Source organism: Streptomyces cylindrosporus (genome assembly GCF_022698165.1).
Classification (GTDB): domain Bacteria; phylum Actinomycetota; class Actinomycetes; order Streptomycetales; family Streptomycetaceae; genus Streptomyces; species Streptomyces cylindrosporus.
In genome coordinates this window covers 227363-341276 of record NZ_JALDAY010000013.1, presented here as the reverse complement: position 1 = coordinate 341276, position 113914 = coordinate 227363, and the positions used below count along the sequence as shown (strand labels likewise).

Below are 113914 nucleotides of genomic sequence, written 5' to 3'. Positions count from 1 at the left end.
TGGTCACCACACGCCGCCGCGACTCCGCCCTGTTCGGAGACGGCCGCCGCCGCATCGAGGTCGGCCTGTTCACCGAGGCCGAAGCTGTCGCCCACCTCAATGCGTCCCTGGCCGCGCACGGTCGCTCCGAGCCCGCCGACCAGCTCACCGGCCTGGCCCTCGATCTCGGGTACCTGCCGCTGGCCCTCGCCCAAGCCGCCGCCTATCTCGTCGACTCCGGCCTGGGCGCCGCCGCCTATCGTGATCTGCTGGCCGACCGCGCCACAAGACTAGTCGACACCGCCCCCGACCGGCTCCCCGACGAGCAAGCCGTCCCTCTCGCCGCTGCCTGGTCCCTGTCCATCGAACGCGCCGATACCCTCCGCCCCGCTGGCCTGGCCCGCCCCATGCTCCACCTGGCCGCCCTGCTTGATGCCAACGGCATCCCTCATGACGTGCTGACCAGCCGCCCCGCCCTGGCCCACCTCACCGCACACCGCACCCGAATCGGCCCGGACGTCCCCGGCGGATCGGAGCCGGTTTCCCCCCGGGACGCGGTGCACGCCCTGCGGGCCCTGCACCGGCTCAGCCTCATCGTCCACACCCCGGACACTCCTCACCAGGCCGTCCGGGTCCACCAACTCACCCAGCGCGCCACCCGCGACTCCCTCACCCCCGACCAGCACGACGAGTACGTCGTCACCGCCGCCGACGCCCTCCTGGCCGCCTGGCCCGACATTGAACGCGACACCGCTCTCGCACAGGCCCTGCGCGTCAACACCGTCGCCCTGACCCCCATTGCCGAGGACGCCTTGTATGGGCAAGACACCCATGAGGTGCTCTATCTTCTCGGTGAAAGCCTCGGCGGCAGCGGCCAGGTCAGCGCTGCCGCCGCCTACTTCCGGCACCTGGTGGACACCACCACCTTCCACCTGGGCCCCGACCACCCCGACACCCTCACTGCCCGGGAGCGCCTCGGCTACTGGCGGGGATGTGCCGGGGATGGGTCGGGGGCGGCCGTGGCGTTTGCCGATCTGCTGCCCGATCGGGTGCGGGTGCTCGGCCCTCACCACCCCGACACCCTCGCCACGCGCCGCGAACTCGCCCGCTGGCGGAGGGTCATGTGGGACTTGGCGGGGGCGGCTGCCATCCTGGCTGATCTGCTGTCCGACTGTTTACGGGTACTCGGCCCCGACCACCCTGACACCCTCGCCACGCGATGGACGATGGCCCGATTGCAGGCGTTTTCCGGAGATGCGGCTGGCGCGGCGGGCGCATTCGCCAAACTGCTCGCCGACCGTGACCGTGTGCTCGGCCCTGACCACTCCGACACCCTCGCCACGCGGCGGGAAGTCGCCCGCTGGCGGGGCGTGGATGGCGATGCGGCGGGGGCGGCCGCGATGCTCGCCGATCTGCTGCCCGACTGCCTGCGGGTACTCGGTCCGGACGACATCAACACACTCATCACGCGCCGACTGCTCGCCCGATTTCGAAGGGAGGCCGGGGATGCGGTCGGCGCGGCCGCCGCACTTGCGGAACTGATGCCCGACTGCCTGCGGGTACTCGGCCCAGACCACAACGACACCATCATCACGCGCCGAGAGATGGCCGTATCACTTGGGGAAGTTGGAGATGCGGCAGGTGCGGCCGAGGCGTTCGCCAAGCTACTGTCCGACTGCCGCCGGGCGCTTGGCCCAGATCACTACGAGACCCTCATCGTTCGCCATGAGCTCGCCTACTGGCGTGGCACGGACGGGGATGCGGTTGGCGCAGCCGACGCGTGTGCTGAACTACTCGCCGACTGGGAACGCGCAATCGGACCCGACCACCCCGAAGTCCTCGGTATTCTGCAAGATGTTGCCTACTTCCGAGGAGAAGCAAGGGACATAGACGGAGCAGTCAGCGCCTACGAGCGACTGCTGGCCAGGCAAGAGCACATACTGGGGCCCGACCATCCAGACACCCTCACCACGCAGAACGACCTAGCACAGATTCGAATGCATCCGTGAAAGTGTCCGTAGCGTCGGCAGACGATTGACACCCCTCAGATGATCGCTGCGGCCGGTCGCCCTTCGACACCGACCTTCCTGGGCTTGCACTCGAGGCAATGGCTGGCGTACGTGAGGCCGGGCTCACTTAGGGTAGCCCAATGGCACGTTCATGGACTCGGCTGCACGAGCACCTCGGTCACCGTCCCGGCGCTCTCACGTACGACATGGTCACCACCGCCGTAGCGGACAAGCTCGCCGAGAGCGACGACCTCGACTGGAAAGAGGTGTCGCCGAACTTCGCGCCGAAGCCGGGTATCTGGAACGAGTTCGCCAAGGACGTCGCCGCCATGGCGAACACCCGGGGCGGGTTGCTCGTGTATGGCGTGAGCGACCAGATCGACCTGGTCGGCGTCGACCTGGTGGCAGCCGACAAGAAGCAGATGCTCAGCGCCGTACACAATGGCATCCAGCCCTACATCTCTGGTATCGACTTCATCGAGCTGCGCGCGCCGGGCGGCAGCGGTCCGGACCTGCTGGTCGTCGACGTCCCGCCCAGCGAGCTGGCACCACACTTTCAGTACGGTTGGGAGCAGAGGGACAAGGACCGGGTCACCTTCAACGCCCCCTACCGAATCAACGACGACACCTTCTACATGACCGAGCACCAGGTCGCTCGCGCCTACCAGGAACGCTTCGCACGCAGGGCCACGGCAGACGCGCTCCTCAAGGATCGCCTCGCAGAGGTGACCGACGTCGTCCTGAGTGAATCCGAGGACTTCCACGCGTGACTGATCGTCGCCACCCTGCTCACTCGGCCGGTCCCCCATCTGGTGCCGGCGCCGACCAGGAGTGAGGCTGCTGAGGTTTTTCAGCAGGCCATCGTCTCGGCTGCTCGGATCGCAGGTCCCAGGCCCGCGGTCCTCTCCAACCGCCTGGCCGACGATGTGCGTGTCGGACTGCGTCGTTGGATCGGTAGCAACTTTCTCGTCCCGGACCGCCACACCCGCGGCCGTGGCGCCCTGGTCGAGCTGCACCACGACGGCTCCGTCGTCGTCTGCGTCGACGTGAGCACCCACTTGGCCGCTGGCGACGACACCGCGGTCGACACCCTGGTCCTGCGCACCGTCACCCAGGAAGCTGTCACCCTGGCGGACACCCATCGCCTGCACCGTGCCCCAGACACTGCTGTCGAGATCACTGCTACGGTGGCAACAACCAGCACCGATCGACGCCTTCTCCCGTTCGACTACGACTTCGGCCGGATGGAAGTCGTCGAGGAGACACGCCGCCCGAAGCGACTGCTGCCTTCCTCCAGTGAACTGGCCCCCAACGCTGACGACGAAGCCCTGCGCGAGTGCGCCTTCGAACTCGCCAGCGGCCTTCTCCACCAGTTTGGGATGGATCTCCGCCGCTGACTGAGAAGCCGTATCTCAACCGAACATGATCGCTTGATTTCCGCTGGTCAGGCATGGTCTAGCTCGGAGTGAGGGAGGCATGCGGCGTCTTGTTTCGGCTCTGTGATCGAGGGGTGCGCGATGGCGTCGGTGCTGGGAATGCTGGAGGAGCGGGAGACAGCGGCCCGGGTGCGGGTGGAAGGACTGCGGGAGGAAGTCGCGCGGCTGGCTGGGGTGTTGGAGGCCGCGGAGATCGAGCTGGACCGGCGGGTGATCGCGCGGGAGGAGCTGGTCGAGGCCCTGGCGGCCTCGGCTGCCGAGACCACCGCCGTGACCGGGGCGGAGGCGGAAACCGTGTCCTCGCCCGCGCCGGTGCCGGGCTCGGTCGTGCCGCCTTGGCGCGAAGGACTGCCGGTGACGGTGCTGGCGCCGGACTACCAGCGGATTCTGGGCGTGCTGGAGGAGCGGCAGCCCGCGGGCCAGGGGCCGCTGAAGGCCAGGGAGATCACGGCTTTGCTGGGGTTGGAGACAACGTCGGCGAAGGTCGAGGGGGTGCGCTCGAAGGCCCGGCGTCTGGCGGAGCGCGGGTGGCTCCTCCTGGAGACGTCGGGGGCATTCAGCGCCGGCCGGCGGCCCGTGGCCGTGCCAGACGCCGGCTCATCCGCGTGATCATCGACCACTGGATCATCGCCTCGCTGCTGGCCGGCAACGTCTCGTAGTCCCGGGCCAGCCGACGCGAATGCATCAGCCACGCGAACGTGCGCTCTGCCACCCACCGCCTGGGCAGCACCACGAACCCTGTCATGTCGTCGGTGCGCTTGACGATCTCCAGGGTCAGCGCGAGTTTCTGACGGCACCAGTCGACGAGCAAGCCGGTGTAGCCGCCGTCGGCCCACACGAGAGTGATGTCGCCGTGCAGACGGCGCAGCCGCTGCAGCAGGCCCGTCGCGGCGTCGCGGTCACCGATCTTCGCGGCGGTCACCGCGACGACCAGCAGCAGGCCGAGGCAGTCGGTCACAATGTGCCGCTTACGGCCGCCCACCTTCTTCCCGCCGTCGTAGCCGCGTGAGGCGGCCGGCACCGAGGCCGCGGCCTTCACCGACTGCGCGTCGATGATCCCCACCGTGGGCTCGGCCTCACGGCCCTCGCGTTCACGGACCCTCCCGCGCAGCCGGTCGTGGAACTCGGCGAGCAGCCCGTGCTCGCGCCACCGGCGGAAGAAGGCGTAGACCCGGGGCCAGTCGGGGAAGTCCGCGGGCATCGCCCGCCAGGAGATCCCACCCGCGACCAGGTAGCGGATCGCGTCCAGCAGCTGGCGGTGGCAGCAGCCCTCGGGCTGCCCGCCCCTGCCCTGCATCCAGGCCGGCACCGGCAGCAACGGCCGGATGGCCGCCCACTCCTCGTCCGTCATGTCCGACGGATACCGGCGCACCCGATCAGGATGATCTGCCGCGTTGCCGTACACGTGCGCGAGGCAATCACACTATGGTGCAGCCGAGTTGAACCGGACGGGCTCGGACGCGTACAACAACGACACAGGGCCTCCCGGCATTGCTCGGTCAGATTCGCATCCCCGAGCTACCGAGAGGCCCTGTCTTCATGCGCGCACAACGGGAAGATCACCCAGGCGGGAAACCTGTTCGACCCGCACGTTCCATGATCGGTTGAGATACGGCTTCTTACCCGAGGAGACCGCGCCCTCCCAGAGGTTGATCCTCCGGTTGGCCGCGTTGATGCTCAGGATCTGCTTCGGGGAGAAGCGCTCCAGAAGGAACTGGGTACTACGAGCCGTACTCGTCGGCATCGTCGCCCCCCAGCTCCCGGGCTGCGGTCGCCATGGCGTCGCTCAGGTCCCGCAGGAACCCGCGGGCCTGCTCCCGACCGGGGTCTCCGGCGTCTCCTTGGCCTTCTGGTCGAACCGGGCCAGGGCGCTCATCGCGGCTGAGGTGAGGTCCTTGGTCTCCTTGGCCGGGGGGAGGTCCAGCCACTGGGCCGCGATCTCTCCGGTCTGCGTCATGCCCGTCAGGAGATAGCGGCCTCGGGCCCTCTCCATCTGCTCCTGAACCAGCTCCAACAACTCCGCCTGGATCACCTGACGCCGGGCCGTCAGATCGACCTGACGGGCGTCAGTGGCGGCCCTGGTGGCTTCGCGGTCGAAGGAGAGCCCGAGGCGCTGAGCGTGGTTCGTGATGGTCCCGACGGACCACTCCATCTGACGGGCGATCTCGTTGCGGCTGACGCCGTCAGCGTGGAGCTGACGGAGGGTGTCCTCGTCCTCGCGGGAGAAGGTGCGGGCCACGGCCGGCTCACCCCCTCACGTGCGTGTGGTGACGGGTGACCGGTCAGGAGGCAACGACTGTCCTATCGATTACCCAGACGACGCACAGGCGCTCTGACAGGGTTGGAGTGTGACCAACGATGCATGGGCGAAAGTGTTGCCAGCGCTGGCAATTTTTCTAGCCGGTCCGTTCGCTTTGTACCTTCTTCCGAAGGTAAGCAGTCAATTGGCCAAGGCTCTTCTCTCCTCCGTGGATTCGGAGCGCCGTCGTTTGCGAGTCGAGGTGCTCGGTGAGGCGGAGGGAGCAGGCGAGGACTCGTCATCACGAGCAGACCATCCTGGTCAACCCGAACCCGAGGAACAGGCTGAGACGCACTTCGCCAAGCTTCTTATCGAGTACTACGCCTACGGGTTGACCCAGGCGCGCCGCAGCTTCGCCGTAAGCCTGACCTGCTCCATAGTGGGCGGCGCCATCCTGCTCGCTGGAATAGGCGCGGCCATCTTCAAAGCTAACAGCACCGGAGATCAGTATGCATCCGTCACGGCCAGCGTGGCGGGTCTTGCCATGACTGTCATCGGAACCTTGTTCCACCGGCGAGCGGACATGGCGTTGAAGCACATGGAGAGCCAGACACAGTCACTCCGGCAGGACATGAAAGTCGAGCGGGATGCAGGTCAGGCCGTCCAGTTGCTCGGAGAGGTCAAAGATCCACTCTTGCAGGCTCGCCTCCAGGCCGCTTTGATCCTCAAGTTCTCTGGAGCGGAGCTGCCTGACATCACCGCTGATTATCGAACGCACCAAGGGATGCTTGCGGATCTCATCAAGCACATGACTGGCGTCAATGGCGATGCCGACACTGGGGTAATCCCTTCAGAGATCGTCGGTCCTGACGAGCCGACGAACACTTAACGTCAGGCAGCAGGAACCAGCACGCGCTTGGCCCTGGTCCGGGTGGCCATCTCCGCCTTGGCGACGTCGAGGTGACGGAAGAGCTTCCGGCCACGGTGGTCGAGCCCGGTGACCTCCAGGTGGCCTCGGCGGACCCAGGAGTAGATGGTCTGGACGTCCACGCCTGCCAGGAGCGCGGCCTCCTTGACCGTCAGCCAGGGCTCGTCCTCCACGACGGCCTCCCTGAAACACGAAAAGGCCCCGGTCTCCTGGGGAGTCGGGGCCTGCACGCGGACACAGTGGTCCTGCTGATCGCGATTATGCGGTCCGGTGTTTCAAAACGCAAGCATGTCTCTGACGGGCGTCATGACGCGAGGTCACGCATGTAAGCCACCTGGATGCGTCTCTCCATCGCGAGGAACGTCTCACTGTGCTTCGGGAGTTCGTCTCCCCGCAGGAACGCGGCCAGAGCATTGAACCCCTCGGCGGAAGCCGTACGCAACGTCATGGTTGCAAGTGCCCCTGAATTGCCCACGAAGTGGTAATGCTGCATGGCGAAGAAGTAGTGGGCCATCGTCTCGCGGAGGTCGAACGAGTTCGGGATCACCCTGATCGCGATCTCGGCATGCCGCACAAGCTCAGCCGCCTGTTCCTTCCAGTTCTCCTCAGCAGTCCCGCGCACAACAGCGTCCGTGAGCTGGTTCAGCCGGAGCAGCTCGTTCAAGGCGACTTCTCCCGAGGACAGGGCGCGTTGCTCATCGCGCTCTCGCTTGGAGTTCTTCGCTTGGGACCGCTGCTGCAACCAGGCCCCGCCCAGGGCTCCCATGGAGCCGATCACAGCGCCTCCAAGACCGCTGATCAGACCCACCAATGTCTCTGTCTGCACACCGATCATCATGCCGACGGGACCAACCCGCATGGGGCTGATCCCGTCAACACCTGCCGTCCTATGACCTACTGGCCGTTGATGCGGTCCAGGACGTCGTCCGAGTACGCGAGGAGGTGGCGGTACGCCATCTCGGGATCGTCGTAGCTCGCGGCCAGTTCCCGGAGCTTGATGCCGTACTCCGCGAGGTATCCGGCGTAGGCCCCGAACTCCAGATCCTGGGCGGTCATCATGTCCTGCTCGATCACCGCGTAGTCGGCTGCGTACTGGTCGTCGGTCACCGCTGCTCCTCCGAGTCCTGCGCCGGGTAGTGACCGCCCCGCTCGGGCTCGTACACCGTCTTGTGCGGCTCCAACACGGTCGGATGGGTATTCGCCATCAGCTCGTCGGGGTCGACGGACGCACAGAAGACCCTCAGAGGGGTAATGGGCGGGAGACGACCGGTATCGCGGAGGGGCTGGAGGAAGCCCTGGTCCTGGCCCACGAGGAGTTCGAGAAGCTGACGGAGTGGGGAGCCCCGAGGTCCTCCTCCTGGACCCTCCTGACGATCCTGGACACCGCCAACGACCTGTGGGCGGAGGAGAACCTCGGCAAGCACGCCTGGCGCTTGGCCGCCCTCTTCGGGGTCCGGAACATCGCCGTGACCCAGGCCGACCTGATGGCCCTCACGGGACTGGCGGAGCGTCCGGTCCGGCGCCTCCTGGACCGCTGGAAGGCGAACCCCCTGGGCCTGGTGATCGAGCAGAAGGTGGGCCGCTCGAAGTACTACATCCTGGCCTTCCGCTCGGTGCTCCACCCGGACGGCTCGATGTACTGCGGGCACTTGGGCGACAAGACCAAGCTGTACACGGCTATGGCCCGGGATCAGAAGGAGCGCGCCACGGCAGCCCGCAGGGGTACCCCCCGAGGGCGCCATCGCCTGGCGGGCCGCCAACCCCCGGACCCGTCAGGCGTTCCTGGACGAGCTGCCCGAGGACGCGGCCCAGGAGTGGCGCGAGCTGGTCGAGCAGGGCGACGAGATGGCCATGTACGACCACCTGGTCACCCAGGCCAAGGAGGTGGGCCCGGTCCCGTCGAGTCCGGCCGTCTTGGACGAACGGCCGGCTCAGGAATCCTTGGGGGGCCCGGGAGTTCATGGCCCATTCCGAGGAGGTCAAGCGGGAGCAGCTGGCCGCCATGAGGCGCCGGGTCACGGGACTCTCGATGTGACCACCTTCCCTGGTGAGAGACTGACGGTGTGTCTGCGACTGATGACCACGAGTCGATGCGCGAGCAGGCGCTTGCTACTGTCCGAGAGGCGTTCACTGCGGCTGGCGCCGATCACCATGTGATGGGGCTGGATCCTGGAGCTGAGCAATCAGAGCCGTTGGCCATCGGCGAGTTCAGGTCGTTCGCCGAGTCGATCTGGTCCGCCGAGCGGCGTGTCGAGTACCTGATGATCTCCGAGGTCCACCGGCTTCCCGCGCACGTTCAGAACTGGTTCGCGGACTCTGCGGCTGCCGCACGCTGGTTCACTGTGCCGAATTGGTTCGACGGTAATGACTTGATCGGGCCACGACTTGTCGCATACATCGACGTCAAGGCAGAGGGTCTCCGTCGACTGGTCGCTCTACATGAGATCGCTCATCTCCTCGTCGATTCTGAGACAGTGAGATGTGGGCATGGTTCGCGATGGATTGAGGCGTATCGAAGTCTTATGCGGAAGTATCTGCCGCCCGGTGTCCAGGCCATCTGGGACCGGACCTTCGCGGAGACGTCCAACGAGGTCGCTGAGCGGGTAGCGGCTGACCCTCTGTGGCTCGCGCACCTTCTGTGACCTGAACCCGTTGTGCCCTCTCCAGGGTGGGGCCTGGGCGTCTGATATCTCCAAGAATTGTTGGAGAGATCCAGAAGCTCCAATGAATCCTGTACGCTGTCTCGGCAGGCCCTCTCCAATTTATCCGGTGGGGGCTTCACGTATATCTGGGGCTAGCGGACTTTAAAAACGGGAGTACCTGTGGCGCAGTGTGAGACCTGCGAAGACGGCAAGTACGCCTGTCCGCCCGTGTGCCCGTTCGTCCCGCCCGGCTCGATGGCGGAGCAGGCCAACGCAATGCTCTTCGACGACGAAGAGCCGGTACACGACGGGGACTGGTGAGCACGGTGGAATAGGCACTGAGAGGCCATTACGAGACTGACGGCGGGGACCGGGTGTCCCTGCTCGAACTGGACGGCTCCTGGGCCGTCTGCTGGTCGTACGGCTATCCCCACAACGGGACCCAGCTCGTCCCGTACGGGCCCGCTGAGGCGGTCGACACGTTCGTCCAGTCCCGCGAGGGCAAGACACTCGTCTTCGACTCCCGCGAGGCGTGGCAGGACGGGAGCGTCTGATGTACCAGGTCACCGCGTTCTCAAACGACTACGAGTACAAGATCCGGGGTGGCGTCGTGTACGGCGTCACCGACATGACCGAGGAGCAGAAGGACGCCCTGGTGGCCCGCGAGGCCGAGTAGAACCCGGGCTTCTGGCTGAAGGTGGAGGCCCAGGGATGAGCCGCGCCGTGCTGCTCCCAGTGCGGTGAGCCGGCCGTGGAGGCCGAGCCCTCGTCCTGGACCCCGGCTTGGGGAGACGCTCCCTCGTGGTCTCACGAGGACGGGGAGCCGCTGTGCCCTGTCGTCGGGGCCAACGGATACGAGCCCGCACAGCCGGAGTTCTCGTGAAGGGCCGCCTCGTCCTCATCGACCCGGACACCCCCGGCGGTTTCCGAAAGCCCGCGTACGGGCCCGTGGTGAACGGGAAGCCACTCAGGTCCCCGGCCATGCGGAAGCTCGTCCGGGGCCTCGTCAGGGACCAGATGGCCTTCGCCGAGCGGGAGCGTCAGGAAGCGGCCTGGGTCCAGGCCCAGTTGGCCATTGCTCCCACTCTGACGGCCTCCCAGACCCGGATGCTCCGGCGTGTGAAGACAGAACTGACCAGAATCGCGGTCAGATCGGGGGTAGGTCCCAGGGGATCTTGATTTCAGGTGACTTGATGCCGACGGGGCCACGCAAGACCAGTTCAAGTTCGTGGCTGACGTAATTGCGCGCTCGCTCCAGCTCTCGCCAATAGCGCCGAGCCTGTGCGATGCCCTCGGCGTCACCGGTCTCCGTACAGAGGCGGTGGATGGTTTGCACCGGGGCCAGTATGAGACCTGTCAGTCGACGGTCAATTGCTGCGCCGGGCAGGGCCCTAGGTCGTGTCCGCAATGTCAGGGGAGCCAGAGTCGTAGGCAGGCGAGGGTGACCAGGGCTTGGTAGTGCCGGGCTCGTTTGTCGTAGCGGGTGGCCAGGGCTTTGTTGTGCTTGAGCCGGTTGAAGCAGCGTTCGACGACGTTGCGGCGTCGGTAGGCCGCGTGGTTGAGCCGGCACCGGCTCTCACCGCGCCGGATACGGCCGTTGATCTGATCGATCCGTTCCGGGATGGCCGCCTTGATGCCGCGTCGGCGCAGGTAGGCGCGGATGTTCGTGGACGAGTAGCCCTTGTCCGCCGCGACCAGCGCGGGGCGGGTGCGAGGGCGGCCCGGCCCGCACCGCTCGATGCGGATGCGGGCCATCACCGCCTCAAACTGGGTGCAGTCGTTGACGTTGCCTGCGGTGATGGTGAAGGCCAGGGGTCTGCCCCGGCCGTCGCAGGCGAGGTGGATCTTCGTGGTCAGTCCGCCGCGGGAGCGGCCGATCGCCTCGCCCGGCCAGTCCTGCCCCCTTTTCGGGCCCCGGCCGCGTGCTGGTGGGCGCGCACGGTGGTGGAGTCGATGCACACGATGGTCCAGTCGACGGTGCCGATCGCGTCGGAATGCTGCTGGACGTGGGCCAGCAGGCGATCCCATGTGCCGTCGGCGGACCAGCGGCGGAAGCGTTCGTAGACCGTCTTCCACGGGCCGTAGCGTTCGGGCAGGTCCCGCCAGGCGGCCCCGGTGGACAGCTTCCACAGGATCCCGTTGACCACCTGCCGCCGGTCACGGACAGGGCGGCCCATCCGCGGCGGAGCCAGCAACGGCTCGATCACTGCCCAAGATTCATCCGTCAGCTCATGTCGGCGCACCACGAACAGACCAACGACCCCACCACTTTGCGGACACGACCTAAGACGTGCTTCATACAGTGACTGCGCGAGGTTCTCCTGCGCCCCGTCGAAGGACTCTGGATCCACTGCCTGACCGCGTTCCAGCGCTCGAAGTGTGGTGTCCAGGAAGCTGGTCAGTGTGCTGAAGGCTGTCCTGAAGGTGGTGATCGACTCCAGCGCGGCCATCTGCCGTGCATGGCGTGTCTGCCTCAGTCCGAACCAGCCCGTGACGCCAGACCCTAGTACGGCCCCCAGCACACCGAAGAGCGCTGCCCACATCACACCCCACCCCCTGCGGCTAACTAAGTGGTGTCAGGATTCCAGGAGGTGATGCGCCTGGGTAGTGAGCGAATCTGAACCGTCTTGTGGAAAAGGCCATGACGTTGTCAAGGGCTGCTCGTATCTTCAAACCATGACGGTCACCGCACGGCGGGAGCTGGTGAGCCCCGCGACCCGTAACGCCTTCCGCTCTCTGGCTACGGACCTCGCGCTCCGGATCGTGGCAGAGTTGTGGGAGAACCACGGATTCGCGCCCATCCCGCCGGATGAGCTGAAGTACCAGGACTCAGGCCAACGGCGCACGGAGTTCATGCTCTATGCGGAAGGCGTGGATTGGGCTGACCCGACGCAGGTTCGGCGTGCGCTTCTAGTATTCGAAGACTTCATCCGCGAGTACCGCGACCCGAACGACCAGAGCACGCCGAAGTGGCTGGAGGACATTCGAGTCCGCCTGGAACGCGATGGGTTCGCTCTCGACAAGGAGGGGCGGATCTCCTGGTCCAACCCGCCTGTACTGGTTCGGGACCTCAGCACGCTGAGCGACGCATCCGGCATCACTATCGAGCTGGAGCGCATTCGGCGTGACCTGACGACCGACCCGCAAGGAGCCATCGGCGCGGCCAAGCAGCTCATCGAGGCGACGGCCAAGACGGCTCTCCAGGAGCTGGGTGTCGAGGTCGACAAGAACGCGGCGCTCCCGGCTCTGATCAGCACGGTACAGAAGTCGCTGAAGCTCGATGCCGCGTCTGCTCCCGACGGACCTGACGGCAGCAAGGCCGTGAAGAAGATCCTCTCCGGCTCCGTAAACATCACTGTGGGTGTCGCAGAGCTGCGCAACCAGGGCTTCGGGAGTGGTCACGGCCAGGCCAGCGCACCATCCGGACTCGGGGTCCGGCACGCTCGCCTGACGGTCAACGCTGCTGTGACCTGGTGTGAGCTGATCCTCGACACTCTGGCTGACCCGGCCGCCCCGTGGCGCAAGGTCACGACCTGAGCCGACGTGCGTATCCGTGGCGGCAGGATGAAACTGAGTTTCGATGGTGCTTCGTGATCCTGCCGTCAGGCCAAGTGCGGCCCGGGCTGAAATGGGGCCGCCGTGGATGCACTGGATGTCGCTCTGCTGGTTCTCGTCGCGGGCGTACTTGCCGTCGCGGTGTTGAGCATCGTGATGGTCAAGAGGGGTAACGGGGAGAGTGCGGATGCCTTCCGCTCCGTGACCGGGCTGACTGCCGTTGTGGCCAGTGACCTCGCGATCGTCGTCGCCGGGATCTGGGGCATCGCGAACGTTGGGGAGAACGGTGAACACGTAGTCCCCATCCTCACAAGCGCTTTCACCGCCGTCACGGCGATCACGACCGCGTACTTCGGGATCAAAGCCGTCGCGAATACGGCCAAGGAGGCCCTCGGGGCTGAGGCGCAACCAGGCGACCAAGGCCCATCAGGCCCTTCTGGTCCTCCAGGCCCACCCGGTCCTGCTGGGCCACCCGGTCCTGCTGGGCCGCGTGGCGATCCAGGTGTGCGAGGACCACAGGGACCAGCAGGCATGGTGGTCAAGAAGGCGTCTGCAAAGAAAACTCCTGCGAAGAAGACGACCACTACGAGTAAGCGGGCGTCTGGTGCACGGCGCGTGTGAGAAGCAGTTGGCCACGGCTCTGCCGCCCACGGCTAGGCAGGTCCAGGCGCTTCGCCGGGTGAAGACGGACCTGACTCGGGCGGTGTCTCAGGGGCAGGTTCGCCAGAATCCGGGGAGCCGCTCATTGTCTTGACCAACCCGTGAGCGCGGTCTCCCCGATCCCGGTCTTTCGTGAAGGCGGCGAACACGACCACGGTGGCGTACAGCATGACGAGAAGCGTTGCGACGCCGAAGAGGTACCAGCCTGCGACTGGCTCGGCCACCATCAGGGTGGATCCCAGCAGGTAGACGAAGGGGATCATGGCAAAGTAGTTGAGCTTATTGGGTGCTTTGAGGCCCACCGCCAGAGGCAAGAGAATGAACCCTGACGTCTCGTCAACGAGGTGCGCAATGAGGTGCGCCGTTGATGCACCCCATTGGATGACCACAGGCATCGGGTCGTCAAGGTGATCATGGATGTACAGGAGGGCCCAGATCCCGGTGACCCAGGTGACAGCAGCGATAGCGATCGTCGGTACAAGTCGTGCACGCGTTTCGGGCAGCATCGCATCCCCCCAAGGATTCTTGGGGGAGTTGTACACCTCCTGGTCCTTTTGTGCGAATTGATCACTTCCACCGGGTCTCAATCCTGGACGGGTTGAAAACGTTCCGAGGTGGCACCGCCGGATGGATCCGGATCTCCTTGATCAGGGACCGAAAGACGCTCTGTTTCCTCGCCGGGAGGTAGTCCTCCCAGGCCGTCCGTAGCTCCTCGGCGCTGACGTCCAGGACCCGGTCCCTGACGCCGTACTCGGCCATCTCCCTCTGGGCCTGTGAGATCCGGGAGTTCAGGGTGTCGATGGCCTCCTGGATCTCCCGGGCCGGACGGTCGCCGTCGAGCAGTTCCTCCTTCAGCTCGGCCACCCGGCGCTCCCACTTCACGACCTTGGCCTCCAGAGCCGGCCGGGGGTCGTCAGGACGAGCGGCAGCGGCGGCTGTTGATGGCGGCCGAGGCCCGGATCCTGGGGCACGGCGGTATGCGGGCGGTCGCGCGGGCGGCCCAGGTCAGCGAGACGACGGTCCCCAAAGGCGTGGACGAACTGGAGGCCGGCGAAGAGCCGCTGGGCCGGGTACGAAGGCCCGGTGGAGGCCGGAAGAAGGCCGCGGACCTTGCTCCCGGCCTGCGGCCCGCGCTGCTGGCACTGGTGGAACCGGACGAGCGGGGCGATCCGATGTCGCCGCTGCGCTGGACGGTGAAGTCGACCAGAATTCTCGCAGCCGAGCTCACCCATCAGGGGCATCGGGTGAGCGCCGACACGGTCGGGGACCTGCTGCACGAGGAAGGATTCAGCCTGCAGGCCGGCGCCAAGACCATCGAGGGCAAGTTCCGTGACGCCCAGTTCCGCTACATCAATGGGCAGGCCAGACAACACATCGACGCCAGCCAGCCGGTGATCAGCGTGGATACGAAGAAAAAGGAGCTCGTCGGCGACTACAGCGATCCCGTACGGGATCTATGACATCGCCGCGAACACCGGCTGGGTCAGCGTCGGCACTGACCACGACACTGCGGCCTTCGCTGTCGCCTCCATCCGCCGCTGGTGGCAGGCTCGCGGCCGGCACGCCTATCCGGCCGCCACGCGTCTGCTGATCACCGCGGACGCTGGCGGGTCCAACGGGTACCGCACCCGTGCCTGGAAGACTGAACTCGCAACTCTGGCCGCCGAGACGGGCCTGGACATCAAGCTCTGCCACATGCCGCCGGGCACATCGAAGTGGAACAAGATCGAGCACCGGCTGTTCTGCCACATCTCCATGAACTGGCGCGGACGCCCGCTGACCAGCCACGACGTCATCGTGAACAGCATCGCGGCGACCACCAAACGTGCCATCGTTTCTACGGAGAGCGGGTAAAGGCCTTCTGTTGAAGGGTAGTTGAGTCCGCGAGACTCGGCTTATGGATGCAGGCGTGGCCGCGGTGCTTGGTGCGGCGGTGGGGGCGTTCGGTACGGGAGCGGCTGCCCTGACCAGTGGGTGGCTGGGGGCCCGAACCGCCCGGCAGCAGATCGTCGCCCAGCACATGCACGCGGATCAGCAGCGGCGTTTTGAGCATGCGCGCGATCGACGCGAGCCTCGCAGCCAGGCCTACGCCGACCTCATCGCTCAAACGCAGAAGGTCGGCGCGCTGATCAACGTGATGAACCGGGCGGAGGTGTACCCCGCGGACGGCGTGCACGAGGTGATGGAACAGGTCACCCAACTGCTGCGCTGCTTCGCCCGTGTCGCAGTCGAGGGGCCGATCTCAGTCGTGGACAGCGCAGGGTACGTGGGTGAGGCGGCCTCGGGCTGCCGGGATGTGGTAGCAGCTCTGGTGTCGCTGCCGGGGGCCTCCCCCGAGCTGCAGGCCATGTCCCGGGCGGAGCTCGTGGAGCGGTGCCGCGAGGATGTTGAATCCCTCGCGGCGAACCTGGCCGTCTTCGTGAGCGAGGCACGCGAAGCGCTCGATGACAACGGTGCACCGTGAGCGGCCGGCACCAATAGACCTGGCTGAGGCCCGGGACCGGATGGGCGGCCATTTCAGCGAGATCGCTGTGCAGCACTCCGTGATGAGTCGGTTCCGCCCCCGGCAGCTGACATGCCGGGGGCGGAACCGTTCGTCGATGGGGCGGGTTATCCGAGCCAGTCGATGTCGATGACGGACAGGCGTCCGGCCGGGCGGTTGATCCAGTAGACGGCGGTGAGTCCGCCGACCGAGCAGGAGCAGACGTCCTCGCCCCCGGGGTCTCGGGCGTTAAAGGGGCGGGAACGACCATGGGTCGCGGCCAGCGATGTCCAAGGCGTCGCTCGCTCCTCACGCGTGGCGGGAGAGCGGGGGCAGCAGGCCGTCACCCGGCCAGAGGTCCTGTTCGGCGACGAGGCAGGTGAGGAACCTGTCTACCTCGGCCAGAACGGCGGCGCGCTCCTTGGGCCCGTAGGTGATGAACTCGTCGGCGGCGGCGTCGAAGGCGCTCATGTGGCTGTGCGGGCCGGTGCACACGAGGGCACGCGCGATCTCGGGCAGGCCGAGGCTGAGCGCGTCGCACTCCCGGGCGTGGACGAGTTGCACGAGGTCGGTCGTGACCTTCTCCCAGTCACCCACGTACGGCCAGCCAGCGCCGCCGCCCAGTTCGTGGGTGAGAGTGGACAGCGGGATGATCGCGCCCGATGGGCGCCCCTGGGTGAGGCGGTGGTGGATCCGGGCGCCGTCGGGCTGCTGCACGCGGGGGTGGAGCAGGGAGGCAGCCCTGACCACGGTGGTGTTGATCTCCTGGGTGCCGTCTGCGGGGTAGTACGGCTCGTGCGCGAACAGGAGATACACGTCCGTGGTGCGGGCCGCGTCATCGGGCTGGGACTGCGTCGTGGGCGGGTGTCCCTTCAGTGGCGGAGTGTCGGCTGCGGGCGACGGTGACGGTGTGGGCCGTGCTGCTGGTGGGAAGCCGTGCGGGAGCGGGCCCCACGGGCCTTCGCCGGCGCGGGGCCGGCCGGCCTCGCGGGAAGCGGGCTCGGCGCGGGTGCGCTCCATGGTCTGGGCGACTTGGTCGGCGAGCTGGACCATCAGCCGCTCCCGGTCGATGAGCCGGGCCGCGGCCGAGCTGGTGTCCTGGTTGTGGAGCAGGTCGGCGGCGTCCCACAGGAGGGTGTGGCCGATCTCGGCCGAGCGGTGCAGGTCATAGCGGTCGCTGTCGGAGGCGGCCTGGACGAGGCAGGTGTGCAGGGCGACGAGGCGCTGCAGGTAGCGGCAGGCGGCGTCGCCTTCGACGCGGCGGACGTGTTCGCTCGCCCGGGCGTCGAGCCGGTCGGGAAGGTGCTCGGCAAGCAGCGGGGCGAGCAGCATCGCCGGCAGGACGAGGCCGGCGGGGATGCCACGGTTGAGGGCGAACGCGGCGGCGACGAGGCTGATGATGGCGACGGCGGCCGCCAAGGGCCGTAGGGATACGGGGCCTTGGGTGGTCAGGGCGATGCGGTGGGCGGGACGCCGGGTCAGCCAGCGCACCCACAGCCGCTGTGTCAGGGTGGCGCCCGGGGTGAGGACACCGATCTGTCGAGGGAGGTGGGGCAGTGTGCCGTCGCCGGGCACGGTCCAGGTCAGCCACCCCCACCCGGTGCGCTCGTGCACCAGCACGGGCGCGCACCTCCCGGTGTGTGCGGCGTCGGGGCAGAGGTGGCCGCGCTGCAGCGCGCGGGATCGTTGCTTGTCCCACCGCCTGGGATCGCGGGCGAAGGGACGCAGCGGCTGCCGGGGGGCCGTTGGTGGTGGGGTGGGGATCGGGTCCGTCATCAAGTGCTCGCTTCCGGAAGGCGGGTCACGGTCAGGGCAGAGGTGCAGGTGGCGCAGCGGCCGTCGCCGTCGGGGTGAGCGCGACGGGGAGTGGGGCCCGGGCAGGTGCCACACAGCGGCCAGTGGAGGCAGGCCGGGCAGAGGTCATCACCGGGGGCAGTGCCGGGCCGGCCGCAGCCGGCGCACTCGGCGAGGGCCCGGTAGGTGAGGGCCTCGCTCACCGACCGCGCGGCGGCGGAGCTGGTCGACCCGGGTGGGGGGTCGTCCCAGGCGGGTGTGTCGTGGTGGTCGGCCGCGATGGCGGGCGGCGGGTAGGCCTGGGCAGCGCGCAGGCGGGCGGCGATGATCGCGCCGACGGTGGTCCGCACCGGCTGCGGCAGGGGCCGGGCGGCGATGACGTGCCGCAGTTGCTGAGCGGTCCAGCCGGCCTCCAGCATCACGGTCACGACGCGGCCTTGATCGGTCAGCGTCTGCCCGGTCAGCAGGAGTTCGGGGCGGGCCGCCCCCAGTTCGAGCAGCAGCCTCATCCCCGGGTGCGTCTGATCCGCCGCGGGCGCGGCCGGCGGGGACGCCGGCGTTTCCGGCTGGCCCGTCCGCCGCGGTGCCGGCGTCGCTTCGCCGCGGCCGCACGGACGGAGGGGTCTGGTGTTCTGCTTGTTGGTCTTCTTTCTGTTGGTGTTCTTAGTGCCGGGATCAGCCAACGCAGGCTCAGCCAATCCTGGAAAACCCAACTCTGGCCCGGACCTGGGGTTGTGCAGGGCGGGCAGGTCGGTGATGAAGTACAGGGCCTGGCCGAGCGTGCCGCCCGGGTTCCGCTCGCGGGTGCGGCAGAGGAAGCCGTGCCGCTCCAGCTGCTTGAGGCCCGTGGTGATCGCGTCGACGCCTTCGCGGCCGCGGCGCACCAGTTCGGCGACGGTGACCTGCCAGCCGTCCCGGTGCGTGCTGACGTACCCGAACAGACCCTTCGCTTTGAAGGACAGCCTTGCGTCCCTGAAGAGGCCGTTGGCGATCTGGGTGAACTGGCCGGACGCCATCACCCCGCGCCGGATGCCCGCCCCGAAGCCTCTCTCGTGTTCGTCCTCGATCGTGAGGGTGGCGGCGGCTTCCAGGACGGCGACGTCGAGGGTGGCGGGGCGGTCGGTGATCGAGTAGACGACCTCGCCGAGCGTTCCATTCGGGCGGCGCAGGCGTTCACGGATCAGGTAGCCGTGCGCCTCGAGCTCCTGCAGGCCGGTGCGGACCGCCTCCCGCCCGTCGGGACCAACGGCGACCAGGTGGTCGAGGCTGACCTGCCAGCCGTCCCGGTGCGTGCTGACGTACCCGAACAGACCCTTCGCCTTGTAGGACAGCCTTGCGTCCCTGAAGAGGCCGTTGGCGATCTGGGTGAACTGGTCGGACGCCATCACGCCCCGGCGGACCCCTGCCCCGAAGCGGCTCACCACCGTGCTCCCGACGCGGCCCGGGCGCGGTAGCCAGGGCAGAGCGCCGCGTCCGCCGAGGCGGGGCGGCCGGTGGTCCTTGGTGCGCGGGCGGGCGTGTGATCCATGCGGTCAGCTCACCCGCCGGCCCCGACCAGGCTGACGGCCATGAGCCCCGACCATCAGTCACGATCCGGCAACGGACGCCTCCCAGCTGCCGTGGTCGGGCCTGTGCTCGGGCCGACCACGCTCCCCTCTGCCCCGGTGCGCAGTGGTTGCACAGTCGACTGCGCAGGCTCGGACCGACGCTGCGCAACCGGTCGGGCGTCCTGCGCAGTCGACTGTGCGCTGCGGCTGCGCAGCTGGCCCCCCAGCTTCCTGATCGTCTCTTGCGCAGGCGCGGGTTTTGCGGTGCGCAGGCGTACGGCGGGGTGCGATCGCCGTGCGTCTGCGCACCGGGGTGCGGGAGTGGTACCGCGCGGCACGTGGTCTGCCAGCGGGCGTCAGCCCCGCGGCCGGTGTGGCGGATTCGATGTCCTGCCCTAGGCGCCCAACTGGGCCGTGATCGGGCCTGTGGTCGGGCCGACCACGGCCCCGACCACGGACTTCGTGTCCCCATCGTGACCATGGTCGGGGTCGGGTGGTCGGTGGTCGGGTCGGGGGCGGCGGGTTTCCTCAAGGTCAGCAACATCCGTTCTGACCAGGGAGTTTGACCATGTCTCCTGGCACGCAGGCCGCACCGAGCGAGGCTGTGGCTGCGATGGCGGCCGGCGCCCGGCTGGAGGCGATGCGCCGCCGCGTACGCCTGGCACGCGTAGCGGTCTGGACCGTCATCGCGGCCGGCCCCATTGCCCTGTGCGTCGCGGTCGCCTCCACCCCGACCACGGTCCAGGCGGCTGTCCCGGCCCAGCCCACCGCCGTGCGCACCGCGACGGCCGCCGCCCATCCGGGCGGCTATGCGCAGCTGTTCGTCGGCGCGTGGCTGCGCAGCGACGCGAACGACGCGACGAGTGCGCAGGCGCGGCTTGCGCAGTCGATGGCGCCGGACGTCGAGCTGCCCGACCCGGCCGCCGATGCGCAATCGGCGCCTCAGTCGGTGACGGCGGTGCGCAGTGCGCAGCGCGGCACCGGTGCGTGGTCGGTGACGGTGGCTGCGCAGTACGCCAACGGGTCGGTGCGGTACTACACGGTGCCGGTGGTCTCCGACGGCGCGGGCGCGTCGTTCACGGTGACCGGGGCGCCCGGCGTGGTGGCCGGCCCGGCCCGGGCCGAGGTGGCGAAGTCGCCCTACGGCGTGACGGTTCCGGAGGGTGATCTGTCCTCCGCCGTCGGGGAGTTCCTGGCCGCCTACCTGACCGGGAACGGTGAGGTCGACCGCTACCTCGCCCCCGGCGTCAAGCTCACCGCCGTCTCCCCCGCCCCGTACACGGCGGTCACCGTCCAGCAGGTGTCGGCCGTCGAGGAGGCCGCGGCCGCCGAGCAGGCGCCGACGGGCGGCACGACGGTGCGAGTCCTCGCCACGGTGGAAGCCCGCGACACGGACGGCCGGTGGCCGCTGGCGTACGAGCTCACGCTCACGGCCCGCTCGGGCCGGTGGGAAGTCGCCGCACTGGAGTCCGGCACCGCCCAGGACGGGGGCGGGCGATGACCACCGTGCACAGCCTGATGCTCGCCGGGCAGCTGGACGACCTCGGCAACTCGTGGATCACCATGTTCAAGGACTGGGCGACCAAGGGCCTGCAGGCCGGGCTCCTCGTCCTCGTCGTCATCATCATGATCCAGAAATTCTCGCTGAAGGCGGGGATCGGTGCCCTGCTGCTGATGGTGATCGCGCTGGGCCTGTACAACTCCCGCGACAGCCTGGCGAACATGTTCGAGGACGAGGTGAAAAACCCGTCCAAGGGCGCACCCGCCGTCCCCGGCATCGTCCGGTCCGAGCGGCCCGCCTCCCGTGAGCACTCGCCGGGTGTCGGGGGCTTGCTGTGAGCGCGGCCGATGGCCGGGTGGGCCGCTTCTACACCGCCGCCCGCCGCCACCCCTGGGTGCTGGGCAAGGTCGCCGACTGGAAGATCCCCCTCGGCCCCTACACCCCCGCGCAGATCGCGGTCGCCGTCGGCGGCGGCTTCCTCCTGATCAAGACCATCGGCTGGTGGTCGTGGATGGGGCCGGTCCCCATCGTCGCCTGGGTGCGCTTCACCGCGGTGCCCTCGGACGAGCTGTACTGGCTCACCAGCTCGGCCGAGGGCACCGCCCTGGTCCACGAGATCCTCCACGACGGCCGCAAACACGGCGCCGGCCTGTTGGCGGGCTCCCACGACGCCGACGAACTCGGCCCCGACCGCGGCCTGATGGCCTACCGCGCACTCGCCCGCACCACCGACCGCGAACGCGCCCGCCGCGGACTGGAGTTCGTCGGGCTCGACCCCAACAACCCGGAACTGCTGCGGCTGGTAACCACCGGCCTCTCCCCCGTCGGACAGAAAGGCCGCGAGGGCGAGTTCCTGCTGACCTGCCCACGCCAGAACACCGGCCGCGTCAAAGTCACCATCCCCCGCATCAAACGCATCACCACCTCCATCACCACCACGCCCGGACGCCGACCGAGCCCTGCCTCCCCCTCCACGCCAGAGCCCCTCACCGGTGACGCCGCAGATGCCCCTCCGAAGGAGCAGACCGCATGACCACTCTGTCCCGGGACCGCTTGAGTTCAGGCTGCGGCGGGGAGGGAGCGTCTGCCCCAGCGGATGCCCTTCTCGCTGCGGATGCGGGAGCGTTCCTTGCGTGCTGCGGCCAGGACGTCGCGATGGCGGGTGTTGGCGTTGCGCCAGCGGAGGTAGGTGTGCAGGGCTCGGGTCTGCACGGCACGTTTGGGGTGGTTCGAGTTGGCGATGGTGAACTGGCGCACCGGTCCGAAGTGCGCTTCGACCGGGTTCGCCCATCAGGCGTCGGTGCGAACACGGTCCGGCGCACTCCATCTTCAAAGGGGAACGGCGATTTGGCGATCCACCATCCGTTGCAGTCGGCAATGGGCCTCGGCCCTACCGGCTGTCGCCGCGTACGAGCTTCACGAGCAACTCCGTGTCTCGCAGGTCCGACAGCACCGCCTCCGCGCCGGCGTCCCGCAGTACGGTCTCGTCGCTGCGTCCTGACGCGACGGCGATCACCCGCACGCCGTTGGCGTGAGCCCCTTCCACGTCGGCCGGCGTGTCGCCGATCAACACCGCCTCCTCGGCTGCTGCGTTCGCACGGCGCAGGGAGAGTCTGACGAGTTCGGCGCGGACGTCGTTGTCCTCGCCGTACGCTCCGAGCTCCCACAGGATGTGGCGGTCGAGCCCGAATACCTGAAGTTTGATCTCGGAGACCGGGCGGATGTTGCCCGAGACGACCGTCTGCCGGGCCCCGACGGCGTCGAGTGCGTCCAAGGCGGCCGCCGCACCGGGCAGAGCGTGGCCGCGCTCTCGTAGTTCGGCGCCTCGCTTCAGATGCTCCTCCGTCAGGGCACGAGCGAAGCGTTCGAAGTCGGCACGCGTCGTGGAGAGTCCGTGCAATTTCGCGGTCTCGCGGAAGATGACGGGTTCCGTGATCCCGTCGATTTTCGCCTGCTCGCGCATGACCTGCCCTGTGGTCTGCAGGAACGCGGCGGCCGACAGTTCGCGGCCCACGCCACGTGTGTCGATCAGCGTGTGGTCGATGTCCCACAGGACCAGTCGCGGCATCGCGTCTCCCCAACTACCCACCCGTCACAGGGTCCTTGCTTGTCACGCGAACGTGTGCGGACCGCGCACGCGCTGGAGCACTCCGTTCTACGCTGACGGTACGAGACGCAAGCGGGGAAGGGGGCGGAACGGTGATCTCACCGAGACTGCCCGTGGGCGAGAGGGTCAGGCACTACCGGCGGAAGAACGGCAACCGGACTCAGGCGGCCGTCGCCGGACTGTGCGGCATCACCGAACGCTACCTGCAGCAGATCGAGGCCGGGCAGAAGGTGCCCTCCGCCGATGTCCTCGCTCGCCTCGCCGCCGAACTGGGCGTACCGCTGGCCGCCCTGCTCACAGCGGACGGCATCAAGGAGTCGTCGGTCCCGCTCACGGCCGCCCCCGCGGTTGCTCGTGCGCTGATGGGCTACGGCCGACCACGCAGCTCGTCTCCCGCGAGCCCCTGGGAGTTACGGGAGCGGGTTGAGCAGGCGTGGCGGACCTGGCAGTCGTCGAAGGACCGGTTCACGGTAGCGGCCCTCGTCCTTCCGGACCTGATCGGCGACGTCGAGCACGCCGTGCGGGTGCACCGCACCGGAACCGACGCCCAGGCACATCGTGAAGTCTTGCGCGTAGCCGCCGATTTGTATGGGCTGCTGCGCTCGTACTGCCGTCGCACAGGACGCCTCGACCTGTCCCTGATGGTGGCCGACCGGGCGATCCGAGCCGCTGAGGACGCCGACGACCCTGTGCGCATCGCCACCGCCCAGTGGAACCTCGGCCATGTTCTTCTCTCTCACAGTGAGCAGGGCGCCGTCGAGGAAGCCAAAGAGGTTGCCCTGCGCGCCGTCGAGCAGCTGCAACAAGCGCCGGTGACGGTTGAAACCAAGGCTGTCGCGGGGGCGCTCGAGCTGGTCGCGGTGGTCTCCGATGCCCGCCGCCATCATTGGTGGGAGGCGCGTGACCGGCTGGAGCAGCGCGCGGCTCCGCTTGCCGAGCAGGTCGGTGAGGGCAACGTCCAGTGGACCGTGTTCGGACGGACCAATGTCGCCATGCACGCGATGAGCATCGAGATGCTCGCCGGCGAAGCCTCCGAGGGACTGCGCGTTGCCGACAGGATCGACACGCACGGCCTGCCCAGCCGCGAGAGGCAGTTCACCTTCGGCCTGGAATTGGCCAGGTGCCACGATCTGCGGCGGGAGGACGCGACCGTCCTCGTCCACCTGCTGGATCTGGAGGACGTCGCTCCCGAAGATCTGGCACGCAGCCCTCTCGCGCGCAACATGATCCTGGATCTCCAGAAACGGGTCCGCCCCACGTTCCGACGCCAGGTTGACGAACTCGTTCAGCGTCTCCAGCTCATCTGACCACGAACCCGCGGTTCCCCCGAACTCTCAGTTCGGGTAGTGCTGTTGGTCCGGTCGTACCTTCGCCGCACAGCGCAGCGAAGGACGGGACGACAGATGATCAACGATGCAGAAGAGATCTTGACCGTGGCCGGTCTACGGCTCGTAACCGTCGGTGTCGAATGGGACACCGTCAAGGTGGAACGGCATCTGGGCGTACGCGCGATCGAACTGCTGGAGGAGCCCGGCGCCGTGGCCGTGGACCCATGTCGCCCCGAACCGATGCTGTACTTCCTCGTCCCTGCGGGCAGTGCCGCCCACTGGGACGTTCCGGAGACGGCAGCGCTCGGCTCGAACTCGTACGTGGTCCTGCCGCCGGACCACAGAGATGCGCCGCCCGGCCCGTACTGGCTCATTCCTCAACAGCACGGACTTACGGCGGCAGCGGCGCTGCGGCAGGCACTGGAAGCAGCGAAATGAACGCCAAGGCGCCGCCGCTGAACGTCCCGCCGATGCGCGCCCTGGCCCATCGTCTGTTGTTGGAGCCCGGTGCCATGCCAGACGTTCTCCCCCCTGCGGCCGACGAGTTGGAGGACCTCGCCCTCCGGCTTCGTGGTCACCTGAGTCTGCTCGCCCCCGAGGTCGAGGAGCTGGCACTTGCCCCTTCTGCGGACAGTGTTCTCCGCTGTTGCGCACTCGCCTGTGTAGGAGAGGCACGTGGCAAACTCCGCGCCGCTCCGCCTCCCGGCCCCAACGGAGCTGCCGCCTATGCCCGGCGCCTCGCACGCACCCTCGACTCCCTGTGCGAGCACTACGAAAAGCTGGGCGGCGGGGGGATCTGCCCGGCCTGCGACAGGCCGATCATGCGCGAAGAGCCGTCCGTGCTGACCGACTACCTCAGCCCCTCTGGCCCTACAGCGAGATCAATACGTATCCACGCCCGTTGCGCCAACACGGTACGCCGCCGCTGACGAGCGTCAGCCCGCCCATCAAGGGCCCGGCCTGGCTGTTCTGCCGTCCGCCAGCGCGGGAGGCAGAGGGCCGAGGCGGGGCGGACCACCGAATACACTCGAGAGCGAGACTCCTCATGCCCGACCCGTCATCTGACGCAACCGCGCCGCCTGACAACGCGCCTGCGGACGGCGGCCTGCTGGGAGCCGCCGGGTACAGGACGCTCCACCAATGGGCGCCGCCTGCCACGGCGCGGGCTCGCGCCGCCGAACTCGTGACGATCCACCGCAGTTCTCTGCGGGAGGTCGTCCGCAATCCCCATGCCGATGAGGAGTGGGCCCAGACTCTCGTTCGAGCTCCCCTCCTGGTCAACACCGTCCGAGACTTGATCGGCCCGGACATCGCGGTCGAGAACACCTTCCTCGTCGTGAAATGGCCCGGCCGCGACTTCGAGGTGCCCTGGCACCAGGACGGCATCAACGACCAACTGGAACTGGATCCTCTCCACGCGGTGGCCGCCTGGATCGCGCTCACCGATGCCGATGTGACGACCGGCTGCCTGCACGTCATGCCCGGCTCGCAGCGCGCCGGCTACCTCTCCTACGAACGCGAGGCGGCAACCGGCGCGGCCCGCGGCCGTGCTCTCGGCACGCATGTCTCCCCCGACAGCCGCGGCATGCCCGTACCGCTCGCCGCCGGGAGCGGGATCCTCATGGACACCCGCCTGGTGCACTGCTCCCACTCCAACCAGGGCGTCGGCGCCCGCTTCGGTCTGAACATCCGCTACGTGGCGCCCGGAGGCATCCGCAGGCGTGACGACTCAAGCCCCGGCCTTGACCCGATCACGGGCACGGGCTGGTAACCCCCAACCATCGAGAGGAGACCACCACTGTGACCATCCTCAAGGAGTTCCTGGACCAGGACGCTCCCACGCGGGTCCGCGTCCTCACCGGAGAGGACGCCGACGGTGACCGCCGTGGCGACAAGCAGGTGATCGCCCGCAGCGACTGCACGTACTACTGCCCCGACGAGGCCACGGCCCGCCGGTGCATCGAGTCACTGCGGGAGTCCGACGAGCGCCTGCGTTCCCGCCCGGACGAACTGATGCTCTGGGACTGGCAGTCCACCTACTTCGAACCCGAACAGGACAACCCCAACGGCGGCGGCACCGTACTCCTGGGCGTGGCCTGGTACGACCGCGCATTCTTCGACGAGCGACGCGACGCCTGGTTCGGCCGGATGCACCAGGAGATCTACAAGCAGCTCGGCATCCCGTTGGACAACATCACCGTCGACCACTGGGTCCGCCCGGCAGCGTGATCCGACCACCATCCGGCTGGGCCCCGACTCCCCCGAGCAGGGCCCAGCCATCCCCTCTTTCCGCGACGAGGACCAAGGCGCCATGGGTGAGTTCGAGGAGCAGACCGCATGGTGGGACGATTGGGCCGCCACATACAACGAGTCCAGCCTCGGACCCGCAGACCTGGCGGCCCGCGCTCTGTCCGAACTGGCCAGCGGTGAACCCGCACTTGAACTCGGGGGCGGTGCCGGCCACGTCGCGCTCCCGCTCGCCGGTTGCTGTATCCGTGCACTGGGTCTGGACGCCTCACAGGAGATGACCCGCCGCCTCCTGGACCGTCGGGACGATCTGCCCGTCGACTTCTTGATCGCCGACATGGCGGCTTTCGAGGCGCCCGGCCCCTTTGAGTTGATCTACGTCGTATCGAGGACCTTCTACCTGCTCACAACGCCCGAACGACAGATCTCCTGTCTGCACTCCTGCTCCCATGCGCTGCGTGCAGACGAGCGGCTGGTGATCGAGCCCGCCCTGCCCGCTACCAGCGCCCTGCCGCTGGAGGAGGGGCTCTACGTCCGCGCCGTCGAGCCCGCCTACACGAAGCTCTCCGTCGTCGCGCGCGATCCCATCGCGCAGACGTTGCGCTCGCAGGACATACACCTGGACGAGACGGGCCTGCGCATGCTGCCACTGACCCGCCGCTACACCCATCCCTCCGAACCGGACTTGATCACGCGGGCTGCCGGGCTGCGCCTGGAGCCCGCTACGAGGACTGGAACCTTGCTTCCCATCGGGCAGGAGGCCCGCGCCATGTCAGCGTGTACTCAGTCACGCGAGAGCACAGGGGCCGCCTCCGTGACCGGTAGTGCTCCCCTCTCCCGCGTCCACCACCAAGCTGCGCTGGCCCCCACAGTCGCCACGGCGACGGTGGCCATGCCCCCCGCCCAGAAACCCGTGCCCGGTGAACTCGCCGCGACCACGGGAACGATCAGCATCGACGCGGTGCCTGCGGCCCGGATGACGGTCAGATCCACGGACATCAACCGCCGACGCGCAGCCGAGGGGAACACGGACAGATGGGTCTGCAGCGTGATCCCCAAAAACGGCGACAGGGCACCGGAAGCCGCGGAGATCGCAAGCAGCAGGGACATGTTCCCGGCCGAGCCGGTCACCGCCAGCAGGAGCCCGGACATGGCCCACAGTAGGCAGTACGCAACCGGCGGCCGGGACGGCAACCGTACGTTGCCCGCAACGACGTTCCCCGCCAAAGCCCCCGCACCGGTGGCCGCCAGCACCAGCCCGTACGCCCCGGCACCGGCGTCCAGGCGACTCGCTAGCAATGCGGGCATCGCCATCGCCACGGCCTGCGCGAAGATCCCCGCGCCGTGCACCGCGATCGCCGCACCCGTCGCCGGATGCGCCCGCACCAGGGACCAGGCCCGCGGCCGCCCCCCTTCCGCCGGCGCCATCGCCTCGGCGGAAACCGGACACACCCTCCGGCCCAGCGCCGCGAGCACCACGGCGGACACCGCGAAGGTGGCCGCGTCCAGCCAGAACAGCGCCGCCTGCGGAACGAACGCGAGCAGTCCGCCCGCGGCGCCCGGCCCGGCCACCCGGGCGATCCGTCCCGTCAGGTCCATCAGCCCGTTGACGGCCTGCACCTCCTCGGCGCGGACCAGGTCCGGTACCAGCGCGCCCAGGTTCGGATCGAACACTGCCCCGGCCAGCCCCAGGGCCGCGGCCGGCGCGAGCATGCCCGGCGTGCCGAACGTGCCCCAGGCCCACGGCAGCAGTGCCACCAGAACCACCCGCACCGCATCGACGACGGCCAGCGCCCGCAGTGAGGCGACACGGTCCATGATCCGGCGGCCGAGCGTACCCATCACGATGTACGGCACCGACTCGGCTACGGCCACCCATCCCATGGCAGCGGCCCCCGACTGCTCCCACGCGATCCACATGATCGCCATGGCGTACAGCCGGTCCCCGAAGACCGACAGCGCCTGGGCACCGCACAGGGCGAGTACGCGGCGGCGGCGCAGCAGCCGGACGTATCCCAAGATCACTCCCTGCCCGGAAAGCGCGAAGTCTCGGCACCTGTGCCCGCCGGGACGCCAGACACCTTAAGGCACTCAGAAAGGCGGATGTCCCATGACCACAGAAACGGTGTGCCCCGTTGAGGCCCGGGCCGCAGCCGAGGCCCTGTGCGGGCCCGACACACATCTGAAGTTGATCACCAACCGGCGAGCAAGCACCGTATGGCAGGCGCACGGCCCACACCAGACCCTTGCCATCAAGACGGGCACAGGCCCCGAGGGATCCGCTATCACAGCCCGCGAGACGACCGCCGTCACCTGCATGAGTGCCCCCGGCACCGTCTTGGCACATGGCCGGGGCGACGCCCTGGCCTGGATGCTCACCCCTTGGTACGACGGCCCCTCCACCTGCGACGTCCTGCACGACGTGCGCGCAGGGACTAGCCAGTCGCCCGCCGCCCGACACCACATGATCGACCTGTGTGAAGCCGTGGCCGCCCTCCACCGAGAAGGCTGGGTGCACGGCGACCTCCAGCCGAGCCATGCGATCCACACCACCGACGGGATCCGGTTCGTCGACTGCTCATGGTCCTGGCACCCGGACCAGCTCGAACCCTCCCTCCTCTTCCGGGGCGGGCTACCGCACCTGCTGGCACCCGAACTCGCGCAATCCATCCACGAAGGCGCACGCCCGGTCGCACCGTCCATGCCGGCCGAGGTATACACCCTGGCCGCGAGCCTCTGGTGGGCGGCAACAGGGGACTGGCCACGGGACTACGCCCACATCGGCCTCGACCCGGGCAAGGTGACGGCACCCTTGCTCAGACAGATCATCGGCACCCGCCAGATCCCGCTGCGCCGCCCGTACTCATGGCCTGACGTCCAGCAGGTGCTCGCCGAGGTACTGACGGCGCCGTCGGACCGCCGTCCTACGGCCGCCGAATTGGCACAGCGGCTCCGCTCACCGTGAGGCTCGGCTGCGGCTGCATGTGCACCTTCGGCGTCCCGCCTGGGAACCCCCCGCAGAAAGCAGGTAAGCCAAGGGCGCGATCCCATTCTGAAGTCCGGTCCCCCTGGGGCTCGGGTCCCCGTCCTTGAACCAGTTGGACTCGCACCGTTCCCGCCCCCGCCGTTCAGCCCCTCATCGTGATGTGAACTCACCAGCACCGCCAACAGACTCACGGTATCGGCACTAATCGATGTGGCCTGCCAGGAAGTCCGTGATGTAGCCCATCGTCTCCTTGGTGGACCAGGGCTTCGCGCCGCCGTCGGACGAGGCGTCGGAAGCTGAGGAAGTGCTCGGCGAGGCGCCGGAGCCAGCCGAGATGCTCAGGTCGCCGTGGCCGGCGCCGGTGAGCACCACACGCTTGGCGTCGACGCCCTTGTCCTTGAGGGCGGTGAACAGGTTCAGCGTCTGGCTGGGAGAGACCAGCCGGTCGGCGCTGCCGTGCAGGAGAAGGAAGGGTGGCGTCGAGGAGGAGATGTGGGTGGCCGGGTCGGCGGCGGCCACCTCGCTGGTGTACTCCTTGACGGACTTGTTGGTTCCGGGGCCGTACACCCATTGCGCGGCCGAGTTCCCGGCGGCGTAGTTGCTGTCTTGGGCGGCCTGGTCGTAGTCGGAGGCGATCTTCGACAGGTTGGCGGGGCCGAACTCGTCCACCACACCCTGGACCTCACTGCTCTGGTCGAGGTGGTCGCCGACGTCGTACGCCTTGTCGCCGTTGGTGACACCGGTCATGGCCGCCAGATATCCGCCCGCCGACTGGCCCCATACGAAGACGTGGTCCGTGTCGATCCCGTAGGTGTCGGCGTTGGCGCGCAGGTAGCGGATGGCGGACTTGACGTCGGCGAGGGCGTCCTTGTAGGTGGCACCGCTGGTCGTGGTGCGGTACTGGACACTGGCGACCGCGTAGCCCTGGTCGGCGATATAGGTGCGCTGGTCGAGGTTGCCGGTCCGTTCCGCCATGACCCATTCGCCGCCGGTTATGAAGACCACCAGCGGCTTTCTGCCTGAGGACCTGGGCACCTGGATGTCGAGCTTCAGGTCGGTCTTCGCGCCGTGGGTGGTCCGCGAGGAGTAGGTGATGTCGTCTGTCGTCGTCACCGCCGATGTATCACAGGTGATCGACGGACCGTTGGGGTCGATCACCGTGCTTGTGCTGTTGTCGGTCTTTTTGATCGTCTTCGCCTCGACGATCTTCAGGCCCGCACCGTCCGGGCCTCCGGACGGCATGCCGCTGGGGGTGTCCGCCGAGGCGCCGCTTCCTGCTGTTCCTGCGGTGCCTCCCGGGATGGACGTTGGACATGCCGAAGCCGATGCCGACTCGGCGGACGATCCCGCGGAAGAGTCGTCCGTCCCGCAGCCGGTCAGACCGAGACCGGCCACCAGAGTGATCGCCGCCAGGGCAGTGATCCGCGCCGGCCGTCGAGGCCGTCGCCACTCCTTTTCCTCGCCATCGCCTGCAACTGCGTCGTGTCCCTGCATCGCGCCTTCTCTCGATGGTGCCGAACTGGCGACGTATCCGGAGATTCAATCTCCGGATACGTGCTCGGCCACCCTAACACGAAACGGAGATTGCGTCTCCGCTTAAAGGTGGCGTGGAGGCGGCGGTCAGCCGATGCTTCCCGGGCCTGTGGGTGACGCGGTCGTACGATGTGCCAGGACCATCGCGCACCCCCCGAAAGTGAGACCTCTGCATGGCGGCACCCTCCGCATTCGGCGAGGCCGGCGAGGCGCGTGCGCGCAGGCCGCGGCGCGACCGCGAGGTGAACCGCACCAAGCTCCTCGCCGCCGCCCGAGAGGTGTTCCGAGACCACGGCCTGAAGGCGACCCTGGACGACGTCGCCCGCCATGCCGGGCTCGGCGTGGGGACGGCCTATCGCCACTTCCCGAACAAGCAGGCCCTGATCGACGAGCTGGTCGACGACATGTTCGCGCGCGTCGAGGAAGCCACCCGAGAGGGGGTGGAGGACAGCGACGCCTGGCGCGGGCTGACGGCCAGTCTGGAACACGTGGCCGAACTACAGGCGCTCGACCGTGGCCTGCGCGAGGTCGTGCTCCACAGCGACCGTGCGGTGCCGGCGGGGCTGCGGCACCGGGAACAGATCAGGCGAAACGTCGATCTCGTGGTCGAGCGAGCCAAAGAGCAGGGTGTTCTGCGCGCGGACGTGGAGCCCTGGGACCTGGCGGTGATCCAGCAGATGCTGGCCGCGGTGACCGAGCGGAGTGGGCAGCCGGACCTCTGGCGGCGTTATCTGAGGCTGTTGCTGGACGGGTTGCGAGCCGGTCCCGAGCGCACGGAGCCGCTGCCCGGCAGGGACTACGGCAAGCGGCTCGACGTGCCGGGGGCGAACTGGATGGGCCCGCCGTCGCCGAGCACGGACGTCCCGGCCCCACCCCACGGCTGACGGACCTCTTCGCCCTGGTGACCTCAAGACGTTCCAGGACTTCAACACGTCACGGCTGCGGGCCTTTCCGATTCCCGCTGGTGACGATGTGCCCAGAGTGGATCTGCACGGGGCTGCGGGAGGCCGGCCACGACCCGGACATGGGCGCACAACCGGCCCGGCCGCTGGGGGCAGCGGGGTTGTGCGACGCTCGTCGTCGAGTCCACCCGCAGTCTGATCCCGATGATCGAGCGCAGCGATGTCGCCGGCCCGCAGGAAGTGGAACCCGACACTCTGCACGCCTGCCAGACAAAAGCGTGTGCGCAGACACAGACGGTCCTGGCGCAGGCCGAGTTCACCGCCGACGAGGAGAACCAGAGCACACCACACAGCGGTCCCAGCCCTCTCGCCGTCGTGCTCGTGAAAGGAACCGCCCGGTGCCGGACACGGACGGGGCGTGGAATCCATGACAGAACAGGAGGCCCGCCGCCGAACAGAGGCGGGCGCGCTTCGAAAATCGTGCGCACGTCGTGACGGAACCCCTGCACCGGTATCTGCTGCGGCGCACGACTCCCGACACGGTCGAGGACATCCTGTCGGAGACAATGCTGGTGCTCTGGCGTCGCGTCGAGGACGTGCCCGGGCTGGGAACCGGACACTGCCTGGCCGATGCCCGCCGGTCGGACGGACGCAGGCTTCCCCTGGTGGAGCGGCTGATCGGGGCTCAGCGGGAGTCCGGCGCCTTGGCCGCCGACCACAGCGAACTGCACGCCGCACTCGGCGCTCTCTCGGAGTTGGATCGCGAGGTGGTGCGGCTGTGGGCGTGGGAGGAAATGACCAGTGATGAACGACGCGCGGGCGGAGGCGAGGAACAGCACGGCCCCGACGCTGTCCCCGGGGGAGGTAGCGGCCGCGCCTGCGGTCTCACCTGCGCACCAGGACACTGACCTCGCTGCTGGAGCGGACGCACCGGGCGGTCGTAGAGCCCCTGGCGCGGTTCCTGAGTATCGCGAGTATCGCGGCAGGCGTCTGTCGGCACGCGAGGTGCACCGGGCCGCCGCACTCAACTCGCGCCGCTCCGACTCACCTCACGGTGTGGGGCCGGTCAGCGCATCGCGCAGGCCGGCCCGCGAGGTGACGTTCAACTTCCGGAAGACACTGCGCAGATGGGTGGCCACCGTACGCGGAGACAGGAAGAGCTGGGCGGCGATCTGCTTGTTGGTCAGCCCCGTGGCCGCCAGGTGCGCCGCCTGTCGTTCCTGCGGGGTCAGCGACGGGTGCCCGTCCCGACCGCATACGGCGGTCCTGATCGGGATCCCGCTCGCCCGAAGCTCGTTGGCCGCGCGGGCACTCCAGGGAGCGGCTCCCAGCCGTTCGAACGTGCTGAGCGCGGCGTCCAGATGGACCCGGGCCGCCGCGCCCCCCTTGGCCCGGCGCAGCCTCTCGCCGTAGGCCAGACAGATCCGGGCCCAGTCGAACGGCCAGCGTTCGGCGCCGGGCGTGGCGATGGCCGCCTCGAACAGATCATGGTCGATGAAGTCCGGGACGGCCATGGCCTCGGCCGCATCCGTCAGCATGGCCAGCCGCGGCGAGATCGACGGGATGTCGGTCTTGCGGACCGCCTCGACGTGCGCGGCCGCTTCACCGTGGTGGTCGGTGCGCGCTGCCGCTTCGGTGAAGTCCAGCAGGAGCCAGAGAGCATGGGGTGAGTACGCCGGCACCTCGCCGGGGATGCCCAGCGCCCTCAGCAGGCGGTAGGCGGCGTCGAAGTCCGCGCTGCCGAGCGCCGACAGGGCCCGGATGTGGGAGGCGTAGACCCTGAGCGCTCCGAGACCGCGGGGGTTTCCCCAGGAGACGAGGCGGTCCGCGACCTCGCGTGCGGTGCCGTGGTCCCCCTTGGCCGCGGCGAGCATTCCCCGGAGGAAGCGGCCCGACGACGCCGGCAGGTGGTAGTCGTACGTCGCGCACCAGCCGAGACCCTCCTCGATGATCGCCACGAGATCGTCCCACTGTCCGCCGGCGTAGGCGTCGTTGGCCAACAGGAACTGCGCCTGGATCGCCAGGGCGACGGCCCCTCCGCCCCGGCCGTCGTCGATGACGCGCCGCAACGCGCTGCGGCAGCCCGGCAGGCGATCCACGTAGGCGGCCGCGATCGCGGTCCCGACGATGCGTACGGGGTCGGACTCCTGGTGCAGGTCGCGGACGAGTTCGTCGAGCCGGTCGAGCACGGAAAGTGCGGCGTACGCCGGGTCACCGAAGGCGCCCAGGATGACCGGCAGCAGGCGCTTCGTCCGGTGCGGCCGGTGGTGCCGCACGATGCTGTCGAAGGGGCGCCACAGTTCCGGCCGTCCGCTGTAGAAGCACACCATGAGGAGGGTGTTGAACGCCTCGCGGAGGATGTTGTCGTCCGTCTCCCCGGGCCGGGCATGGGTGTCGATGGCGCCGACGAGCAGCCGGTGAGCCGTGTCCACGTCTCCTTCGCCGTTGAGGAGTTGGCTGGCCGCCGCGGTGGCGGACGCAAGGGAGTCGGTGCCGGCCGGATCGGCCTGGTCGGCATTGGCCAGCAGTGTCCGTACGTTGCGCAGATCGCCGGTGATGTTGGCGCCCAGGCAGGCCGCCTCGGCCAGTAGGCGCCCCTTGGCCGCCCCGGTGCTGCTCAGTTCGGCGGCGCGCAGCAGGGTGCTGATGGCTCCGACGGCGTCGCCGCGGTGCAGGGTGCCGTAGGCGGCCCGGTGCAGCAGGCCGGCCACTTCGTCGTCGGGGCCTATGGCCGCGCCGGCGAGGTGCCGGGCCCGGCGCTCGGACCGTTCCGGGAGGTTCGCCGCGAGCGCCAGATGTCCCCACCGGCGCTCGGCGCCGGTCGACAACTCCATCACCGCGGAGCGGGTCAGGGGGTGCCGGAAGACCAGCCGCCCGGTGAGGCTGTCGACCTGGACGAGGCCGCCCCGCTCGGCGGGACACAGCGCGATCAGGACGTCGGGGCCGCCCATGGCCCGTTGAAGGGTGTGCAGATCGCCCGAGCCGTCCAGGGCCGCGAGCAGGAGCAGCTTCCGTGTGGTCTCGGGGAGCGCCTCGACGCGGGAGGAGAAGATCCTCTTGAGCCGCTCGGTCAACGGCAGCACGGCCGGCAGCGCTCCTCGGTCCGTCTGCTGGGCCTCATTGAGCGGGACGGGCAGTTCCAGCAGCGCCAGCGGGTTGCCGCGGGCCTCCGCGACAAGACGCCGGCGCACCCGGACTGCCATGGCCGGGAATCGCTCGCTCACCAGTTCGTGAGCCGATGCGTCGTCCAGGGGCTGCACCTCGTGCTGTGCGATGCCGGTGCCGCTCAGGAAAGACTCGTCGCCGGACCGGGATGCGGCCAGCAGGGCGAAGGGACCGGTGGGCGCACAGCGAGCGACGGTTGCGAGTACCGAGGCGCTGGGGCGGTCCAGCCACGCCACGTCGTCGATGAGGAGGGCGAGCGGACGGCTCGTGGTGACGGCGCCGGTCAGCAGCGCCTGCACGGCGTTCGCGATAACGGGCAGCGCGGCCGGCTGCGCTTTGGACAGTCCTCGGACCGCCTGGAGCGTTTCCGTCTGCCGGGGCGGCAGCGCGGGGATCTCATCGGCCAGCGGCTGCAGCAGCTGGTTCAACGCCGAGAAGCCGACGCCTTCCCCGAACTGGGAGCCGACGACACGCAGCACCCGGGAGCCGGACTCGGACGCCCGCACCGCCGCGGCGTCCAGCAGCGCGCTCTTGCCCACCCCGGCCTCTCCGGTCAGCAGCAGCGCGGATCCGCGCGCCGCCGCCGAGCCGAAGAGGCCGTCGATGATCGCCAGCTCCGCCGCTCGTCCGATGAGACGAGCGGCGGACTTCCCGTCGGAATCGCCGGCTTGCTTCTGCGCACCGTTCAGGACAGGCGGCATCGGGGATGACATGGGGCCTCCCAGGGTGGTCGGGCACGATCAACGACAGGATGGGAAGGGTTGCCGACGAGTTCGACGCTCCCCGCGTGTTCTGCGTCACAGGGGCGGACCGGCCGGAGAGGGCGTGACCGTGCTCGGTCGCACCCAGCGTGATGTCAGCGGATCAGAGCAGGCGGGCCACCGCTTCCTTGGCTGCACGCTGGACGGCCGTACGGTCGACGCGGACCGTCTCGCCGCCCACGACCACGACCTCACCCGCGACCAGACGTCCTCAGCCGGGCCGGCCACGGCCACCGGGCCGCGGACGGTCTGTTCCCGCGGGGGCAAGATCATGCCTTTCGCGCCGGCGCGCAGTTCTCTCCCGGGAACGTGACGGCCGGCAGCACCGAGACGGCACCCCCTCCCCCGGACACCTCGGCGAGGCTCCCGGGTCTCAGCCGAAGCGCCGAATACGCGCGGCCGTACCGGATGCATACGGCAGCCAGTCGCTCACCGAGCCGGTCGTGACGAACTCGGCGACCGCCGTGGCAAAGGTGTGACCCAGGGTGCGCTCGGCGTCCCCGAAGGAGCCCAGCATCGGGCCGTCCGGATAGGTGTCGAAGGTGCCGAAGAGGAAGGGAAGTTCGCCGCAGTGCGCGGCGCCCAGGGTGTGCTTCTCCCCCGCCGCACTGTAGTCCCACTGGTAGACGTAGGTCGCGTTGCCGCCGGCCGCGTGGTGGTCGGCAATCACCGGCGCGCCGACACGGAAGAACGCGCCGGTCTCCACCACGGTGAGGATCTGCGTCGGCGTGGCATGCGGGAGCTGATCGGCGTATCGCTGGTAGACCTCGGGCCCCTGGGCACCGCGCTGCACGCTCAGGATGTGCCGCGCGCCTTCGGGGGTGAGGGACTGGATGCGTGGGTCGAAGCCGAGGAAGGCGGTCATCTCGTCCGGGTGGTGCCGATCGGCAGCGGCTTGCCTTCCAGGGCGGCGTCCGCGAGCGCTCGCCGCACCGCGCGGGACACCGGCACCACCGAGCACCGGATACATCCGTGGCGCCACGTTTCCCGGGCGGGCGAGCTGGACCGCGAGCTCGCCGTAGGCGGACAGCAGCCGCTCCACGGGCACCGCACGCAGCGCCTCCCCCACGTCCGCCCCGTCCGGCACGGCGAGCAGCCGCAGGTATGCGTTCGCGTGCTCGGCCGCGTTGTCCGGGTCCTGCGGTTCAAGGCCCCACGGGCCGCTCTGCACCAGCACGCGGGAGACCAGCCCCGCCATCTGCGGCACCGCCCGTCGCCGCCTGGAGGCAATGGCCGACCGGCACTTCATCAGGATCGCGACCGAAGTCGATCCCGGCCGCATCCGTCATCCCGAGCCGGGCCTCGATGTCCCCGAGCTCTGAATCGACGTACGTCCCACGGCCGATGCACGTTGGGGTCGATCCGAAGCGTGCCGTCAGGTCGAGGCAGTCGAGGGGTGTACGCCCGCGTGAACGTCAATGCGCGTTGTGCTCTCGTCACATCGGTGAGTTCGGCTTGGTGAGGAGAGCGCCCCGGCCGTGGTGGTGGACCGGGGTGCTTGTTGCGAGCGTCAGCAGGTCGCCTGGACGGCGTCCTCGATGAGATCGGCGACGATCCTGGGGTGACTGAGCATCACGACGTGCGAGGAGCTGGGCACTTCGACGACCTTGCGGGCGTTCGCACGACTGTACATCCAGCGCTCGCAGGCCGGCGGGATCGCCTTGTCCTGGCCGGCGACCAGTCCCCAGGCCGGGATGGTCTTCCAGGCCGCGGCCGTGGTCGGGTAGGTGAAGGAATCGGCGTCGAACGGCCGCTGCGTAGCCTGCAGCACCCGGAAGTCGGCGGCGGAGATGTCGGCGGCGAAAGCCGCCTGGCCGTCCTTGCTCAGGTACAGGTCGGTTCCGGTGGTGCCGTCGGCCTTCGTGTACGGCACCGGCACGCTCACCGGCAGGACCTCGCTGCCGGGGAACTTGCCGATGAGGTCCCCCTGGGTCTCGCCCACGTCGGGCACGAACGCCGCGATGTAGACGAGTGCCGTGACGTTGGCCTTTCCGTCGGCGGCGTTCGTGATGACGGTTCCGCCCATGGAGTGCGCGACCAGCACGACCGGTCCGCTGATGGAGTCCAGCAGGCTCGCGATGTACGGGGCGTCGGTCGGAATGCCTCTCAGCGGGTTCGACCCGCAGACCGTGGTGTAGCCCTTGGCCTGCAGCTTCCGGATGGTGGCGTTCCAGCAGGACGAATCGGCGTAGCCGCCGTGCACCAGCACGATCGTGGGCTTCGCCTTCGGCCTCTCCTCACCGGTGCCGCTCGGCGCCGTCGCCGCGACGGCCGTTCCTTCTGCGCCGACTGTCAGCGCCGCCGACCCGGCCAGCGCCGCTCCGGCGGCCAATACCTTGCGGCGGGAAACCTCGGTGCTCATGGGACTCCTCACACATTGGGGTTGGGGGAAGGGGTCTGACAGAGGGCTCGCCGCTGAGCTACTACACGAAGGGCCGCGGTCTGGTGGATCTTCCGGCCCGTCGGTGCGGACCGGAGGACCTTCGGGATGCTCGGCGCCTGTCGTCCCCAGCGTGACCGAGGGCGGCGGGCACCACCTGAACGGGTGGCTGTCAGGAGTTCGGGCTCGGTCGGGCGGGCGCTCAGCCGCGCACAGCCGACTTTGTCGGGTGCTACATGCCATGGACCTTATGAAGAGCGCTTTTGGGATGGCATCCGTCATATGGTCTAGATTCCGGGGCCGATGGCCCGGCAGTCGCCTTCAGTTCTCGACTTGGAGCTCTTCGCCTTGAACCGCCGATGAGCTCCTGGCGATCGTGCAAGGCCGGCCCGCAGGATGCGTACTGACAGCCCTCGGTCAGTAACGAAGGCGGGCCTCGGACCCGTCGATGCGCAGCCAGCAGTCCTTGAACACCTGCAGCACGGAGTGCCCGCCACCGACCGGAACCAGCGTGAGGTCCAAGTCGCGCAATGGCTTCACCACTGCAACAGTCCGGGTCCCATCCGGATCCGGACCCCTGAGAGCCGCCAAAGCCTCGAACAAGGGCCTTACGCTCTCCCATCCCGGCCCCGGCAAGAAGCGCGCCAAGAAGAACGGCTGATCACAGTCGTACTCACTCAGCTCACCGAGCAGGATGTCCCGCTGCAGAAGCTGCCACTGCATCATGGCCTGCCCCCGGCCTCGACCGCTCAGTCGAGAACCCATCCTCGCGGCGCACAACCACCCGGCCAAACGCCATTCTGAAACGATCAGTTACTCGATGCTGACTGGCCGGACGAACAAACGCGGGCGACGTACGACGACCAAGGCCAAGCAGGTAGTCGAGGCAGTCTGCTGACCGCGGGGCCAAGTGGGTCGCGTCGCACGGCGGGGCCCGGCCGAGGGCCGCCGGGCGCGATCGGCGGCGGCCCTCGGTTCAAGGTGCTGTCTTGGCCGAATGACGGCCGGTGGGTGCGGTCAGGCGTCGCTGGTGTCGGTCGTTGTCGCCTCACCGAGCATGGCTAGAGTCAGCACGTTGCCGGAGATGCCCCAGCCGCCGTCGGCGACCTCTTCGACCAGCACCATGGTGTTGGCGCGGGCGCGCTCGCCGTAGATCTCGACGTACAGCTCGGTGGTGCGGGTGACGATCTCCTGCTTCTGCTTGGGGGTGAGGGTCTTCTCGGGGACCTTGAAGTTCGCGAAAGGCATGGCTGGTTGTTCCTTCTCTCAATGGGGCGTTACAGGGAGCTGCCTGCTGTGAGCAGGTTGTCCAGTCCGATGCGGCGGAAGAAGTCGGCGCGGACGCGGTCGGCGACCGCGGGGACTACGTCGCCGCCGTCTCGGCTGAGGTCTACGTGGGTGCACAGTGGCCGGGTGCGGTTCGGCATCGCGGCCAAGCGCACGACGGCTTCAGCGACCTCTGTCACATCGGCGTCTGGATGGTTGTGCGCGGCCAGACGGTGGTGAACGCACCGGCGCCACGGTCGCGGTGTCGATGCCGAGCGGGAGCACCTCGGCGGCGTCGCTGACGGCCGGCGCATCCATCGCAGCCTCGGCTGCCAAGTACGGGGCCAGGAACCGGGGCAGCCGCCGCGGGTGGTGGAGCTGCCGATCCACACCAGCAGCCCGAGCCTGCTCACGCAAACTTCGGCAGGGCGGCGCGGCTGACGCGCTGCGTGCCCAGGACGTTCACGTCGTACAGGTCCGCGCGTTGCCTGGTGGGGAGCGCCTCGCCTGCGCCCAGGACCATGTGTCCGGCGTGGTGCACGACCCCGTCCAGTCGGCCGCGCCCGGCGAAGATCCGGGGTCCACTGCGGCGTCGGCGGAGTCCTGGGAGGTGGCGTCCGGCTCGACGGCCTGTACGCCGACCTGGCTGTCGGCGCCGTAGCGCGTCAGGGCGGCCGCCGCGGTCGCGTTCGGGGCGCCCTCTGGCGGATGCCCGCCTACACGGTGTGCCGGCGAGGCCCAGAGCCCGCACGGCCAGTGCCCCGATGCCGCTGGAGGCCCCCGTGGCCAGGATGCCGCCGTTGGCGCGGACGACCTGTCCGTTGATCCAGCGGCCGGCCGCAGAGGCCAGGAACGCGACACCGCGCTGGCCACCCACCTCGCCGCAATGGCCCACGGCGTCGAGGAGAGAACCTGCCGCTGCGTCCGGCCTTGGCTGCGACCACACTGATCCGCGGGGTCACCTGGGGTAACTCCTTCGAAGTGCCGATCCAGCACTTTCCGGCGCTCATCAGTGTGCTCACCGCGGCCGGCGCCGCAGCCGCGGCGCCGTGGGTGCTCTCCGTCTGGCTGGCGCAGGAGAGGGCGCAGAAGTTGGCGGAGCAGGAGACGTCTCAGGATGGCGCGGCCGATTTCCCGGCCATGGCCGTCACCGATGTCGTGGCCGTGTGGCGGGTCATCGAAAGGAGCGGACTCGCTCTGTCTCTGATCGTGTCGACTTCCACCTTCAATACCGGTGCCTTGCGGCTGGCGCTCATCGGTTCGGACGCCATCGAGCCGGACGACTTTCCGCCGGTCTTTGTCCTGGGGTACGGCGCCTTCTTCGCCGCTGTCCTGGTGGCGATTCTGCTCCCCCTCGTACTTACCTGGCGGACTCGGGCGTTCGCACTCGTTGAGCAGGCACTGCCCACATCCGGTCCAGGGCTCCTCAGCGAGGACTTGCTCGCAGCCAGGGCCCGGATGGAAGCGCAACTCCACGTCGACGTCAGATTCTTGAGAAACCCGATGGCGATCCTGGGCATTCTGTCCCCTTTTGCTACCGCGTTGATCACCACCCTGGTACCCAACGGCGGCTGACCGGGCCCCTCGCGCACTTCCTCAGCGGCCAACTGGGACGCTCCGAATGGCCAACTGGCGCGCTCAGTCACAGCCACTCACGATGATGGTTGACCAGTGCGGGGCGCCTTCACCATGGGCCGCTGAGTCGAATCCACTTGATGCCACCGGGGTCGATGGCGCACTGTTCAAGTGACGTTGAACGAGGGGCGCGAAAGGGAGTCGATTGTGCTTCTCGGTGGCGGGTTGACGCGGAACATTTCGGTGGTGGGGGTGCAGTGGCCGGGCGAATACTGAGGCGGGGGCGCCTGCTGGGCCTGGCCGCGTTGTTCCTGGTGGGCTCCACGGTCGTGTCCCTGGGCCTTGAGGGTGGCGGTGGCATCCTGCTGCACGTCACGCAGAGCGTCTGGGTGGAGCTGCTTGTGTATCCCGCGCTCTATGTCCTGGCGTTCCTTCTCCTCCTGCTGATGGTGCCGCACATGGAGGAGTTCGAGGGCTGGTCCAAGGGCTGGGTCGTCCTCGCGATGATCGTGGTGCCCATCGCTGCTCTGGTCGTGACGTACCAGACCTACACCGGCCTGGACCAGCGGGCGCTGCACGCCCGAGGCCGGGAGGAGCGGGCGACGGTGACCGACGTGTACTGGGTCGACGGGGGTGCCGATCCGCCAGCTCACGTCGCGCAGCTGGCCGATCCGTCGGGACAGCTGTTGCCAGGCACGGTGTCCGGGGACGGCCTCAAGGCCGGCCAGACCGTCACCGTCACGGTAGATCCCCGGGGGGAGATCCCGGTGCTGCTGGGCACTCCTTCGACAGGTTCAGGGAAGTTCCGGACCGCGGGCATCGCCGCGGGCGTCGAGATCCTGTTCCTTGCATGGGCGGCCTACCGGGGTGCCGCAGACCGGCTGGACACGAAGACGACCGACAAGCCGAAGCCAACGCAGAGGCCCGACGACGTTCGGACATGACGTACCTGCGGCAACGGCCCCAAGGTTCCTCAGCTCCTGCCCGAGCCGCTGCAGAGGGCCGCAGTCGGCAAAGATCTTCCCGTACGCGTACCGGCACAGCTTCGCCCAGCGGCACGCCGACGCGGGAGTCAAGCCGGAAGTTCTCAAGGACCTCGCGCCGATGATCCACTCTCTTCCCGGCCTTCCCGTACGGACGAGATGCCTGCCTCGACGACCACGCTCTTCAGCGACGACGCCTTCGCCCAGCTCCTCCTCTCCCGTCACCACCTCCTGACCGGCAGCTCGCTGTGTCCCTCGGCACCCGGCGGTGACACGGCCCGCCGGCTTTACAAGGACGCACCCTTCGGCCTGCTCGCGCACGACACCGGCTCGGACCCGATGTTCATCTACGCGAACAGAACCGCCCAACAGTGCTTCGAATACTCCTGGGCGGAGTTCGTGCGACTCCCGTCCCGGCTCTCCGCGGCGGGGGAAGGGCAAGGCGACAGGGAGAAGTTCGTGCGATCGGTGACGGAACACGGCTATGCGTCCGGCTACCGGGGGCTGAGGATCGCCAAGTCCGGCCGGAGATTCTGGATCGAGGACGTCACCGTGTGGAATCTGGTAGACGCCGACGGCACCCACCACGGTTAGGCCGCCGTGTTCCGTTCGTGGACGGACGAGGCACAGGCACGGACAGGCGGCTGACCCGGTCCGTTCCTCATCCTGGCAGCGTGTGCTGCCGCCGTCCGCGACGACCAGCTGCCCCGTGGCGAACCCGGCGGCGTCCGAGGCGAGGAACACCGCGACGCCCGAAATGTCGGCGGGCAGCCGGACGCGCTTGATGTCCTCGCTCCGTACGACGTACTCGAAGAAGGCGTCGTCCGTGTTGGCCTCGGAACCGGCATCGCGGACCCGGCCCGCCGCGACGCCGTTGACGGTGATGCCGTGGGCGGCGAGGCTGGCGCGGTTGCCTCGTGCAGAGGTCAGATGCCGAGGTGACGGTACGGCTGCGTACGCAAACTCCCGGTCAGGTTCTGCCCGGGATCCTCGGCGCCGCTCAGTCCAGAGCGGTAGAACGCCAGGTGGCGTTCCGCAGCGGTGGCCCAGGTGTGGCGTGCGGCGAGACGGCGGCCCCTCGCTTGGCGCGCGGGGGTGTCGTCCGTGAGCGCGGCGCCGAGCTCGGCGGCGAGGTCCTGGTGGCTGGTCGCGAAACGGGCGGCGCTGTCGAACACCTCGCGCAGTACGGGCAGATCGCGTACGACCAGCGGAACTCCCGCGGCGAGTGCCTCCATCGCGGCGAGTCCGAAGCCCTCCTTGACGGACGGGAAGGCGAACGCGGAGGCGGCGGCCACCAGGGGCGGCAGCTCGTCCTCGGCGACCTGGCCCAACACGACGGGTTCGACGCGGAGTTCAGCTGCGCGTGCCTCCCATCGGGCCCGGTAGTCGCGGTAGTCGAAGAGGGTCTCGCCGCCCGCGATCACCAGCCGTACGTCCGGGTGTGCGGAGGCCAGCAGGGCGTACGCCTCCAGCAGGTCCAGCGAGCCCTTGCGGGGTTCGATGCCGCCAACCGTCAGGACGTAACGGCCCAGGCGGGCCCGCCAGTTGGCGCGGGCGGCCGGATCGGTGGTGGCGAAACGGCCGTAGGCCACTCCGTTGGGAATGACCGCCGCCTCGATGCCCCAGCCGTCGGCCAGTTCCCTGGCGACGGCCGCCGACACGCAGATGTGCGCGTACGGCTCGACGATGGCCCGCTCGTGGCAGGCGGCCAGTTCGGGGGTGGTGAAGTGGTCGAGGTGGTGGACCGTGCGGATGCAGCGGCCGCCGACCGCGTTGGCGCTGATGCAGTCCTGGGCGTGGACGATGTCGTATGCGGCCGCGAAGGGCTCGAACGCCGTGCCCAGGACGGCGATGGAGCGCAGGATTCGTTCGCCGACGGTCTCCTCGGGCGGGCCGTCCGGGAACGGCACGATCCGCAGCCGTACGGCGGGGTCGACCGGCCGGAAGAAGCCCGCGTCGCCGCCGCGGCCCAGCGTCCACACCGTGACGTCCTGCCCGGCCGCGGCGAGCGCCTCGGCGAGCGCGAGGGTGTGGACGACGCCGCCGCGCGGCCTGGTGGAGTAGCTCAGCAGAGCGATCCTCACGTGCGGTCCTCCCGGTAGGCGTCAGGCCGGCGCTCATCGAGGTGGCGCAGGATGCGGCGGGCGCGGTCGATCTCCTCGGCGACGTCGATCCCGGCGACCGCCAGGCCGGCCTTGGACCAGGTGCGTGCGAGGATGTCACCGCCCGGGCCGACAACCTTGGACTGGCCGAGGAAGCGCATGCCGCCCATGGCGCCGGTCTGGTTGGAGGAGGCGAGGACGACCTGGTTCTCGGCGGCGCGGGCCTGGTCGTACAGGTCGAAGAGTTTGGCCTGGCGGTCCTGGGCCATGCGCGGGGCGCGGTTGGTGAGGGACGTGGGCCAGGCGGAGAGGCAGGCGAGGATCTCCGCGCCGTCCAACGCCAGAGAACGGGCCGACTCGGGGAACGTCTTGTCGTAGTCGATGAGCATGCCGATGCGGCCCACCGGGGTGTCGAAGGCGTCGAAGCGGTCACCGGGCGCGTAGGCGGCGACCTCGCCGGCCGGCAGGTGGACCTTGCGGTGGCGGCCGAGGACACCGTCGCCGCTGACGCAGACCGCGGCGTTGTAGCGCTCGTCGCCGCCGTCCTCGCAGTAGCCGAGACAGACCACCATCTCGGCGGCCAGGCGGGCGACTTGGAGGATCAGCGGGTCGTCCGGCTTCAAGGCCGGCGGCAGCGCGTCCGGGTCGGGGTGGCGCAGGTCGGCGAGATAGCCGCCGAGCGCGGCGTCGGGCAGGACCAGCAGACCGGCGCCGGAGGCGCGCGCGTCGTCGATGAGTTTGGCGATGCGGGCCAGATCGAACTCCAGGTCGCGGCCGAAGTGGGCGGCCGCGGCCGCGATCCGGATCGTGCTCATGCGCTGACTGCTCCTGTGGGTATGTCGTAGGTCTCGGGCCGCCGGTCGCGCAGGTGCCCCATCGACCGCCGGGCGGTCTCCAGTGCCTGTGCGACGTCCAGTTCGGCGACGGCGACGCCGGCCGCGACCCCCGTGTCGGCGAGGATCTCGCCGCCGGGGTCGACGACCTTGGCGCTGCCGACGAAGCGTAGCGACCCGAACGTGCCCGCCTGGTTGGCCGACAGCCACACGATCTGGTTCTCCAGCGCGCGGGCCCGGTCGAAGAGGTCGAAGCGGCGTTTCCAGCGGTCGTCGACGAGGTCGGTGGCCGCGTTCGTCCGGGATCCCGGCCACGCGGAGACGCAGACCCCGATCTCGGCGCCGTCGAGCGCGAGCGCGCGGGCGGACTCCGGGAACGCCTTGTCGTAGCAGATCATCATGCCCATGCGGCCGACCGGCGTCTCGAAGGCGTGGAAGCGGTCACCGGAGGAGTAGCTGGCGTCCTCGGTCAGCGGCTGGTGCACCTTGCGGTGGTTGCCGAGGACGCCGTCGCCGGTGACGCAGACAACGCTGTTGTAGCGGGCGTCTCCGGCGGCTTCGCAGTATCCGGCGACGACCGTCATCTCCCCGGCCAGGGAGGCCAGTCGGCGGATCTCGGGGCCGTCGAGGGCGAGCGCGGGCGGGCCCTCGTCGAGTTCGGTGGAGTCGTCGAGGCTCAGCAGATACCCGCCGAGGCACGCCTCGGGCAGCGCCAGCAGTCGTACGCCCTCCTCACGGGCTTCCTTGATCAGCCGTTCGGCGATCTGGAAGTCCTCCTCCAGGTCGCGGCCGAACTCGGCGGCAACGGCGGCCATGCGCAGGGTGGTCATGCTGTCCCCATCCCGGTCACAGTGGACATGACCGCTTCGGTGATCTCTCCGTCGGGCCAGCGCAGCCCGACGCCTTCTCCGTCGGTGAGCTCCCCGCACACCGCACCCGTGGCGGGTCCGGCGGGGAGGGGCGGTGCGCCCGGTTCGTCGGCCGTGAGCATCGCGAAGCCCGGGAAGCAGGTGAACCAGTCCCCCACGGTCGCGGCCTCCGGCCGGGGTACGGCGGCCACGTCGAGCACCGCACGGCAGCCGCTCGCCTCGGCGAGCATGCCGAGGGTGCCGGCGATGCCCGCCATCGACACGTCCTTGGCGGCGGCGGGCCGCGCGGCGGCCACCGCGCCGGTCATCGTGCGCAGTTCGTCGGTACGACGGTGGCTGGTCGAGTCCCACTGGCGGCCCCGGTAGCGCGGGCGCCAGCTCCCGCCGAGGTCGGCGGTGAGGCGTACGGCGTGTCCGGGACGGCCGCCACCGCCCGGCACCGGCCGGTCCGTGCGGCCGAGCGCGGTCACCGACAGGGCGGCCGGGACGCCGAGTTGGGTGTGTCCGCCGAGCACCGGTATGTCGTACGCCTGTGCTGCGCGGGTCAGTCCGGCCAGGATCAGGGCGGCGTGCGCGGCGTCGCGGGCGCCCACCGCGTCGAGCAGCCCGAGCGGTGCGGCGCCCATGGCCGCGAGGTCGTTGACGTTCACGAGGACCGCGCACCAACCCGCCCACTCGGGGTCCCGTTCGACCATGGACGGCACGATCGCGTCGCACGCCGCGATCACGTCCGTGCCGGGAACGGGCGCGCCGTCGTCACCGACGAAGCCCGGGGGCGGGGCCAGCGCGGCAAGGAGAGCTCCGAGGGGCGCTTTCGTGGCCGTCGCGAGGGCGGCGATGCGGCCGATCGGCCAGCGCATCAGGACGTGCGGCACGCCCGCGACCGTCGTGTCCCGCACCCGCTGCCAGCCTAGGCGCTGGAACAGCACCTCGTTGCGGGCCTGGACGGTCGCGTCGAACCGCAGCACGCCTTCCGCTTCGGCGTGGGCGCAGGCGGCCCGGACGAGCGCGGCGCCGATGCCGTACGGGCCGCGGGCCCTGCGGGCGACGACCAGGCGCCCGCCCTGCCACCAGCCGAGGTCGGGGCCGTCGTCGACCGGGCCGAGGCGCACCCCACCGACCACGGTGCCCTCGGGGTCCTTCGCGACCAGGACGACGGTCCGGGGGTCGCTGTCGTGGTCGTCCAGGTCGTGATGGGCGAAGAGTTCCTGCTCCTGGACGAAGGCGGCGCGGCGCAGCTCCCGGTAGGCGGCCATGTCCGCCGGGCTCTCCGCCTCCTCGATGTGGAAGGCGGGCCGACGGGCGAGCGTGTTGCGGTCGCCCAGCAGGGCCAGGATGTCTTGTGGAGCATCCACGGTCGGCACGGTCACGGAGCCGTCGAGGTTCACGGTGCTCACCCGCCCGCTGTCTGGAGCACGCTGCACGCTCCGCAGGCCGCACAACCGGCCTTCTGGTCGGCGCCCCTCATCCCGGCGGTGCGCAGCTTCGCGGCGACGCCCTCGGTGGCGTACGTCAGGAGTTGCGCGCCCGGTGCCGCGATGCCGTCGCGGGCGGCGAGGGTGCCGCTCATCGGGCGGAACGGGACGATGAAGGGGTACACCCCCCGGTCGATCAACTCGCCTGCGCCCTTGATGAGTTCGTCGGGATCTTCACCGAGTCCGACGAGGAGGTAGGTGGAGACGCGGTTGGGTCCGAAGACGCGCACCGCCTCGTCCCACGCGGCCTCGTAGTCGGCCAGCGGGACCGTCGACTTGCCGGGCATCCAGCGTCGGCGCACCTCGTCGTCGAGGGACTCGACGTGGATGCCGATGGCGGTGGCGCCGGCGTCGTGCAGCGCGCGGATCCAGGCGAGGTCGCCGGGTGGTTCGCACTGGACCTGGATCGGCAGACCGGGCACGGCCGCCAGCACCGCCCGGACCGACCGTACGAGGGTGCGGGCGCCGCGGTCGGGTCCGGTGGTGGTGCCGGTCGTCATCACCATCTGCCGTACGCCGTCGAGCCGTACGGCGGCCTCGGCGACCTCGGCGAGCTGCGCCGGGGTCTTGGCGGCCACGGTGGCGCCGGAGCGCAGGGACTCCTCGATCGTGCAGAAGCGGCAGCGGTCGGACTCGGCGTAGCGGATGCAGGTCTGCACGACGGTGGTGGCCAGGACATCCGAGCCGTGCAGGCGGGCGATCTGCTCGTAGCGGATACCGTCGGCCGTGGCCAGGTCGTAGAACCTCGGTCGCCGCACGGGTGTGAGGGAGATTCCGGTGTCCTCGTCACCGAGCCACACCTTGCCGTCCCGCACGGAGTAGGGACTGTGGGGATTGCGTGGGAGCGCGGCGTTGGCACCGTCAACGAGGACGTGTCCGTCGTCGCTGGGGCCCGCGCCGTCCGGCCGCCGCACGGGCGTGTCCGACGCGACGCCGCGCAGGGCGAGTTCGGCGCGGGTCATGATCCGCACGTCCACCGCCGTACCGCTGTTCCCGGTGCCAACGCTCACGTCGTGCTCCCTACAGCTGGTAGGTGGAGTTGATGATGGCGCCCTTGCGCGCGTAGTGGATCAGCGCGTCCTGGACGTCGAGGGGGTGGGTGGGGATGACGCCCTCGATGAGGTCCTCCTCGCGGGCGCCGTGCAGGGACAGGCCGAAGCGGCAGCAGTAGACCTTGCCGCCCTCGGCGATGAACGTCTTGAGCTGGTTGTTGATGTTGTGCTCGCCAGGGAAGGCGGAGTTGCCGGTGGTCGGGAAGCCGCGGGTGGCCAGGCAGTTGAGCGAGCCGGGGCCGTAGAAGTAGATCGCGGTCTCGAAGCCCTTGCGCAGGGCGCGGGTGGCCTGCAGGACCGCGACGAAGGAGACCGAGGACTCGTGGGCGATGCCGTGGACGAGGGTGAAGTAGGTCTCGCCGTTCTCGGCCTGGTAGTCGGGGAAGACCTTGGTGGAGCCGTAGATGCTGGTGCCCTCGGGGAGCGAGGGGTGCGGGATCTCGTCGAGGGACTTCTGCTCGACGTCGGAGAGTTCGGCGGTGACGACGGATTCGGACATGGCTGTCTCCTTGCGCGGACGGGAAGGGAGTGGGAGTCGGTCGGGCAGCGGGAGTCGGTCAGTCGTAGAGCGCGGCGAACGTGGCCCGGAAGACCAGGTCGCCGAGTTCGCCGCCGCCGGTGGCTTCGGCGAGGCGGGCGTACTCGCCGGTGAAGTCACCCCACGGCTGATCGCTGGCGAACAGCACCCGGTCGTGGCCGATGCCGCGGCGCTCGATCTCCTGGGCCAGCCAGCGGGGAGTGAAGCCGATGGCCCAGGAAAGATCGGTGTAGACGCGCTTGCCGGCGGTGATCCAGTCGAAGAACCGGGAGCCGGCGAGCTTGATGTGGCCGCTCATCCCGCCGCCGAAGTGCACGAGATGGACGGGCACTTGGTCGGCGTACCAGTCGACGAGGTGGCCGACCTCGTCGATGTCGGAGGCGGCGCCGGGAGAGGTGTGGACGTGGACGACGAGGCCGTGCCGGGCGGCTTCGGCGAAGATGCGGTCGAGTTGGGGGCGGCAGGCGGGGTCGGTGGGGCGGCCGCCCAGCAGGAAGCTCAGCTTGAGGGCCTTGACTCCGGGCTCGCCCGCCAACTGGAGGGCGGCTTCTGTGCGTTGGGCGTCCTCCGGCCGCGGGGACACCCACAGTCCGGCGCGGATCCGGTCATCGCTCTGCGCTGCTTCCAGCGCGAGCTCGTTGAAGGAGAAGGCGATCGCGGGGTCCGGGACACCGTAGTTGGGGATGACCAGGGCCCGTTCGGTGCCCTCCGTGTCCAGGTCGGCGATGAGCTGCTTGACGGTGGCGCGGGCGGTGGTGTCCGGGTTGACGGATGGGCCGCCGTAGAAGGGATAGGCGGGCAGGACGCCGATGTGGCGGTGCGCGTCGTGGACCATGGTGTGGTTCCTCAGCCGCATGGTGTGGTTTAGCCGCAGGGATTAGTGAGCCGCAGGGTGTGGTTCCTCAGCCGATCGGGAGGGCGGAGGCGAGTTCGCTGGGGGCTCCGGTGAGCGTGCCGCACACGTCGGCCAGGCGGCGCGAGGCATCGATGTGGTCCGCGAGGAACTCGGCGTCCCGGCCGACCGCCTCGAAGCGGCCAGAGCCCCACGAGTACTGCCAGGGCAGACCGAGGAAGTGCAGGCCGGACGTGCTGGTGGCGCCACGCCAGTGCATCGGGTAGCCGCGCCCGTCGAAGACGGGGGCCTCGATCCACCGGTGGTCGCGCCGGAAGCCGGTCGACCAGATCACCGAGGTGATGCCGGCGGTCTCCAGGTCCAGTGCGCGCGGCTGCTCGTTCGGCTCCCACACCGGGACGTACCGCGGCTCCGTCGGGGCGTCGATGCCGTGCGCGGTGATGTGGGCGTCGATGGCGTCCTTGATGCCCTCGGCGACGGCGTCGGCGTGGTCGAGGTTCACCTTCAGGTCGTCGGCGAACTCCAGGCCGGTACCGGTGATCGCGGTGAGCCGCCCGTACAGCCGCATGCCGTCGCGGGCGAAGGCGCGCAGGTCGATGTCGCGGCCGCCGTCGCGGCCGGTGACGTAGTGGTTGACCCGCATGCGCACGGCGTCGGCGTCGTCGAACTCGTCGATGGACTTGTCGTAGTGGCCCATGTCGTCGAGCCAGGCCACGCAGTCGCGGCCGCGGTAGAAGCGGGCCACACGAGGGGCACTGCCGACGGCCAGGTGCACCTGGCGCCCGGCGAGGTGTAGGTCCTCGGCGATCTGGCAGCCGGACTGGCCGGTGCCGACCACGAGGACGGCGCCCCCGGGGAGTTGGCCGGGGCTGCGGTAGCGGGAGGAGTGGACCTGTGTGATGTCGTCGGGCAGGCGCTGGGCCATCGGCGGGACGGAGGGTGTGTGGTAGGGGCCGGTGGCGACCACCACCTGCTCGGCGGTGACGTCCCCGGCGGTGGTCGAGAGTTCGAACACCCCGGTGGGCGAGCGCCGCAGCCGGGTGACCGTCACACCCTCCACCAGCGGCGGCCGGAATAACGACACATAGTCCTCCAGGTACCGGACGATCTCGTCACGGACCATGAACCCGTCCGGATCGTCGCCCTCATACGGATAACCGGGCAGCCTGCACTGCCAGTTGGGGGTCACCAGACAGAAGGAGTCCCAGCGCCGCTCACGCCACTCGTGCCCGACCCGGTTCGCCTCGACCACGACGTGCTCGACACCACGCCGGCCAAGGCAGTAGCTCATGGAGAGCCCCGCCTGACCGCCACCGACCACGACCACCGGGATCGGGGCACCTCCCCGGCCCGTCAGGCCGGAGGGAAGGGCGCCGAGCGCCCGTATCGCCGAAGCCGAGCTCACCGCGTGCTCCCGTCGGCGCCGGTCAGGGATTCGACCGTGACCTCGGCGCCACTGACAGCGGCGTACGCGGCGGCGGCCCGCTCGATCTGCGCGAGTTGGCCGGAGGCACCGGTACAGAAGAAGCCGAACTTCTCCCTCACGCGCTCCCCGGCGATATCGAGTGCCGTGCGGCTGCGCTCCACGAAATCCGCAACTGCGTATTGACCGCCGGGAACGAAATAGTCCTCGACTACCGTGGAGGGGGAATAGCAGCGCTGCGTCGCGCCATCGGGCCAGCGCACATGAAAATACATCTCGGGCATGACATCCTCCATGCCGGGCGCCGAGGCTTGACACCTCGCCGCTGTCCGTGGAGACCAACTCCAGCCCTCGGGGATTTCCGAACGAAGTCATCCGGAATAAAGGGGAGTTGCCAGAACCTCACTCCGGCGGAACGGAAATGCCGCGCCCATCAGCGCGCTCCGCACATTGCGGATAGCCCGTCCGAGAAGTTCCCCGCCCTCAGATCCACGCCGAACTGGAAGCGCTCCCCCGACGTCCATCCCGACCCGGGCAAGCAGGCAATGAACCCGATCTGCCGCGCAGGACTCACCCACCCTCCGCGCACGACATCCCGCCTGGCGCTTGCACGAACCCCGCCTGCGGATTCGTCTGCAACGCCGGCTGGAGCCCCAAGCCCGCCACCGAGAGGCAGACGGGAATCCCCTCCCTGAGATGGCGAAGAAAGGGAGGAGAACGTCAGCCCGCGCAGATGAGCCGGGCGTCGGCCCGGCCGGCGTCGTCGCGGGCGTTGCCGCCGGCACTGTCCTGGACGACGAGGTGCAGGTCCTGGACGCCGCACACTTCGAGGCCCAAAGACGCGGCCTGAGAATCGCCGGTCAGGACAGGGACAGTGGTCACACTGTGGCCGTCAGCGACGACGGCGACGACAACGAAGGAGACCGAGCCGTAGGGGGCGACCTCGTCGTCGATACCGACCGCGGCGGTGAGACGGGCAGCTGCGTCCCGGGGGAAGACGAGCCCGAACGTCGCACCTCCAGATGGCGCCCCGGCACCGTTGCGGGTCTTGAAGCGGCATCGATCTGCCAATCGGCGCCTGCGCGTGGCAACTGGGTCATTCGCGGAGGGGTGTAGCTCTTCTGCACGCTGGGCTGGATGAGGCGGTACTAGGGTGCCCGCTGCCAGCCGGTGGATGGTGAACTGCCGGAGATCCGGCGGGAGGCCGTGCTGACCGACCTGCCACCCGAGGCGGAGCGCCACTTCGTCCCCTTGTGCACCGCTGGCCGCCCGAGTCCCAAGACTTCGCCGACCTCACGTGGTTCGGCGTCCAGGCGGCTCGGTGCAGATGTACGCAGCCCCGCCGCCGATCCGCCCGGCGGAGGGATCTCCAGTGGGGGCGTGCACGGCTTGCAACCGCCCGCGCATGCCCCCACGCCGCGCTCAGCGCCAGCCCAGTGCCGGAGCGACGTGCGTCAGGATGCTCTCGATCACATGGGCGTTGTACGCGACCCCGAGCTGGTTGGGCACGGTGAGGAGCAGTGTGTCGGCGGCCGCGACCGCTTCGTCCTCGGCGAGCTGCTTGACCAGCACGTCGGGCTCGGCGGCGTAGGAGCGGCCGAAGATCGCACGGGTGTTGGCGTCGATGTAGCCGATCTGGTCCTTCGAGTTGCTCTCACGGCCGAAGTAGGCGCGGTCGCGGTCGTCGACCAGGGCGAAGATGCTGCGGCTGACCGAGACCCGCGGCTCACGGGTGTGGCCGGCCTCCCGCCAGGCCTTGCGGTAGGCCTCGATCTGCTTGCGCTGCTGGACGTGCAGAGGTTCGCCGCTCTCGTCGTCCTTGAGGGTCGAGCTCTGCAGGTTCATCCCGAGCCTGGCCGCCCACGCCGCGGTGGCGTTCGAGCTGGATCCCCACCAGATACGGTCCCTGAGGCCTTCGGAGTGCGGCTCGATGCGCAGCAGTCCGGGCGGGTTGGAGAACATCGGGTTGGGGTTGGGCTGCGCGAAGCCCTGACCCGTCAGTACGTCCAGGAGCCGCTCGGTGTGGGCGCGAGCCATGTCGGCGTCCGTGGCTCCTTCGGCCGGCAGGTGCCCGAAGTGGCGCCAACCGTCGATGACCTGCTCCGGGGATCCTCTGCTGATCCCGAGCTGCAGCCGGCCACCGGAGATCAGGTCCGCGGCGCCGGCGTCCTCGGCCATGTAGAGCGGGTTCTCGTAGCGCATGTCGATCACGCCGGTGCCGATCTCGATCCGGCTGGTGCGCGCGCCGATGGCGGCCAGCAGCGGGAACGGCGAGGCGTACTGGCGCGCGAAGTGATGGACGCGGAAGTACGCGCCGTCGGCGCCCAGTTCCTCCGCGGCCACCGCGAGGTCGATCGCCTGGAGCAGGGCGTCCGCGGCGGAGCGCGTCTGAGAGTGCGGCGATGGCGTCCAGTGGCCGAAGGACAGGAACCCGATCTTTTTCATACCGCTTTCAACAATCAAGGTCGGAGTTCATTCCCCACCCGAATCTGCGGCACTCACGTGGCTGTTACCGGCGCTTTCACCGAAGGTCCTGGCTCGCCCCTCTCCTCCGGCGCGGTCGACCGCTCGCGTCCGCATGCGGCCGGCGGCTGGAGCGCGTCGTCGAAGCGGACACCGCGAGCGACATGAGCGCCCCGCCGAGGTCGAGCCGGACGAGAGGATCGCTGCGGGGCGGGGCCGAGTCCGGCGGGCGCACGGTCGAGGTCTGTGGGTGACTGGGCGGTTCCGTCGGGAGCGTCGCCGACCCGTTCGGAACCGGCACCCGGCACCCCTCCGCCCTACGTCCGGCATCCGCTGATCCGGCACAACGCTCGCCCGCGAGCCGGGGCTTGAGTGAGTGTCAGGTCCATCATGCCTGGTCACAGAAGCTTTCGGTAGGACCAAGCACACGCCTGTACGGCCTTGTTGCGGGCGGTGCCATACCCGCACACTCGTCGTCATCCCCTCTCCGGCCCATGCGTCGGCAACCGCTCACCGGCTGCCTACGTGTGCGCCGTGCTGTCGCGCCGCGTGACATGCGCCGGCCGGAAAGGGGCGGGGACGAAGGGGATCAATGGATCAGGACATGGTGGTGCAGGCGAGGGTCAGGCTGCTCAGCGCCAACCGCCGGGTGGTGCGAGGCGTCGAGGGGCTGTGGATCTACCGTCTGCTGACGCAGGTCCAGCCGGAGGTGTACGGATCGAAACTGGCGTACGTCCTCGTGGAGGAGAGCAACTCACCCATGATACGGGAGCTGCCTGAACGCCGGCTTGCTCTGCTCGACGAGGCCGTGGAGGTGGCCAAGGCCCTCAGCACGGCCAACCCCTACCGAGAGAAAGTGCTGCAGAGGGCACTGGCCGCGAAAGCCCACATGACGTCGTAGCCACGCCGAGCACGGACTCCCGGCCCGGCCCGCACTACCCCGTCCACCCCGCCGACCATGACACCGCCGGCCGGGATGGCCCCGGCCGGCGCCGGTGGGACACCCACCGAAAAGAACTGGTCGGACACGCCGGCGTCCGCTGCGACTCCTCCCGTGCCCTGCGCGAAGACCATTCTGGTGGTGGCCTCGCAGGGTGCGGGAACCCAGCGGGCCGAAGCCGCAGACCCGCGGCGGGGGCACAACGCAGGCCACGGGCGCACGCGTTCGTCGCGGCCGACCCGCCGGCCATCTGCGGCCGAGACAACCGACATCGAGATCCATCGCAGAGACCCCGGAAGCCGGGGAGAGCGCCGCGCGCTCGTTCTGGGTGAGAGCAACGAGGACGCCGCTCGAACACCGTCACGCCCCTTCGTCGGGCCGACTGTTCGGATCGTCCCTTCACGAAAAAGGCCCCACGTCCCGATCTCCGCATCTCCGGTTCGCGCTGGTCGCAGCGCGCCGCGATCGGGCGCATGCCCTTCCCCGGGCAGGCCCTCTTCGAGTTCAGGCCGCGGCACAGAAGACGTACGCCATCATCGGAGCGGTCCCCGGCCCCGGTCCCAGACGGGCCGTCATCTCCTCGACGACCGCGGCCCGCACCTCCGGTCCGTCTCCTCGCTCCCCCACGGCCGCGCGCACCGGCGTCCCGGTGAGGTACCCGGTGGCAAGGTCGGCGACCGACGCTGCCCGGCCCTCAAGCGTCAGCTCCTGTTCTTCCTCGACGGAGAACCCGGCGGCCGTCAGATCAGCGACCACGACGGCCGGGTCGGCGTACCCATGCGGACCCGTCGCCAAGAACCGCGGCGGGTCGACCGGAAAGGCCCGCTCCAGACCGGCCTGCAGCGCGACCTCGAAGCCGTGCGTGCCGAGCGGGCCCCAAGTGTTGAACAAGAATCGGCCGCCCGCGCCCAGCACGCGTCGAACCTCGGCAAAAGCCGCGACCCGGTCCGCAAAGAACATCACACCGAACTGGCAGACCACCAGATCGAAGGCCCCGTCCGCAAACGGCAGCCGCTGTGCGTCGGCCTGCCGCCACACCGCGGCCGGGACCCGGGCCGCCCCGAAAGCGACCATGGCCTCATTCAGATCGGTCGCCGTCACCTCTGCCGACGGTGCCGCAGCAAGCAGCTTCGAGGTCAACGCACCCGTTCCCGCGGCCAGTTCGAGCACGCGTCCAGGGCGCAGAGCCGCCGCCTTCGCGGCCAGGTTCTCAGCGAAAGGCCGGAAGACGACCGGCACAAGGTACTGCTCATAGGCCACCGCCATGGATTGCGACCAACGGTGGTCGGCATTCGATCCCGTCACGCCCACGACCGTAGTGCGGCACCCAAGGACCCCGGGCCCGCCGCGCCGCCTCTCACCCCCAAACCCACCCCGGCCCCCAACACTCCTGCGCCGGCGACGCCGTCGCGCACGAACCTGAAGGGCACCAGTCGCTGCGCGGGCCAGCCCGCGCCAGGTTCACGGTGGGCCGCTACGAACGCGCGCCGGCGGCTGGGCGGACTGCCGCTCCAGCCGCCGGTGTGGCCGAACCCGACGGCCGCAGACGGGCGCGCTGTGCCGCGCGACGTCCATCTCAACGCGCAGGCAGCACGAGCCGACCTCGGCGACCCGGAACGTGACCGGACACCCACCCGCTGGCACCTCGACGTCCCCACCGGAGCCTACGGCCATGATCAAGCTCCCTCTCCCGTGCGCAAATCCAGCCGGTTCACCGACGCGACGGCGCCACGCGGCCCCGCCACAGACACCAATGCGAGCGCCCTCGCGCTCAGGGATCCGCGCAGCCCGCCGAGGGCGACCGTGCGCGGCACGCGTCCTCGCGTACGCCGCGACAGCGGTCTCCATCGGACTGGGAGTGGTGGGAGGAGCGGTTCGGACTCGCTGACGGGGGACTTGGCGCCTCTCACCATCTTGGTCGTCGCGGCTCGCCCGCCGTCATCTGCACAGGAGATAACTGATATCTAGATCCATCGCCAAGATATGGGAAGCAGCGGGGAGCGTGGCGCGCTTGTTCCGGTGAGAGCAACAAGGACGTCGCTCCAGCACCGTCACGTCCCTTCGTCGGGCCGCCTGTCCGGCTCGTCCTTTGCGAAGAAGGTCCCATGTCCCGGTCATCCGATCTCCGCACCTCCGGTCCGCGCAGGTACCAGCACGGCGCGGCGGGAGCGCACGGCGTGCCCGGCCGGCTGGTCGCTCTGCTGGCCGTCGCCTCCGGCATGACCGTCGCCAACCTCTATTACGCACAGCCCCTGCTGTCCTCGCTGCGGGACGTCTTCCACATCACGACGGCCACCGCGGGCCTGCTCATCACGCTCACCCAGGTCGGTTATGTGATCGGCATGCTGTTCCTGGTCCCGCTCGGCGACCGGCTGGAGAAGCGAAGCCTGATCACGGCCCTGCTGACGGTCACCACGGTGGCCCTGGTGGCCGCCGGCCTGGCGACCGGGTTCCCGATGCTCCTGGTCGCCTCCCTGATCAGCGGTGGTACGTCGGTGGTCGCCCAGATCCTGGTCCCGTTCGCGGCGAGCCTGGCTCCCGATCACGCCCGTGGCCGGATCGTCGGCCGGGTGATGAGCGGCCTGCTGACTGGCATTCTGCTCTCCCGTACCCTCAGCAGCCTGGTCTCCGACGTCGCCGGCTGGCGCGTGGTCTACCTCGGCTCCGCCGTCTTGATGGCTCTGCTGGCCGTGGCCCTGCGCTTCGCGCTGCCCAAGCAGGCACCCACCACGACCGTGCCGTACCACCAGGTGCTGCGCTCGACCGTCACGCTGGTGCGCACCCACCCGGCGCTGCTGCGCCGCGGCCTCTACCAGGCGGCGATGTTCGGCGCCTTCAGCGCCTTTTGGACCACCGTCTCCTACGTGCTGACCGGCCCAAGCTTCCACTACTCCCCCGTCGGCGTCGGCCTCTTCGCCCTGGTCGGCGCCGCCGGTGCGGGCATCGCCCCGCTCGCCGGGCACTGGGCCGACCGCAAACTCACCCGTCCCATGACCGGCCTCGCCTTTGCTGTGGCCGCCGCGGCCTTCGCCGTCGCCGGCTTCGCGCAGCACAGCATCGTGGCGCTCGCCCTGGCCGCGATTCTCATCGACACGGCCGTGCAGACCACCCTGATCCTCGGCCAGCACACCATCTACCAACTCGACGCCGGCGCCCGGGCCCGCCTCAACTCGGCCTTCATCGCCACCTTCTTCCTCGGTGGCGCCCTCGGCTCCCAGTTCGGTTCGATCGCCTACCGCGCCGGAGGGTGGACCGCGGTGAGCTTCCTCGGCGCCGCCCTGCCGCTGCTGGCCCTGCTCTACTGGCTCACCGAACGCGGCGCCGACCAGCACAAGGCCATCCCCGTCTCCAACTGAGCAGCCAGCCCCTGGGATATCTGTACGCTCACCACCCGGTGCGGTCCGCGCGCACGGACCGCACCGGGTCGTTCGGCCACCGCTCGCCCGGGGAGTCGGCAGCCCGCGCTGCGGCGCACAACGCAAGCTCGGCCGGCCTCGGCCCGGTCAGGTGATGTGCCGCAGCAGCGCGGTGACCGCCGGTGGTGGCTCGCCGGGAGGCCGAACCACCATGACCTTCCAGTGCGGTGCGTGCCGGTCGAACCGGTATTGCAGCAGGTCCGGGAATCGGTCCCCGATCGAGGTGGGCACAATGCAGACACCCAGATCATTGCGGACCAGTTCAGCGGCGGCCACGATGTCATTCACCTCGAACGTCGCACTGCGCTCGACACCTGCCGCTCTGAAGGCCCGGTCGACCGCGTAACGGATCGCCCAGCCGGGGGTGAACTCCACCAGCGGCAGCCGGGCCACGTCGGCGAGCCGAACCTCTGCCTTCGGCATCCCGCCGGCAAGCACACGCCGAGGCGACGCCAGCAGCACCATGTCCTCACGGGACAGCAGCCTCGTGGTCAGCCCGCGCTGCTGCTGGCGATCCAGGGCCACCACGGCCAGGTCCACCGTGCCCTCACGCAACGCCTGCCGGATGTCGGCAACGGCCGCCTGCCGCAGCCGCACCACCACGCCCGGATGCTCAGCACGCAGCGCCGCCAGGGCATGGTGCAGTCCCGCCCAGACCCCCTGCATCGTGCCGACCGTCACCCGCCCGTGCAACTGTCCCTGCACCGCATCGACCGCCTCCCGGGCCAGCTCGGCGGCCCGCAGTGCCGCACGCGCGGCGGGCACGAACGCCTCGCCGGCCGGGGTGAGGGCGACACGGTGCGTGGTGCGGTCGAACAACGGCGTGCCCAACTCGCGTTCCAGCGCGCGGACCGTGCCGGACACGGCGGACTGGACCACGTGCAGCCGCCGCGCGGCAGCCGTGAAGCCGCCCGCGTCCGCCACCGCGACGACGACCTCCATCTGCCGCAGATCCATGACCCGCTCCCGTTCACCGTCCTGTCCGGCACGCAGGCGACGGACCGACTTCGATCTCCTGCGCATCGTAAGCCGACCCGCACGGCGTGCCCCGTCGGCCTCCTCCGTCCTGATAGCCGATCATCGGCATCCCGCTCCCGTCGGGTCGTATCGTGACGGCCGGCAAAGCGGCGACCCTGTCGGCGGGCAACGGTGGGCAGCCCGCGCCGGCGCAGGCATCCCAGGCCTGTTCACGGAAACGACCCTGCAGCTGACGGCCTCGCGCCGCACGTCCGGCAGGTCAACCACGCCCTGAGTTCGGTGAACCGTCGGCGGTGGTATCGGGTCAGCCCAGCGAGGCGCTCGCCGCTCGCAGTTCCTCCAGGGCAGCCAGGGTGTGGGCGGCGAGTTCGTCCGTGCCGTCACGATCGCCCTCGGACCACTGGGCGTAGCCCCGTTTGAAGGCGAGGACGCCTAGCTCGCCCGCCAGAGCCGCGATCGGATCGGGTGTACCGCGGGCAACCAAGGCCGTCGTCATCGCGGCCGCGAGGCTGACGCTCTTGAGGGCGTCACGTTCCTGGAGTTCGGCGCTGGCGGCGACGGCCGCCTTCAGGCGAGGGGCGAGCTCGCGATTCATGGGGCCCATCGCGCTCGAGGCACGCTCGAGACCGGCGGCGACCGCTTCGAGGGGGCTGGCATCGTCGGGTGCGTCGGCGATTCCCTCGGTCAGCAGTCGGCTCAGCGTCTCCTGTCCGGCGACCAGCAGCTCGCGCTTGTCGGGGAAGTGCCGGAAGAAGGTGCTCTTGGTGACGCCGGCGGGCGCAGCCGTTCCAGCTCCGAGAACCGTGAACCCTCCGGCGTCTTCGGCGTCGCCACCAGGTCGTCGGGCAGTGCGGTCCGCCCGGCGGGCGTAGGCGTCCCGGATCTCTCACGCGTGGTCGTACCGCGTCTGACGTCGTCGGCGCCCTCGCGGTCCGTCCTTTTCGTAGGCCGAAAAGACAGACGGCCTTCAGGCCTGCGGACGCCCGGATCCACGGAGGGTTGGCGGGCAAGGTCCGCGTGGACGATCCGCATGGACGAAGCCGTCTTCGGCGGCACCGCGATCTTCGAGCGCGCCCGCCGCCGTATGCGACCAAGTTCCTCGGGGTCCGCTTTCACATGTCCTTAACGCCAGGGACACCAGAGGGAATCGGGAGCCACTGAGCATGTTTTTGGATCCAATCCAGCGCAGATTTAATCCATTCTCAGGATCGGTGCCCAAGGAGGCCCCATGCCGGACCACACATCTGGATCGCCCTCGACCGCCGCCGCCACCCCGTCGTCGGTGTCGGCGATCGCGTCGCGGGACGTCTCGCGCCGGACGATGCTCCGGGGGGCCGGACTGCTCGGCGTGGGCGTGGGGTTCGGGCTGCCCGCTCTGCTCACCGCGTGCGGCGCGGCGGCCCAGGACGGGGGCGGCAGCGGCAAGGGCGGCACCCTCACCCTGGCCATCGACGCCACCAGCGCCGTCAACGACCCGGCCTTCTACACCTCCCTGGGCGACTGGATGGCCGTCGACTGCATCTGCCGCGGCCTGACGTTCATCTCCTTCGAGACCAACGAGCCCACTCCGGACCTGGCGGAGAAGTGGACCGTGTCCGATGACAAGCTCACCTACACCTTCACCCTGCGCACGGGGGTGAAGTTCCACGACGGGACCACCCTCAGCTCCGCCGACGTACTCGCCAGCCTCGGCCGCCAGTTCGACCCGGACGACAAGACGCTGCCCAAGGGCGCGACCCGTCCGCTGTCGAGCATGGGCGCCAACGTCGCCTCGCTCACCGCGCCCGACGACATGACCGTGAAGATGGTCCTCAAGAAGCCCGACCGGACCGTGCTCGGCAAGCTCTCCGACATCGGCGGCCGGATCATCTCCAAGGCCGCGCTGGACAAGTACGGCGCCGACATCGGCAAGCACCTCGTGGGCACCGGGCCGTTCGCCTTCTCGGCCGCCACCTCCGGGCAGTCCGTCACGCTCAAGGCCTTCGACGGCTTCCGGCTGGGCAAGCCCCCCATCGACCGGCTGGTGCTGCGCCAGGTCCAGGACCCCTCCACCATCGTCAGCTCGCTGCTCAGCGGCGACGTGTCGGCGACCCAGTTCGCCCCGTACTCCGCCGTCTCGCAGTTGCGCAAGGACAGCGCGGTGAAGGTGTACGACACCCCGCACAACGCCGACGCCATCATGATGATCGACGCCCGCCGAGTCCCCGAGCTCAAGGTGCGCAAGGCCATCAACCTGGCCATCAACCGCAAGGCCATCCTCGCGCAGGCGTTCTACGGCGTCGGCGCCGAACCCCAGGGCTACGCCATCCCGCCCGCCCAGAGCGGTTACGACACCGCGCTCGCCGACCTCAGCACCCAAGACACCGCGCAGGCCAAGCGGCTGGTCGAGGAGGCCGGCGCGAAGGGCCGCACCATCCGGCTGATGGCCGCCAGCGACTCCTGGCACCCCAAGGCGGCCCAGATCATCGCCCAGAACCTCACCGACGTCGGCTTCAAGGTGGCCACCACCTCGGTGGACCCCGCCACCTACTTCAGCCGGCTCCTGGACGGCAAGGACGACTACCACGACCTGATGATCTGGGAGCGCAACACCTATGTGCCGGACCCCGACGACATGGTCGGCGCGATGGCGAGCCCCACCAGCATCTACGGCTCCAAGCTCTCCGGGATGGACACGCTGAAGGGCGCCGCCTCCCTGGCCGACGACCTCTACACGGCCAAGAACCTCACCGACACCAAGAAGCGCACCGCCGCCTACACGAAGATCCAGCGCCGGTGGGCCGAGGAGTACATGGTCCTGTCGATGCTGGCCTGCTTCAGCAACCTGGTCGTCAGCGGTGCGGACGTGAAGGGCATGAACACCGACGCGCTGGCCAACCACCGCTGTTACATGGAGAAGGCCAGTGTCTGAGGCCGGCGCCGCGGTCGACTCGGTGGCGGTGGAGGCGGCGGCCCCCGCCGCCACCGTGGCCTCCCCGGCCCGGTCCGGGACGGCGCGGCGGCTGCTGGGCGCGCTGCGCCGGCGCAGGGTGGCCGGCTCCTGGCCCGCCCTGCTCGCCTGGCTGCTGCTGGCCGCCATGGTGCTGGTCGCCCTGCTCGGACCGCTGCTCGTGACGGCCGACCCGTTGCGCCAGACCTCCTCGGCGCTGCTTGCGCCAGGGGCGCCGGGGCATCCGCTGGGCACCGACGACCTGGGCCGGGACGAGCTGGCCCGGCTGGTGCACGGGGCCCGCCCGCTGCTGCTGGTGTCCTTCGCGGCGACCGCGCTCGCGGCCGGGGTCGGCACCCTGGTCGGGCTGGTCGCCGGATATGCGGGCGGTGTCGTGGAGCAGGCGCTGATGCGGCTGGTGGACCTGGCGCTGGCCTTCCCGTCGATCCTGCTGGTGATCCTTTTGGTGGCGGCGGCCGGACCGGGCACGGTCAGTCTGACCCTCGGCATCGGTGTCTCACTGGCGCCGGGGCTGGCCCGGCTGGCCCGCACCCTGACCGCGCGCGAGGCGGCCAAGGACTACGTGGTGGCCTGCCGGCTGGGCGGCACCGGGGCGCCCCGCATCCTGCTGCGCGAAGTGCTCCCCAACATCGGCGGTCCGCTGCTCGCCCAGGTCGTCATGACGCTGTCGGTGGCGGCCGGCTTCGCGGCCGGGCTCTCCTACCTCGGTCTCGGCATCCAGCCTCCGACGGCGGACTGGGGCTACATGGTGCAGGCCGGACAGGAGCTCGTGTACACCGCTCCCCGGCTGGTGGTGCTGCCCGCTGCCCTCACCCTGCTGTTCGTCGTGGCGTGCAACTTCGCCGGCGACGATCTGCGGGACGCCCTCGACCCGCGGGGGACGGCATGAGCGCGGTCACCGGGGTGCTGACCCGGGTGCGGCTGTCCCGGCCGACGGGAGCGGCCTGGGTGCTCCTGCGCAGGCTGGCCGTGGTCCCGGTCGTGCTGTTCGCGCTGGCCTCTCTGGTGTTCGTGGCGATACGGCTGCTGCCGGGCTCTCCGGCCACCTCGCTCGCGGCGGGCGGCGGCACCACCTCCGCCGGACAGTTCGACGCCAACGAGGAACGGGTCACCAAGGCCCTCGGCCTCGACCAGCCGCTGCTCACTCAGTACGGCCACTTCCTCGACGACCTGGTCCATCTGCGGCTGGGCACCTCGTTCTACGGCTCCAACAGCGTCCTCGGCCTGCTCGGCGACGCGCTGCCCGCGACCGTGGAGCTCACCCTGGCCGCCATGACGGTCGCGGTGCTGCTCGGCGTCGTCACCGGAGTCGTCGCGGCGCTGCGCCGGGGCAGCTGGATCGACACCTCGACCCGGGCCGTGGCGACCGTCAGCTTCTCGCTGCCCTGGTTCGCGCTCGGTGTGCTCGCCATCGTGGTGTTCGGGGTGTGGTTGCGCTGGCTGCCGGTCCTCGGCCGGCTGCCCAACACCCTCGACTACCGGCCCACCACAGGCTTCGTCCTCCTCGACGCGATCCTCCAGGACCGGCCCGAACTGGTGGGGCCGTGGCTTCAGCACCTGATCCTGCCCGCGGTGACACTCGCGCTGTCGATGGCCGGGTTCATCACCCGGATCGTGCGGGCCTCCGTCCTGGAGGTGCTCGGCGACGACTTCGTGCGCACCGCGCGGATGAAGGGTCTCGGCGAAGGCGCGGTGGTGCGCCGGCACGTGCTGCGCAACGCCTGGCTGCCCATCGTCACCGTCCTGGGGCTTCAGTTCGGGTCCCTGCTGGGCGGTTCGGTGGTCACCGAGACCGTCTTCTCCTACCCCGGCGTCGGACGGCTTCTCGTGCAGGGCGTACTGCAGCGCGACTACCCGGTGGTCCAGGGCGCGGCCCTCGCGATCGCCCTGCTGTTCACCCTCGTCAACCACGCGGTCGACCTGCTGTACACGGTCCTCGACCCGCGTCTACGCAAAGGATGATCCCGATGGACATCGTGCTGGTCCACGGTGCCGGCGGACGGCCCACCACCTGGTCGGCGGTCCAGCCGCTGCTCGCCGCCCACGGCCACCGGCTGGTCACGGTCACCAACCCGATGACCTCGCTCGCCGATGACATCGCCGAGACCACGGCCGCCCTCGCGGGCGCCGCGGGCCCAGTGCTGCTGGCCGGGCACTCCTACGGCGGCGCGGTGATCACGAACGTGGGGCGCGACCCGCGAGTCGCCGGGCTGGTCTACATCGCCGCGTTCGGGCCGGACGAGGGTGAGACCGTCAACGGGATCGTCGAGCGCTACGAACCCGCGGAGATCTCCAAGTACATGCGGCGCGGCCCGAACGGCGAGTGGAAGTCGGAGCCGAGCGCGGAGTTCTGGGCGGAGATCGGCCCTGACCTGTCGGAGGAACAGCGGGCGGTCGTCGAGGCGGAGGGCCGCAAGGCCGAGAACCTCATCTTCACCCAGGCGACCGGGGTTCCGGCCTGGCGGTCGCTGCCCAGCTGGTACCTGGTCGCCGACGACGACCGCACCCTGCGCCCCGAGATCCAGAACTTCATGGCCGAGCGGATGAAGGCGACCGTCGAGCACGTCCCGGGCAGCCACTACACCACCCTGGTGTGGCCCGAGCGGGTCGCCGAGCTGATCCACCGGGCGGCGCTGACCGTGGGCGGTGCCGTATGAGCGCTCCGGATGGTCTGCATGACGCGACTGCGCCGAACGGCGTGCAGGACGTGATCGCACCGGAGGGCGTGCACGACGTGGCCCCTCCGGAGGCGGTGCTCGAAGTCCGTGGGCTGCGGGTGGGGTTCGACGTGCCGGCGGGCCGGCTGCCCGCCGTGGACGGGGTGGATCTGACGCTGCGCAGGGGCGAGATCCTCGCGCTGGTCGGCGAGTCCGGGTCGGGCAAGTCGGCGCTGGCGATGAGTCTGGTCGGCCTCAACCGCGGTCCGCGCACCCACGTCGACGGCTCCGTGTCCTTCCGGGGACGGGAGTTGGTGGGGGCGTCGGAGCGGGAGCTGCGCCGGGTCCGCGGCAAGGACGTGGCGGTGGTCTTCCAGGACGCGCTGGCCGCGCTCAACCCGCTGCACCGGGCGGGCGCGCAGGTGGCGGAGACGATCCGCGCCCATGGCGACGTGCCGCGCACCACGGCCGCGAGCCGCGCCGTCGAACTGCTCGGCGAGGTCGGCATCGCGGGACCGGCGCGGGCCGCCCGCGCCTATCCGCACCAGCTCTCCGGCGGCATGCGTCAGCGCGTGATGATCGCGATGGGGCTGGCCAACGACCCGGCGGTGTTGATCGCGGACGAGCCGACCACCGCGCTGGACGTGACCATCCAGGCCCAGGTGCTGGCGCTGTTGAAGCGGGTGCAGCGCGAGCACGGCACGTCCGTGCTGCTGATCACGCACGACCTGGGGGTGGTCGCGGAAGTGGCGGACCGGGTGGCGGTGATGTACGCGGGCCGAATCGTGGAGCAGGGCACCCGAGACGAGGTGCTGTTCGACCCGCAGCACCCGTACACGATGGGCCTGCTCGGCTCGGTGCCCCCGCTGCGCGGGCCGGTGCCCGAGCGGCTGCCGGCCATCCCCGGCGCGCCGCCCGCCGGTGTCGGACGGCCGCCCGGCTGCGGCTTCCGGCCGCGCTGCGCGTTCGCCCACGACGGCTGCGACAGCCGCCCGGAGCTACGGTGGCGCCACGGCGGCCCCGCCCATCTGGACGCCTGTGTGCTCACCGCGCAGGCCCGGGCGCGGGCTCGGACGGCCCAGGCCGCGGGAGCCGCCGTATGAGCGAGGTCCTGATGAGCGCCCGCGGACTGCGGGTCGAGTACGCCGGTAGGGCCGGCGGCCGGGTACGGGCGCTGCGGGACGTCGACCTGGACATCGCCGAGGGCGAGACGCTGGGCCTGGTCGGTGAGTCGGGGTGCGGCAAGTCCACGCTCGGGCGGGCGCTGCTGCGGGTGGTGGAAGCGTCGGCGGGCCGGATCGACTTCCTCGGCACCGATCTGACCCGGCTGCGCGGCCGGGCGCTGAGGCAGACCCGGGCCGAGCTCCAGATGGTGTTCCAGGACCCCTTCGGCTCGCTGAACCCCCGCCGCACCGTCGCGGACATCGTCGCCGAGCCGCTGCTGCGTGCCCGAGGCGCGAGCCGCGCCGAGGCGGAACGTACCGTCGCCGAACTCCTCGAACTGGTCGGGCTGGGGGCCGAGGCCGGCGGGCGCAAGCCGCACGAGTTCTCCGGCGGACAGCGCCAGCGTATCGGCATCGCCCGGGCCCTGGCGTCCTCGCCGCGGTTCGTGGTCGCCGACGAGGCGGTCTCCGCGCTGGACGTGTCCATCCAGGCCCAGGTGCTGAACCTGCTGTCGGAACTGGTGCGCGACCGGGGCTTGACGATGCTGTTCATCTCCCACGACCTCGGTGTGGTGCGGCACATCGCCGACCGGGTCGCCGTGATGTACCTGGGCGAGATCATCGAGACCGCCTCCCGGGACGACTTCTTCTCCGCCCCAGCCCACCCGTACAGCAGCGCGCTGCTGGCCAGCGTGCCGGAACTGCGGCCCGGCCCACCCGTCGAACGGCAGCCCCTGGAGGGCGAACTGCCGGATCCGGCGAACCCTCCGGAGGGCTGTCTGTTCCGGACCCGCTGCCCGTTCGCCACCGACCTCTGCCGCACCCGGCACCCGGAACTGCGCGAGATCGCACCCGGCCGCCACGTCCGCTGCCACCTGCCCCTCGGCCCCGTGCCCGTGAGTGAGGACCAGCTTTGATCATCGACGCCTACAACACCACCCAGGACGTGCGGGGCCGGTCCGACTACCTGACGGGCGCCCGCAAGGGCGAGGCGCCGCCGCCCTACAAGCCCTTCGAGCCGCGCCGCATCCTCGACCGGATGGACGCGGCCGGGGTGGACATGGCGATGGTGTGCTCGCTCGCGCAGCGCATCGAGAACGACTTCATCGCCTCGCTGGTGGCCGCATACCCGGACCGGTTCTTCGGCTTCGGCCAGGTGCTGCCGCAGGCGGACGACGCGATCGAGGAGATCGACCGGATCGCCGACGCCGGTCTGGTGGGACTGAAGCTGCACCCCAGCCTGCACGGCTACCACGTCGCCGACCACGGGCTCCTCGACCCGGTGTTCGAGGCCTGCGCAAGGCGCGGGCTGCTGGTGCTGGTCAACGCCCTGGACGACGCCTTCTGCGCGCCGCTCGCCATCGAGGAGATCGCCCGGGACCACCCCGAGGTGCCGACGATCATCGCGCACATGGGCGCGGTGTGGAACGTGCCGGAGGCGATCATCGTGGCCGAACGGCAGCCGCACGTCTACCTGGAGACGTCCGCGACGCTGATGAGCGACGTGAAGCGGGCCTACGCCCGGCTCGGCCCCCGGCAGATCCTGATGGGCAGCGAGTGGCCCGGCTCGGACTTCGACCTGGAGCGTATGAAGATCGCCAAGGCGATCGAGGACGAGAAGGACCGGGCGCTGGTCGAGGGCGGCAACATGGCCCGCCTGCTGGGGCTCGGCGCATGACCGCCGCGCCTGTGGCCGTCCCGCCGGAGATGACCGAGCAGGACGCCGAACTCCTCTTCGTGGCCCAGGCGTTGCTGGAGCGGGTGTGGCAGTGCGACCGGCACGAGGTGGCCACCGCGCTGCGCACCGTGGACGGCCGGATCCACACCGGCGTCCATGTCGAGGGCTCCTGCCGGCGCAGTTCGGTCTGCGCGGAGGGCGTCGCCCTGGGCACCGCGCGCGGTGCGCTCACGCCCGGAGCGCCGCTGGTGGTGACCTCCGTGGTGTCGGTGCAGATCAAGCCCGCCGGGCAGTTCCGGATCATCGCGCCGTGCGGGGTGTGCCGTGAACTCATCAGCGACTACTGCCCGGACGCCGTCGTGTGGCTCACCACGGTCGACGGCGGCCGTCCGGTCCCGGCACGCGCCCTGGACCTGCTGCCGGAGAAGAGCCGGCGCCGCTGGTGACCGGCGAACGAGACCCCCGTACCCCCGAGGACAGGAGAGACATGCCGTCCGTCATCACAGGGCCAGGCGGCCTGAGCATCCCCACCGGGCTCGACGTGCCCGCACTCGCCGGGCAACTCGGTGGCAGCGGAACGCCGTTGCCGTGGGAGGAGCTGACCTGGCCGGAGGCAGGGACCACGGTCGCCGGCGGTGACGCCGTGATCATCCCGGTGGGCGCCACCGAACAGCATGGCCCCCATCTGCCGCTGGCCGTGGACACCCGGATCTGCGAGGCGGTCGCCCTGGGGGTGTCCGCGCTGACCGGGGTGCCGGTGCTGCCGCCGCTGGCCTTCGGCGTGTCCGCCTCGCACGGGGGCTTCGCCGGGACGGTGGCGCTGCGCCCCGAGACGCTGATCGCCGTCGTCGAGGACGTCATCGACTCCCTGTACGCCAGCGGTGTACGGCAGTTCGTCCTGCTCAACGGCCACATCTGGAACAACGGCGCGCTCGACGTGTCCGCCGAGAAACTGAGGGTGCGCCATCGGGACGCCCGGGTGCGGGCGTTGGGGTACGTGACGATGTACCCGGGGCCCGAGGTCGACGGCCATGTCACGTACGGGCGTGCGCTGATGCACGCCAACTACTTCGAGACCTCGGTGATGCTGCACCTGGCGCCCGACCTGGTGCGGATGGAGCGGGCCACCTCGCACGTCGACGTCGACTCCTTCTGGGACTACCGCATGGACCAGGTCAGCGAGACCGGTGTGTGGGGCAGGGACGTCACCGAGGCGAACGCGGCGCACGGACGGGCGGAGTTCGACCGCTGTGTGCTCACCACCGCCCGCGCGGTCTCGGCGGCCGTGCGCGAGCCCTGGCCCAGCGCGGCCCACCGGCCCGGCGATCCGGCCTGAGCCCCGAGGTATCGCGCCCGCGGAACCGGGCCGCCCGTTGCACGAACGACAAGGAGAACCCCCCTTGGACCCCAGCATCACCCTGCCCAGGCTGCCCGAGTGCGAGCCCATGCTCATCGGCGGCACCTGGACCACGGGCGCCTCGGACCGGCGCATCCCGGTCCTCGACCCGGCCACCCGCGAGCCGTTGACCACGATCGCCCAGGCGGACGCCATCGACGTGGCCGCGGCGGTGGCCGCGGCCTCGGCGGCGCACCGCGACGGCCGCTGGCGCGCGCTGCCGCCCCGGGACCGGCGGGACGTCCTGCTGCGGCTGGCGGACCTGGTGGAGCGGGACGCCGAGGCGCTGGCGGTCCTCGACACCCTGGACAACGGCAAGGCCATCGAGCGGGCCCGCGGTGACGTCGAGCTGGGTCTCCAGGCGATCCGCCACTTCGCGGGCGCCCCGGCCCGGCTGACCGGCACGGTGCATCCCGCCGGGCCCGGTCGGCATGTGTACAGCGTGCGGGAGCCGGTGGGCGTGGTGGCCGCCGTACTCCCCTGGAACTTCCCCTTCATGATCGCCGCCTGGAAGCTCGCCCCGGCCCTGGCCGCCGGCTGCACGGTGGTCGTCAAGCCCGCCGAGCAGACCCCGCTGACCGCGTTGCGGCTGGCCGCGCTGTGCCTGGAGGCCGGGGTGCCGGAGGGTGTCGTCAACGTGGTGACGGGCGACGGGCGCACCGGGGCGGAGCTGGTCGCGCATCCCGACGTGGCCAAGGTGTCGTTCACCGGGTCCACCGATGTCGGGCGGCTGATCATGGCCGCGGCGGCGCCGTCCGTGAAGCGGCTCACGCTCGAACTGGGCGGCAAGTCCGCGAACATGGTGTTCGCCGACGCCGACCTGGACGCCGCCGTACCGGCCGCCGTACGGGCCGTGTTCGGGCACTCGGGACAGATGTGCACGGCGGGCAGCCGACTGCTGGTGCAGCGCACGGTGCTGGCGGAGTTCCTGGACCGGATGCTGCCGGCCGTCGAGGCGCTGCGGATCGGTCCCGGGCTCTCCGGCGGGATCAACATCGGACCGCTCGTCTCCCAGGAGCAGTTCGACCGGGTCACGGGCTATCTGGACGTCGGACTCGCCGAGGGCGCGAAGGCGGCCACCGGCGGCGAACCCCTGCCGGGACCCGGCTGGTTCGTACGACCCACGGTGTTCACCGACGTCACGCCGGACATGCGGATCGCCCGGGAGGAGATCTTCGGACCGGTCGCCGCGGTGTTCCCCTTCGACACCGAGGAGGAGGCGATCGCGCTCGCCAACGACAGCGACTACGGTCTCGCGGCCGGCGTGTGGACCACCGACCTCGGCCGCGCGCACCGCGCCGCGGCGGCGCTCCAGGCGGGCACCGTGTGGGTGAACACCTACAACGAGTTCGATCCCGCCGTGGCGTTCGGCGGCAGCAAGCAGTCCGGTCTGGGCAGGGATCTCGGCGACGCGGCGGTCGACGGGTTCACCGAGCCCAAGAGCATCACGATGGCGCTGTGAGCGCCCCCGTGACGGCGGTTCCACCGGCTCCCGCCGGATTCGACGTGGCCGCCGAGCGGGCCCGCACCCCGGGCTGTGCGACCGGACACCACTTCAACGCGGCCGGTGCCGCGCTCCTCGCCGCGAACACGGTCGAGGCGGTGATCGCCCAGTTGCGTGCCGAGAGTCTGCACGGTGGCTACGAGGCGGCCCGGCTCGCCGCCGACGGCCTGGCGGCCGTCTACACCGCTACCGGCCGCCTGCTCGGTGTCGACGCCGACGAGATCGCCCTGGTGGAGAGCGCCACCGCCGGCTGGCAGCGCATCGTGTCGGCGCTGCGGCTGCGCCCCGGGGACCGGGTGCTCGCGGCCCGCTCCAGCTACGTGAGCAGCGCCCTGCATCTGCTGGCCGTCGAGCGCGACACGGCAGTCCGGGTGGAGGTGCTGCCCAACGGGCCCGACGGCGCGACCGATCTGGAGGCCCTGGAGCGGGCGCTGCGTACGGGTCCCGCCGCGCTGGTGACGGCGGCGCACGTGCCGACCTCGTCGGGCCTGGTCGAACCGGCCGCCCGCATCGGTGCGCTGAGCGCCGAGCACGGGGTGCCGTTCCTGCTGGACGCCACCCAGTCGCTCGGCCAGCTGCCCGTCGACATGCCGGCCCTCGGCTGCGATCTGCTCATCGGCACCGGCCGCAAGTTCCTGCGCGGTCCGCGCGGCACGGGGCTGCTGGCGGTGCGCCGTCCCCTTCTGGAACGGCTCGCACCCCAAGCGCCGGATGTCCGCGGGGCCCGCTGGACGGCCGAGCGCAGCTGGGAACTCGCCCCCGACGCACGGCGGTTCGAGCTCTGGGAGGCGGCCCACGCGCTGCGGCTCGGCCTGGGCACGGCGCTGGCCGACCTGCACACACTCGGCCCCGCGACCGTCTTCGCCCGTCTCTCCGCCCTCGCCGCGCGGCTGCGCGAGCGGCTCGGCGCGGTCCCCGGGGTACGGCTCACCGACCCGCCGGCGGCGGGCGGGGCGATCGTCACCTTCGTGGTGGAGGGGCTCGACGCGAGCGAGGTCCAACGGCGCCTGGCGCTGCGACGGGTGTACCTGATCGCCGTACCGGCCGACCACGGCCGCTGGGACATGGACCCGCGCGGACTGGCCAAGGTGGTGCGGGCGTCGGTGCACGTGTACACCGACGAAGGCGACCTGGACGCCCTGGTGGAGGCGGTCTCGGAGATCGCGGCGGACGCCGGTGGGAGGGACCGTACGGGCTCGGCGGCGGGCACCGATGCCACGGGTGCTGCGGCGGACACTTCCCGGACCCGCACCCCCCGCCCGCGCACCACGCCCGTCCGGGCGTCCGGGGCCGGCCGACGGGACGCCGTGGTGGTCGGGCTCGGCGTACACGGCGGCGCTGCGCTACGGCAGCTCGCCGAGCGAGGACTGGACGTGCTCGGGTTGGAGCAGTTCGCGGCGGGGCACGACCGGGGCTCCTCGCACGGCGCCACCCGGATGATCCGCCGGGCCTATCCGCACCCCGACTGGGACGGACTGGTGGACACCGCCTACCGCGCCTGGGACGAGCTGGAACAGGCCGCCGCAACCCGGCTGTTGGACATCACCGGCGGGCTCTACGCGGCCCCCGGACAGCGGCCCGATCCGCTGCGCGGTCCGGGCTGCCGGACGGTGGACCGGACGGCCGCGGCCCGGATCTTCCCGGGGCTGCGGCTGCCCGAGGGGTTCACGGCGGTCCACGACCCGGCCGCCGGGATCATCGACGCCCCCGCGACCCTGCGCGCCCAGCTCGCCCTCGCGGAGCGGGCCGGGGCCACGGTCGCCGACCGCACGCGGGTCACAGGCTGGCGTCCGGACGGCGACGGGGTCGTCGTCCGGACGGCGGACGGGGAGGTGCGGGCCCGTCGGCTGGTGCTGTGCGCCGGGCCGTGGACGCCGTACCTGGTGCCGTCGCTGGCCTCGCACCTGACGGTCACCCGGATCGTGAACGCGTACTTCGCCGCGGATCCGGCGGGGCCGCTCGGGCCCGGCGGCCTGGGCAGCTTCTCGGTCGACCTGCCGGAGGGACTGCTCTACGGCTTTCCGGCCGCCGACGGCCGGGGGCTGAAGGCCGGTCTGGACGCCGGTCCCGCGTGGAATCCGAATGCGGAAAGACCCGCCGCAAGCGCCGACGAACTCGCCCTGCTGACAAGGGCGGTGGCCCGAGTGCTGCCCGGCGCGGGCCGGGTCACGGAGAGCCTGACGTGTCTGTACACCATGACGCCGGACCGACGGTTCCTGGTCGGTGAGGTGCCCGGGGTGCCGCAGGCCCTGCTGGCCTCGGCCTGTTCGGGGCACGGCTTCAAGTTCGGGCCGGCGATCGGAGCCGCCCTCGCCGACCTGGTGTGCGAACTCCCGCGCCCGGACCTGGACTTCCTCTCCCCCGCACGGCTGGTCGCCGGGGGTGCCCGGTGAGGGCCGCCGCCGGGACGGCCCCGGCCGAGGACGGAGCCGGGGGCGGGTCAGCCGTGGAAGACGGTCTGGGAACGGCGCTCGTACCAGGCGGTCAGGTGTTCACCGGCGCTGATGACGTGCTCGCGCATCGTCTCCTGCGCCCGGTCCTCGTCCCGGTCGGTCAACGCGGCCACGACGGCGTCGTGCTGACGGACGTTCAGCTGACGGTGGCGTTCGTCACCGGCCAGGGCCAGCGACGACACGTTGCGCGGGAAGCTCTCGTTGATCCGGTCGATCATGCGGCTCAGCCAGGGGTTGTCCGCCGCCTGGCAGACCACGGTGTGGAAGCAGTCGTTGGCCCGGGTGGTGTCCGGGGCGCCCGCGCCGGACGTACCGCTGCCCTCCGCCGCCGCACGCAGCACGTCGTTGTGGCGGCGCAGCTCGGCGAGCTGGCCGCCGGTGATCCGGGCGGCCGCGCGCCGGGCGGCCAGAGCCTCCAACTCGGCACGCACCTCGTAGGCCTGACGCACCTCCCAGGGCGCCGGCACCCGCACCACCGCGCCGCGGTGCGGCTGCATCTCGATCAGCCCGCCGTTCTGCAGCTGACGCAGCGCCTCCCGCACCGGAGTGCGGCTGACCCCGAACTCGGCGGCCAGGGCCGCCTGGCGCAGCGGTTTCCCGATCGGGAGCTCCCCGTCCATGATCCGTGCGCGGATACGGGCAGCGATGTCGTCGACGAGGGCGCCTTCGTCGGTCTGGGGCGTCATCGGAGTGGGTCTCACCCTTCTCGGGGGCTGACGGGAGCCGCGCGGTGGTGGAGCAGTGTGTCACGCCGCCGCCGTCCACTGTTCAGCGGCATTGGATCCATTTACAGCCTATCCGCATCCAATAGGAGGGTGTCATGCATCTCGATGTGACCAAGGCCATCGATGTCTCGGTGCCGATCCATCCCGGCATGCTGCACTGGGGCCGGCGGCCCGAGGTGGAGGTCGTCGAGTCCCGAACGGCGGGCGACCCGTCCAACGTCAGCCGCTGGCGCATCGGGGCCCACACCGGAACGCACATCGACGCCCCGGCCCACTTCGTCGACGGCGGGAAGACCGTGGACCGGCTGGACCTGTCGGCCCTCAACGGTACGGCCCGGGTGCTGGACCTGACCCATGTCGAGGAGCAGATCACCGCGGCCGACCTCGACGCGGCGGGCCTCGGCTCGGAGGAGCGGGTGCTGCTGCGCACCAGCAACTCGGCGGGGGTGCTGCGCAGCCCGTGGAAGGCCCGGCAGTGGGTCGGACTGGCCCCGGACGGCGCCGAACGGCTGATCGAGGCGGGGGTGCGCACGGCGGGCATCGACTACCTCAGCATCGAGGCGGTCGCCTACACCACACACTGGGAGACCCACCAACTGCTGTGTGGCGCGGACGTGTTGATCCTGGAAGTGGTCGACCTGCTGCACGCCCCGGCCGGCGTCTACGACATGCTGTCGCTGCCCGTACCCCTCCAGGGCGCCGAGGCCGCCCCCTCGCGCACCCTGCTGCTCCCCCGGGACGCCGCGTGACCCCGGCCGGCGCACTGGCCCTGGCCGCCCCGCACCCCGCGGCGCTCACCGCGGCCCGGCGGGCGGCCGGGCGCGGCGGCAACGCGATGGACGCGGCGCTGGCCGCCGCGGCCGCGCTGACCGTCGTGTACCCGCACCAGTGTTCCCTCGGCGGCGATCTGATCGCCCTGGTCCACGCGCCGGACGGCAGGGTGCGCGCGGTGCTGTCCGTCGGGGCGGCCGCGGCAGGCACCGACGTCGAGGCGCTGCGCGCGGCGGACTCCCGGATGCCGGCCCAGGGACCGCAGACCGTCACCGTGCCGGGCGTGGTGGCGGGCTGGGCGGCGCTCGCCGAGGCGTACGGCACGCCGGGGGCGCTCGCGGCCGCGCTGCGGCACGCCGCCGCGCTCGCCGAGCAGGGGGCGACGGTCTCGGCCGGGCTGGCACGCGCGGTGCGCGACAACGAAGCGCGGATCAAGGCCGACCCGGGCCTGTCCACGCTGCTGACCGGTCCGGACGGCCGCCCGGTGACGGAGGGCGACCCGCTGCCCCAGCCCCGGTTGGCACAGGTCCTCGACGAACTCGCCGCCGATCCCTGGTCGTTCTACCGGGGCGCCGTCGCCGGGACCCTCGCCATCGGCCTACGCGACCTCGGCACCCCGCTCACCGCGGCCGATCTGGCCGCGCACCGGCCCGAGTGCGTCGATCCGGTGGAGGTGGAACTCGCGGAAGCCGAGGCGATGGCCGCCGGCGTGGTGGGAGTCAAGACCGCGAGCGGCGAACCGGCAGGAGCCGGGCCCGCGGGCACCGGTGCGACGGGCAACGCACCCATGGGTGCCGCCGATGCGGTCGACGCCGTCCCGGCGGGCTTTCGCTGGTGGGCCGCTCCGCCGCCCAGCCAGGGGGCCCTCCTGCCCGCGCTACTGTCCGCGGCGGCCGGTGTCGCGGAGCGGCCCTCGCCGGAACGCACCCGGCTGCTGGCCGCCCGCTGCCAGGACGCCTCCGCCGCCCGGGACCGGCTGCTCGGTGACCCGCGCGGGCAGCGGCTCGACCTGGACGGGCTGCTCGACCCGGCGCCGCTGGCCGACGCGTCCCCGCCCCGGCCGCCGTTCCGGCCGGTCGGTGACACGGTCGCGGTGACGGCCGTGGACTCCTCCGGGCTCGCGGTCTCGCTGATCCAGAGCGTCTACCAGACCTTCGGCTCCGGACTGTGCGATCCGGGCACCGGGATCGTGCTGCACAACCGGGGTTCGGCGTTCAGTCTGCTGCCCGGACATCCCGGCATGCTGCGCGCGGGTGCCCGCCCGCCGCACACGCTGTGTCCGGTGATCGGCCGCTCCCCCGCGCTGCTGCTCGCGGCCGGCTGCCAGGGCGGGCGGGCCCAGCCGCAGATCCTCGCCCAGACCCTGCCCGCGCTGGCCGACCCGGCCGCCGACCCGAACGCCGTACTGGCGGCCCCGCGCTGGGTGATCGGCGCCCGGGACATCGGATTCGAGGAACAGACCCTGCTCGCCGAGCCGGGTTCGGTCCCGGAGGTGACGCCCGCCGTGTCACCGGGGCTTCCCGTGGTCGTCACACCCGGTCCGAGCGATCTGGCCGGACACGTCCAGGTGGTCCGGCTCACCCGGGCCGGCCGCCTGGACGCCGCCTCCGATCCGCGCGCCGACGGCGGCACGGCCCACCTGGCAGCCGACACCTCCGCAGCGCCCCGCGCCACCCGTACTACCCGCACCGCCGGCCACACCCCGGAAGGAACCCCCGTATGAGCACCCTCGCTCCCCGCCCCGAGTCGGCTGCCGCACCCCACCCGCTGGATCCGCTGTCCGCCGCCGAACTGGCCGTCGCCGTCAAGGTGTTGAAGGACGATGTCCGGGTCACCGAGGACGTCCGGTTCTGGGGCGTCGCTCTGGACGAGCACCACGCCCGCACCGCCCGCACCGGCGACGCCCGGCGGGCCCGCGCGGTGGTGATCTGCCCCTCCGCGCACCTCGGGTACGAGGTCGACCTGGAGCTCGGTGCGGAGCCGCGTACAACGGCCTGGCGCGAGCTGGACGTGCGCAGTCCCGGCTGTTCCTCGGAGGAGGCCCGGCAGGCCGCCGCCGCGTGCCGGGCGGACCCGCGGTTCCGGGAGGCGCTCGCGCTGCGCGGTATCCACGACGTGTCGCTGGTGATGGTCGACCCGGAGTCGATCGGCGGCTTCGAACCGCCCGGGCACCCGGGCCGCCGACTGACCTGGGGCAGTGTGTGGCATCGCGAGTCGGAGGACGACAACGGCTACGCGCGGCCTGTACAGGGCGTGGTGCCGATCATCGACATGGAGTCGATGGAGGTGCTGTACATCGAGGACCACGGCGTCGTCCCGCTCTCCGGGGAGTCCGGCGTGTTCAGCGCCGGCAGCGTGCGCGAGCGCGCGGGTCTGAGGCCGCTGGAGGTGGTCCAGCCCGAGGGGCCGAGCTTCACCGTGACCGGGCAGCGGGTGGACTGGCAGGGCTGGTCGGTACGGGTCGGCTTCAGCCACCGCGAGGGGCTCGTGCTGCACGACCTGAGCTTCGACGCGGGCGGCAGGGGGCCGCGCGAGGTGATCCGCCGGGCCTCGGTCAACGAGATGTACGTGCCGTACTTCGACACCGCCTCCACCCAGTACCGCAAGAACTTCTTCGACTGGGGCGAGTACGGCGCCGGACCGCTCACCAACTCCCTCGCCCTGGGCTGCGACTGCCTCGGTGTCATCCACTACTTCGACGCGGCGGTCCTCGGCGGCGACGGCGTGCCCCGGGTCATCCCCAACGCCGTCTGCATGCACGAGGAGGACGACGGGATCCTCTGGAAGCACCACGACGGCCGCACCGGCCGCACCGAGGTGCGCCGCTCCCGCCGGCTGATCATCTCGACATTCGCGACGGTCGCCAACTACGACTACGGCTTCTACTGGTCCTTGTACCAGGACGGCTCGGTCATGCTGGAGATCAAGATGACCGGCATCCTGTCCGCGACCGGTGTCACGGAGGACGAGGAGACGCCGTACGCCCGGCGGGTGGCCCCGAACGTGGCGGTCACCAACCACCAGCACTTCTTCGCCGTACGACTGGACATGGCGGTGGACGGAACGGCCAATCGACTGGTCGAGGTGACCGCCGAACACGAGAGCGACCCGGCGCTCGACCCGTACGGCAACGCGGCGCGCACCGTGCTGCGGCCGGTGCTCAGCGAAGCGGAGGGCGGGCGATCCACGGACCCCTCGCGGGCCCTGCACTGGCGGGTGGAGAGCACCGAGGCGCGCAACCGGATGGGTGAGCCGACCGCGTACCGGGTGCATGTGGAGAACACGGCGGTGCTGCCGGTGCGTCCGGACAGTGTGTGCGCGCGGCGGGCACCGTTCGTGGCAAAGCAGCTGTGGGCGACGGAGTACGACCCCGCGCGGCGGTTCGTGGCGGGCGAGTACCCCAACCAGGCCGAACCCGGAGCAGACGGGGTGCACCGCTGGCAGGAGGAGGACCGCGCGCTGGACGGCACGGAGTTGGTGCTGTGGGCGACCGTCGGCTCCCACCATTTCCCGCGTCCCGAGGAGTGGCCGGTGATGCCGGTGGCCCGGGCCAGGCTGCGGCTGGAGCCCGACGGCTTCTTCGACCGCAACCCCGCGCTGGACGTCCCGGCACCGGTCTCCTGCCACCCGCCGGCCACCGCACCGGACCCGGACAGCGGGCACTGCTGCGCCGGATGACCACGGCGCAGCCGTTCGCCGCGCTCACCGTGCTGCTCGTGGCGGGTGCCGCCCCGCTCACCGCCGGCGCCCCGTCGAGCGGCGGGCACGCGGGCCCCCGGCGGTGGGCGGCGGGTCCGGCGCCGCGTATCCGACCGTCGCCGTCCGGCTGGTGGGGGCCGCGCTCATGGTGACGACGGCTCTGGCACGGCCCGCCCTCCGGGTCGTGCGGGTGCCGGTGGCGCGGCAGCCGACCGGGCGGCGTGTGCTCGCCGTCCCGCTGCTGCTGGTGCGGGCGCCGAGCGGGATGGACGCGCACATGTGGGCGATGGTCCGCTTCGAGTCGCCGGCGGTGCTGGGACCGGCCCTGCCGACGCGCGCCGTCGCCGCGACCGGGACGCCGTCCGCTCGGGAGCTTGGCACGACCCGGCTGGGGGCGGTGGCCTGGACGGTGTCGGCGTACGCCTGGCACCTGCCGCCGCTGCACGGGCTCGACGGGCCGGGGCCCGAACTCGCCCGGTCCTTCGCGCTGATGGCGGCCGACGGACGGGTCGCGGCGGGCCTGCTGATGGCGTCCGCCGCCGGGAGGTGCTGTTACACCCACGTAAATATTGGATCCAATTATTGCCACCCTGGATCCTTTCATCGCTACGGTCTTCGTGACCGGGACAGAGAGGCGTCAGATGCGTGAGGAAGAGAACGTACGGCTCACCAGGACGGGCCCGGGCACGCCTGCCGGGGCCTGGATGCGCCGGTACTGGCAGCCCGTCGCCCTGAGCGAGGAACTCGACGGCGTACGGCCCCTGGTGGCCCCGAAGGTGCTGGGGCAGGACCTCGTCCTGTTCCGGGACGGGGACGGTGAGCTCGGTCTGGTCGACCGGGGCTGTCCGCACCGGGGAGCCGATCTGGCGCTGGGCCGGCTGGAGGACGGCGGGCTGCGCTGCTGCTTCCACGGCTGGCTCTTCGGCCGGGACGGCACCTGTCTGGACACCCCGGCCGAACCGGCCGGCGGCAACCTCGCCGCCCGGGTCCGGCTGGGCAGTTACCCGGTGCGCGAGATCAACGGCGTGATCTGGGGCTACCTCGGCCCCGGCGAGCCGCCCCAACTGCCCGCGCTGGACTGCTTCGAGGCCCCCGCCGGGCACACCTTCGCCTGGAAGGGCCTGCTGGAGTGCAACTGGCTCCAGGCCCTGGAGGTCGGCATCGACCCCGCGCACGCCTCGTACCTGCACCGCTTCTTCCAGGACGAGGACCCCTCGGAGAGCTACGGCAGGCAGTTCCGGGCCGCCTCCCGGGGCACCGACCTGCCGATGACGAAGATCCTGCGGGAGTACGGCCGCCCCGACATCGACGCCGTCCGCACCCCGTACGGCATCCGGATCACGGCGCTGCGCACGCTGGACGGCACCGACACCGAGGGCCGCCCGATGGACGGCAGCCGCACCCATGTCCGGGTCACCCACCAGGTGTTCCCGCACGGCTTCCACATCCCGCTGGACGCCGACACCGCGATCACCCAGTGGCACGTGCCGATCGACGACGCCTCCTGCTACTGGTACGCCCAGTTCACCAGCGTCGGCGGTCCCGTAGATCGGGCGGAGATGCGCCGGCAGCGGGTCGACGCGGTCACCCTGCCCGACTACCGCCCGCGCTTCGGCCGCTCCAACGGCTACGGCTACGACCCCGTCGAGCAGCTGGCCACGACCTACACCGGGCTCGGCACCGACATCAACGTGCACGACCAGTGGGCGGTGGAGGGCCAGGGCGCGATCCAGGACCGCACCCGCGAGCACCTGGGCCGCTCCGACAAGGCGATCGTGATGTACAGGCGCATGCTGGGCGAGGCGATAACCGCCGTCGAGCGGGGCGAGGACCCGCCGTTGGTGCTGCCCGCAGAGCGCGCGGCCGGGCTGCGCGGTCCGGTCACCCTGGACGGCATCGGTCCCACCGAGGGCTGGGCCGAGCACTGGACCGCCGTGACCGCGAAGCAGCGGGCCGAGAGTGGCTGGGCGCAGGCCGCCGGAACGGACGGCTGACCGCGGTGGACTTCATCGAACGTCACGCGGGGTGGACGGCCGAGCAGGCGGCCGCCGCCGAGGAGATCCGCGACCGCGCCGGGGGCGGCGGGCTGAAGGTGGTGCGGCTGGTCTTCGCCGACCAGCACGGGCTGCTGCGCGGCAAGACCGTCACCGCCTCCGAGGTGTCCGCCGTGCTGCGCGAGGGCACCGGCATCGCGTCCTCCCTGCTGGCCAAGGACACCTCGGGGCGTACCGTGTTCCCGCTGTTCACCCGGGAGGTCCCGCTCGGGCTGCCCGAACTGCGTGGCGCGGCCGACATGGTGATGGTGCCCGACCCGCTCACCTTCCGGATGCTGCCGTGGTCGCCGGGCACCGGCTGGCTGCTGTGCGATCTGCGGTTCACCTCCGGCGCCCCGGTCCCGCTGTGCACGCGCGGGCTGCTGCGCTCGGTGCTGGCGCAGGCCGACGGGCTCACCTACCGTACCGGCCTGGAGGTGGAGTTCCACCTGTTCCGGCTGGACGACCCGCGGCTGGGCGCGGCCGACCTGGGACAACCGGGCGCGGCGCCCGAGGTGGGCATGCTCAACCACGGCTACCAGTACCTGAGCGAGCTGCGCTACGACGAACTCGACCCGATGCTGGACGTGTTGCGCGGCACGCTCGAAGAGCTGGGGCTGCCGCTGCGGACCCTGGAGGTCGAGTTCGGGCCGAGCCAGGTCGAATTGACCCTGCGGCCCGCCGACGGACTGGGCACGGCGGACGCGATGGTGCTGCTGCGCAGCGCCGTCAAGCAGGTCGCCGCACGGCACGGCCACCACGCGACCTTCATGTGCCGGCCCCATCTGCCCGGGGTGTTCTCCAGCGGCTGGCACCTGCACCAGAGCATGGTCCGCGGCGACGTGGGCGTCTTCGCCCCGGAGACCGATGCGCGGACCGGGCCCGATGCCGGCGCCGGTCCTGTCGTCGGCGGGCCGGGGCTGTCGCCGTACGGCAACGCCTTCCTGGGCGGGCTGCTGCGCCACGCCCGTGCCACCAGCGCGCTCTCGACGCCCACCCTCAACGGGTTCAAACGGTTTCGGGCGCTGTCGCTCGCGCCGGACCGCGCGGTGTGGGGGCGGGACAACCGGGGCGCGATGGTGCGGGTGCTGGGCGACAGTCCGTCGTCCACCCGGCTGGAGAATCGCATCGGCGAACCGGCCGCCAATCCCTATCTCTATCTCGCCTCCCAGCTCGCGGCCGGTCTGGACGGAGTGGTGCGCGGTCTGGACCCGGGGCGGGCGGCCGACGAGCCGTACGCGACCCGGGCGGAGCCGCTGCCACGCTCGCTCGGCGAGGCGCTCGACGCGCTGGAGGCCGACCGGGAGCTGACCGAGCGGCTGGGCAAGGACTTCGTGGCCTACTACACGAGCGTCAAGCGGGCCGAGATCGCCCGGTTCGACCAGGAGGTCACCGACTGGGAACAACGGGAGTACTTCCGTGTCTTCTGACCCGCGCGCACCGCACTCCGCGCGCCTTCTGGTCCGCCAGGCCCGCTGGATCGCCGAGGAGGTCGTCGAGCTGCGGCTGACCCGGCGGGACGGGCTGCCGCTGCCCCCGTGGGAGCCCGGCGCCCATGTGGAACTCACCCTGCCCTCGGGACTGCGCCGCGCGTACTCGCTGTGCGGGGATCCACAAGACCTCGCTGTCTGGACGATCGCCGTGCATCGCGCGCCGGACAGCCGCGGCGGCTCCCGGGAGCTGCATGAAACGGCCCTCGTGGGACGGGAGTTGACGGTGGACGGCCCGGTCAACCGCTTCCCACTGCTGCCGGCCCCCGGGTATCTCCTGCTGGCCGGCGGCATCGGCGTCACCCCGCTGCTGCCCATGGCCCGCGCGCTGGCCGCTGCCGGTCTGCCGTGGCGGCTCGTCCTGGGCGCCCGGGACCGCTCCCGCCTCATCTACGCCGGGGAACTAGCCGTGCTCGGCGGCGACCGGGTCCGACTGGTTCCCCAGGACGAGGCGGGCCTGCCCGACCTCGCCGCGGAACTCGCCGCCGCCCCGCCCGGCCACGCCGTGTACGCGTGCGGTCCCGCGGCGATGCTGAACGCGGTGGCCGAGCTGTGCCGCACGGCCGTACCGCCGCGTCCGCTGCATGTCGAGCGGTTCAGCCCGGCCGCAGACGCACCGCAGAACACGGAACAGGGGCGGTTCGAGGTCCTGCTGCGGCGGACGGGGCTGCGGCTGGCGGTGCCGGCGGACCGGTCGGTGCTGGAGGTCGTACGGGACCGGGTACCGGACGTGTCCTACTCCTGCGAGGAGGGCTACTGCGGCAGCTGTGAGACGTCTGTCCTGGCGGGCACCCCCGACCACCGTGACTCGGTGCTCGGGCCCGAGGAACGGGCGACCGCCACGACGATGATGATCTGCGTCAGCCGCGCCGCGTCCCCCCTCCTCGAACTCGACCTCTGAATCCCCCGGATTCCCGCACTCCCCGAACTCCCCGAACTCCCCGACGACGGACGGAGCACCATGACCCGACGTGGTGTACGGCGCGTCCTGCCCCTTCTCCTCGGCTGGGAGGACCTGCCCAGATCGGTGTCGGTGCACGGCGCACCGTACGGGGAACGGGTGCGGGAACCTGTGCCGGGGGTGCTGCTGGAGACCGAGGAGGGGTGGCTGCTGCTGGACACCGGATTCAACACGGCCCTGCTCCGCGACCCCGCGCTGCGCCGGCGCTACTACCCCTCCCCCTCCTACCAGCCGGAACTTCCCGGTCCCGGTGAGCCGCTGCCCGAGGCGCTGGCCGTCGTCGGGCTCACGGTGGAGGACATCACGGCGGTCGCCGTCAGTCATCTGCACGCCGACCACGCCGGTGGGTTGAAGCATTTCGCGGGCCGGGTGCCCGTGCACATCCAGCGCGCCGAGCTGGAGTTCGGGCTGTCGGGGCGGCCCGAGGTGGAGCGCGAGACGATCTTCCGGGTGGACTTCGACGACCCCCGCATCGACTGGCGGCTCGCCGACGGCGACCGGGAGATCGCACCGGGCGTCACGGCCGTCCTGACTGCCGGGCACACCCCCGGCCACCAGAGTTTCGTGGTGGACCTCGCCGACGGCGGCGGATACGTGTTCGCCTGCGACGCGGCCGACCTGACCGAGAACCTCGTCGATGAGCGCCCCGCCGGCACATCGATCGGCGTCCCTCCGGAGGCGACCCTGGAACCCGTCCGGCATCTCAAGCGGCTGGCGCAGGAGAAGGGGTACGAACTGGTCCCGGGGCACGACCCGGTCTTCTGGCCCGAGTTCATCCGCCGCCTCTCGCCAGGACGGCCCCAGGCGCTCACAGCGGGATCCGCCCATCGTGCGTTCTCGTAGGCGGTGTGGATGAGGTCTCCGTAGCTGCGCCGGATATTGTGCTCCGGATCCGACGGCCAGTTGATCAGTGTCCGGATCGGCACGCCGAGGCCGGCGTCCTTCAGTGAATCGCCCCGGGTGAGGTGGAGGGTCCGGCCTGCCCCGAGTTGCGCAAGCGCGCGGTCCGCATGGTCGCGGAGATCCGCGACGACCATCCGAACGAGACGGCCGCACTGAACGCGGTGATGGAGAAGCTCGGCATCGGTTCGCGCGAGACGCTGCGCAAGTGGATCCGCCAGGACCAAATCGGCACCGGGCAGCGGCCGGGGACGACCACCGAGGAGGCCGCGCAGGTCAAGGCCCTCAAGAAGGAGATCGCCGAGCTGAAGCGGGCGAACGAGATCCTCAAGGCGGCCTCGGCGTTTTCGCGGCCGAGCTCGACCGGCCACACACGCGCTCGTAGCGTTCATCGACGGATCGCCGAGTCGGACATCAGCGTCGTCACCAACGTCGCCACCGCGCATCTCGGCGCGTTCGGCAGCCGAGCGAATATCGGGCAGGCCAAGGACGAGATCATCGAAGCTCTCCAGCCGGGCGGGCTCGCCGTCCTGAACGGAGATGACGCGTTCGCGCGGGAGATGCTGAACCTCACCCGAGAACGCATCGTCACCTACGGCCGCGGGGAGCCAGCCACAGTCCGCGCCCCAGACGTCACGGTCGATGGCCACAGGCGGCCGTCGTACACGCTGCTGACACCCGACGGCAGCACCCGCGTGACCCTCCAGTTCATCGGCGAGGTCCACGTCTACAACAGCCTGACTGCCGCCGCCGTCGGCCGTGAGACCGGATTGTCGGCCGAAGAGATCGCGGCCAGCCTGCCGGCTACCCTTCCCCGATCGCGCCGACGGATGGAGACCACCACCCGCGCGGACGGGGTCGCGGTCGTCAACGACGCCTACAACGCGAACCCGCACTCCCTCAACGCGATCGCTTCCATGGCCCGCGGCTGCAACCAGCGCGCGGTCGCCGTGCTCGCACGGATGAACGAGCTCGGGGAGGACGCGCAGAAGGCGCACGAGGAACCCGGGCGGTACGCCGCCGGGCTGGACCTGGATCGGATCATCCTGGTGGGAGGGAACGACGAAGCCGCATGGATGTAGCAGGGCGTCAGCAGCGCCGGCGCGCGAGCCGTGCGCCTTCGCGATCGGGATGCGGTCCTGCATCTGCTGCGCACGACGCTCCGGTCCGGCGACGTCGTCCTGGTCAAGGCAAGTAGAGGGGTCCAGCTGCAGGAGGTAGCCCAGGCGCTGCTGCAACCGAACCCCGAATCTGCCGACGCCTAGATGAGTAGTTCCGAAGTCTGGCGGTGGATGAAGGGAGGGTGTCCAGCATCGGGTTGTGACGACCGATGAACTAGACACCCTCTTGACCGCACTGTACGTCGCGGTCGATGACCGGTTACCCGGAACGCGATGGCTGGGCCGCCCTCCACGACTGACGGACTCCGAGCTGATCACCCTGGCCGTGGCCCAGGTGCTGCTGGGCTTCCACTGCGAGGCCCGCTGGCTCCGCTTCGCCCACGCCCACCTGCACGGCCTGTTCCCCTACCTGTCCCAACGGCCCGCCTACAACAAACGCCTGCGGGCCGCGCTGCCGCTGGTCAAACGGGCCATCCGAGCGCTGGCGGCGGACTGCGACCTGTGGCCGGACCCGGTGTGGATCGTGGACTCCACCCCGGTGGAGTGCGCCCGCTTGCGGGAGACCGTGCGCCGCTGCGACCTGGCCGGCTGGGCCGGCTACGGCTACTGCCACTCCCACTCGCGCTTCTACTGGGGCCTGAAACTGCACCTGGTGTGCACCCCGGCCGGGCTGCCCGTCACCTGGACCCTGGCCGACGAGCGGCAGGTCCTGGCCGCCCTCATCGACAACGAACCGCACCTGGCCGCTGCCCGGCCCGGCCTGCTGATCCTGGCCGACAAGGGCTACATCGCCACCGACCTCGACCGCTTCCTCGCCGCCCGCGGCATCAGCCTGTTGCGGCCCTCCTACCGCAACCGCGGCACCCCATACCCGGCCGAACCCCTGCTGAAGACCGTCCGTCAACTGATCGAATCGGTCAACGACACCCTCAAGGGCCGGCTCAACCTCGAACAGCACGGCGGCCGCACCATCGAAGGCGTCGGCGTCCGCGTGGCCCAGCGCATCCTGGCCATGACCTGCGCGATCTGGCACAACCGAAACACCGGCGCACCTATCACCAGGTCACTCATCGCCTACGACCACTGAGCCGTGATCAATCCGCGGGATTCAGATGCGCATCCAGTCAGCCTGTGGGCAGGCCGATCTGGTCGCGTTCGAGTACAGAGCGCAACTCCGAGAAGAGCTGTGCGGCGGCAGGTCCTGAGGGACCACCCAGGACGTCTGCGGTCAGCTCGGCCAGTGTTTTGGTGAAGGTCGCCTCCGCCGCCTCGACGAGTTGCAGGCCTCCGGCGGTCAGGTCCAGCAGTGATGAGCGGCGATCCGACGGATTGGTTCGCCGTACGACCCATGCCCGCTTCTCCAGGCGGTCGATGCCCTTGCTGCTGGCGCCGATCCCGATGGCGAATTCGGCGGCGAGGTCCGCGACCCGGGACCCGGGGTGGTCGCGCAGAAAGCGCAGGAACTCGAACTGCGAGGTGACGATCCCGTGCTGCTCGCGAAGGCGGTCGTTCAGCGCGTTGTAGAGGCGTGTCTCGCAGCGGACGAGATCGGCGAAGAAGCCCGGGAGGTCGATCGGGCCACGGCTTGACTTAGATGCCATGGCATATATTCTAACTTACATTCCGAAGCATATAGTTCCTTGGCATGCACTCGCGATGGAGGCGACAATGAGCAGGCAGCAGCGCGCGGAGATCGACGCGATGGTCCGACGGCCTCGGCCGGAGGGCCCTCGGTCGGTGGAGGAGCTCCGCGCCGGATTCAGGGCGATGATGGGGGAAATGATCGTCCCGGCTGGGATCCGCACCCGGACTGCCACGCTCGGCGATCGGCCCGCGGCGCTCGTCGAGCCGGTCAGCACTCCGAAGGCCGGGACGATCCTCTACTTTCACGGCGGCTCTTACGTGGTCGGTTCACCGGAGACGGCGATGTCCCTGACGGGGAACCTGGTGACCAAAACAGGGTTCAGGGCGTTCTCCCTGGATTACCGGCTTGCCCCTGAGTATCCGTTCCCGGCCGCGATCGAGGACGGACTGAGCGCCTACCGGGCACTGCTCGACAGCGGCGAAGACCCTTCGGCGATCGCGTTCGCCGGGGACTCCGCCGGCGGCGGCCTCACCGTCACCACCTGCCTTGCCGCCCGCAACGGGGGCCTGCCCATGCCCGCCGCAATCGTGGCGTTCTCCCCCGGACTCGACATGACCCGGACAGGCGAGAGCATGGACACCAAGGCGGGCATCGACCCGTTCTTCACGCGTGAGGGCCTGGAACACACCGGGACCATGTACCTTGCGGGACAGGATCCGCATCAGCCCATGCTCAGCCCCGCCATCCTCGCCGACCTGACCGGCTTCCCTCCGATGCTTCTGCAAGCGGGTACCAACGAAATACTCCTGGACGACTCCACACGCATGGCCACGCGCGCGAGAGAAGCCGGAGTGGACGTCATCCTGGACATCACCACTGACGTTCCACATGTCTTCCAGGCGTTCGCCGGCGTCCTGGACGAAGCCGACGAGGCACTGGACCGCGCCGCTCTCTTTCTCAGTCAGCACATCCGCACCAGGGGTACGGCACGCACGTCGGCAGGCTGAAGCCCGCAGGCGGTCTCATACGGACCACGGTCCGAACCCCAGGCCCTGGCTCGCCGTTCCTGTTCCTGGCAGCCGGCCCCCACCTCGCTCCGAGGGCCGTTCAAGACCCCGGGGGACGCGTTCTCCGTGGACGGTGGCTCACGCGGAGATGCTAGGTCTTCTTACGACCGCTCGGGACGGTGTCGGTTTCGGGAAGCCAGGGCCCGGCGGCCCGACGGGTGGCTCCGTGAGGAGGCTGCAACGGATCGCGAGATCGGCAGGGCGCCCGATCCAGGCAAGCAGTCGGCGCCGCAGCCCGGCGCGGTGTGCAGCAGCGGCCCCGGCCGCGCGCGCAGTGGGTCACCCGGGTGATCCGCGAGATCCTGCCCTGCGCGTGCTGATCACGAACGGTGACACGGACGCGTAGCCTACGCGGCTCGCTTGAAGCCGGATCGCCGCCCGCTGGGCGACGCTCGGGATCACTTGAGTGCAGCGGTACGAAGCAGACGGAGCGACTCACGGAAGGTGTTCCCGGCAGCAGGATCGAGCACGGAGAAGTGCTCGTGCAGGACCCGGTCGGCGATGGGACGACCGCTCGCCAGCCGGTCGCGCCCGTCGGCGGTGAGGAAGAGGAAGGATGAGCGGGCGTCGGCGGGATCGGTGCGGCGCTCGCACAGCCCGCGGCGGACGACCCGGTCCGCCGCCTGACTCGCCCCGCCGACCGTGATCGCCAGCGCCTGCACCAGATCACCGACCTTGCAGCCGTCCAGCCCGGCGACGACCGTCATCACCGAGAAGTCCCCCAGCGTCAGTCCCGCTTCGAGGCGCAGTGCCGCGTCCACTTTGGACCACAGCGCGGTCTCGAACCGCACGAGGTCGTCGAAGGCGCACCAGTCCCGGCCGGGCTGGTCAGCGTCGGCCGCGGTCACGGGCGCTGAGTATGACGGTCGATGAACCGGCCAATGGACTCGATCGCCGCACCGGCCTCCTCCAGCACGGCCATGCGGGTCTGGAACACGTGCGGAACACCGGCCGTGACCTCAAGGGTGACGTCGACGTCCGCGTGGGCTGCCCGGCGCACCAGTGCAAGCGCGTCGTCGAGGAGCACCTCGTACGAGCCCACCTGCACGAGCAGCGGTGGCATGCCGCGCAGGTCGGCGAGCAGCGGGCTGACCAGGGGATGGCGGGGGTCGGTGTCGGCGAGGTACTCGGAGATCCGCCGTCGCAGAGCGGACGTCGACAGTGCGGGGTCGAGTTCTGCCTTGCTGCTTCGGGAGGAGGTGTCGAGGGTCAGATCGACGAAGGGGCTCATGACCACCGCGCACGCCGGTAGCGGCAGGCGGCGGTCGCGAAGCGCGACGAGCGCGGCCAGTACGAGGTTGCCCCCGGCCGACTCGCCGGCGATCGCGATGGAGGCTGGCGGAGTTCCGCTGTCGAGCAGTGCGGCGTAGGCGGCGACGACATCGTCGAGCCCTGCGGGGAACGGGTGCTCGGGCGCGAGCCGGTAGTCGACCGCGATCGACTCCGCGCCCGCCGCCCTGCCCACGGCCGACGCGAGACCAACAGCGCTCGCTGCGGTGCCGACGACGAACCCGCCCCCGTGCACGAACACAACGGTGCGACCCGGCACGGTCGCGCCGGCTGAGATGCGCAGCCCGGACACCGGGCCCAGCTCCATTGATGCGGTCGCCACATCCGGAGGGACGGCGCGGGAGGCGACCATGGCCTCGAACTCCGGGCGGAGGAGCTCCAGTTCGCCACCCAGGTCGATCGGCGCATCCTTGACCGCCTGGACGACCGCCTGTCGCTGTGCCCGAGTCATAAAGATAGATTAGCACTAATCTATTTTCATGATTCGCGCCCGCCTCGACGGCAGCAGGCGCCAGCCCTCTCACGGGTCATCGAGCCGTCCGGCGGGGGGATGCCCTGGCGGGAGCAGGTCGCGCGTGGCTGGCCTTCCTGCAGCCCGGCCAGTGCGGCCTGCTTCTTGGACACGGGTGACGAGGACTGTGGGGCGTCCGCGGAGAGATCGAAGCTCCACGGCAAGAGACTCACGGTCTCCTGGCGCTGCCAAGTCAGGTTGACGCGCTACTGCCGGGCGGGTGACACGCCATACCCCCGGGGTGGACGGGTGATTTGCGGGACGTCCAGGACATCCGCGGAATCATCGGCCCGCCTCTCCGCAGGGGGTGACACTCCGTTGGCCGACACAACGTCCTCGACCACCGGATGCGGGACACCAGCGAGGAACTGCGGATAGCGATCGAGAGCGGATCGAGGGGACCCCCCTCAACGCCGCCGACAGACCTCGCTCGATCGGCTGGCACCTGTCGAATTCGAGATCGTCATGACCGCGCCGGCCCTCCAGGCCGCGTACCCGAACCCGACCTGTCACCCCAACCTGCATCAGACCTCAAGAACCGCTGCTCGAGGTGACGCAGGACGCCAGGAACCGCACGCCGGCGGACAACCTCACAGGACCGCCGGTCGGCATGCAGGCGGTGGTGCCGCCCTTGCGCCTGTGCGGCGTCCGCATGGGGGCTGCGCAGATTGCCGCAGCCGGCCAGCAACGAGCCAGCGCACCACGGTATCCGCGTCAACACCGTCTCCCCCGGCTACATCGACACATCGCTCGTACGCCACAACCCCGGCATGCTTGCGGACCACCTGGCCCGGCCACACCTCCCTCGCGCGGCGGCGCCCGGCCCCTCTGCGGTCCGTTTCCCGCAGTTGACCCGGCCGCGGTCGGCCGGGTGATCGACGGCGGCGAGCTCAGAGTCGAGCGGTGGGTGTGTCCTGACCATCGGCGAGTTCTCGGATCAGGGAGTGGTGATCTTGTCGGAGAGGGGGTCGATGATGGTGTCGGCAACCCAGCGTGCGACGCCGGTCGGATAGGGCGCGCCCAGTCCGAGCACGATGTGGCTGAACCCGCCGTCGAGCGCCGCGCGGATGGTGTGGCGGGTGTGCTGAGGGTGGTCGTAGGAGACGGGCAGGACGATGGATCGGGTGACCTCAGCCGGGTCACGGCCGATCTCCTCGCACAGCCGGTCGAGGGTGGCGTTGCGCTCGATCGCCTTGTCGATGCTGCCGCCGGGCATGTTCCACCGGTCCGCATGCTCGGCGACCACGCGCAGCGTCCGGGTGGCCTGGCCGCCGATCAGGATCGGGGGGCGTGGATGCTGGACGGGTTTGGGACTGCAGAACGCGCCCGTCAGCTGGTGGTACTCGCCGTGGAAGTCGAATGGTGAGGCTTCGGTCCATAGTCTGCGGATGATCGTGCACGCCTCGGCGAGGCTTCCGACCGCGTGGGCGGCATCGTGGAAGGGAAGGCCGTGAGCCGCGTACTCGCGTCGGGCCAGTGGCACGTCGGTGCGAGAGCCCGCGCCGATACCGAACTCGAGGCGGCCGCCGGAGACGGCATCGACAGTGGCGGAGATCTTGGCCAGCATGGCCGGTGGGCGGAACCTGTTGCTGGTGACCATCACCCCGAGCCGCAACCGCTCGGTTCGGGCCGCGAGAGCGGACAGCAGTGTCCAGCCCTCGAAGGTGGGGCCGTTCGGGTCGCCGCCGAGCGGCATGAGGTGGTCGAACAGCCAGGCGTGCTCGATCTGAGGGATGCCGTCCGCCTCGCGCCAGACCCGCAGGACGTCGTCGTAGGCGACCTGCGCCGGGGCGGTCATGATTCCGAAACTGGATGTACCGGCCGGTGCCAGGTGGTTGGTCACTTCGAGTCGACGCTTCCCAGCGGGTCGGCGGCCGCAGCCAGGGTCCGACGGGCGGCGGGCCACGCGTCGTCGTCCAGGCCCAGTGCGGTACGCAGATACGCCAGGGTGGCGTGGTGGACCAGCGCGACACGCTCGGGGTTTTCGTCGCTGGTGCGCGTGTCGTTGGCGCCCTGAACCCCGCCGAGTCCGTGTTCCGCGCCGAACAGGGTCAGCAGATCGGTGGCACCCGGGCTGAGGTGGTAGCCGTCGGTGAACCAGTCCGGACCGCGCACCGTGAGCGGAGACTGGTCCGCGTCGCCGGCGACCACAAGACTGGGTGTCTTCAGCTCGGCGAAGTCAGGGTTCATGAACGGGAAGTACTCGGTGGCGAGCGGGCTCAGGTCGTCGCCGCCGGTACCGGGCAGGCACAGCAGCACGGCCGCGCCGACTCGCGGGTCGGCCATGTTCTCACCGGGAGTGCCGTCGGCGCCGACTACCCGTGCGCCCGCCAGGGTGCTGGCGGTCTGCGCGCCCCAGGAATGTCCGGCTACCGCGATGCGGTCGTGGTCGATGCGGCCGGTCAGCCCGGGCACGGCGGCTTCAAGTGAGTCGAGCTGGTCCAGGACGTGAGTGAGGTCGTCGGTGCGGATGCGCCAGATGAGCGGAGTGCGCGGGTCGTCGGGGGCGAGGCCGAGGGAATCGAGATGTGCGGGCTGGATGACGACGAAGCCGCAGGCGGCCCAGAAGCCGACCAGTGGTGCGTAATCGTCGATGGTCAGGTTCATGCTGTGCGAGAAGACGACGACGGGCAGGTTGTGGCCGGTCGTGGGCGCTGTGACCCGTACCAGCAGGTCCTGGCCGCGGTCCGGCGCGGGCAACGCGATCGGACTGACAGAGATGACCGAGGCGGAGAGGGCGTTGCCGCCGTCCCCTGACGTGGTGCCGCTCATGCGGTGAATGCCTTTCTCCCTATGCCCGGTGGGCTCGTGCGGCGCGGCGTCGGGCATCATAGAAATACGGAGCGCCGCTCCGGATGAGAATACGGAGCAACGCTCCACTTTGCAATGGGAGGCGTTCACGATGTCCGCAGCCGACACTCCGCCGGCAGCTGCAGGCCGCAAGCGAGCCGACGTCCGCCGAAACGAGCAGAAGCTCCTGGACGCAGCCGCGGCCGTGTTCGTCCGTATGGGGGTTCACGCTCCCGTGCGGGAGATCGCAGCAGAATCAGGCCTCGGCATGGGCACCATCTACCGCCACTTCCCCACCCGGGCGGACTTGGTGGTCGCGGTCTTCCGCCACCAGGTCGACGCACTCGCCGCAGCCGCCCACCCGGCGCAGACGGCCGAAACCCCTTACGAAGTCCTGCGGACGTGGGTCCACCGATTCGCCGACTTCCTCGTCACCAAGCACGGCCTCGCCGAGGCGCTGCACTCGGACCAAGCCGGATTCGAGACCCTGCACAACGAGTTCGTCGAACGCCTGCTGCCCGTGCTCGACCAACTGCTGAAAGCGTCCGCCTCAGCCGGCTGCACACGCGCCGACGTACGGGCCTACGACTTCATGCTGGCCATCGGCAACCTGTGCATCGGAATCGAAACCTTTCCCGACTACCGGGCCCGCCACATGATCGACCTGATGCTCGCCGGCCTTACCCAGCCCGCCCGGCCGTGAACGACCGAGCACCGCGGTCACGACGTACACCAACGACGCCACAGTGACCGACGACGGCAACACCTACCAGGGAAGCGCCGCGATCGACGGTGGCTGAACCGATCCGCCACCGAATTCGCCTACCCCATCCACCTCACCGACGCTCAGGAGACCGACACGGCCCACTACACCGCCACCCACCACCTCGAAGGCACCTTCCCGGCGGCACCATCGATCTCCACTATCGGTTCACGCTGCGCGACGACCTCATCGAACACCTCGCCATCGCACCCCGAGCCCGCTCCCACACCCCATCCTGAGCAGAGGGTGAGGACATCCAAAGACCCCCATCGCGGTGGACGCCCTGACGGTACGCAGAGCCACTTTTCTCTTCACCCACGACGCTGATGCCGTTACCGGCCAAAGGACGGGCGACTGCGGAACATGCCGGTCGCCATGCCAGTCCGGAGCCTTCGGTCCCCGCTCAACCACCGGGCAGTCAGGCAGCCCGCACCGAGCGCCGGCGCGGCCCCAGGACCAGCGGACCCAGGCGCTGCGGGTCACCAGCCCAGCGAACCGGGTCATGTCCCGATGCCGTGGGCGAGGAGGCTCTCGGCGGTCTCCGCGATGGTGTCCTCGACGGGACGAGCCCGCCAGCCGAGGAGCTTCTCCGCCTTGGCGCTTGTGGCGTCGAGATCCCGGCCGAGCTGGTGCTTGAGCAGGCGCATCTCCGGGTTCACGAGGCCCAATGTGCGGGCGGCCCACACGGGCAGTTCACGGGTCGGGGCCTTCGCGGCGCGTTCACCGAGGCGGTCGTGCAGGATGCGTGCGATGTCGAGGACGCGCAGGCTGTGCCCGGCGATGGCCAGGAAGCGTTCGCCGGCGGCTGCCGGATCGGTCATCGCGCGCAGGTGCAGGTCCGCGACGTCGCGCACGTCGACGAAGCCCATCCCGAAGGGAGGGCACGCGGGAACCTGTCCTTCGAGCATTCTGCGGACCAGACGCAGGGACGGCGGGTCGTCCAGGCCGAGCAGGGGTCCAAGGACCCCCACGGGATGCACCGCCGCCAGCTCCAGGCCGCCGCCTTCGTCCTGGATGAACTGCCAGGCGGCGCGTTCGGCGAGTGTCTTGGAGCGCTGGTAGGGCGGGATGTCGCTGTCCACGTCTGTCCAGTCCTCCTCGGTGAACGGGGTCGAACGCGGCGGATGCCCGATCCCGATGGCGCCGAAGGCGCTGGTCAGGACCACCCGGCGGACACCGCCGTCGCGGGCGGCGCGCAGCACCCGCAGGACACCCTCGCGTGCGGGGACCACCAGGTCGTCGTCGTTCGCCGGCGTGTGGCGCAGGGTCGGCGAGGCGACGTGGAGGACGAAGTCGCAGTCGGCGACGGCAGCGTCCCAGCCCTCGGCGTGTTCGAGATCGGCGCGCACGACGGTGAGACGGTCGTCGTCGAACGGTGTGGCCGCGTGCAGCCAGGACCGCAGCGCCGGTTCGCGGTGCAGGTCGCGGACCGTGGTGCGGACGGTGTGTCCGGACTCCAGCAGGGCCTGGATGCACCAGCTTCCGATGAAGCCGGTTCCTCCGGTGACCAGTACCTGTGTCATCTGTCTCTCCTTCAGCTGTTGGCTCGTGCGGTAAGGGGTATCGGCGGGCGCGTCGCACGGTGGCGCCGGGTGGCGGCCAGGCTGCCTCCGAGGAGGGCGTGGCCGATCATGATCGGGTAGATGACGGCGCGCTCGAACAGGCCGATGTTCCACATCCAGCCGGTGAACACGTCCGCCATGAAGAGGGGGAATGCGATCAGTCCGGCGGTGCCGAGTGCGGTGCTCGCGATCGAGCGGCTTCTGCTGAGACCGATACGGGTTCCGCCGGTTCCGACGGCGATCGCCATGATGTTGCCGGCGAGCATGACCGTCTGCGCGCCGACGGTGTGGAAGGCGATCAGGCCGTTGTCGACATTGGCGTTGGAGCCCTGGAAGATGCCGACGAGCGAGACCCCGGCGCCCGCCAGGACGGCCAGGCTCACGATGACGATGGGGCGGGCGCCTTTGCGCGGGTCGAACACCAGGAACGTGCCGACGATCAGGAGGATGCCGTAGACCACCCAGCCGGTGTCCATGACCGCGCCGAGAGGGGAATTGGCGACCTGCCCGAACGCGGTCTGCGGCGGGCCGGTCAGGCCGAGGTGGCTGACCCAATTGTACAGGGGCGAGTACGGCGGGTCCTGCCATGCGGCGGCGGTGATGAACTCGGCGAGCCAGGACACGAGCGGGCCGAGAAGGATGAGGAGGGCTCCGGCGCGGGCAGCGGCGCCGGAGCGGACGATGGGGTTCATGCGAGAGCCATGCCGGGGACGCGTTGGCGGATGGCCTCCATCTCGGCCTCGTCGGACACGCCCTGCCAGTCGTAGCGCGGGGTGTACGGGGCTTCGAGGGCGCGTACCTCGTCGTCGGCGAGGTCGATGTCGAGGGAGGCCACGGCCTCGTCGATCTGCCGGATCGAACCGGCGCCGACCAGCGGTGCGGTGACGACCGGCTGGCGGCGCAGCCAGGCGAGCGCGACCTGCGCGCGGCTGGCGCCGTGCGCGTCCGCGACCTGACCCACCGCGTCGATGATCGCCTTGTTGGACGCCTCCTGGTCAGGCGAGTACAGCAGGTCCGCGAAAGCGCCGTCCGTCTCGGAGCGCACCGTCGAGCGGGCATCGTCCCACCCGCGCGCGAGCCGGCCGCGAGCCAGCGGCGACCAGATGACCGTGCCGACGCCCTCGTCCAGGCACAGCGGGATCATCTCCCGCTCCTCCTCGCGGGCGAGCAGGTTGTAGTGGTCCTGCATCGACACGAACCGTGCCCAGCCGTGCTGCTTCTGCAGGTGCAGCGCCTTGGCGAACTCCCAGGCGTGCATGGAGGAGGCGCCGAGGTAGCGGACCTTGCCGGCCTTCACGAGGTCGCTGAGTGCCTCCAGCGTCTCCTCCCAGGGGGTGGCGTGGTCGTTGCGGTGGATCTGGTAGAGGTCGATGTAGTCGGTGCCGAGGCGGCGCAGGGAGTGGTCGACCTCGGTCATGATCGCCTTGCGGGACAGACCGCGGCCGTTCGGTCCCAGCCGCATCGGATGGCGCAGCTTGGTGGCGATCACCACCGCGTCGCGGTCGGCGAAGTCCTTCAGGGCGCGACCGAGGATCTCCTCGCTGGAACCGTTGGAGTACATGTTCGCGGTGTCGAAGAAGTTGATCCCCGCCTCCAACGCATGCCTGACCAGCGGCCGCGCTTCTTCCTCGCCCTTCGACCAGACGGGGTGACCGCGGTCGGGTTCGCCGTAGGTCATCGCACCGATCGCGATCGGGGACACGTCGAGACCGGTCATGCCGAGCTTGATGTAATGCATGACGCTCCTTAAGATTTCCGGAGAGCTCTCCACATAACGTAGTGGAGAACTCTCCACTTAGCAACGTGAGGTCCCGTGGTCCGTTCAGACGCCCGTGAGAACAGGGCACGCATCCTCGCCGCCGCACGCGAAGCGCTCACCGCGGACGGCAGCACGTCGATGAACCAGATCGCCCAGCGCGCCGGAGTCGGCGCGGGCACCCTCTACCGCAACTTCCCCACCCGCGAGGCGTTGGTGCTGGCCGTCTATCAGGACGAGGTGGAGCGCATCGTCGGCACGGTGCCCGACCTACTCGCCCAGCTGCCCCCGCTCGAAGCGCTGCGCCACTGGACGATCGACCTCGTCGAGGCCATGCGCAGGAAACACGGCCTCGGCGACGCGCTCAGCCCCAGCGCACACCAGGCGATGAGCGAGCAGAGTTACGGGCCCGTCGTCGCCGCGATCACCGCGTTGCTCGACGCCGGCAAGAAGGACGGAAGCATCCGCACGGACGCCGACCCCGGCGACTTTCTCCAGCTCACCGGCGCACTATGGCGCGCCGCCGCCACCCCCGAAGACCGAGCACCCCGGATGCTCGCACTCATCCTCGACGGCCTGCGCACACAGCCGCAGAGCTGAAGCGCGTTCGGGGGGGACGTTCACGGTCTGCGTGGGGATCGGGGTGACCTCTTCCACTCAGTCGCCCGGCGACCGCCGCCGTGCACCGACCACCGTCCCGAGGGAACGTCACACCGCAGCAAGCATGCGGCCGGCCGGGTCGCCGCCATCGTGACGGCGCCCCGGCGCAAACCTGCGATGTCTTCCAGGAGGGAGCGGGGGACGGCTCGCGTCAGGCCGTTGGCGATTCACCCCTCCATGCGGTCGCAGGGCTCATCAGGTGCGGGTCCAGTGTTGGTTGGTGCCGTTCGAACAGGAGTAGAGCTGGATCGGCGTTCCGTTGGCGGTGCCGCTCGCGGCGGCGTCGAGGCAGAGGCCGGACTGGACGCCGACGATGGTTCCGTCGGAGTTCAGGCGCCACTTCTGGTTGTCGCCGCCCCAGCAGCTGTAGATCTGGACTTTGGTGCCGTTGCCGGTGCCGCCGGCGTCCAGGCATTTGTTGCCGTAGACCCTGAGCTCTCCGGCGTCGGTGTAGGTCCACTGCTGGTTGGTGCCGCTGTGGCAGTCCCACAGTTGGAGCTGGGTGCCGTCGATGGTGCTGGAGTTGGGGACGTCCAGGCAGCGGCCGGAGCCGACGCCCTTGATCTGTCCGGAACCCGAAGGGGGCGTGGTGGAGCCGCCGTTGAGTGCGTTGAGAACGGCGGTGTAGGCGGGCTTCTTGCTGCCGTCGCCGTTGAACAGCAGCGGCGTGTCACCCGATCGCCAGGAGTCGGTGTCGCGCACGCCCCAGACGGTGATGCCGAGGCAGCGCGAGACGGCCAGGCAGTCGTTGGTCACGCTGGCGTAGGTCGAGGCCGGGGCGCCCTGGATGTCGAGTTCGGTGATGGCAACGTCGACACCGAGGGCGGCGAAACTCTGGAGGGTGGTGCGGAAGTTGCTGTTGTACGGGCTGCCGCTGTTGAAGTGCGACTGGAAACCGACACAGTCGATCGGTACGCCGCGCTGCTTGAAGTCCCGGACCATGGAGTACACGGCCTGGGTCTTGGCCCAGGTCCAGTTCTCGATGTTGTAGTCGTTGTAGCAGAGCTTGGCGGCGGGGTCCGCGGCGCGCGCGGTGCGGAAGGCGACCTCGATCCAGTCATTGCCGGTGCGTTGCAGGTTGGAGTCGCGCCGGGCCCCCGAACTGCCGTCGGCGAAGGCCTCGTTCACGACATCCCACTGGGCGATCTTGCCCTTGTAGTGGCTCATCACACCGTTGATGTGGTCGATCATCGCCTGGCGCAGGGTGCTGCCGCTGAGGCTCTGCATCCAGCCGGGCTGCTGGGAGTGCCAGGCCAGGGTGTGTCCGCGGACCTTCTTGCCGTTCTGCACCGCCCAGTTGTAGACGCGGTCGCCGGCGGTGAAGTCGAACTGGCCCCGCTGCGGTTCGGTGGCGTCGATCTTCATCTCGTTCTCGGCCGTGACCATGTTGAACTCGCGGCCCGCGATCGTGGTGTACGCCGAGTCGCCCAGCCGACCCGAGGCGATGGCGGTGCCGAAGTAGCGGCCGCTCTGAGCCGCCGCGGCGCCGAGCGTGCTTTCGGCGGCGTGCGCGGCCGAGGGTGTGGCCACTGCGGCTGCCGTGCTGAGGACGCCTATGAGCAACACCAGCAGCAGCCTGCGGAATCTCCGGCGGACATCGGGGGGAGCAAGGACGTACAAGCCCATGGCTGTGCCTCCAGAATCGGCATCACGGGATGGCTGGAGCGCAGGGAAGGAGCGTCGAGCGCCCCTCCTCGGCGGACGGACGGGACGGATCGGAACCGGGACTGCCCGGAATCACCGGACACCGGGTCCGTGGGACCGGGACGATCTCGACCGGCGCGGACGACTCCCGGTCGGCCGCCAGGTGAAATTCGGCGCGCGATAGCGCGGTTTCGGCACGGGCACGGGCACGGGGCTACTCCATCGCGGCTCAGCCGGGGGCCGTCACACGGCGTCGCGTACCTCTCCGACTGCAACGAAGAGCCAGCTGCGCCGGTGCGGACCGCACCGGAACGAAACGGTGTGGCGCAGTGCTGTGGCACATGAACGGGCCGTGCGGTGGTGCGTAGATCTGTGATGCAGCGGTTGGCGCACAGCCTCCTGCGGTTCGGTATTCCGAACTGCGGTCGATCCTCGGTGACGGATGATTGATGCGTTGACAGTGGATCGTCAATAGCTTCGGCAGAGAATGTTTCTTTCTCCGTCTCGAAACATTCGGGAATCCGTCGGGCCGATAACAGGCCCTGCGAGCGCTCCCGGCCAGCACATCGCCCTGCCGCGCCCGAGGGTGAAGAACTGTTTGCGGACAGCACGGTGACAGACCTTGACCGAGCGACCCCGCATTTCTATCTTGTGGCGTCGAAAGATCCGGGAACTCTTCGAAACTTTCGACTGGGCTTCCCTCCCTGGCACACCGCTCCGCAGTTCGCCGACACCAACTCGCCCAGCGCCCCTCAAGGAGGCCCTCAGATGCGGTTACGCCACCCGTCCGCAGCTCCACTCAGACGCTTACTCGCCGTCCTCGCACCGCTGCTGCTCGTGGCCGCCTTCCTCGGTGCTCAGCCCGCCAGCGCGGCGACCGTCGACACCAAGGCCTGGTATGTGCTGGTCAACCGCAACAGCGGCAAGGCCCTGGACGTCTACAACATGGCGACCAACGACGGCGCCCGCATCACCCAGTGGACCAGAAACGACCAGAACCAGCAGCAGTGGCAGTTCGTCGACTCCGGGGGCGGCTACTACCGCCTCAAGTCCCGCCACTCGGGCAAGGTGCTCGACCTGTACAACTGGTCCACCGCGAACGGCAGTTCGATCGTCCAGTGGACCGACTTGAACGGCACCAACCAGCAGTGGCGGCTGGCCGACAGTGCGGACGGCTACGTGCGGCTCATCTCGCGCCACAGCAACAAGGCCCTCGAAGTACAAGGCGCCTCCACCGCCGACAACGCGAACATCGTCCAGTACGACGACTGGGGCGGCGCAGGCCAGCAGTGGCAGCTCGTCAAGGTCGGCGCCGACGCCCCCAGCGCCTGCGATCTTCCGTCGACCTACCGCTGGACGTCAACGGGCGCGCTGGCCCAGCCTAAGTCCGGGTGGGTCTCGCTCAAGGACTTCACCGTCGCCCCCTACAACGGAAAGCAACTCGTCTACGCCACGACCCACGACACCGGGACGAGTTGGGGCTCGATGAACTTCGGCCTGTTCACCAACTGGTCCGAGATGGCCTCGGCCAGCCAGAACACGATGTCATCGTCCGCCGTGGCCCCCACGCTGTTCTACTTCGCGCCGAAGAACATCTGGGTGCTCGCCTACCAGTGGGGCGGGACCGCCTTCTCCTACCGGACGTCGAGCGATCCCACCAACCCGAACGGCTGGTCATCGCAGCAAGTGCTGTTCTCCGGGAGCATTTCCGGCTCCGGAACGGGCCCCATCGACCAGACGCTCATCGGTGACGGCACGAACATGTATCTGTTCTTCGCCGGCGACAACGGCAAGATCTACCGGGCGAGCATGCCGATCGGGAACTTCCCGGGCAGCTTCGGTACGACCTCCACCGTGGTCATGAGCGACACGACGAACAACCTGTTCGAAGCCCCACAGGTGTACAAGCTGCAGGGCCAGAACCGCTACCTCATGATCGTCGAGGCGATCGGTTCGCAGGGCCGCTACTTCCGCTCGTTCACGGCCACCAGTCTGAACGGCTCATGGACACCGCAGGCCGCGACCGAGAGCAATCCCTTCGCCAGCAAGGCAAACAGCGGCGCCGCCTGGACCAACGACATCAGTCACGGCGACCTGCTCCGCACCAGCCCTGACCAGACCATGACCGTCGACCCCTGCAATCTGCAACTGCTCTACCAGGGGCGCAGCCCCAGCTCGGGCGGCGACTACGGCCTCCTCCCCTACCGGCCGGGACTGCTGACACTGCAGCGCTGACAGCACGTCATGGGCTCCCGCAAGGGAGCCGGCTCGGGCGGGCTCGGCGGAAGGCCGAGCCCGCTCACCTCACGCGACAGGGACAGCACGATCACCTCGGGCGGGACAACAAATCGCCACCCCCACCGGTCAGTTGCTCGTGCCGGACTCAGCGGTCTGGGTGTGGGGAACTGTCCGTCTCGGAGATGTGGACCCACGCGAGCGGCTGCGGGTCGGCCGCGTGGTAGGCGCCCCCTCCGCGGTGGTCCCACGGATGCGGTCACGGATGTCACGGACGTGGTCCACGGCTCGCTGGGCATCCTCGGCAGTACCGTGCGTCGTCACGACCAGGAAGGTGCTGGTGCGCTGCAGACGGCCCGCGGGTCGCCGCGGAAACCGGAGTGTCCGGCCACCGCGGCCATGGCGAGCGGATGCCAGGACTGCAGAAGAAGTGCCCTGAGACCGCCGATGAACATCGAGGCGTCGGTGTGAACCGCGCGGATGAGACCGTCCGGTGCGAACCAGCGCGGGCCAGGAGTGTCGTGGATGCGCGCGTGGTTCGCCGGTCCGTCAGGACCAGCCACGCGCCGGAACAGAGCCTGGCCCAGCTGCCTCGCCGTACACGTCCCGATCCTTGCTGGTCACCGGCGGGCTGCTGAGAGGCGGCCCGCTGTTGCGGACGGGGCGAGGTCATGCAGGGACGGCGAGTGGCGGGTGCTCGAGCACGCGGGGCTTGTACTCGACCAGTTGGATGCGGCCGTCGAAGGTGCGGTGGTCGATCATCTCGAGGGCGACGTCCGGATAGCCGTCGTAGATGCGTTCCTCGCCCGTGGCCCCGGTGATCACCGGGAACATCACGACCCGGAAGCGGTCGACGAGTCCGGCTCGCAGCAGGGAGCGGCACAGGCTGAGGCTGCCGATCGTGCTCAGGAGCCCCGAGCCACTGGACTTCATGGCGCGGACCGCCTCGACGGCGTCGTCGCGGACGAGCGTGGAGTTGGCCCACGTCAGTGGCTCTTGGAGGGTGGAGGAGAACACGACCTTGGACGCTTGTGTGAGCTCGTCGACGGACGCCTCTTCTTCGGGCCTGAACTCGTCTTGGCCAGACGGAACCTCGCCTGCGGCGAAACCCGACATCAGGCGGTAGGTGTTTGCTCCCATCAGGTAGGTGACCTTGGGCTGCTCACCGAGCCACGCGAGGTACTCCGGGCCCTCGAGGCCCCAGAACCCGGGCCATCCCTCTCCCGATGCGTAGCCGTCGAGGGAGGTGATGAAGTCGACGAGGAGCTCCGACATGGCAGTGTCCTTTCCTGGGCTGTCACAAGCTTGGACCGGCCGGGAGCCACAAACTCATCGGCCGCGCTGTAACCAGCTATCCGCAGCTGTGTCTGTGCGGCGATGCCTTGGCGGCTCCACGTCAGCGCAGGCAAGGTGAGTCGAGCCGGAGCTCCAAGGTGTCGGCGGCGTGGACCGTCGGGGCCCTGCCCAGTCCAGCTGAGCGGCCTCCTAGTCACGGGGTGCCGGTGCTGTCGGCGCTTCCTCCGGGAGGAGACGATCATCCGCGTCGCCGAGGACTGAGCCGGCAAGCCGTGAAGCCGTGGAGCCGCTTCAGCTCGCCGCCCGTCCGCCGCGGAGCGCGGATCCCGACACCGGCCGGTGCGAACGAGGCCGGCCAGGAGAGCGTGGGCAGCTGCAGCGCGCGTGATCCGTCATGCGGGCGCCCACGATCTCGGACAGGACCGTGAGGCTGACGGGGACGCGGGGCGCGGATTGCGCTCGTGGACTGGCGAAGTACGCGTCGTACGCGTCAGTCGGCCCGAAGACCGAGCGCCAGCGTCAGTTCCAGGACCTGGTGGGGTGATGCGAGATCCGGGAACAGCTCCCGCAGCTGTGCCATCCGGTAGCGGACGGTCTGGGGGTGGACGAACAACGCCGCCGCCACCTCGTCCCGCCTGCCTTGGTGCAGCAGCCACTCCCGCAGCGTCTCCTCCAGCCTCCGTGCGGTCGCGACGGGCAAGGTCAGCAGCGGTGCGAGGGCCCGGGCCCGCAGGTCTGCGAACGCGTCGGCGTCGGCGCTCAGCACCAGCTCGGGCAGGTGGTCCTCGGTGTCGCGGATATCGGAGGAGAGGGAACGCGCGCGTGCGGCTCGTGCGTACGAGGCGGACGCACGAGTCCACGGCCGGGCCGGGCCGACCACGGCGGTGCGGTCGGTCAGCTGCCGCAGGAGATGTGGCCGGTCGGCATCGGGCACCAGCAGCACACCCGTGGTGTCCGGCAGATCGTCGAGGACGAGGGTGCTGGGGTCGAGCGTGCGGTAGGCGGGCCGGGCCTGGGCGGCGGGCAGCAGGACCGCGGTCAGTGAAACGGGAGGCTGCCACCCGGCCCGTTGGGCAGAGGCCAGCAGTACGTCCGGGGTCGCGCCGGCGAGGAGGTCGCGGGCCAGATGTTCCAGATGGCGCTCGTGGGCCCGGCCCCGGGCCGCCAGTTCGTCGGCGTGGCCCGCGGCGGACGCGGCGGACAGCTCGTCGATATAGGCGAAGGTCAGCTCGGCGAACTTGGCGACCTCGGCGGCGGGCAGACCTGCGGGTACGGCTCCGGCTGCCAGGCAGCGCCAGGCCACGCGGGCGCCGACGCGGTAAGCGCTGAGCAGGGCATCCATGGAGCGGCCGTCGCGGACCTCGCCGCGGCCCAGTTCGTAGGCCGCGTCACTGGCGTCGCCGCCCGTGGCGTTCCCGCTGGCGAGGTCCAGGTAGTGCCCCAGGGCGGTGCGTACGGCGCGGCGGATGGTGGCACCCATGTGCCCCGCCAGGGCATTGGCGTAGGGCGGGACCTCGTCGATGATCGCCTGGACGACCTCGTCGGCGGTGGTCTTCAGCGCGGCCCGCAGTGCGGTGACCGTCGTCTCGTCCAGGGCCAGCTCGCTGACCCTCCGCATGGCATGGCTCACGTGTTTTATTCCCTACGAACAATTTCACCGACCAGCTTCACATCCTGCGGTCAGGACTTTACGCCTCAAGGCGCAGCAAGCTGGAGCCATGACGAGTACAGCCCTCCGCACCAGGGCGTGGAAACTGCTGGAGATGGTCACGACGCCGCTGCTGCCGTCGGACTACCTCGACCTGGTCAGCCCACTGCGTGCGGGCGCCGACCTGCGCGGGCGCATCGAGGCCGTGCACCCCGAGACGCCCGACGCCGCGACCGTCGTGATCAGGCCGGGACGAGGTTGGCGCGGCCACACGGCCGGTCAGTACGTGCGGATCGGGGTCGACGTCGACGGGGTGCGCCTGTGGCGTGCCTACTCCCTCACCTCGCCGGCAGGCCGCCCGGACGGCCGTATCACGATCACGGTGAAGGCGATCGAGGACGGCAAGGTCAGCAACCACCTGGTCCGCAGGGCGACACCGGGCACGCTGATCCAGCTCGACCAGGCGACCGGTGACTTCGTGCTGCCGCAGGCCAGGCCCGCCAAGGTGCTCTATCTGACGGCCGGGAGCGGCATCACGCCCGTGATGGGCATGCTGCGCGACACCGAGTTCGACGACGTCGTCATGGTCCACTGCGCGCCACGGCCGCAGGACGTGATCTTCCGCGACGAACTCCACGGCCTGGTCGCGGAGAACAAGTTGCGGCTGACCGAGGTGCACACCGACACGCACGGCGTGCTCGACATCACCCGTCTCGACGAACTCGTGCCCGACTGGGCCGAGCGCGAGGCCTGGGCCTGCGGGCCCGCGGGCCTGCTGGATGCCGCCGAGAAGCACTGGAGCGAGCACGGGGTCCCGGAGCGCCTGCACACCGAGCGCTTCCGCCCCAGCGTCATCGCCACCGGGGACGGCGGCGAGGTCACGTTCAGTGCCACCGGCAAGTCGGTCGACGCGGACGGCGCCACGCCGTTGCTGGACATCGGCGAGGAAGCCGGCGTGCTCATGCCCTCCGGCTGCCGCATGGGCATCTGCTTCGGATGCGTCACGCCGCTCAAGGCCGGCGCCGTCCGCGACCTGCGCACCGGCGAGATCACCGAGGCCGAGCCGGGCGTCCTCATCCAGACCTGTGTGTCCGCTGCGGCGGGCCCCTGCGCCATCGAACGGTAGGAGCACCTTGACCGCCATCGACCCCACCGCCCACCTGACCGCGGAGCAGATCGAAGAGCTCGGCCGCGAGCTGGACGCCATCCGCGACGAGGTGATCGCCGACCGCGGCGAGAAAGACGCCGCCTACATCCGTAAGGTCATCGCCGCGCAGCGCAAGCTGGAGCTGGCCAGCAGGGGCGTGCTGCTGTTCTCGATGTTCCCGCCGGCGTGGCTGCTCGGCACCGCCGGGCTGTCCGTGGCCAAGATCATGGACAACATGGAGATCGGCCACAACGTCCTGCACGGCCAGTGGGACTGGATGCGGGACCCGAAGATCCACTCCACCACCTGGGAGTGGGACCACGTCTCGCCGTCCGACCAGTGGAAGCACTCCCACAACGAGCTCCACCACACGTACACCAACGTGATCGGCAAGGACAACGACCTCGGCTACGGCATCATGCGCGTCGACGAGGACCAGAAGTGGTACCCCTTCCACCTCGGCCAGCCGCTGTGGAACTTCCTCAACGCCTGCTTCTTCGAGTACGGCATCGCCGCATACGACCTGGAGCTCGGCAAGAACCTGCGCAAGCGCCGCCGCAAGAACCCGGAGTTCCGGGCGCGGGCCAAGGCCGTGGGCGCGAAGATCCGCAAGCAGGTGCTCAAGGACTACGTGATCCACCCGCTGCTGTCGGGCCCGTCCTTTCTCCCCACGCTCGCCGCCACCTTCACCGCGAACCTGGTCCGCAACCTCTGGTCCCACTCGGTGATCATGTGCGGGCACTTCCCCGAGGGCGTGCAGGTCTTCGAGCGCCGGTCGATCGAGGGCGAGACGCGCGGCCAGTGGTATCTGCGCCAGATGATGGGCTCGGCGAACATCAGCGGCAGCAAGGCCATGCACTTCATGACCGGCAACCTCTCCCACCAGATCGAGCACCACCTGTTCCCGGACCTGCCGAGCAACCGGTACGCCGAGGTCGCGGTGAAGGTACGCGCGCTGTTCGAGAAGTACGAGCTGGAGTACGTCACCGGACCGCTGCCCCAGCAGGTGTTCTCCGCGTGGCGCAAGGTCTTCCGGCTCTCGCTGCCGAACGCCAAGCCCAAGGTCGAAACACCGGACCGCGAGCTGGAGCTCGTCGCCGCCTGATCCCCAGAGCGACATCGAGCATCGGTTCTTCTCCGGCATCACGGCCCCTTGGCAGTTGGTTTAGGGCGGCTGGGCCGAAGCCGGCTCGGCCAGGACATCGGCGGCCGTCGGCCGTTCCGCGACCGACCTGGGCAGGACCGAGCGGGTGCCGGCGGTCTGCCCTCGCGGCCGCCGGTACCCGCCTCGGTCCCTCTCCGGGCGCGCTGCGGTCAGAATTCTGCGCCGGTCCCGGCGGCAGCCGGTTCCTTTTCCTCGGGCTTGTCGGCGATGACGGCCTCCGTGGTCAGGAACAGCGCGGCGATGGACGCGGCGTTCTGCAGCGCGGAGCGGGTCACCTTCGCCGGGTCGATGATGCCCGCGGCCAGCATGTCCACGTAGTCACCGGTCGCGGCGTTCAGGCCGTGGCCGACGGGCAGCGTCCGCACCTTCTCCACAACGACACCGCCCTCCAGGCCGGCGTTGCGGGCGATCTGCTGCAGCGGGGCGGTCAGCGCGCGGCGGACCATCTCCACACCGGTCCGATCCTCGTCGTCCACCTCCAGCTTCTCGAACGCCTTCTCCGACGCCTGCAGTAGGGCCACACCGCCACCGGCGACGATGCCCTCCTCGACGGCCGCCTTGGCGTTGCGGACGGCGTCCTCGATGCGGTGCTTGCGCTCCTTGAGCTCGACCTCGGTGGCGGCACCGGCCTTGATGACCGCGACACCGCCGGCGAGCTTGGCCAGGCGCTCCTGCAGCTTCTCGCGGTCGTAGTCGGAGTCGGAGCGTTCGATCTCGGTTCGGATCTGCTTGACCCGGCCCTCGATCGCGGCCCCGTCACCGGCGCCCTCCACGATGGTGGTGTCGTCCTTGGTGACGACCACCTTGCGGGCCCGGCCCAGGACGTCCAGGCCGGCATTCTCCAGCTTCAGGCCGACCTCCTCGGAGACGACCGTGGCGCCGGTGAGGATCGCCATGTCGCCGAGCATGGCCTTGCGGCGGTCGCCGAAGCCCGGGGCCTTGACGGCGACGGACTTGAAGGTGCCGCGGATCTTGTTGACGACCAGGGTCGCCAGCGCCTCGCCCTCGACGTCCTCGGCGATGATCAGCAGCGGCCGGCTCTCCTTCATCACCTGCTCCAGCAGCGGCAGCAGGTCCTTGACCGCGGTGACCTTGGAGCCGACCAGCAGGATGTACGGGTCCTCCAGGACCGCTTCCATGCGTTCGGGGTCGGTGACGAAGTAGGGGGAGATGTAGCCCTTGTCGAAGCGCATGCCCTCCGTGAGCTCCAGCTCGAGGCCGAAGGTGTTGGACTCCTCGACGGTGATGACGCCTTCCTTGCCGACCTTGTCCATGGCCTCGGCGATCAGCTCACCGATCGCCCGGTCCCCGCCCGCGGACACCGCGGCCGTGCTGGCGATCTCCTCCTTGCTCTCCAGCTCCTTGGCCTGCTCCAGCACGGCCGCGGAGACGGCCTCGACGGCCTTCTCGATGCCGCGCTTGAGAGCCATCGGGTTGGCGCCGGCGGCAACGTTGCGCAGGCCCTCGCGGACCAGGGCCTGGGCGAGAACGGTCGCGGTGGTCGTACCGTCACCGGCGACGTCGTCCGTCTTCTTGGCGACTTCCTTGACCAGCTCGGCGCCGATCTTCTCGTACGGGTCCTCGAGCTCGATCTCCTTGGCGATGGAGACACCATCGTTGGTGATCGTGGGGGCGCCCCACTTCTTGTCCAGGACCACGTTGCGGCCCTTGGGGCCGAGCGTCACCTTCACGGCGTCCGCGAGCTGGTTCATGCCGCGCTCCAGCGCGCGGCGCGCCTCCTCCTCGTAAGCGATGATCTTCGCGGCCATCGGTACGGTCTCCTCCGCATCTTCCTTGAGTCGATGACGATGGACCGGGGTGACGCCCGCGACGGCCACCCGCGCGACCGGAGGCTTTCCCTCACGGCCGCACGAGCACGTCACCCGGCCCAGCCGTTAGCACTCTCCCGTCGGGAGTGCCAATTCTTCATGTAGCACTCCGACCCGGCCGGCGGCAAGCGCACACCCTGACCGGCACCGCCTACGAACGAGAGACGACGCAAGTCCTGGGTGGCGAAGCCCAGTTCTCGGTCGCTTCCGCGTGGGTGCCTCGTGAGAGGACGTTCACCGAAGCAGCCTGGAGCGTGCTGCCCGTCTTCGGGTCTGGGCCAGGGCGTCGAGGACGTGTCCCGGTGGCAGCGCAGCCGCCAGCCGCGCCAGTTCCTCGAAGATCGACATGTACGAGCCTCCGCCGGTCTCGCCTCGCAACTCCCGCTCACGCTCCACGAAAGGCCGCACTGCCTGCCAGACCGAGACGATCCGGGTGCGCAGAACCGTGACCATCAGGGTCTCGTCCAGCAGCTCGAACACGGCGAGGTTCGCAAAGGACTGGTAGTAGTACACGACGTTGTAGAAGGCCGCCTTGGCTTCAGCGGGCAAACCCCGTACTCCGCCCTCTGGATCGTGCTCCGCGCCCAGGCGCGTGCAGAGGTAATCGTGCTGCTCGTGGAAGTCCACCGAGCGGAACTCCTGCAGCAGATCGACCATGACGGATATGTGGTTGGCGTGCTGCGCGATGCGAGCTTGTCGAGCACCTAAGACGACCGAGGTCACCACAGCGACAACGGCAATGCCCGTAGTGACGACATTGAAGATGACGGAACTGTCCATGCGAGCACCGTATGGAGCGCTCGCCGTGGTGCATACAAGGCCTGAGCCATGTCCGCGCGGGCCGTCGGTCGCGAGGAGTTTCCGGGCCGAACACGTCTTCCGCCCACGGAAGGCCAGCGCCGGCCGTGACGTTGCCCAGCGGCCCGCTGGGTGAGTCGGTCCCGCACGCCGGCGAGGCTGACTGGTCGCCGGCTTCGGAGTAGCACTCGTTCGCCCAGGTGAACACCTGCGACCTCGGGGTCGTGCTCCCAGAGCATGTCGAGCGGCACTTGTGTGCGCGGAATCGGCCGGTCTGCCGCCTTGCTCAGCGCGGCGGCGATCTGCGGGGCGGACAGCCGGTCGCCGGTGATCTCCATGGCGTGGCCCAGGTATGTGTCCGCCTTCGCGAGGACCAGTGCGGGGAGCGCGCCGATGTCGTCGATGGCGATCAGCTGCATGACCAGGTCGTCCTGCCAGGGCACGGTGAGGGTGCCGTTCTGGAAGAACCTCGCCGGGCTGGTGAAGTCCTCCATGAGCCCGGCGGGGCGCAGGATCGTCGCGGGCACGCCGAGGTCGTGGATGTGCTGCTCGATCTGCCACTTGTCGATGACGCCCCAGGCGCGCTCCACGTCGAAGAGGTTCTGGCTCTGCATGCCGCCGACCGACGAATACACCAGGTGTTGCACCTCGCCCAGGCGATCCGTGCCCAGGAAGCCGATCTACGCACGGTCGCGCCTGCGCCGTTGCCTGTTCCAACCGCCTCGCCGGCTCCGGCCCCGACCCGCCACACCGCTCCGCCCCGCCGATCACCAGGCCGTCACCGCAACCGCGTAACCAGCCTGCGGGACGGCCCGATGATCTTTGCCCAGGTCGTTGAGGACTGCGCCCTCCAGCCCCGGCCCGGCGCCGACTTGCTCAGATCATGCCTCCGGCGGCGTTGATGGTCTGGCCGGTGATCCATCGGCCGGCGTCGGAGGCCAGGAAGGCGACGATGTCGGCGATGTCGGCCGGTTCGCCCAGGCGGCCCAGTGGTGTGCGGGCTTTGGCGTCGTCAATGACCTGCGGGGGCACGGTGGCAATGACGTCGGTACGAGTCAGGCCGGGCAGGACGCTGTTGACCGTGACGGACCTGGAGCCCACCTCCCAGGCCAGCGTGCGGGCGAGTTGGTCACCGGCGGCCTTGCTGGCGGCCAGCAGCGCCATGCCGGGCAGCGGCGACACGGTCAGCGCGGATGAGATCAAGATGATCCGGCCGTGGTCGCTGATGCGCTGCGCGGCCTCGCGCAGCGCCACGAAGCTGGCCCGCACGTTGGCGTGCAGGTATTGGTCGAAGTCATCATCGGTGGCGCGGGCCAGCGGTACGGCGGTTGCCGTGGCCGCGTTGTTCACCCACACGTCCACCCGGCCGTACTGGCTCTCGGACGCGTCGAACAGCTCCTTGACCGCTTCCGGGTGGGTGATGTCGGCGCGGACCGCGGCGGCCTGCCCGCCCGCTTGTTTGATCTGGGCCACGGCCCGGGCGGCCGTTTCCTGGTCGCGGGAGCCGATGACGACCCGCATTCCCGCCGCGGCGAGCCGATCGCAGATCGCCCGCCCGATGCCGCGCGATCCGCCGGTGACGACCGCGACCCGATCCTCGACACGCATGACCCCTCCAATTAGTCGATGTCATCGATAGTCCATATCCTCGACTAATTTGGTAGAGGGTGTCAACTGTCCAGGTAGTAGACTGCCTGGCATGGCCGCCGCATCCGATGACGAACTCGTCGAGACGCTGATCGGCGTCTTCATGGAAATCGACGGCTTGTTCAGCACAGCGAGTCGCCAGCTGGGCCTGACCCCGCAGCAGGCACAACTGCTGTGCTTCGCCCAGCATCTGCAGCCGTCCTTCGGTGAGCTGGCAACCCTGCTGCACTGCGACAAGACCAACATCACCGGCCTGGTCGACCGGCTTCAGCGACGCGGCCTGCTCATCCGCCAACCCGACCCCAACGACCGCCGGATGACCCGCGTCCACCTCACCCCCGAGGGCAAGGCAGTCACCAGCCAGTTCCAGCAGGCCATCAACACCACCCTGACCAGCTGCTTCAGCTCCTGGCCCCCCACCCAACGCGACAGCCTCGTCCATCTGCTCCAAACCGCTACCACGGCACTGCGTCCCTGAACCTCGGCAGCCACCTCCGCCCCCGGCACACCATCAGCCCCGCAAAGCCGATCACGCCGAACCGCCACCCCACCGCGTAACCGCACCACGAAGTTGGAGCCCACGCCCCCGATTTGCACCGGACTCCGGACTCCGGACGCCACCGTCAGCGAAACGAGTACGCAGGCGCCGCGAGCGGGGCGAGGGCCCGCCGGGCGGGCGTGAGGCGGGTCAGCAGCAGGACGGCGCCGAGCAGCGCGGCGGCCGAGCCCACGGTGTGCGGACTGACGAGGGATGAGGCTCGATGGCGGTTCACTCGGGATTCAGGCGCAACAGATCCCGTACGGCCTCGAAGGCCGCCTCCGCCGTCGCCGGGTCCGCGCCGGGGCGGGCCAGGGCGCTCATGGGGATGGGGGTGACCGAGGGCAGGCCCTCGTAGGGGGTGAGGCCGTCGGGGGCGGGGCCGACCGCGGCGAGCAGGGCGACGCCTTGGCCGGTGCGGGCGATGTCGAGGACGCCCGCGAGATAGCCGGCGTCGCCGACGACCGTGGCGGGCACACCGTGCGCGGCGAGGGTCGCGATGGCGCGGCGGCGGATGGCGCACGGGTCCTCGATGGCGACCAGCGGCACAGGCGCGGGCGCGGCCGGCCGCTGCCAGCCGGGGACGGCGTGCCAGGTGAGCGGCAGGCCGCCGACCCGGACACCCTCGGTGGCGGCGGCCTCGGTGACGTAGACCGCGACGTCCACGCTGCCTCGTTCGACGGCCTCGACCAGGCGTGCGGAGCGGTCGATGCGGAAGCGGACCCGGCAGCCGGGGCGGACCTGTTGGACGGCGGCGGTCAGCCGGGGCAGGAACTGGTCGGCGGCGTGCTCGGTGGTGCCGACGGTGACGGTGTCGCCGTCCGCGTCGAGCAGGGTGCGTACGGCCTCGTCGTGCACGGCGAGGATGCGGCGGGCCTGCTCCAGCAATTGTCGGCCCTCTGGGGTGAACCGGGTGCCCCGGCCCTCGCGTTCGACGACCGGGCGGCCCAGCGTCTTCTCCAGCTTGCGGACGTGCTGGCTGACCGCCGACTGGCTGAGCGAGAGCATCTGCGCGGCACGGTGGAAGCCGCCGCAGTCGGCTATCGCGGTCAGGCTGCGCAGGGCCACGATGTCGAGGACGGGTCGGGACATGCCGCGACAGTAGCCGCTGACGTCGATCGATTGCGATCCCTGATCGGTTTCGATGCGGAATCATCGTTGGACGCGGCCGGTCGCGGCCGGTCATGATGGGCGCATGCTGCACGCGACCGCTTCCGCTGCCCTTCTGACGCAGCGCCGAGTCATCGACTTCGGCGTGGCGTGCAGCGCGCGCTGTCGCTGACTTCCCTCCGGACCTGTCTCCGGCCTTCCGTCGTTTTCTGAGCTGCTCACGTCCGTCGCCGTTCCGAACTGACACGTGACAGCCGACCCCCGCTGCCCTTTTCCGCCTGTCCCCTGCCTGTCCCCCGTATGTCCCCTGCCCCGAAACGGGAGTTGCCCCCTCATGTCCGCACCCTTCTCCTGGGACGAACCCGAAGGTCTCGCCGCGCGCGGCACGTTGATCGTGCTGGCGGGGCGTGGTGAACACGGCGGCGTGTACGAGCGGTTCGGCCGCCGGCTCGCCTTCGACGCCTACCGGGTGCGTGCCCTCGGTGACGCCTCCGCCGATCCGTCCGTGCTGGACGAGGCGGCCAAGCTGCTGGCCGACGAGTCGCTGCCCGGCCCGAAGGTACTGGTCGGCTCGGACACCGGCGCCCGGTACGCCGCCCACCTCGCTGCCGAGCAGACCGCCGGCGTGGACGCGCTGATCCTGGCGGGCCTGCCCACCACCCCTTGGGTGTCCGGGACTTGGCAGGCCGAGGTCGAGGCCCGCACCGCCTGCCCCACCCACCAGGGCCGCCTCACCCATGACCCGGAGTTCCGGCGGGGAGCCCTGGACGCCACCCCGGACCTGCCCGAGCTGCGGCTGGAGAAGGTACGCGTGCCAGTACTGGCCCTGCACGGCAAGGACGACGTGGTGAGCCCGCTCGACGAGGCCCTGCATGCGTACGGGGACGTACGGACGGTGCTGTTCAACGGCGGCCGGCACGACGTCCTCAACGACGCCCTGCACCGCACGGCCGCCGCCACCGTCGTGCTCTTCCTCGAGCGGCTGCGGCTGTCGACCGAGCTGCCCGCGATCGCGCAGGGGGATCTGGCATGAGCGTCACCGTCACCGTCTCCGAGCTCCGTGAACGGCTCGCCTCCGACACCCCTCCGCTCGTGCTCGACGTCCGCTGGGCCCTGGGCGACCCGCACGGCCGCGATCACTACGCCGACGGCCACATCCCGGGCGCGGTCTTCGTCGACCTGGACCGTGAGTTGGCCGGGCCGCCGTCCCCGGAGGGCGGGCGCCATCCGTTGCCGGACATCGCCGAACTGCAGGCTGCCGCCAGGAGGTGGGGCCTGCGTGAGGGCCAACAGGTCGTCGTCCACGACGACGTGGACAACACGGCTGCCGCACGGGCGTGGTGGCTGCTGCGCTACGCCGGTGTCGCCCATGTCAGCCTGCTCGACGGGGCGTTGGGGGCCTGGCGATCGGCCGGACTGCCGCTGGAGTCCGGTGTCCCGGCCGAGTCCCGGCCCGGGGATGTCGTCCTGCGTGCGGGCGCTCTGCCCGTCACCGATGCCGACGGTGCCGCCGAACTCGCCGTCGGCGGGCTGCTGTTGGACGCACGGGCGGCGGAGCGCTACCGGGGTGAAGTGGAGCCGGTGGACCCACGGGCCGGGCACATCCCGGGCGCTGTGTCCGCGCCCACCGGGGAGAACCTCGCGGGCGACGGGACCTTCCTGCCCGCCGACGAGCTGCGCAAGAGGTTCGAGGAGAAGGGCGCGACCGACTCCACGCGCATCGGCGTCTACTGCGGCTCGGGTGTCACCGCCGCCCATCAGATCGCGGCGCTGGAGATCGCCGGGTTCGAGGCGGTCCTCTTCCCCGGTTCCTGGTCCGCCTGGTCTGCCGACCCCGACCGCCCGGCCGCGACCGGTCCGTCGCCTTCCTGACTCCTGACTCCTGACTTCCTGAAGGAACCCGCCATGCCGACGAAACCGCTCGCCGCGGGGGTGCTGTCGAAGCAGGACCTCCCCCAGGCGCCCGAGCCGTCCGCCCGCGTCACCATCAGCGGCACCGCCAGGACCGGCCGCCGCTTCAGCGTCCCCCGTTCCGTGCGCCGATCGGCAGGCCCGGTCGGCCTGGTACTGCTGTGGTTCCTGACGTCGGCCACCGGAGTGCTCCCCGAGTCCGTGCTGGCCTCCCCCGTGGACGTCGTACGCCAGGCCGTCGAGCTGACGAAGAACGGTGAACTGCCCAGCGCCATCGCCGCGTCGGGCCGCCGCGCCGCCATCGGCTTCGCGATCGGCGCGAGCATCGCCCTGAGCCTGTCTCTCCTCGCCGGGCTGTTCCGGCTCGGCGAGGACGTCATCGACTCCTCGATGGGCATGTTCAGGGCGATCCCCTGGGTGGGCCTCATCCCGCTGTTCATCGTCTGGTTCGGCATCGAGGAGACCCCGAAGATCGCGCTGGTCGCGCTCGGGGTGACCTACCCGCTGTATTTCA

General features: G+C 70.0%; 110 protein-coding genes and 7 pseudogenes (2 of these 117 cut by a window edge). 62 read left to right on the top strand and 55 right to left on the bottom strand.

All coding sequences use genetic code 11. The annotated features are described in order from the left end of the window. The 4 genes from MQP27_RS38580 to MQP27_RS38565 all read left to right on the top strand — a co-directional run. Positions 1–1988, top strand: partial view of a tetratricopeptide repeat protein gene (locus tag MQP27_RS38580; protein ID WP_242774101.1) — the 3' portion only. It extends 754 nt beyond the left edge of the window; 1988 of the gene's 2742 nt are visible here — the last part of the coding sequence; its start codon lies off the left edge, out of view; it ends in the stop codon at positions 1986–1988. Positions 1989–2194: 206 nt separating this feature from the next. Continuing rightward, positions 2195–2758 carry an AlbA family DNA-binding domain-containing protein gene (locus MQP27_RS38575; protein WP_242774098.1) on the top strand — a complete coding sequence of 188 codons (564 nt, stop codon included), beginning with the start codon at positions 2195–2197 and terminating at the stop codon, positions 2756–2758. 42 nt (positions 2759–2800) lie between these two features. Continuing rightward, complete coding sequence (locus tag MQP27_RS38570) at positions 2801–3385, top strand: hypothetical protein (RefSeq protein WP_242774096.1); 585 nt, start codon at positions 2801–2803, stop codon at positions 3383–3385. A gap of 120 nt (positions 3386–3505) precedes the next feature. After that, entirely contained in the window at positions 3506–4033 is a 528-nt protein-coding gene (locus MQP27_RS38565; RefSeq protein ID WP_242774093.1) for a hypothetical protein, read from the top strand. On the opposite strand, the gene MQP27_RS38560 is transcribed toward MQP27_RS38565, so the two are convergent. From MQP27_RS38560 to MQP27_RS38550, 3 genes are all read right to left on the bottom strand, one after another. Further along, entirely contained in the window at positions 3981–4775 is a 795-nt protein-coding gene (locus MQP27_RS38560) for an IS5 family transposase (RefSeq protein WP_242774090.1), read from the bottom strand. The two genes, MQP27_RS38565 and MQP27_RS38560, sit on opposite strands and share 53 nt — an antisense overlap. 186 nt (positions 4776–4961) lie before the next feature. Next, positions 4962–5168 carry a hypothetical protein gene (locus MQP27_RS38555; RefSeq protein ID WP_242774087.1) on the bottom strand — a complete coding sequence of 69 codons (207 nt, stop codon included), beginning with the start codon at positions 5166–5168 and terminating at the stop codon, positions 4962–4964. 42 nt (positions 5169–5210) lie between these two features. Continuing rightward, entirely contained in the window at positions 5211–5663 is a 453-nt protein-coding gene (locus tag MQP27_RS38550) for a GcrA family cell cycle regulator (protein ID WP_242774085.1), read from the bottom strand. 109 nt (positions 5664–5772) lie between these two features. On the opposite strand from MQP27_RS38550, the gene MQP27_RS38545 reads away from it, so the two are divergent. After that, on the top strand, positions 5773–6552 hold the full coding sequence (locus MQP27_RS38545) for a TRADD-N-associated membrane domain-containing protein (RefSeq protein ID WP_242774083.1): 780 nt from the start codon (positions 5773–5775) through the stop codon (positions 6550–6552). Between the two features lie 2 nt (positions 6553–6554). Here MQP27_RS38545 and MQP27_RS38540 read toward each other — a convergent pair whose 3' ends face one another. The 3 genes from MQP27_RS38540 to MQP27_RS38530 all read right to left on the bottom strand — a co-directional run bounded on the left by MQP27_RS38540 (position 6555) and on the right by MQP27_RS38530 (position 7698). Continuing rightward, on the bottom strand, positions 6555–6764 hold the full coding sequence (locus MQP27_RS38540) for a helix-turn-helix domain-containing protein (RefSeq protein ID WP_242774081.1): 210 nt from the start codon (positions 6762–6764) through the stop codon (positions 6555–6557). Positions 6765–6895: 131 nt separating this feature from the next. Then, complete coding sequence (locus MQP27_RS38535; protein ID WP_242774079.1) at positions 6896–7417, bottom strand: hypothetical protein; 522 nt, start codon at positions 7415–7417, stop codon at positions 6896–6898. A gap of 68 nt (positions 7418–7485) precedes the next feature. After that, a complete protein-coding gene (locus MQP27_RS38530; RefSeq protein ID WP_242774077.1) occupies positions 7486–7698 on the bottom strand; it encodes a hypothetical protein in 213 nt (70 codons plus the stop codon). A gap of 956 nt (positions 7699–8654) precedes the next feature. Here MQP27_RS38530 and MQP27_RS38525 point away from each other — a divergent pair. From MQP27_RS38525 to MQP27_RS51215, 4 genes are all read left to right on the top strand, one after another. Continuing rightward, on the top strand, positions 8655–9233 hold the full coding sequence (locus MQP27_RS38525; RefSeq protein ID WP_242774075.1) for a hypothetical protein: 579 nt from the start codon (positions 8655–8657) through the stop codon (positions 9231–9233). A gap of 180 nt (positions 9234–9413) precedes the next feature. Continuing rightward, positions 9414–9554 carry a hypothetical protein gene (locus MQP27_RS38520; protein WP_242774072.1) on the top strand — a complete coding sequence of 47 codons (141 nt, stop codon included), beginning with the start codon at positions 9414–9416 and terminating at the stop codon, positions 9552–9554. 53 nt (positions 9555–9607) lie between these two features. After that, the gene (locus MQP27_RS38515; protein ID WP_242774070.1) at positions 9608–9787 is read left to right on the top strand and encodes a hypothetical protein; all 180 of its coding nucleotides are present in this window, start codon (positions 9608–9610) and stop codon (positions 9785–9787) included. Then, entirely contained in the window at positions 9787–9909 is a 123-nt protein-coding gene (locus MQP27_RS51215) for a hypothetical protein (RefSeq protein WP_278197011.1), read from the top strand. Before MQP27_RS38515 ends, MQP27_RS51215 begins: the two co-directional genes overlap by 1 nt. 734 nt (positions 9910–10643) lie before the next feature. Here the strand turns inward: MQP27_RS51215 and MQP27_RS38510 are convergent. After that, a protein-coding gene (locus MQP27_RS38510) for an IS5 family transposase (protein ID WP_308290075.1) occupies positions 10644–11476 on the bottom strand; the annotation gives its coding sequence in 2 pieces (ribosomal slippage) (positions 10644–11137 and positions 11137–11476; 834 coding nt in all). A gap of 433 nt (positions 11477–11909) precedes the next feature. On the opposite strand from MQP27_RS38510, the gene MQP27_RS38505 reads away from it, so the two are divergent. After that, positions 11910–12770, top strand: a complete 861-nt coding sequence (locus MQP27_RS38505; protein WP_242774069.1) for an abortive infection family protein — start codon at positions 11910–11912, stop codon at positions 12768–12770. Positions 12771–13441: 671 nt separating this feature from the next. Here MQP27_RS38505 and MQP27_RS38500 read toward each other — a convergent pair. Both MQP27_RS38500 and MQP27_RS38495 read right to left on the bottom strand, forming a co-directional pair. Further along, a complete protein-coding gene (locus tag MQP27_RS38500; protein WP_242774068.1) occupies positions 13442–13990 on the bottom strand; it encodes a hypothetical protein in 549 nt (182 codons plus the stop codon). A 25-nt stretch (positions 13991–14015) separates the two neighbouring features. After that, positions 14016–14312, bottom strand: a complete 297-nt coding sequence (locus MQP27_RS38495; protein WP_242774067.1) for a hypothetical protein — start codon at positions 14310–14312, stop codon at positions 14016–14018. Between the two features lie 77 nt (positions 14313–14389). On the opposite strand from MQP27_RS38495, the pseudogene MQP27_RS38490 reads away from it, so the two are divergent. Together MQP27_RS38490 and MQP27_RS38485 are read left to right on the top strand one after the other, a co-directional pair. Further along, positions 14390–15275, top strand: a pseudogene (locus MQP27_RS38490) (ISAzo13 family transposase); the annotation flags it as partial. A gap of 82 nt (positions 15276–15357) precedes the next feature. After that, entirely contained in the window at positions 15358–15912 is a 555-nt protein-coding gene (locus MQP27_RS38485) for a hypothetical protein (RefSeq protein WP_242774066.1), read from the top strand. A 327-nt stretch (positions 15913–16239) separates the two neighbouring features. Here MQP27_RS38485 and MQP27_RS38480 read toward each other — a convergent pair whose 3' ends face one another. Further along, the gene (locus MQP27_RS38480) at positions 16240–17550 is read right to left on the bottom strand and encodes an RAD23 family protein (RefSeq protein WP_242774065.1); all 1311 of its coding nucleotides are present in this window, start codon (positions 17548–17550) and stop codon (positions 16240–16242) included. Between the two features lie 155 nt (positions 17551–17705). Beyond that, positions 17706–19145: a hypothetical protein gene (locus MQP27_RS38475; protein ID WP_242774064.1), complete on the bottom strand. Its 1440-nt coding sequence runs from the start codon at positions 19143–19145 to the stop codon at positions 17706–17708. A gap of 694 nt (positions 19146–19839) precedes the next feature. Between MQP27_RS38475 and MQP27_RS38470 the strand changes: the two genes are divergently transcribed. The 3 genes from MQP27_RS38470 to MQP27_RS38460 are packed head-to-tail and all read left to right on the top strand — an operon-like array spanning position 19840 to position 21805. Beyond that, positions 19840–20772 (top strand): conjugal transfer protein, encoded by a 933-nt coding sequence (locus MQP27_RS38470; RefSeq protein WP_242774062.1) that lies wholly within the window; start codon positions 19840–19842, stop codon positions 20770–20772. Beyond that, entirely contained in the window at positions 20769–21110 is a 342-nt protein-coding gene (locus MQP27_RS38465; RefSeq protein WP_242774060.1) for a hypothetical protein, read from the top strand. The genes MQP27_RS38470 and MQP27_RS38465 overlap by 4 nt, the downstream gene beginning before the upstream one ends. Continuing rightward, entirely contained in the window at positions 21107–21805 is a 699-nt protein-coding gene (locus MQP27_RS38460; protein WP_242774057.1) for an ATP-binding protein, read from the top strand. The genes MQP27_RS38465 and MQP27_RS38460 overlap by 4 nt, the downstream gene beginning before the upstream one ends. Positions 21806–21831: 26 nt before the next feature. Here the strand turns inward: MQP27_RS38460 and MQP27_RS38455 are convergent. Both MQP27_RS38455 and MQP27_RS38450 read right to left on the bottom strand, forming a co-directional pair. Further along, positions 21832–22062, bottom strand: a pseudogene (locus MQP27_RS38455) (IS630 family transposase); the annotation flags it as partial. 100 nt (positions 22063–22162) lie between these two features. Then, entirely contained in the window at positions 22163–22840 is a 678-nt protein-coding gene (locus MQP27_RS38450; protein ID WP_242774055.1) for an HAD family hydrolase, read from the bottom strand. 152 nt (positions 22841–22992) lie between these two features. Here MQP27_RS38450 and MQP27_RS38445 point away from each other — a divergent pair, with 152 nt between their 5' ends. The 6 genes and pseudogenes from MQP27_RS38445 to MQP27_RS51815 all read left to right on the top strand — a co-directional run. After that, positions 22993–24186, top strand: a complete 1194-nt coding sequence (locus tag MQP27_RS38445; protein ID WP_242774053.1) for a helix-turn-helix domain-containing protein — start codon at positions 22993–22995, stop codon at positions 24184–24186. Between the two features lie 96 nt (positions 24187–24282). Then, positions 24283–24645: a hypothetical protein gene (locus tag MQP27_RS38440; RefSeq protein WP_242774051.1), complete on the top strand. Its 363-nt coding sequence runs from the start codon at positions 24283–24285 to the stop codon at positions 24643–24645. Next, positions 24642–25136 carry a DUF6415 family natural product biosynthesis protein gene (locus tag MQP27_RS38435; protein WP_308290069.1) on the top strand — a complete coding sequence of 165 codons (495 nt, stop codon included), beginning with the start codon at positions 24642–24644 and terminating at the stop codon, positions 25134–25136. The genes MQP27_RS38440 and MQP27_RS38435 overlap by 4 nt, the downstream gene beginning before the upstream one ends. Positions 25137–25252: 116 nt before the next feature. Further along, positions 25253–25978, top strand: a complete 726-nt coding sequence (locus MQP27_RS38430; RefSeq protein ID WP_242774047.1) for a phytanoyl-CoA dioxygenase family protein — start codon at positions 25253–25255, stop codon at positions 25976–25978. A gap of 29 nt (positions 25979–26007) precedes the next feature. Next, entirely contained in the window at positions 26008–26436 is a 429-nt protein-coding gene (locus MQP27_RS38425) for a hypothetical protein (protein ID WP_242774045.1), read from the top strand. An 82-nt stretch (positions 26437–26518) separates the two neighbouring features. After that, positions 26519–26902, top strand: a pseudogene (locus MQP27_RS51815) (methyltransferase domain-containing protein); the annotation flags it as partial. 335 nt (positions 26903–27237) lie between these two features. On the opposite strand, the gene MQP27_RS38420 reads toward MQP27_RS51815, so the two are convergent. Then, positions 27238–28473 carry an MFS transporter gene (locus MQP27_RS38420; protein WP_242774042.1) on the bottom strand — a complete coding sequence of 412 codons (1236 nt, stop codon included), beginning with the start codon at positions 28471–28473 and terminating at the stop codon, positions 27238–27240. Positions 28474–28771: 298 nt separating this feature from the next. Between MQP27_RS38420 and MQP27_RS38415 the strand changes: the two genes are divergently transcribed. Then, positions 28772–29419, top strand: a complete 648-nt coding sequence (locus tag MQP27_RS38415) for a serine/threonine-protein kinase (protein ID WP_242774039.1) — start codon at positions 28772–28774, stop codon at positions 29417–29419. A gap of 222 nt (positions 29420–29641) precedes the next feature. Here the strand turns inward: MQP27_RS38415 and MQP27_RS38410 are convergent, their stop codons facing one another. Next, positions 29642–30682 (bottom strand): alpha/beta hydrolase, encoded by a 1041-nt coding sequence (locus MQP27_RS38410; RefSeq protein WP_242774036.1) that lies wholly within the window; start codon positions 30680–30682, stop codon positions 29642–29644. A gap of 464 nt (positions 30683–31146) precedes the next feature. Here MQP27_RS38410 and MQP27_RS38405 point away from each other — a divergent pair, with 464 nt between their 5' ends. Together MQP27_RS38405 and MQP27_RS38400 are read left to right on the top strand one after the other, a co-directional pair. After that, the gene (locus tag MQP27_RS38405; protein ID WP_242774034.1) at positions 31147–31857 is read left to right on the top strand and encodes a TetR/AcrR family transcriptional regulator; all 711 of its coding nucleotides are present in this window, start codon (positions 31147–31149) and stop codon (positions 31855–31857) included. Positions 31858–32366: 509 nt separating this feature from the next. Beyond that, positions 32367–32783, top strand: a complete 417-nt coding sequence (locus tag MQP27_RS38400) for an RNA polymerase sigma factor (protein WP_242774033.1) — start codon at positions 32367–32369, stop codon at positions 32781–32783. 141 nt (positions 32784–32924) lie between these two features. Here MQP27_RS38400 and MQP27_RS38395 read toward each other — a convergent pair whose 3' ends face one another. Beyond that, on the bottom strand, positions 32925–35753 hold the full coding sequence (locus tag MQP27_RS38395; RefSeq protein WP_242774032.1) for an ATP-binding protein: 2829 nt from the start codon (positions 35751–35753) through the stop codon (positions 32925–32927). A gap of 112 nt (positions 35754–35865) precedes the next feature. Between MQP27_RS38395 and MQP27_RS38390 the strand changes: the two genes are divergently transcribed. Next, entirely contained in the window at positions 35866–36114 is a 249-nt protein-coding gene (locus MQP27_RS38390; RefSeq protein ID WP_242774031.1) for a hypothetical protein, read from the top strand. Positions 36115–36174: 60 nt separating this feature from the next. Here MQP27_RS38390 and MQP27_RS38385 read toward each other — a convergent pair whose 3' ends face one another. The 5 genes from MQP27_RS38385 to MQP27_RS38365 all read right to left on the bottom strand — a co-directional run bounded on the left by MQP27_RS38385 (position 36175) and on the right by MQP27_RS38365 (position 39608). Beyond that, on the bottom strand, positions 36175–36999 hold the full coding sequence (locus tag MQP27_RS38385; protein ID WP_242774030.1) for a carboxylesterase family protein: 825 nt from the start codon (positions 36997–36999) through the stop codon (positions 36175–36177). Positions 37000–37311: 312 nt separating this feature from the next. After that, positions 37312–38163: an alpha/beta hydrolase gene (locus MQP27_RS38380; RefSeq protein WP_242774029.1), complete on the bottom strand. Its 852-nt coding sequence runs from the start codon at positions 38161–38163 to the stop codon at positions 37312–37314. A gap of 435 nt (positions 38164–38598) precedes the next feature. Next, positions 38599–38907 (bottom strand): hypothetical protein, encoded by a 309-nt coding sequence (locus tag MQP27_RS38375; protein ID WP_242774028.1) that lies wholly within the window; start codon positions 38905–38907, stop codon positions 38599–38601. A 291-nt stretch (positions 38908–39198) separates the two neighbouring features. Continuing rightward, positions 39199–39429 carry a tautomerase family protein gene (locus MQP27_RS38370; protein ID WP_242774026.1) on the bottom strand — a complete coding sequence of 77 codons (231 nt, stop codon included), beginning with the start codon at positions 39427–39429 and terminating at the stop codon, positions 39199–39201. Positions 39430–39458: 29 nt separating this feature from the next. After that, positions 39459–39608 (bottom strand): short-chain dehydrogenase/reductase, encoded by a 150-nt coding sequence (locus MQP27_RS38365; RefSeq protein WP_242774024.1) that lies wholly within the window; start codon positions 39606–39608, stop codon positions 39459–39461. A gap of 769 nt (positions 39609–40377) precedes the next feature. Here MQP27_RS38365 and MQP27_RS38360 point away from each other — a divergent pair. The 3 genes from MQP27_RS38360 (at position 40378) to MQP27_RS38350 (ending at position 42599) form a co-directional block, all read left to right on the top strand. Then, complete coding sequence (locus tag MQP27_RS38360; protein WP_242774023.1) at positions 40378–41022, top strand: hypothetical protein; 645 nt, start codon at positions 40378–40380, stop codon at positions 41020–41022. Positions 41023–41279: 257 nt separating this feature from the next. Further along, the gene (locus MQP27_RS38355; RefSeq protein ID WP_242774022.1) at positions 41280–41966 is read left to right on the top strand and encodes a hypothetical protein; all 687 of its coding nucleotides are present in this window, start codon (positions 41280–41282) and stop codon (positions 41964–41966) included. Positions 41967–42164: 198 nt separating this feature from the next. Further along, positions 42165–42599, top strand: a complete 435-nt coding sequence (locus MQP27_RS38350; protein WP_242774021.1) for an MEKHLA domain-containing protein — start codon at positions 42165–42167, stop codon at positions 42597–42599. A gap of 93 nt (positions 42600–42692) precedes the next feature. On the opposite strand, the pseudogene MQP27_RS51210 reads toward MQP27_RS38350, so the two are convergent. From MQP27_RS51210 to MQP27_RS38290, 12 genes and pseudogenes are all read right to left on the bottom strand, one after another. Continuing rightward, positions 42693–42935, bottom strand: a pseudogene (locus MQP27_RS51210) (SDR family oxidoreductase); the annotation flags it as partial. Further along, positions 42932–44089: an MSMEG_0565 family glycosyltransferase gene (locus tag MQP27_RS38340; RefSeq protein WP_242774020.1), complete on the bottom strand. Its 1158-nt coding sequence runs from the start codon at positions 44087–44089 to the stop codon at positions 42932–42934. The pseudogene MQP27_RS51210 and the gene MQP27_RS38340, both read right to left, overlap by 4 nt. Next, entirely contained in the window at positions 44086–44922 is an 837-nt protein-coding gene (locus MQP27_RS38335; RefSeq protein ID WP_242774019.1) for a carbon-nitrogen hydrolase family protein, read from the bottom strand. The genes MQP27_RS38340 and MQP27_RS38335 overlap by 4 nt, the downstream gene beginning before the upstream one ends. Then, entirely contained in the window at positions 44919–45770 is an 852-nt protein-coding gene (locus MQP27_RS38330) for a carbon-nitrogen hydrolase family protein (RefSeq protein WP_242774017.1), read from the bottom strand. Before MQP27_RS38330 ends, MQP27_RS38335 begins: the two co-directional genes overlap by 4 nt. Then, positions 45767–47206 carry an MSMEG_0567/sll0787 family protein gene (locus MQP27_RS38325; RefSeq protein ID WP_242774014.1) on the bottom strand — a complete coding sequence of 480 codons (1440 nt, stop codon included), beginning with the start codon at positions 47204–47206 and terminating at the stop codon, positions 45767–45769. The genes MQP27_RS38330 and MQP27_RS38325 overlap by 4 nt, the downstream gene beginning before the upstream one ends. Further along, positions 47203–48294, bottom strand: coding sequence for an MSMEG_0568 family radical SAM protein (locus MQP27_RS38320; RefSeq protein WP_242774012.1), 1092 nt, complete (start codon positions 48292–48294; stop codon positions 47203–47205). Before MQP27_RS38320 ends, MQP27_RS38325 begins: the two co-directional genes overlap by 4 nt. Positions 48295–48304: 10 nt before the next feature. Beyond that, the gene (locus MQP27_RS38315; protein WP_059193510.1) at positions 48305–48835 is read right to left on the bottom strand and encodes an MSMEG_0572/Sll0783 family nitrogen starvation response protein; all 531 of its coding nucleotides are present in this window, start codon (positions 48833–48835) and stop codon (positions 48305–48307) included. Positions 48836–48893: 58 nt separating this feature from the next. Next, on the bottom strand, positions 48894–49709 hold the full coding sequence (locus tag MQP27_RS38310) for an amidohydrolase family protein (protein WP_242774011.1): 816 nt from the start codon (positions 49707–49709) through the stop codon (positions 48894–48896). A 67-nt stretch (positions 49710–49776) separates the two neighbouring features. Further along, positions 49777–51132: an MSMEG_0569 family flavin-dependent oxidoreductase gene (locus tag MQP27_RS38305; RefSeq protein ID WP_242774010.1), complete on the bottom strand. Its 1356-nt coding sequence runs from the start codon at positions 51130–51132 to the stop codon at positions 49777–49779. After that, entirely contained in the window at positions 51129–51434 is a 306-nt protein-coding gene (locus MQP27_RS38300) for an MSMEG_0570 family nitrogen starvation response protein (RefSeq protein WP_242774009.1), read from the bottom strand. Before MQP27_RS38300 ends, MQP27_RS38305 begins: the two co-directional genes overlap by 4 nt. Before the next feature lie 436 nt (positions 51435–51870). Next, a complete protein-coding gene (locus MQP27_RS38295) occupies positions 51871–52221 on the bottom strand; it encodes an NPCBM/NEW2 domain-containing protein (protein ID WP_242774008.1) in 351 nt (116 codons plus the stop codon). A 351-nt stretch (positions 52222–52572) separates the two neighbouring features. Further along, complete coding sequence (locus tag MQP27_RS38290) at positions 52573–53595, bottom strand: LLM class flavin-dependent oxidoreductase (protein WP_242774007.1); 1023 nt, start codon at positions 53593–53595, stop codon at positions 52573–52575. A gap of 610 nt (positions 53596–54205) precedes the next feature. Here MQP27_RS38290 and MQP27_RS38285 point away from each other — a divergent pair. Continuing rightward, positions 54206–54514, top strand: a complete 309-nt coding sequence (locus MQP27_RS38285) for a hypothetical protein (protein ID WP_242774006.1) — start codon at positions 54206–54208, stop codon at positions 54512–54514. Positions 54515–55057: 543 nt separating this feature from the next. Here the strand turns inward: MQP27_RS38285 and MQP27_RS38280 are convergent. Then, positions 55058–55819 carry a class I SAM-dependent methyltransferase gene (locus MQP27_RS38280; protein ID WP_242774222.1) on the bottom strand — a complete coding sequence of 254 codons (762 nt, stop codon included), beginning with the start codon at positions 55817–55819 and terminating at the stop codon, positions 55058–55060. An 839-nt stretch (positions 55820–56658) separates the two neighbouring features. On the opposite strand from MQP27_RS38280, the gene MQP27_RS38275 reads away from it, so the two are divergent. Beyond that, the gene (locus tag MQP27_RS38275) at positions 56659–57909 is read left to right on the top strand and encodes an MFS transporter (RefSeq protein ID WP_242774004.1); all 1251 of its coding nucleotides are present in this window, start codon (positions 56659–56661) and stop codon (positions 57907–57909) included. A gap of 147 nt (positions 57910–58056) precedes the next feature. On the opposite strand, the gene MQP27_RS38270 is transcribed toward MQP27_RS38275, so the two are convergent. After that, entirely contained in the window at positions 58057–58911 is an 855-nt protein-coding gene (locus tag MQP27_RS38270; protein WP_242774001.1) for a LysR family transcriptional regulator, read from the bottom strand. Positions 58912–59251: 340 nt separating this feature from the next. After that, positions 59252–59731: pseudogene (locus MQP27_RS51545) on the bottom strand (TetR/AcrR family transcriptional regulator); the annotation flags it as partial. 444 nt (positions 59732–60175) lie between these two features. Between MQP27_RS51545 and MQP27_RS38255 the strand changes: the two are divergent. From MQP27_RS38255 to solA, 11 genes are all read left to right on the top strand, one after another. Then, positions 60176–61858, top strand: coding sequence for an ABC transporter substrate-binding protein (locus tag MQP27_RS38255; protein ID WP_242773996.1), 1683 nt, complete (start codon positions 60176–60178; stop codon positions 61856–61858). Beyond that, complete coding sequence (locus MQP27_RS38250) at positions 61851–62786, top strand: ABC transporter permease (protein WP_242773993.1); 936 nt, start codon at positions 61851–61853, stop codon at positions 62784–62786. Before MQP27_RS38255 ends, MQP27_RS38250 begins: the two co-directional genes overlap by 8 nt. Next, positions 62783–63859: an ABC transporter permease gene (locus MQP27_RS38245; protein ID WP_242773991.1), complete on the top strand. Its 1077-nt coding sequence runs from the start codon at positions 62783–62785 to the stop codon at positions 63857–63859. Before MQP27_RS38250 ends, MQP27_RS38245 begins: the two co-directional genes overlap by 4 nt. 5 nt (positions 63860–63864) lie before the next feature. Then, positions 63865–64554 (top strand): alpha/beta hydrolase, encoded by a 690-nt coding sequence (locus MQP27_RS38240; RefSeq protein WP_242773988.1) that lies wholly within the window; start codon positions 63865–63867, stop codon positions 64552–64554. Continuing rightward, on the top strand, positions 64551–65657 hold the full coding sequence (locus MQP27_RS38235; RefSeq protein WP_242773985.1) for an ABC transporter ATP-binding protein: 1107 nt from the start codon (positions 64551–64553) through the stop codon (positions 65655–65657). Before MQP27_RS38240 ends, MQP27_RS38235 begins: the two co-directional genes overlap by 4 nt. Next, positions 65654–66634, top strand: a complete 981-nt coding sequence (locus MQP27_RS38230) for an ABC transporter ATP-binding protein (protein WP_242773982.1) — start codon at positions 65654–65656, stop codon at positions 66632–66634. The genes MQP27_RS38235 and MQP27_RS38230 overlap by 4 nt, the downstream gene beginning before the upstream one ends. Next, positions 66631–67395: an amidohydrolase family protein gene (locus tag MQP27_RS38225; RefSeq protein WP_242773980.1), complete on the top strand. Its 765-nt coding sequence runs from the start codon at positions 66631–66633 to the stop codon at positions 67393–67395. Before MQP27_RS38230 ends, MQP27_RS38225 begins: the two co-directional genes overlap by 4 nt. After that, positions 67392–67841 (top strand): cytidine/deoxycytidylate deaminase family protein, encoded by a 450-nt coding sequence (locus MQP27_RS38220; RefSeq protein WP_242773977.1) that lies wholly within the window; start codon positions 67392–67394, stop codon positions 67839–67841. The genes MQP27_RS38225 and MQP27_RS38220 overlap by 4 nt, the downstream gene beginning before the upstream one ends. Positions 67842–67882: 41 nt before the next feature. Further along, positions 67883–68731, top strand: a complete 849-nt coding sequence (locus MQP27_RS38215; RefSeq protein ID WP_242773975.1) for a creatininase family protein — start codon at positions 67883–67885, stop codon at positions 68729–68731. 64 nt (positions 68732–68795) lie between these two features. Beyond that, complete coding sequence (locus tag MQP27_RS38210; RefSeq protein ID WP_242773972.1) at positions 68796–70253, top strand: aldehyde dehydrogenase family protein; 1458 nt, start codon at positions 68796–68798, stop codon at positions 70251–70253. Next, positions 70250–72688 (top strand): N-methyl-L-tryptophan oxidase, encoded by a 2439-nt coding sequence (gene solA / locus MQP27_RS51540; protein ID WP_242773970.1) that lies wholly within the window; start codon positions 70250–70252, stop codon positions 72686–72688. Before MQP27_RS38210 ends, solA begins: the two co-directional genes overlap by 4 nt. A 47-nt stretch (positions 72689–72735) precedes the next feature. Here the strand turns inward: solA and MQP27_RS38200 are convergent, their stop codons facing one another. After that, positions 72736–73434, bottom strand: a complete 699-nt coding sequence (locus MQP27_RS38200; RefSeq protein WP_242773967.1) for a GntR family transcriptional regulator — start codon at positions 73432–73434, stop codon at positions 72736–72738. A 134-nt stretch (positions 73435–73568) separates the two neighbouring features. Between MQP27_RS38200 and MQP27_RS38195 the strand changes: the two genes are divergently transcribed. The 11 genes and pseudogenes from MQP27_RS38195 to MQP27_RS38145 all read left to right on the top strand — a co-directional run bounded on the left by MQP27_RS38195 (position 73569) and on the right by MQP27_RS38145 (position 85535). Further along, a complete protein-coding gene (locus MQP27_RS38195) occupies positions 73569–74222 on the top strand; it encodes a cyclase family protein (RefSeq protein ID WP_242773964.1) in 654 nt (217 codons plus the stop codon). Next, on the top strand, positions 74219–75967 hold the full coding sequence (locus MQP27_RS38190; RefSeq protein ID WP_242773961.1) for a gamma-glutamyltransferase: 1749 nt from the start codon (positions 74219–74221) through the stop codon (positions 75965–75967). Before MQP27_RS38195 ends, MQP27_RS38190 begins: the two co-directional genes overlap by 4 nt. Further along, positions 75964–77922 (top strand): primary-amine oxidase, encoded by a 1959-nt coding sequence (locus MQP27_RS38185; RefSeq protein ID WP_242773960.1) that lies wholly within the window; start codon positions 75964–75966, stop codon positions 77920–77922. The genes MQP27_RS38190 and MQP27_RS38185 overlap by 4 nt, the downstream gene beginning before the upstream one ends. 103 nt (positions 77923–78025) lie before the next feature. Then, a complete protein-coding gene (locus MQP27_RS38180; protein ID WP_242773959.1) occupies positions 78026–78592 on the top strand; it encodes a hypothetical protein in 567 nt (188 codons plus the stop codon). Then, positions 78585–79937: a Rieske 2Fe-2S domain-containing protein gene (locus tag MQP27_RS38175; protein WP_242773958.1), complete on the top strand. Its 1353-nt coding sequence runs from the start codon at positions 78585–78587 to the stop codon at positions 79935–79937. Before MQP27_RS38180 ends, MQP27_RS38175 begins: the two co-directional genes overlap by 8 nt. A 5-nt stretch (positions 79938–79942) precedes the next feature. After that, positions 79943–81406, top strand: a complete 1464-nt coding sequence (locus MQP27_RS38170; RefSeq protein WP_242773957.1) for a glutamine synthetase family protein — start codon at positions 79943–79945, stop codon at positions 81404–81406. Beyond that, on the top strand, positions 81396–82367 hold the full coding sequence (locus MQP27_RS38165; RefSeq protein WP_242773956.1) for a PDR/VanB family oxidoreductase: 972 nt from the start codon (positions 81396–81398) through the stop codon (positions 82365–82367). The genes MQP27_RS38170 and MQP27_RS38165 overlap by 11 nt, the downstream gene beginning before the upstream one ends. A gap of 60 nt (positions 82368–82427) precedes the next feature. Continuing rightward, entirely contained in the window at positions 82428–83270 is an 843-nt protein-coding gene (locus tag MQP27_RS38160; protein WP_242773953.1) for an N-acyl homoserine lactonase family protein, read from the top strand. A 167-nt stretch (positions 83271–83437) separates the two neighbouring features. Further along, positions 83438–83720: pseudogene (locus MQP27_RS51810) on the top strand (transposase); the annotation flags it as partial. 5 nt (positions 83721–83725) lie between these two features. Then, complete coding sequence (locus tag MQP27_RS51535; protein ID WP_242774221.1) at positions 83726–84409, top strand: Mur ligase family protein; 684 nt, start codon at positions 83726–83728, stop codon at positions 84407–84409. A gap of 238 nt (positions 84410–84647) precedes the next feature. Then, complete coding sequence (locus tag MQP27_RS38145) at positions 84648–85535, top strand: IS982 family transposase (protein WP_242773950.1); 888 nt, start codon at positions 84648–84650, stop codon at positions 85533–85535. A gap of 37 nt (positions 85536–85572) precedes the next feature. Here MQP27_RS38145 and MQP27_RS38140 read toward each other — a convergent pair whose 3' ends face one another. Continuing rightward, complete coding sequence (locus MQP27_RS38140; protein ID WP_242773947.1) at positions 85573–86049, bottom strand: MarR family winged helix-turn-helix transcriptional regulator; 477 nt, start codon at positions 86047–86049, stop codon at positions 85573–85575. 136 nt (positions 86050–86185) lie between these two features. Here MQP27_RS38140 and MQP27_RS38135 point away from each other — a divergent pair, with 136 nt between their 5' ends. After that, the gene (locus MQP27_RS38135) at positions 86186–87040 is read left to right on the top strand and encodes an alpha/beta hydrolase (RefSeq protein ID WP_443735765.1); all 855 of its coding nucleotides are present in this window, start codon (positions 86186–86188) and stop codon (positions 87038–87040) included. 458 nt (positions 87041–87498) lie between these two features. Here the strand turns inward: MQP27_RS38135 and MQP27_RS38130 are convergent, their stop codons facing one another. From MQP27_RS38130 to MQP27_RS38115, 4 genes are all read right to left on the bottom strand, one after another. Next, positions 87499–87948: a MarR family winged helix-turn-helix transcriptional regulator gene (locus tag MQP27_RS38130; protein WP_242773944.1), complete on the bottom strand. Its 450-nt coding sequence runs from the start codon at positions 87946–87948 to the stop codon at positions 87499–87501. After that, positions 87945–88841, bottom strand: a complete 897-nt coding sequence (locus MQP27_RS38125) for an alpha/beta hydrolase (protein WP_242773941.1) — start codon at positions 88839–88841, stop codon at positions 87945–87947. Before MQP27_RS38125 ends, MQP27_RS38130 begins: the two co-directional genes overlap by 4 nt. A gap of 997 nt (positions 88842–89838) precedes the next feature. Continuing rightward, complete coding sequence (locus MQP27_RS38120) at positions 89839–90699, bottom strand: LLM class flavin-dependent oxidoreductase (RefSeq protein WP_242773938.1); 861 nt, start codon at positions 90697–90699, stop codon at positions 89839–89841. A gap of 41 nt (positions 90700–90740) precedes the next feature. Then, a complete protein-coding gene (locus MQP27_RS38115; RefSeq protein WP_242773936.1) occupies positions 90741–91673 on the bottom strand; it encodes an alpha/beta hydrolase family protein in 933 nt (310 codons plus the stop codon). A 130-nt stretch (positions 91674–91803) separates the two neighbouring features. On the opposite strand from MQP27_RS38115, the gene MQP27_RS38110 reads away from it, so the two are divergent. After that, a complete protein-coding gene (locus tag MQP27_RS38110) occupies positions 91804–92394 on the top strand; it encodes a TetR/AcrR family transcriptional regulator (RefSeq protein WP_242773934.1) in 591 nt (196 codons plus the stop codon). A 560-nt stretch (positions 92395–92954) separates the two neighbouring features. Here MQP27_RS38110 and MQP27_RS38105 read toward each other — a convergent pair. From MQP27_RS38105 to MQP27_RS38095, 3 genes are read right to left on the bottom strand one after another with little or no spacing between them, the layout of a single operon-like run. Continuing rightward, positions 92955–93977 (bottom strand): SDR family oxidoreductase, encoded by a 1023-nt coding sequence (locus tag MQP27_RS38105; RefSeq protein WP_242773932.1) that lies wholly within the window; start codon positions 93975–93977, stop codon positions 92955–92957. Between the two features lie 11 nt (positions 93978–93988). Continuing rightward, positions 93989–94708 (bottom strand): DUF998 domain-containing protein, encoded by a 720-nt coding sequence (locus MQP27_RS38100; protein WP_242773929.1) that lies wholly within the window; start codon positions 94706–94708, stop codon positions 93989–93991. Beyond that, positions 94705–95754: an aldo/keto reductase gene (locus tag MQP27_RS38095; RefSeq protein ID WP_242773927.1), complete on the bottom strand. Its 1050-nt coding sequence runs from the start codon at positions 95752–95754 to the stop codon at positions 94705–94707. Before MQP27_RS38095 ends, MQP27_RS38100 begins: the two co-directional genes overlap by 4 nt. Positions 95755–95829: 75 nt before the next feature. On the opposite strand from MQP27_RS38095, the gene MQP27_RS38090 reads away from it, so the two are divergent. Further along, a complete protein-coding gene (locus MQP27_RS38090) occupies positions 95830–96372 on the top strand; it encodes a TetR/AcrR family transcriptional regulator (RefSeq protein WP_242773924.1) in 543 nt (180 codons plus the stop codon). Between the two features lie 255 nt (positions 96373–96627). On the opposite strand, the gene MQP27_RS38085 is transcribed toward MQP27_RS38090, so the two are convergent. After that, positions 96628–98058, bottom strand: a complete 1431-nt coding sequence (locus tag MQP27_RS38085; RefSeq protein ID WP_242773921.1) for an endo-1,4-beta-xylanase — start codon at positions 98056–98058, stop codon at positions 96628–96630. A gap of 786 nt (positions 98059–98844) precedes the next feature. Here MQP27_RS38085 and MQP27_RS38080 point away from each other — a divergent pair. Further along, positions 98845–100311: a non-reducing end alpha-L-arabinofuranosidase family hydrolase gene (locus MQP27_RS38080; RefSeq protein WP_242773918.1), complete on the top strand. Its 1467-nt coding sequence runs from the start codon at positions 98845–98847 to the stop codon at positions 100309–100311. Between the two features lie 129 nt (positions 100312–100440). On the opposite strand, the pseudogene MQP27_RS51805 reads toward MQP27_RS38080, so the two are convergent. The 3 genes and pseudogenes from MQP27_RS51805 to MQP27_RS38065 all read right to left on the bottom strand — a co-directional run bounded on the left by MQP27_RS51805 (position 100441) and on the right by MQP27_RS38065 (position 103237). Next, positions 100441–100766: pseudogene (locus MQP27_RS51805) on the bottom strand (oxygenase MpaB family protein). 214 nt (positions 100767–100980) lie between these two features. Continuing rightward, on the bottom strand, positions 100981–101586 hold the full coding sequence (locus tag MQP27_RS38070) for a dihydrofolate reductase family protein (protein ID WP_242773916.1): 606 nt from the start codon (positions 101584–101586) through the stop codon (positions 100981–100983). 511 nt (positions 101587–102097) lie between these two features. Further along, positions 102098–103237 (bottom strand): PucR-like N-terminal domain-containing protein, encoded by a 1140-nt coding sequence (locus tag MQP27_RS38065; RefSeq protein WP_242773914.1) that lies wholly within the window; start codon positions 103235–103237, stop codon positions 102098–102100. An 88-nt stretch (positions 103238–103325) separates the two neighbouring features. Between MQP27_RS38065 and MQP27_RS38060 the strand changes: the two genes are divergently transcribed. Then, entirely contained in the window at positions 103326–104381 is a 1056-nt protein-coding gene (locus MQP27_RS38060; RefSeq protein ID WP_242773912.1) for a ferredoxin reductase, read from the top strand. 7 nt (positions 104382–104388) lie between these two features. Continuing rightward, positions 104389–105507, top strand: a complete 1119-nt coding sequence (locus MQP27_RS38055) for a fatty acid desaturase family protein (protein ID WP_242773909.1) — start codon at positions 104389–104391, stop codon at positions 105505–105507. A gap of 209 nt (positions 105508–105716) precedes the next feature. On the opposite strand, the gene groL is transcribed toward MQP27_RS38055, so the two are convergent. The 4 genes from groL to MQP27_RS38035 all read right to left on the bottom strand — a co-directional run bounded on the left by groL (position 105717) and on the right by MQP27_RS38035 (position 109802). Continuing rightward, on the bottom strand, positions 105717–107336 hold the full coding sequence (gene groL, locus MQP27_RS38050; protein WP_242773907.1) for a chaperonin GroEL: 1620 nt from the start codon (positions 107334–107336) through the stop codon (positions 105717–105719). A gap of 294 nt (positions 107337–107630) precedes the next feature. Next, positions 107631–108176 carry a DUF4760 domain-containing protein gene (locus MQP27_RS38045; RefSeq protein ID WP_242773905.1) on the bottom strand — a complete coding sequence of 182 codons (546 nt, stop codon included), beginning with the start codon at positions 108174–108176 and terminating at the stop codon, positions 107631–107633. Then, entirely contained in the window at positions 108116–108841 is a 726-nt protein-coding gene (locus MQP27_RS38040) for an NmrA family NAD(P)-binding protein (protein WP_242773904.1), read from the bottom strand. The genes MQP27_RS38045 and MQP27_RS38040 overlap by 61 nt, the downstream gene beginning before the upstream one ends. A gap of 229 nt (positions 108842–109070) precedes the next feature. Next, positions 109071–109802, bottom strand: a complete 732-nt coding sequence (locus tag MQP27_RS38035; RefSeq protein ID WP_242773903.1) for an SDR family NAD(P)-dependent oxidoreductase — start codon at positions 109800–109802, stop codon at positions 109071–109073. A 91-nt stretch (positions 109803–109893) separates the two neighbouring features. Between MQP27_RS38035 and MQP27_RS38030 the strand changes: the two genes are divergently transcribed. Next, positions 109894–110319, top strand: a complete 426-nt coding sequence (locus MQP27_RS38030) for a MarR family winged helix-turn-helix transcriptional regulator (protein WP_242773902.1) — start codon at positions 109894–109896, stop codon at positions 110317–110319. Positions 110320–110464: 145 nt separating this feature from the next. Here the strand turns inward: MQP27_RS38030 and MQP27_RS38025 are convergent, their stop codons facing one another. Together MQP27_RS38025 and MQP27_RS38020 are read right to left on the bottom strand one after the other, a co-directional pair. Continuing rightward, the gene (locus MQP27_RS38025) at positions 110465–110614 is read right to left on the bottom strand and encodes a hypothetical protein (RefSeq protein ID WP_242773901.1); all 150 of its coding nucleotides are present in this window, start codon (positions 110612–110614) and stop codon (positions 110465–110467) included. Beyond that, on the bottom strand, positions 110611–111471 hold the full coding sequence (locus MQP27_RS38020; protein ID WP_242773899.1) for a LysR family transcriptional regulator: 861 nt from the start codon (positions 111469–111471) through the stop codon (positions 110611–110613). The genes MQP27_RS38025 and MQP27_RS38020 overlap by 4 nt, the downstream gene beginning before the upstream one ends. Positions 111472–111823: 352 nt before the next feature. Between MQP27_RS38020 and MQP27_RS38015 the strand changes: the two genes are divergently transcribed. The 3 genes in view from MQP27_RS38015 to MQP27_RS38005 are tightly spaced (at most 33 nt apart) and all read left to right on the top strand, a layout consistent with a single transcriptional unit that may run on beyond the window. After that, positions 111824–112522 carry an alpha/beta hydrolase gene (locus tag MQP27_RS38015; RefSeq protein WP_242773898.1) on the top strand — a complete coding sequence of 233 codons (699 nt, stop codon included), beginning with the start codon at positions 111824–111826 and terminating at the stop codon, positions 112520–112522. Next, on the top strand, positions 112519–113361 hold the full coding sequence (locus tag MQP27_RS38010) for a sulfurtransferase (RefSeq protein ID WP_242773896.1): 843 nt from the start codon (positions 112519–112521) through the stop codon (positions 113359–113361). The genes MQP27_RS38015 and MQP27_RS38010 overlap by 4 nt, the downstream gene beginning before the upstream one ends. Positions 113362–113394: 33 nt before the next feature. Then, positions 113395–113914, top strand: partial view of an ABC transporter permease gene (locus tag MQP27_RS38005; protein ID WP_242773894.1) — the 5' portion only. The gene runs 359 nt beyond the window's last position; 520 of the gene's 879 nt are visible here — the first part of the coding sequence; the start codon lies at positions 113395–113397; its stop codon lies beyond the right edge, outside the window.

What these genes read in the sequence shown, in the direction of transcription:
- MQP27_RS38255 (WP_242773996.1), top strand. Translation starts at nt 60,176, where the DNA reads ATGCCGGACCACACATCTGGATCGCCCTCGACCGCCGCCGCCACCCCG.
- MQP27_RS38030 (WP_242773902.1), top strand. Translation starts at nt 109,894, where the DNA reads ATGGCCGCCGCATCCGATGACGAACTCGTCGAGACGCTGATCGGCGTC.
- MQP27_RS38125 (WP_242773941.1), bottom strand. Translation starts at nt 88,841, where the DNA reads ATGACTCGGGCACAGCGACAGGCGGTCGTCCAGGCGGTCAAGGATGCG.
- MQP27_RS38415 (WP_242774039.1), top strand. Translation starts at nt 28,772, where the DNA reads ATGAGTGCCCCCGGCACCGTCTTGGCACATGGCCGGGGCGACGCCCTG.
- MQP27_RS38115 (WP_242773936.1), bottom strand. Translation starts at nt 91,673, where the DNA reads ATGAGCGGCACCACGTCAGGGGACGGCGGCAACGCCCTCTCCGCCTCG.
- MQP27_RS38335 (WP_242774019.1), bottom strand. Translation starts at nt 44,922, where the DNA reads ATGAGCACGATCCGGATCGCGGCCGCGGCCGCCCACTTCGGCCGCGAC.
- MQP27_RS38405 (WP_242774034.1), top strand. Translation starts at nt 31,147, where the DNA reads ATGGCGGCACCCTCCGCATTCGGCGAGGCCGGCGAGGCGCGTGCGCGC.
- MQP27_RS51215 (WP_278197011.1), top strand. Translation starts at nt 9,787, where the DNA reads ATGTACCAGGTCACCGCGTTCTCAAACGACTACGAGTACAAGATCCGG.
- MQP27_RS38565 (WP_242774093.1), top strand. Translation starts at nt 3,506, where the DNA reads ATGGCGTCGGTGCTGGGAATGCTGGAGGAGCGGGAGACAGCGGCCCGG.
- MQP27_RS38470 (WP_242774062.1), top strand. Translation starts at nt 19,840, where the DNA reads ATGTCTCCTGGCACGCAGGCCGCACCGAGCGAGGCTGTGGCTGCGATG.
- MQP27_RS38080 (WP_242773918.1), top strand. Translation starts at nt 98,845, where the DNA reads ATGCGGTTACGCCACCCGTCCGCAGCTCCACTCAGACGCTTACTCGCC.
- MQP27_RS38060 (WP_242773912.1), top strand. Translation starts at nt 103,326, where the DNA reads ATGACGAGTACAGCCCTCCGCACCAGGGCGTGGAAACTGCTGGAGATG.
- MQP27_RS38235 (WP_242773985.1), top strand. Translation starts at nt 64,551, where the DNA reads ATGAGCGCTCCGGATGGTCTGCATGACGCGACTGCGCCGAACGGCGTG.
- MQP27_RS38085 (WP_242773921.1), bottom strand. Translation starts at nt 98,058, where the DNA reads ATGGGCTTGTACGTCCTTGCTCCCCCCGATGTCCGCCGGAGATTCCGC.
- MQP27_RS38465 (WP_242774060.1), top strand. Translation starts at nt 20,769, where the DNA reads ATGACCACCGTGCACAGCCTGATGCTCGCCGGGCAGCTGGACGACCTC.
- groL (WP_242773907.1), bottom strand. Translation starts at nt 107,336, where the DNA reads ATGGCCGCGAAGATCATCGCTTACGAGGAGGAGGCGCGCCGCGCGCTG.
- MQP27_RS38395 (WP_242774032.1), bottom strand. Translation starts at nt 35,753, where the DNA reads ATGTCATCCCCGATGCCGCCTGTCCTGAACGGTGCGCAGAAGCAAGCC.
- MQP27_RS38380 (WP_242774029.1), bottom strand. Translation starts at nt 38,163, where the DNA reads ATGAGCACCGAGGTTTCCCGCCGCAAGGTATTGGCCGCCGGAGCGGCG.
- MQP27_RS38275 (WP_242774004.1), top strand. Translation starts at nt 56,659, where the DNA reads ATGTCCCGGTCATCCGATCTCCGCACCTCCGGTCCGCGCAGGTACCAG.
- MQP27_RS38100 (WP_242773929.1), bottom strand. Translation starts at nt 94,708, where the DNA reads ATGAACCCCATCGTCCGCTCCGGCGCCGCTGCCCGCGCCGGAGCCCTC.
- MQP27_RS38220 (WP_242773977.1), top strand. Translation starts at nt 67,392, where the DNA reads ATGACCGCCGCGCCTGTGGCCGTCCCGCCGGAGATGACCGAGCAGGAC.
- MQP27_RS38555 (WP_242774087.1), bottom strand. Translation starts at nt 5,168, where the DNA reads ATGCCGACGAGTACGGCTCGTAGTACCCAGTTCCTTCTGGAGCGCTTC.
- MQP27_RS38110 (WP_242773934.1), top strand. Translation starts at nt 91,804, where the DNA reads ATGTCCGCAGCCGACACTCCGCCGGCAGCTGCAGGCCGCAAGCGAGCC.
- MQP27_RS38280 (WP_242774222.1), bottom strand. Translation starts at nt 55,819, where the DNA reads ATGGCGGTGGCCTATGAGCAGTACCTTGTGCCGGTCGTCTTCCGGCCT.
- MQP27_RS38285 (WP_242774006.1), top strand. Translation starts at nt 54,206, where the DNA reads ATGGATCAGGACATGGTGGTGCAGGCGAGGGTCAGGCTGCTCAGCGCC.
- MQP27_RS38140 (WP_242773947.1), bottom strand. Translation starts at nt 86,049, where the DNA reads ATGGCATCTAAGTCAAGCCGTGGCCCGATCGACCTCCCGGGCTTCTTC.
- MQP27_RS38430 (WP_242774047.1), top strand. Translation starts at nt 25,253, where the DNA reads ATGCCCGACCCGTCATCTGACGCAACCGCGCCGCCTGACAACGCGCCT.
- MQP27_RS38410 (WP_242774036.1), bottom strand. Translation starts at nt 30,682, where the DNA reads ATGCCGTCCGGAGGCCCGGACGGTGCGGGCCTGAAGATCGTCGAGGCG.
- MQP27_RS38120 (WP_242773938.1), bottom strand. Translation starts at nt 90,699, where the DNA reads ATGACCGCCCCGGCGCAGGTCGCCTACGACGACGTCCTGCGGGTCTGG.
- MQP27_RS38245 (WP_242773991.1), top strand. Translation starts at nt 62,783, where the DNA reads ATGAGCGCGGTCACCGGGGTGCTGACCCGGGTGCGGCTGTCCCGGCCG.
- MQP27_RS38315 (WP_059193510.1), bottom strand. Translation starts at nt 48,835, where the DNA reads ATGTCCGAATCCGTCGTCACCGCCGAACTCTCCGACGTCGAGCAGAAG.
- MQP27_RS38575 (WP_242774098.1), top strand. Translation starts at nt 2,195, where the DNA reads ATGGTCACCACCGCCGTAGCGGACAAGCTCGCCGAGAGCGACGACCTC.
- MQP27_RS38200 (WP_242773967.1), bottom strand. Translation starts at nt 73,434, where the DNA reads ATGACGCCCCAGACCGACGAAGGCGCCCTCGTCGACGACATCGCTGCC.
- MQP27_RS38440 (WP_242774051.1), top strand. Translation starts at nt 24,283, where the DNA reads ATGATCAACGATGCAGAAGAGATCTTGACCGTGGCCGGTCTACGGCTC.
- MQP27_RS38240 (WP_242773988.1), top strand. Translation starts at nt 63,865, where the DNA reads ATGGACATCGTGCTGGTCCACGGTGCCGGCGGACGGCCCACCACCTGG.
- MQP27_RS38160 (WP_242773953.1), top strand. Translation starts at nt 82,428, where the DNA reads ATGACCCGACGTGGTGTACGGCGCGTCCTGCCCCTTCTCCTCGGCTGG.
- MQP27_RS38375 (WP_242774028.1), bottom strand. Translation starts at nt 38,907, where the DNA reads ATGATGCAGTGGCAGCTTCTGCAGCGGGACATCCTGCTCGGTGAGCTG.
- MQP27_RS38310 (WP_242774011.1), bottom strand. Translation starts at nt 49,709, where the DNA reads ATGGTCCACGACGCGCACCGCCACATCGGCGTCCTGCCCGCCTATCCC.
- MQP27_RS38020 (WP_242773899.1), bottom strand. Translation starts at nt 111,471, where the DNA reads ATGTCCCGACCCGTCCTCGACATCGTGGCCCTGCGCAGCCTGACCGCG.
- MQP27_RS38215 (WP_242773975.1), top strand. Translation starts at nt 67,883, where the DNA reads ATGCCGTCCGTCATCACAGGGCCAGGCGGCCTGAGCATCCCCACCGGG.
- MQP27_RS38370 (WP_242774026.1), bottom strand. Translation starts at nt 39,429, where the DNA reads ATGCCTTTCGCGAACTTCAAGGTCCCCGAGAAGACCCTCACCCCCAAG.
- MQP27_RS38330 (WP_242774017.1), bottom strand. Translation starts at nt 45,770, where the DNA reads ATGACCACCCTGCGCATGGCCGCCGTTGCCGCCGAGTTCGGCCGCGAC.
- MQP27_RS38505 (WP_242774069.1), top strand. Translation starts at nt 11,910, where the DNA reads ATGACGGTCACCGCACGGCGGGAGCTGGTGAGCCCCGCGACCCGTAAC.
- MQP27_RS38560 (WP_242774090.1), bottom strand. Translation starts at nt 4,775, where the DNA reads ATGACGGACGAGGAGTGGGCGGCCATCCGGCCGTTGCTGCCGGTGCCG.
- MQP27_RS38365 (WP_242774024.1), bottom strand. Translation starts at nt 39,608, where the DNA reads ATGCCGAACCGCACCCGGCCACTGTGCACCCACGTAGACCTCAGCCGA.
- MQP27_RS38185 (WP_242773960.1), top strand. Translation starts at nt 75,964, where the DNA reads ATGAGCACCCTCGCTCCCCGCCCCGAGTCGGCTGCCGCACCCCACCCG.
- MQP27_RS38435 (WP_308290069.1), top strand. Translation starts at nt 24,642, where the DNA reads ATGAACGCCAAGGCGCCGCCGCTGAACGTCCCGCCGATGCGCGCCCTG.
- MQP27_RS38450 (WP_242774055.1), bottom strand. Translation starts at nt 22,840, where the DNA reads ATGCCGCGACTGGTCCTGTGGGACATCGACCACACGCTGATCGACACA.
- MQP27_RS38175 (WP_242773958.1), top strand. Translation starts at nt 78,585, where the DNA reads ATGCGTGAGGAAGAGAACGTACGGCTCACCAGGACGGGCCCGGGCACG.
- MQP27_RS38270 (WP_242774001.1), bottom strand. Translation starts at nt 58,911, where the DNA reads ATGGAGGTCGTCGTCGCGGTGGCGGACGCGGGCGGCTTCACGGCTGCC.
- MQP27_RS38300 (WP_242774009.1), bottom strand. Translation starts at nt 51,434, where the DNA reads ATGCCCGAGATGTATTTTCATGTGCGCTGGCCCGATGGCGCGACGCAG.
- MQP27_RS38015 (WP_242773898.1), top strand. Translation starts at nt 111,824, where the DNA reads ATGTCCGCACCCTTCTCCTGGGACGAACCCGAAGGTCTCGCCGCGCGC.
- MQP27_RS38350 (WP_242774021.1), top strand. Translation starts at nt 42,165, where the DNA reads ATGCCTGCCTCGACGACCACGCTCTTCAGCGACGACGCCTTCGCCCAG.
- MQP27_RS38105 (WP_242773932.1), bottom strand. Translation starts at nt 93,977, where the DNA reads ATGACACAGGTACTGGTCACCGGAGGAACCGGCTTCATCGGAAGCTGG.
- MQP27_RS38195 (WP_242773964.1), top strand. Translation starts at nt 73,569, where the DNA reads ATGCATCTCGATGTGACCAAGGCCATCGATGTCTCGGTGCCGATCCAT.
- MQP27_RS38385 (WP_242774030.1), bottom strand. Translation starts at nt 36,999, where the DNA reads ATGGCGGGGCTGGTCTCCCGCGTGCTGGTGCAGAGCGGCCCGTGGGGC.
- MQP27_RS38010 (WP_242773896.1), top strand. Translation starts at nt 112,519, where the DNA reads ATGAGCGTCACCGTCACCGTCTCCGAGCTCCGTGAACGGCTCGCCTCC.
- MQP27_RS38045 (WP_242773905.1), bottom strand. Translation starts at nt 108,176, where the DNA reads ATGGACAGTTCCGTCATCTTCAATGTCGTCACTACGGGCATTGCCGTT.
- MQP27_RS38095 (WP_242773927.1), bottom strand. Translation starts at nt 95,754, where the DNA reads ATGCATTACATCAAGCTCGGCATGACCGGTCTCGACGTGTCCCCGATC.
- MQP27_RS38035 (WP_242773903.1), bottom strand. Translation starts at nt 109,802, where the DNA reads ATGCGTGTCGAGGATCGGGTCGCGGTCGTCACCGGCGGATCGCGCGGC.
- MQP27_RS38070 (WP_242773916.1), bottom strand. Translation starts at nt 101,586, where the DNA reads ATGTCGGAGCTCCTCGTCGACTTCATCACCTCCCTCGACGGCTACGCA.
- MQP27_RS38230 (WP_242773982.1), top strand. Translation starts at nt 65,654, where the DNA reads ATGAGCGAGGTCCTGATGAGCGCCCGCGGACTGCGGGTCGAGTACGCC.
- MQP27_RS38290 (WP_242774007.1), bottom strand. Translation starts at nt 53,595, where the DNA reads ATGAAAAAGATCGGGTTCCTGTCCTTCGGCCACTGGACGCCATCGCCG.